We start from the raw sequence: 92,420 nt of genomic DNA on the forward strand, positions 1-92,420 counted from the left end.
ACCTTTGATACGTTTGTTGTCGGCAAACCCAACGAATTGGCCCATGCCGCCGCGCGCCGCGTGTCCGAAGGCGGTCCCGTGACCTTCAACCCGCTGGTTCTGTATGGTGGTGTTGGTCTGGGTAAAACCCACCTGATGCACGCCATTGCGTGGGAGTTGAAGACCAAGCGCCCTGATCTGAACGTGCTGTACCTGTCAGCAGAACAGTTCATGTATCGTTTCGTTCAGGCCCTGCGCGAACGCCGGATGATGGATTTCAAACACCTGTTCCGCTCGGTCGACGTGCTGATGGTTGATGACGTGCAGTTCATCGCAGGCAAGGATTCCACGCAGGAAGAGTTCTTTCACACCTTCAACGCGCTGGTGGATCAGAACAAACAGATCATCATCTCGGCCGACCGTGCGCCGGGTGAGATCAAGGATCTGGAAGACCGTGTCAAATCGCGCCTGCAATGTGGTCTGGTTGTGGATCTGCATCCCACTGACTATGAGCTGCGTCTGGGCATTTTGCAGAACAAGGTACAGCACTATAGCGCCACCTATCCCGACCTGCAGATCGCTGATGGCGTGCTGGAATTTCTGGCCCACCGCATCTCGACCAATGTGCGGGTGCTGGAAGGTGCGTTGACCCGTCTGTTTGCTTTTGCCTCGCTGGTAGGTCGCGAGATCGATATGGAACTGACGCAGGATTGTCTGGCTGACGTGCTGCGTGCCTCAGAGCGCAAGATCACCGTCGAGGAGATTCAGCGCAAAGTGTCCGAATACTACAACATCCGTCTGTCGGATATCATCGGCCCCAAGCGCTTGCGGTCTTATGCTCGCCCGCGTCAGGTGGCGATGTACCTGTGCAAGCAGTTGACCAGCCGCTCGCTGCCCGAGATCGGGCGTCGGTTTGGCGGGCGCGACCACACCACCGTTATGCATGGTGTGAAGCGCATCGAAGAGCTGAAGACCACCGACGGTCAAATCGCCGAAGACGTGGAAATGCTGCGCCGCGCTCTGGAGGCGTAGGACGTATCTTCAGAAAACAGGAAAACGCCCCGGAGCCTCACATCCGGGGCGTTTTCTTGTGCGATAAACTCCACGGTTGATTGGGAACTGTGCTCAAGCGGCCACGTGGCCCTTGACCCTTTGGGCAATCCGACTCAGAAATCCATAAAAAATCCTTGTGCCTCAGGGTGGAACCGCTAACGTGCCAGTCCCGCCCCTATCGGCACGCAAGTCAGAGGAATTGAGGGTATGAAGATCAGCATCGAACGCGGCACCCTTCTCAAGGCCGTTTCGCAGGCCCAATCCGTTGTGGAGCGTCGCAACACCATTCCGATACTGGCCAATGTGCTGATCGAGGCCGAAGGTGATCAGGCCATGTTCCGCGCCACCGACCTGGATATCGAGGTGGTCGACAAGGCCCCTGCGCAGGTAGAACGCGCGGGCGCGACCACAGTGGCCGCCACCACCTTGCATGAAATTGTGCGGAAACTGCCCGATGGCGCGTTGGTTACGCTGACAGCTGACAGCGCCGCAGGGCGTCTGACGGTCGAGGCGGGGCGGTCGAATTTCTCGCTGGCGACCCTGCCGAAAGAGGATTTTCCGGTGATGGCGTCCTCGGAATATCAATCGAACTTTACAGCCTCGGCGGCGCTGCTGCGGCGGCTGTTCGACAAGTCGAAATTTGCAATCTCGACGGAAGAGACGCGCTATTATCTGAACGGCGTCTATATGCATGTGGCCGATGGGTCAGATGGCGGCAAGGTGCTGCGCTGTGTGGCCACCGATGGGCATCGTCTGGCGCGCATCGACGCGGACTTGCCTGATGGGGCGGCAGACATGCCCGGCGTGATCGTACCGCGTAAAACCGTAGGTGAGCTGCGGAAGCTGCTGGACGATGACGAGATGGACATCGCTGTCTCGGTCAGCGAGACGAAAGTGCGTTTTGCTACTCCCGATATCACGCTGACTTCCAAGGTGATCGACGGCACCTTCCCCGACTACACTCGTGTTATTCCGCAAGGCAACACGCGCCAGTTGGAAGTGGATGCCGCCGAGTTCGCTCAGGCTGTGGACCGGGTGGCGACCGTCTCGTCCGAACGCTCGCGCGCGGTGAAGTTGCAGTTGGATGCGGATAAACTGGTTTTGTCGGTCAATGCGCCCGATAGCGGTGCGGCTGAGGAAGAACTGGCCGTGGCATATGGCGATGAGCGGCTGGAGATCGGGTTCAACGCGAAATACCTGCTGGAGATTGCGTCTCAGGTGGATCGTGAAAATGCGGTGTTCCTGTTCAATTCGGCCGGTGATCCAACCCTGATGCGCGAAGGCAATGACCAAAGCGCGGTTTATGTTGTCATGCCGATGCGCGTCTAATCGCGCTGGCGCGCGATGCCTCCGGCGGAGGTATTTTTGAACAGAAGAAGGGAGGGGTCATGGGATTGGCCCTGACCGAGCTTACGGTCTCGCATTTTAGGTCTCATAAGCTGGCGCGTTTGTCTCTGGATGGGCGGCCGGTGGCGATCCATGGGCCGAACGGGGCCGGGAAGACCAATATTCTGGAAGCGGTGTCGTTGTTTTCGCCCGGTCGCGGCATGCGGAGGGCGAGTGCCGCTGAGATGACGCGACGACCCGAAGCGCTGGGGTGGAAGCTGTCAGGCCTGCTGAACGCACAGGGGCAAGGCTATGAGATCGAGACATGGTCCGAAGGGGGCGCTGCGCGGCAGGTTCGGATTGATGACAAGGCGGCCAGTCAGATTGATCTGGGCAAGCTGGCGCGCGTGGTCTGGCTGATCCCGTCGATGGATCGACTGTGGATCGAAGGGGCTGAGGGGCGACGGCGGTTTCTGGATCGTATTGCGCTGAGTTTTGATCCCGCCCATGCCGAGGCTTCACTGAACTATGAAAAGGCAATGCGCGAACGCAACCGCCTGCTGAAAGAGCAGGTGCGAGATGCCCATTGGTATGCCGCGTTAGAAGGGCAGATGGCCGAGACCGGGCACCGCATCCACGCGGCGCGTCTGGCGGCCTTGGATCACTTGCGCGCGGCGCAAGAGCAGGCCGAAACCGCGTTTCCGTCCGCTGATCTGGAGCTGGTTCAGTCCGAAGGCGCGATGCCGGACACAGTCGAGGACCTGCGCGAGGCGCTGAATGAAAGCCGGTTTCGCGATCTAGCGGCGGGGCGGACCTTGGTGGGGCCGCATCGATCGGACCTGTACGGTGTGTTCGCGGCCAAGGGCGTTCCGGCCAAGGATTGCTCGACCGGAGAGCAAAAGGCCCTGCTGGTCTCGCTGATCCTGTCGAATGCGCGGGCGCTGGCGGGGATGGTGGGTGCACCGCCGATTGTGCTGCTGGATGAGGTGGCCGCCCATCTGGATGCCGGACGGCGGGCCGCGCTCTATGACGAGATTTGCGCCTTGGGCGCGCAGGCCTGGATGACGGGCACCGGGCCTGAGCTGTTTGTGGAATTGGGCGACCGGGCCCAGACGCTGGTTGTGACCGAAAGCGACGGGGCCTCGGTTGTCGCTTAGGCAGGTTCGCTGACCTTGCGTTCCCACAGGAAGCCGCGCATCACCTGATCGACCGGGGTTTGCGCCATATGATTCATGTAGTTCGACATGGTTTTCTGAGCCAGACCCAGCACCACGTCCAGCACCGCGCGGTGCGAGTAACCTGCGTCAAAGAAGGCTTGCAGCTGTTCCTCGCTCGGGTTGCCGCGGCTTTGCATCACTTGCAGGGTGAAGGTGCGCAGTGCCTCAAGCTTGGCGGACGGCAGCGGGGTTTCGTTGCGCAGCGCCTCGGTGATTTCGTCCGAGACCTTCATCATCTTGGCGATGCCGGTATGGGCGGGCACGCAGTAGTGGCATTCGTTTTCCACGTTGATGGTCTGCCATACGACGGTTTTCTCGTCATTGTCGAAATCGGTTTGCAGAAACAGGTGGTGCAGCATCTGGTAAGCTTCGAGGTGCTGGGGGCTTTCGGCCATCACCTTGTGCAGGCCGGGCAGGCGCCCAAATGCGGCCTGCGACTTTTCCAGCAGCGGTTTGGACCCTTCGGGCGCTGTTTCGAGGTCATGAGAGGGGAAGTTTGCCATGTCAAAGCTCCTGTTTCTGGCGAAGTGAATCACATTTAGGCTTTCTTGAGTGATCACTCAAGTATATATTTGAGCAAACGTTCAAGAATTGGTGACGGCGATGCCAAGAAAACCCTCATACGACCGGGATGCGCTGATTGCGCAGGCGCAGGATATATTCTGGCGACAGGGGTGGGCCGGCACGTCGCTGAAAGATCTAGAACGCGCGCTGAACCTGAAACCCGGCAGTTTTTATGCCGCATTCGGGTCGAAGGATGCGCTCTACGCACTGACGTTAGAGCGATACGCGCAGGACGGCGTAGCGCGTCTGATGGCAATGGCCGATGAGATAGGTCCGTTGCGGGCACTAAAAGCGCAACCGCATGTGGTGATCGACGCGGGCGCTGTGCCGACGCATGCCTGTATGCTGGCCAAGACCTATGCGGAATTGCAGGCCAAAGGTCATGAGTTGGCGGACAAGGCGAGTGGCCACATGGTCGAGATGAAAGAGTGTTTCGCCACGCTCTTCCGTCGTGCCCAGCAAGCCGGAGAGATCGGGCCGGATCACGACCCGGATCGGCTGGCTGCACGGTATCAGTCGGACATTCTGGGCCTGCGATTGTCCGCCGAACGCAACGATGTGAATGCCGCAGAAATCGCCGCAGATATCGCGGCGGATTTGGACCGGCTTTGATCGGCCGAAAACGGCAGAGAAAACCACAAAATCTTGGGGGAGCGCGTGACATTCCCCACCAGAAAACGTATAAGTTACCAAAATAATATAGGTACTAACGGCATGTCCGACGACGCACAGGCACCACAGGAATACGGTGCTGATTCCATTAAAGTTCTCAAAGGCTTAGAAGCTGTTCGCAAACGTCCCGGTATGTATATCGGGGATACGGATGATGGCTCGGGTCTGCACCATATGGTGTATGAGGTCGTCGACAACGGAATTGATGAGGCGCTGGCCGGTCACGCCGACCATGTAACCGTAAAAATCCACGCCGATTCCAGTGTTTCAGTCAGCGACAATGGGCGCGGGATTCCGGTGGATATTCACCCCGAAGAGGGTGTGTCCGCCGCTGAGGTCATCATGACCCAACTGCACGCGGGCGGTAAGTTTGACAGCAACTCGTACAAGGTGTCGGGCGGTCTGCACGGCGTGGGTGTCTCGGTGGTGAACGCCCTTTCCGATTGGCTAGAGCTGCGCGTCTGGCGCAACGGCAAGGAACATTTGGCGCGCTTTGAAGGTGGCGAGACAGCAGAGCATCTGAAAGTGGTTCAGGAGTGTGGTGAACGGACCGGGACCGAAGTGCGGTTTCTGGCCTCGACCGATACATTCTCGAACCTCGAATATTCGTTCGATACGCTAGAAAAGCGCTTGCGTGAGCTGGCCTTCCTGAACTCGGGCGTGCGGATCATCCTGATCGACGAGCGCCCCGCCGAACGGCTGGAAACCGAGCTGTTCTATGAGGGCGGTGTTAAAGAATTCGTCAAATACCTCGACCGGTCCAAGACACCAGCGATGCCTGAGCCGATCTATATCAAGGGTGAACGCGACGACATCGGCGTGGAAATCGCCATGTGGTGGAATGACAGCTATCACGAGACGGTCCTGCCTTTCACCAACAACATCCCTCAGCGGGACGGCGGCACGCATGTGGCCGGGTTCCGGGGTGCTTTGACCCGGACGATCAACAATTACGCGCAGTCCAGCGGGATCGCGAAGAAGGAAAAGGTCAGCTTCACCGGCGATGACGCGCGCGAAGGTCTGACCTGCGTGTTGTCGGTTAAAGTACCTGATCCGAAATTCTCATCCCAGACCAAGGACAAGCTGGTGTCGTCCGAGGTGCGCCCAGCGGTCGAAGGCTTGATGAACGAAAAGCTGGCCGAGTGGTTCGAAGAGAACCCGAATGAGGCCAAGGGGATCGTCGGCAAGATCATCGAGGCCGCTTTAGCCCGTGAAGCCGCCCGCAAAGCCCGCGAACTGACCCGCCGCAAGACGGCGATGGATGTGAACTATTTGGCCGGTAAGCTGAAGGACTGTTCCGAGAAAGATCCGTCTAAGACTGAAGTTTTCCTCGTCGAGGGTGACTCGGCCGGTGGTTCCGCCCAGACGGGTCGGGACCGTCTCACTCAGGCCGTACTGCCGTTGCGTGGTAAGATCCTGAACGTCGAGCGCGCGCGGTTTGACCGGATGTTGTCATCTCAGGAAATTGGCAACCTCGTGATGGCGCTGGGCACCGGCATTGGTCGGGACGAGTTCAACATCGAAAAGCTGCGCTACCACAAGATCGTCATCATGACGGATGCCGATGTGGACGGCGCGCATATTCGGACTCTGCTGTTGACCTTCTTCTACCGGCAAATGCCAGAGCTTATCGAAGGTGGATACCTTTATATCGCGCAGCCACCGCTCTATAAGGTTTCGCGTGGTAAATCAGAGGTTTACCTGAAGGATCAGGCGGCTCTGGATGACTACCTGATCAATCAAGGGGTCGAGGGCGCGGTGCTGAAGCTGGGCTCGGGCGAGGAAATCATCGGGCAGGACCTGACTCGCGTGGTCGATGAAGCGCGTCAGTTGAAACGTGTTTTGGACGCCTTCCCAACCCACTACCCGCGTCACATTCTGGAACAGGCTGCGGTGGCAGGTGCCTTTGTGCCCGGTGCGGTCGATGCCGACCTGCAAGGCGTCGCGGACAAGGTGGCCGCTCGTCTGGACCTGATCGCGCTGGAATATGAACGCGGCTGGAAGGGCCGGATCACACAGGATCACGGCATTCGTCTGGCCCGCATCCTGCGCGGCGTCGAGGAGGTCCGTACACTGGACGGCCCCATGCTGCGGTCTGGCGAGGCGCGCAAAACCGGCAGCTTCACGCAAAGCCTGCAAGAGGTCTACAACACCCCCGCCACCCTGATCCGCCGCGACCGGACGCAGGCCATCCACGGCCCGCTGGACCTGTTGCGCGCCATTCTGGAAGAAGGCGAAAAGGGCCTGTCTCTGCAGCGCTACAAGGGTCTGGGCGAAATGAACCCTGATCAGCTGTGGGAAACCACGTTGGACCCGGATGCACGTACACTGTTGCAGGTCCGCGTGGATGACATGGTCGAGGCGGATGACCTGTTCACCAAACTGATGGGCGATGTAGTCGAACCGCGCCGAGAATTCATCCAGCAAAATGCGCTAAGCGTGGAAAATCTGGATTTCTAGGGATGTGTAGGTTTGCGCATAACACTTCGCGCACCCCATAAGTTTGCGTAGTTTGCCCATAGTTTTGCGCTGCGCGATTGTCTGCCCTAGCGGTGAATTCAATCAGTTTTTGGCGTAGTCGTTGCTGTTATGGTCCTTTGCGTTGCTCAATCCCGCAAAGGGCCTCCCTAAGGAACCTTGGGTTCCATGCGGCCTTTTTGCTTGGATTCTCGCGAAGGTCTGCGACGCGCAGAAAGCAGACTTCGCAAAGTCTCCGTTCAAAGTTTCGCCTGCCTAACCTGACCGGCCCGGAGCCGCCGTACGTTCAGGCGTATCAAGCTACCGCGCAGCTTCAGGAAAGCAGTCATTGAAGTGTCTGCTCAAGCTACCTACTGGTTTGCGCAAAATAACTGCAAACTTGTCAACGATTTGCCGGGGAGTTCTTGTCACAGCTAGTACTTTGATTCATTGCTGAGCACAGCGTGCAGGTCAAAAACGATTGTTTGGGGTTACGTCTGGTGAACAAGGATCGACGTGACCGTCTGCACCTGCCATAAACTGTTCATTCAATTTAGTGGCGAGTATTTTGCGAATGGGCATTGATAGGGCCGAGGTAAAGGAATTTCTTAGAAATTGGGCAAACACTGAATCGAAACCCCACTTTGCGGTTTTGGTCGAAGGGCGTTGGGGCTGCGGGAAAACTCATTTTGTATTGCAGTTGTTAGAAGATGAGTCGTTCACAGACCGCAAACCCATCTACCTTTCGGTGTTTGGTATCCCCGACGTCCAGTCATTGGAGACCAACCTCTTTTATGCAAGTGCCGGTTCTCTCACGAAAACACTACACAAGGGGGCGGGCCTTGCTGGATCTATCTTCAGCGGTGCACTTACACTTGGATCAGGAGGCATTTTTGGGGGTACAGCAAACCTGAACAAAATCGTTGATGCGGTGACTTCGCAACTGGAACAATCATCGACGAACATGGACGGAGCACTTTTGGTTCTGGATGATTTAGAACGCTGCCAAATCCCCATGTCGGAACTATTGGGCGTTGTGAATCGATTCGTAGAGCATGGTGATACTCGTGTAATTCTTTTAGCGAATACAGACGGTTTGAAAGATGATCACTTTATTGCATTTAGAGAAAAGATAGTCGGGCATTCATTTTTTTTGGAAAGCGACCCCGACAGCGCATTAGCGTCGTTCGTCGGGGAAATCGGACAGTCCGACGTTCGTGGGCTGCTTGAATATTATGAACAGGACATCCGTGAACTCTACAACAAGTCTGGTTTCCACAACCTTCGAGCTTTGCGTCAGTTCGTTTGGCAGTTGGCTACTGTACTTGAGCGTATGAACGAAGACTATCGTAAGAACGACGAGTTAGTTCGGAATCTTATCGTTCAGTTCTTTATCTTCTTCATAGAGTTCAAACTCGATCTCGCTGATGAATCAGCGTCTCTAACACCCTTGGATTTGTTGGGGCAATATGACGAGGGAAAAGATGAAGTTCGCCATGTCTATGAGTTCTCATTTGACAAAGACAAAGAGCCAACCCCCAAAAAACGTATCTTCAACAAATACGAGCAGCATAACGGAATAAGAACCGTCATCACTGTTCAGCAGTGGATTGCGATTCTTACCTCTGGGGTCGTAGATGCGGCTAGATTGAATGCAGAACTAGCCCAAGCGGATGAAGTTGCTGGTGTTGGTTCCTGGCCGTCTTGGAAGAGGCTTTGGCACTTCTATGAATGGGACTTCTCTGATGGATCAGAGCCAGGGTTCTGGTCTGATGTCGAAGATATGCAATCTAATTTGGGATGCGGTAGCTATGTTGAAGTCGGTGAGTTCCTTCACGTGGTCGGCGTTTCTCTAATGCTGGCAGAACATCAGCTAATTGACCAAACCGTACCCAAAACGGTCAAAACAATGAAATCTTACATCGATGGGCAGTTCATCCCCGCTTTAACGTACGAGCGTTGTCGAGGCGTCGTTGAAAGGTTTGGTAACCAATTGGATTCGTATGATGGGCTTGGGTTCATCGGGCGTGAAGGTGCTGAATTCAAGGAGGTCCTTAATTATCTGGTCGAAAAAGTCGAAGAATGGCATCAAGCTTGGTTAAGGGATGATGCAGGTAAGGAGCTTTTGGGTTTTCTGACGGATGACTGGATACAGTTCATTGGAAACCTGAAGGTAACAAATCACCCGTCAGAACAACGTTACTTGGACATTCCTATTCTTGCGACCATCGATGCCGGAGCCTTCGTTGATACTTGGTTCAAATTGTCACGCCAAGAAGAACGGCTCGTGGTGGGTAGCCTGAAGGACAGATACGAACACCGCCCTGCGCTCTTGGACAAAGAGGGACTTTGGTGGCGCAGCGTTCAAGAAGAACTGATGCGACGTGTTGCCAATACAAGGAGCAAACCCAGAAACGTTCAAATCAAGAACCTCGTGAAGCACATTAACTCATCAATCATCGAGAAATGGGAACTTAGGCAGTTTCAGGAGTTCTCAAAAGGTGGCTTGGCTGACGTTGGTTGGATGACCCGAACGCGGATTGGTGACTAATGAGATTTCATGCAAACGGTCCAATTATTCCTGACGTTCTGCTCGAACGCTGTGATGCAGGTAGAGTTGTGTTTCTCTGCGGTGCTGGCGTTTCACTTCCATCCGGAATGCCGAGTTTCATCGGATTGACGCAATATGTCATTGACTACTTTGACCCACCTAAAGATTCAGAAATCATGCGGGCGTTCCAACCTTGGATTGATGATCCGACTGGAATAAACATGCCGCTGGATCAAATTTTCAATCTGCTCCATCTGGAGTACGGACGAGGCGAAGTGAATGCCCTTGTAGCTGAACGCCTTCAAGCTTCATCGGGAAATGATCAAGTCGGCCATCACCACGACGTCATAAAACGTATCTCAACAAGTCCAAACGGTGAACCACAGATCGTCACCACCAATTTCGATCTTTTGTTCGAACTAGGTGGTGATTTTCCGACTTTTGCGGCTCCTGCTTTCCCTGATCTTGCGTTTGGAGGTGCTGTTGAAGGCATAACCTACCTGCACGGGCGGCTTGCAGACAAAGACGCAGATCAACATTCTTACGTCCTGAGCAGTGCGGACTTCGGTCGAGCATATCTTTCAGAAGCATGGGCAACGAATTTCATACGGCACTTACTGGAGCATTACACTGTCGTTCTGGTTGGCTATCAGGCTGAAGACCCACCAATCAAATACCTTCTGCAAGGTTTGAACCACGATGGACAGTTTGACCGCACACGCATCTATGCCTTCGACAAGGGTGCGCCTGAGGACGTTGAAGCAAAGTGGCGTGACCGCGGTGTAACAGCGATTGCATATCCCGATCACCCCGACCTTTGGCAAACATTGGAGGCTTGGGCAGACCGTGCAGACGATCCCAGAGCATGGCGTGGGTCGGTCATTTCAATGACAGAACAGGACCCCAAGTCGTTGCAACCGCACCAGCGAGGGCAAGTTGCACATGTTCTGCGATCAGTAGCTGGTGCCAAACTGCTGGCCGACGCTAAACACCCAACGCATCCAGAGTGGGTTTGTGTTTTCAGCGGCTCCATTCGGTCTGCTAAGCGGGCTAGTGGGTATGGTGAAGACGCTGAAGTCTTTGAGCCAAATGTGGCCTACGGCTTGGATGATGATCTTCAGAACCTGTCAGATGAAGACTACCGCCAAGGTATCTTTAACGATGATTTGCTGTCGTGGCGGCATGGCGATGAAAACCCATCTGACGCACATCGACTAGGCGGGAGAGCACCCGATGGTTACACGAACGTCCCACCCCGGTTGTGGCATCTGATAAGGTGGGTTGGAGACAACCTTGCTAGCCCTGTTATCGCTTGGTGGGCCATCAAGCAGAACGGCTTGCATCCACGCCTACTGAACCACATTGAATGGCGTTTTGGTCAGCGTGAGGAACTTCACGACAAGGCTCGGCACATCTGGAGTCTGATCTTAGATCATCACAAGGACCCTCGGAACCGTGAATGGGACGGTGCCTGGTTTGACCTTAAACGGCGGATAAGAACTGAAGGTTGGACGCCAAGTGTTTTACGAGAGTTCGGGCGAGTAGCTGCTCCGAAGCTAGATATCAAGCCGCCGTACAGCTTAGCAGGCGTCCGCCCTACATCTGCGGATTGGCCCGAGATCGAACTCGGCCATCTGGGGCAGTTTAACGTGAAGTTTCTCGAACGCCACAACGACGACTTGGACATACCTGACGACGTACTTCCCAAAGTATTTGGTTTGCTCGAAGATGCAATGAAGGCTGCGTCTGGCATGCTAACCGATATCGGTACGATCTATTTCTCTACGCCAACCTGTTACCCTGATCGCGAAATTGATGGAGAGGATCGGCACCCCGATGCCGCTGACGCTTTCAAGCTCTTCATCGAGCTTTTCGAACGACTTTCACAGATTTCACCCCAAGTTGCATTGGGGCATTTCCTAAATTGGCCAATGGAGGACAAGTTCTTCTTCAGGAAACTCGGCCTTTACGCCTTGTCAAAGGACAACCTGTTTGGGCCCGAAGAGGTTGGTCAACGGATACTGGGACTTAGCCAAGATGTATTCTGGGACACCGATGTGTCACGGGAACTTATTTTTCTGTTGGTTGACAGGTGGGCGGATTTCCCCGAACCGCTTCGTCATCGGCTGGGTCAACGGCTACTCGCAGGACCAGATCAGAAAGGCTATTGGTCTGATGACGTGTATCCGAGCGTGCGTGACGAATTGGTAGCTAGATATACGCGATACCTGGAATTGCAGGGATGTGAACTGGTCGGCGATCAAAGTGATCGTCTTTCAGCGCTCATTGCTACCATTGAGAATTGGAGTGACGGTTGGGCTACATCCACTGTCACTGAACACGGTTCACAAATTGGGTGGGTCGGTACAGATGAAACACCTGATGCTGTTCTTGATCTAGCTGTTGATGAGATAGTGCCAAGGGCGAAAGATGACCTAAACCGTGACTTTGGGAGCTTCACGGAGAAGCGGCCCTTTACTGGACTAGTCAAAGCCAACCCACGCAAAGCGTTATCTGCTCTTTCCGCCGCAGCGAGAGAAAATGACTATCCACAGGCGTTTTGGTCGGCGATGATCAACGAGGTTCCAGATGGAATCTCACCCAGGCTAAGAAGGGTGTTTCTGCACCGTCTGAGTCGTCTTCCTCAACCAGTGATAATGGAGTTGAGACATACCGTTTGTCGGTGGCTTGAACAGAACATCACAAAGCTAATCGAGTTTGATAGCGAACTTGCTTGGGACGTGTTTGATAGTGTTGTGGACGGCGTTTTAAGCGGCGGTGAAGCTGCAACTGAGAGTGGTATCGGTGAAATCAGTCTCGGCGGTGAGGGCATTCAGAAATCGCGCCGCACCTACCAACATGCAATAAATGGACCTCTGGGAATGTGTGCTCAGGCTCTGTTTCGCGCGGTGCCTGGCGAGAAGCAGGAACAAGACTCTCTGATTCCAGACTACATAAAAACCCGTATTGAACGGTTGTTCGCTTCTCCAGGCGAAGGTTCCGACCATGCCGTTTCAATTGCCTTTAGTAAGCTGAACTGGTTGATGTACGTTGATCCTGAGTGGGTGAAAGCACGACTCATTCCTATGCTGGCGTTTGATCACACCGCTGCTGAACCAGCCTGGAATGGGTTCCTATGCAGCAATCGGGTTCCATGGTCACCGCTGGCTGTTTTGGTCAAGCCACTCCTTCTGGAGGCGGTCAAGTGGGTGGAAAACCAAAAATGGGATCGTGACTTGGCGAAGGTTGTTACGCAATGGCTGGGGTTCCTGTATTTGTTCAGACGCAATTCGGAAGATGGCATCACCAAGCAGCAGATGCGCCAAATTGTACGTGAAATGTCCGACGATACCCGCAACCAGTTCATCTGGTGGTTGGGGAAAGTCGGCCAAAATAACGATGAGGGCTGGGAAAAGCTAGTAACACCCTTTTTGAATGAAGTTTGGCCGCGAGAACGCATTTACCGCACGGCATCGTCAGTCGAGTCTTGGATTGGTGTGCTTGATGACACAGGAACCAGCTTTCCTGTGGTGTACAGGGCGGTAAAGCGTTTTTTGGTGCCCGTAGAAACTGACCGTCACCCATTCTACCGATTTACCCGCGAAGTTGGTACGGACGAACCAATCACTATTCAGTTCCCCGAGGAAACGCTTGACCTGCTCAATGCAGTGACGCCCCAGATCTTGAGCCGACCGCCCTATGAGTTACCGAAAATTCTTGCGTTAGTTGGCGAAACATCACCTGAACTTAGAGCGGATCATCGCTATCTCAGACTTATGGACTTGGTTGAAAGGATGTAGTCGGGTTCATTGCGCGATTGTTCAATGAACTTGTTGCCGATAGCTATGTCATCCGGCCGATCCAAGCTGGCCATATTCCGAGCCTGACAGAAGGAAAAGAAAGACTACTTCTGTTGAGAAAAAATGGACCAAGTCCGGAGGCTTATGACTTTGCAACTGGTAAAGATATAGTTGTTAGATAAGCAGCTCAGCGACTACAAAACTGGATCGACTATCCTTATCCCGTTCCTTACTCCTGAACCACCAAGTCTTCAAAACGCTTGGCTCCAGCTTCTGGTAATGTTGCGAAACAAATTCCATCAAGACCAATCTCATCTCGGAGCTTTGCCAGATGTTTCAGGTCATAACCAGAGTCTTGAGGTACGACTAAGAGCGCCTCTGGTACAAGTCTCCTAAGGAGCCAAAGATAGCCAAGTGTATTTATTGCGAACTGTCTTTCTACTCTTGTCCTGTGCGCGTTTATTTCGACCGCTACTTTGGGCTTCCCATCAACTTCGATGACGTAGTCAGGATACAATGAACCTAGGCTCCTTCCGTCTTTGAGCACCGCGTTGTCGGAACCGAACATCTTGGGGCCATATACCCTGAGAAAAGAGAAAACAGTTTGATCAAAAATTTGCGCGCGTTGAGGAGAGGATAGTTTTGAAAGATTTGTATCCGAGTGCTTTTCTGCTCGCTTCTGTCGGAGTCGGTCGAACTCGGCCTTTAGCTCGACTTGTCTCATTTGTCCGCCGAAGACCTGGGGCGCGAGTCTTTCAGCAGTGGTCGGATCCAGTTCTTCTATTTTCATCAAAAACATGACCAGGGTCATACCCAACCAAGCTGGTCTATCTTTTTCTACGTCAGGAAATCTCTTTTTTAACCACTTGTATGCTTCGAGCGGATTTCTCAGGGTATGAGCACGCTTCCCTCTTAGTTCCGCCACCAAATTCAGAACTTCCGAAGATGTGCGAAGGTCATATTTTATTGGGTTTTCGACCGCTTCTGCTAGGGCCTCACCAAAATCTATCCAATTATCTTTTTTTGCCACGTCTTCGAGGCCGTTGCTTTTTCGCATCGGTTAATTCACCATTATTGTGCGTCGGCAACAATTATTTGCAAAGGACGACGCCGATGTTGTAGGGAATACCCTATGAAAATCGACAGTAGAGCAGAAATCCCTGCGCGCCAAGCTTGGCGAAGAGGGCAAAAAAAGAAGTCGCATTTCTTGTCTACAAGAAAAGCAAAAGGCGTGATCCAGACTGAAAGTGGGTTAGAGGCAAGTTTTGCCTTTGGTTGTGACCTGCATCCGAAGGTTAAGGCTATCCGGCCGCAACCCTGCACATTCGATCTGAAATCAGGTCGTGTTTATCCAACAAAAGCGGAGCTCATCACCAAGTTCAAGGGAACGGGATACAAACCAAAACCTTACACCCCTGATTTTGAAGTCATCTGTTTTGATGGCCGGAAGCTCTTCGTGGAAGTGCGACACTCTAGATTGTTGAAGCACAATGAGAGCACGTTGCTACTGCCAAACATCTTTAGAAGCCTCGGTTTAGAGCTTCTGATCCTCACCGATCAATTTCTTGCCAGAGATTTGGTGCACAATATCCGATCTCTGCATCCCTACATTCAGAGGTCTCCGACTGACGAGTTCCTTCGCAAACTGTCTTCAATTGAAGCACAAACGTTCCGGTTGGAATTTCTCCTGCAAGAACTGGGTTGTAGCCAGATCGATGTACTAAGTTCAATCGTATTGGGCCACATCTCAGTTGATCTTAGAGCAGGCATGCTCCGACCCAAATCTGTTGGACAGTTAGCCTACGGCCAAAAGTCTCATCTGGAGATCTTTCCACTGTGACGCAGCAAGGCCCCAACTATGTCGGATGGAATGTTCTCATCGGAACGGAAGCTTTCGTGGTCAAGGAGTTTGGTCATCAACGAGACCACGTTTTGCTTCAGGATGAACAAGGGACATACAAAGAAATTACCAATGAAGAATTCAGGACGCTTTATTCTCTCGGTGTGGTAAGCAGCCCGCATCTTCATGGTACGACTTCCAAAAGACTGGGTACACCAGAGGAAAACAACGAAACGTGCTTTCGAGAACTGATCCTTGTCAGAGTAATTGAACTACAAAGACAAGGATACTCGTGGGCTAAGATTAGAGACAAATTGGCAGATGAGTTCGCTGCGCATCCGCTTCATGTACATCGGAAGAAACCTTTTCCGACTGTAAGGACCATTCAGAATTGGCGCACGCAGTACCTACTTTCAGGAAAAGCAGGTCTACGATCCAAGACAAGTAATTCCGGCAATCGTACTCCGAGGTATAACGCGGAGTTCCGGGAGGTCGTTTTGGATCTTTTGGAAGAACATTTTCTTAACAACGACCTAAAAACTATCACTTGGATTGCCCGGCAAGCCAAGCGGCTGTACCGAAGGCAATGCGAATCCGAAGGCAAGGTGCCCGGTCCCTGCGGAAGAAAGTGTGTTGAAGCAATTGTTTACAGCCTGCCACATGCCGGGCTTTTAAAACGGCGACTGGGGGACGAAGAGGCAAACAGGCGCTATCTAATGGCGCTGGAGTACCAAAGAGTATCCACCCCGCTCGAAAGGGTAGAATTGGATTGCACCACGCTCGATGTTTGGTGCGTCGATGATGACGGAACCCCAATTGGCCGCCCCCACATTTGCGTAGCAATCGACTGCGCAACCGGTGTTATTCTTGGGATGCAACTCAGTTGGAGCCGTCCCGACACTGCATTGGTTTCTCGAACTGTAAAGGAAATCTTGGAGCCCAAAACACCAGCATTTTTCATGATGCACGGTGTCGAGAACGATTTTCAGACATTCGGGACGCCTCAGCTGTTGATTACAGACCAGGGCACCGAAAACAGCGGTGACGTCTTCCATACGATCATCGATTGTTCGAGCCTGGAATGGCGCAAGATGATCCCAGGTCGACCGGATAAAAAACCGTTCATCGAACGTTTCTTCTTGGAGCTGAGCCGGTTTGTCACTCAATTCCCTGGTGCTTCGCAAACGTCCCTCATCGGCCCGAGAGATCGGACGGACAAGGCACAAAAAGAGGCCCGCCTAACTTTGCAAGAGATTGAAACGCGACTGCAAAAATGGCGCTACGATGTGTACTTACGCATGCCCAGGCGACGCGTACAACACGTGCTCCGAAGACTGGAATCTCCGATGCAATCTTGGCGTAGGACTTCCAAAGACTGTTTTGTACCAATGCCCCCAGATCCCCACGAACTCAGAGAGATGTTTATGGTTCAGGCTGCGACGAGAACTGTGCAACGGTACGGTATCTCCTACGGAGGAGTGACATACCATAGCGCTGAACTCGCCAACTACTTGAAAATGGTCGGTGTACCCACGACAGTCGATATCCGCGTTGACCCGAATGACATTCGAGAAATTGCGGTTTTGGATCGCCTGAATAATGAGCATTTCTTCGTACCCGCAAAGTATGAAGAGTGCCCGGCTCTATCCTTCGATGAGTTGGCGAGGCTGCGAAAGCAAACCTTCACCCCGGAAGACGAAGAGCTTCAAGAAAAGGCGCTGATCGCTGCGATGGCTCTGCACCTTTACGAAGAAGAACCAAAGGCAAGGACAAAGACCGCAAAGTCTCGGGAGAAGGCCGCCAAAGAGGAGCGAAGACAGGAAATCTTCGCCCAATCCAAGAAAGTCATGGATAAGCACGGTCATTCAGAGCCCGCGTACAGGGTGGAAAAACCTGAGTTTGATCTGCCCAACAAACTGCCAAGTTTTGTCTCTAAAGGAGGGTGCCCGCAATGACAGAGCGAGTGTTTGAAGTTCTGAACCAGACAATTGAACATCCGAGCTATTTGGTTGCCAAAGACAAATTGGTTGAAGCCGTCTCCATCTCTCGCAAGTTAAACGGCGCCGCAGTTTTCTTGTCCGGACCTACACGCTGCGGAAAGACGCAACTCTTGAATGACGTTCAAGTTGAACTCGGCAAGCGACCAGATCTCAGTAGCGACCTGCTTGAGTATTCTGGTTTGAGCGGAGCAAGTGATTTTGTCATCGGAAGTATTCCGACCAAACCAAACAGCAAGACACTGCTTACAGCGATGCTGGAAGCCGTTGGGGTCAAAGCCGGACCAACCCAAAGCGCGCATGATTTACAGGCCCGTCTGTGCTTCGCTGTGCGTGAAAAAGGTATTCGCACAATCGCGTTGGATGAATGTAGCCATTGCGCCGAACGAGGTGCTCATCTGTCAAAACGTGGCGCAACCGACCATTTCAAATGGCTAATCGATCAAACAGGGGTCACGTTGATCCTCGCCGGTTTGCCTAAGTTTCAGGGGCTCATTGATGAAAACGAGCAATTGAGGGACAGAACGCTGTCGACTATCGAGCTGTTTCCGTATGCTTGGTCGAGTGGCGCCGATGCTACAAGCTTTGCCGCAGCGTTCTCTGAAGCTCTATGCAACATGCAAGCCGCCGGTGGCCAGTTTGACTTTGATTTCGAAGAACTGGTGGTCAGATTGTACGGCGTAACTGGAGGTCGCGTTGGAATGCTTGTGCGCATCCTCCAAGTGGCCGCGCTCAAGATGAAGTCGACGACGCTGACATCCAAGATTATCTCGGACAGCGCAATTCAGTTGACGCAAAAGAGCCTAAACGCTGGTTACTTTTTTGGGGAGGAAGCACCTCAGAAAATCGACCTTGTTCGATCCTACATCCATGTCATGCAGGATGCTGGCTTGGATGTGACCCCAGAGTCACTCATTGACCTTGAAGCGTTAGAGGCCGCATGACATCGAGACACTCTGACTTTCTGAGACCAAAAAATTCAGAAAGCCTGTTGGGCTATATTAGGCGTTTAGGGCGAGCAAAAGCACACTACTTCACGTCGGATTTTTTGGCAGAACTTGGCAATCGATACGGGCGTCAATTGGTTGATGATATCGCCGCATTTGAAGAGGAGTTGAGGGTCCCGCCCGGGACACTTGAACGTCTCGCACCTAGCTCGCCACCGAAAGATCCTAGTAGAGACTGGCAATACGAACGTCTTCACTCTGACCCAGTTTGCCCACAATGCCTCGCGGAAAAGAAACCATATCAAGCGCTATGGCGGCACTCCCTGGTAACTGCATGTCATGAACATCGATTGAGGCTGGTTGACGTTTGTCCAAATTGTTCGGAGAGATTGACACCACAGGTGGGTGGCTATCGATTGTGCAGTTGTGGATTTCCTCTTGATAACCTGCCACGCTATCAAGCTTCAGAGCACGAGTGCGATGTAGCATCCGCAATCTCAGGCACCGGTCCATTGATCCCACATGCCGAAACCAGAACCAGACCCCCGAGCAACATCGGTAAATTCGTTCATTTCCTAGCCTCTGGGTTTCAAGCTAGCCGTACGGGTAAGTTCGGAAAAACGAAAATTCCGAAGACCGTTGAAGACGCGGTTCGACTAATGGCGCCGGTCGAATCCCTTTTGGCAAACTGGCCGCATGGTTTCGAAAATTATGTGAAAAAGCTGCTGCATGAAGGTGATCCCGATGCAACTTCTGCTCCTGAGCGGCTTGGCAAATGGTATCAGCGCCTAATGCGGTTTCGAGAACCGGAATACGATGTGTTTAAGGACGCAGTGGCACGTGTGATCGAGAGAGAATTCAGTGGCTTCCATCCGGGTCGTTTGGCGTCTACTTCATCGAGAGAGTGGTTGCCCGCAACGGAAGCGGCACGACAACTCGGAATTTCTGCACAGCGTCTCGTTGCGGCAGTCCAGAAAAAAGAGATCGCTGGCAAGATCAGTCAACGCGGATTTGGACATAATCAAACAGTCGTTCCCAAATTCGAAGTTCTCAACATTGCAGCAGATCGTCGGCGCTTCTGGAGCGCGGCAGAAACATGTGACTATCTGGGAGTTGGACGTACACAATTCCAATTTCTCAAAGAACTTGGTGTGGTCGGCGAAGTCCCAGTTTCAGATCGGCCACCGCTCGTGGATGGCCGGTTCCACTCGAATTCGGTAGAGGAACTTGTCTTTAAGATTAGAGCATCGGCCACTGAATTGACGGGAGAGGCAGTTTTGTTCAAAGAGCTTACGCTTAATCGAACAACTGACAAGACGGCGCTGAAGAAGCTCATTCGTCTCATTTGTGAAGGTTCTATCGCTGCTGAATTGGAAGATCAGGATGTCCTACTCGGTGATTTCAGGTTCCAGAAATCGGACGTCGAAAAGGTTCTGCGATCTGAGCGGCACTCGTTGGACTGGACTGCAAATGATGTCGCGAAGTTAACGGGTTGGAAGGCTCAGGCGGTGACACATTGGTGCAAGCTGGGCCTGCTCGGATCTCGCAAAGTTCCGCACGGCCCAAGCGAGTCTTTCTTGGTCAGACCACAGCAGCTTGTGATCTTTCAAAGCGAGTACATGCCCGTCGCGACACTGGCGAGGTCAAGAGGTACAACATCCCGAAAGCTACTGTCCGATTTTGAGAGCAAAGGGATTGAGACACATGGCGCGCAAATTGAAGGCAAGACGACGCGAGGGCACCTAGTAAAACTAAGTGACCTGGCTTCGCTGCTGTCTGAGGCCGCCTAGTGCTCGCCCGCGCCATCCGAATAGAACACCACTGAAATGCGCTGTCCAATTGCAGGTTCATGGTCGCGTGAAACCTGCTCAGCTTCCTCGATGACCCGGACCATCTTTTCATGGATCTCATCGGACGCCTGATGATCGCTTTCGAGCTTTTCCAGGATAACCTGAAGCGCGATGTACCCCTTGGGAAGATCCTCATAGGCGAAGCTGTCACGCACTTCGTGTTTCGCTTTTTCCCAGAAGGGATCAAGCTCACGGCTCCATGCCTCGCACACCATTTCCACGGCCGGCAGTGACATATGGCCAAACAGTACTTGATCACTGAGTTCGACACCATCTTTGCGTCCCATAAACTCGGCGCAAGCCTTCATGAGGCTCTCAACGCGAGCGGGGCGCAAGTCCCACTCGGTCAGCTTGCCAATCTGCTCTGAAATCGTCTCTAGCGCTTCAGAGAGATCTTCCAGTGACATGTGGGCGTGTTCCATGCCAAGGCTTCTGGTCCGTTCGTATGCAGTCTCCAGAGTTTGGACACAGGCCAGCTGGTCGCGTTCCAATATCAGGCCTGGCGCAGTATCCTTAAGAAGCAGCAGGCGAGGCGGAAAGAAGCTATTGCTCTTGCTAAATCCTTTGAGATGTAGCGCCGTGAATTTCTCACGGGCCGATAGGAGCGCCAACTCGGCGCCCCAGGTGCCCTGGATTTTGGCCTTGTCGATGAGTTTGTAGCGGTCTTCGGGGATTGTTTGCTTGGTGCGTTCCAGCACGTCGTGAAAGTTATTGTCGCGAAGCCGCCGCGGGGATCGCAGGTATTCAACGACACTCTCGAGGATCAGTTCTGCGTCTTCGGTGCTTTCTTCCAAGACGGCGTCGATTGGCGCCTCCCCAGCCAAAGTTTTATAGTTCTCTATGCGTTGGGCGATTTTTTCGTCAGATGCAAACTGACCTACTGGCACATCAATAAGGTGGTAATTGACGACCCCGAACTCACTATCGATCCTGTCGATCCTACCCAGACCTTGGATGAGCTCTTTCAGGTTCGAGGTCACACCAAGCAACACCAGCGTGTCTGACGACTGTAGGTTGATACCTTCAGCCATCTTGTAAGTCAGAAAAACCGATGCAGATCCTTTTGGTTCGTTCTTTCCTCCAGGTCGGAAGTAAGACTCCACGGACTTGCCCTGTTTGATACGCTTGAAACTGTCGGCGCCATCTCCAAAGATCGCCTTCACGGCGCGATCTGCACCTTTGGTTTGGTTTCCCACGACATAGTTGGTGTGGTGGCCTCTGCGCGAAAGCGCTTCTGCAAAAATTTCGAGTGTGTCCGTCCGTTCTGCGAGAAAGACGACCCTGTCTTTTTCATTTTGTATTCTCAGGCACGCCTCATACCGCTTCTCATCAAGCTCCTTGAGAACACTGAGACCCAGTTTTTGGTTTAAAGCGTCGCATTTCTTTGTGGGTTCAGGCGCTTCTATTCCCAGTGCTGCGAACATGTCGAACTGGTCGCGGTGGGATACCTTTTTCTTCGATTTTCCACCACGCTCGAAGTCGCGAAGCGATTTGCCAATAGCTCCATGAGACATCTCCCAATGGGCTTGGGCGGCACTCACGCGCAGAATGTTCAAAAGGTTTCGGATGTAGAGCTGATCCTGCGTGCTTTGTTGCGTGCTGACGTGTCCGAAGCGGCTTTTCTCGACTGCGGTCACCCTACCGCCGGGCGCAAGTTCTTTGCAGAGAGCCACAATCTCGTCCAGGCGCGTTTGCTGAGGCTTTGTCACCTTAAGTTTCTTCGGTCGCCCGTGGTTTTCTAGTCTTGGGTAACTGTGCTTGGTCGGATCTTCGTCCTCGCCAATGCATTTCCGTTGTCTGCGTGTCAAAAACGGCGAAACCAACTGAGCGAGTTCGTTGCGAGCCTCTCGCGTGAGCGTCGTGTCAGGCTCTGATAGGACGGCCAGTTGCGCATCCTGGTTGAAGATATCCTTAGGAACTTGGGTTTCGCGCTCGAACAATTCACCCATGGCCTGAATGAAATGCGGAGTCATGAAAATGGACGCCCGCTTCTCCTGCATATGGGTCAACCAGTCGACATCCCGGTTCCCGAGCAGCGTTGCTGACAGACAGACATTCCAGCTTGGTGGGGCAAGTTCGATGGCTGAAGCCATTTGAGATGCTTGTTCAAAGCCTGGTGTAACCGTGTGGCTTTCATCGATTATCAGAATGCCAAACTGATCGAGCCTGAGCCCAGATTTTTCTTCATCGCCAGCGCCGCGGAGGTGTTGTTTGGCAAGTTTGCTATTCGCGACAGGTTGGAGCGAGTTTGTCGAATACTTGCGCCAACTGGGAATAACTTTGGGCGGGGCAATTACAGCCGCATTTTTTCGCGCAACGCCATGGACGGGGGAGCGGGGCACGACTTCTGAGAATGTTTCTGACAATGCTTCGGCCAGGTGACAGCCGATCTCTGTCTTTCCTGAACCGGTTGGCGCTTCTACGAAGGCGATGCCATGGTCATAGACGATGGAACACGCCTCATAGGTCAGCTCCTGTTGATACCCAAACAGCGTATGGCTCGTGATCTCTTTTCGGGCGCCAGTGAGCCAGGGTTCAAACCCCTTTTGCTCCGAAATTGTTCGCGCCATCGCGTCTTCAGCGGTCACCGGTTTGATAAGCTTTTCGAGTATCTCCAGCGCCTCGGTATTCCAATCGACAGACACATCCCAAGCCTGCTCGGCGGCTTCTGTGCGTTCGACCTGAAGTTCATGCGTGCCCGCATCCAGGTCATCGGCATACTCGATGTTTCTGTAGAGCCCTGAGTAGGAAAAGTTTGCGGACCCGGCGACGGCACCTTTTGGGGAACAGACGATTTTTGAGTGTAGCCGCCGATCCCCAGATATACCCAACTTGCGTTTGGCAAGCTCCGGATCGAAGACACGCAAATCAATTTTCCCGGTTTTGATGGCGTGTTTTGCCAGCACTGCGATGAGATCGTGATCTTCTTCCACTTGAAGCCCGGAGCGCTCCAGCCAGTAGAGTTTCATTTCTTGGGTGACTGGTTTGGGGTTTGTCAGTCTTTTGGTATTCGCAGTGTCGATCCCGAACGATATCCGGATCCGGATATCGCTGTCGTTTTCCAGATCCCTCAGCTCGGGCAATTCCTTCATCAAAATCGACAGCGAAGACAAGAAGTCCTGATACCCGGTGACAATCAGACAATCCCCAGAGGTGATATGGGGTCGATAAAGATTGATGACCGGCCGGTCGATATTGGTGCCGACCTTCGCAACCGGTTCGGCATCAAGCTCGCTTGCGGGCTTTTGATTTGCTTCGGTGAGCTGCTTTGGCTTGGAACGCAGCCAATCAGGGAGTGAAAACAATGAACAAGACTTGGTTTTAGGACGCTTAGTCTAATAGTGATACCGCGCACATCGTCCTTCAAGACATCACCGGAAGAAACATTCGTTTTCCTGAAACTGTCGGAAATTCGCACCGTTTTTGCGGGAGAAAGCCAGGAATCAAAAATTTTAACAAAGCGCGGCTATGCAGCGGTTCGGCTATTTCCATTTTAGGCCAGCCCCAAAGGAATACTTTGGCTTTATTGCTGAAGAGCACATTGCCGGAACGGGTCTTATCCATGAGGGTAAAAGCCAAATTTGGGCGGCTATCATATCGACCGCCCTTTTTGGTGCCAGCTTTGTGTTTAGGAGTGCGTTTACTCGAAAACGATAACGCTAGTTGGTGGCTTGCTGTAACCCAGACGATTGCCCGGCTTCCATCTTTGCTACCGTCGCCAAAACTGTCGCGATCCGCTTCGTATCCGGTGGGTGCGTTCCCCAGAAACTTAGCTGACCGTTCACCTCTCGTGGGTTTTCCGGCCGGGCAAAAAACCGCACACCTTGAACCGGATCGTACCCCGCAGACTTTGCAATGTAGGTGCCGATCACATCCGACTCCAGTTCGTAGGTTTGACTGTAGGCCTTGCTGCCCAATGCGGAACCGGCATAAACCGCGTTCTGGACGTTTTGCTGGGTTACGGCAGGATCTGTGTAGTGTGAGTGGGCTCCGGCGTATGCTGCGGCCATACCCAATATGAGAGCACCAGCGACAGCTTGTTGCTCCTGTTTTTTGAGATGCTCAGCTAGGTGGTGGCCAACTTCATGACCCATCACAAACGCCAGTTCGTCTTCATTGCGAGCATCCGCAATCATGGGAATCGTGAACACAATCAACGGTTCATTGTTCTTCCCATACGTCTGATATGCGTTGCGATAAGGCGTCTTAGTATCGACCATTATTTTGATGTCACAATTAAAACCCTTTCGATCAGTTGTATGCTGACGGCAAAAATTCTCTGCAACCGGCTCGACGCGGCGCGCTACGCTGTTGAACTGACGCACCGCTTGCTTTGGCGATAGTTTTTTTCCTGCTTTTGCAGTCGTAGGATTGCGTTCTTCGGCGAACATCTTCGCGGCAACTGCGTTATGCGCATCTGTGGCTTCAGTTACCTGGTATGTGGTTCCGCAGGCCGTTAAAAAACCCAGTGCGATTGCGACTGCGCCCATGTTGAGGTGTTTCAATGGTGTCATGTTCTTTTTCACCGGATCGGTTTGATGCGGCTCTCCGTTTCAAAACTGTTTTTGTTGGTGTGTAGAAAGCACGGTTGAAGCACGTTTTCTCATGCGAAAATGCCAAACACTTTTGAAATGCTGCCAATCTAACTAAGTACCAAAAGAAAATAGCTATCCTGGTTTTTGAAACGCGCTACCTTCTATCTAGGAGACTTCCCGTTCGGGGATTCATAGCATGTGGCTGTTGCTGGTAACTGGATGAGCAAGATGGTTGCGACACTGGCTATCCAGCGAAAACTGGCGTGAAGTCCAATTCCAAAGGCTCGCAAATTTGGTTCGAAGTTTCTTCTGCCAAGTTGCTTTTACTACTTTAGGTTCTGTCACCTGAGGGCAGAAATTTGGCATTTTTTGCCTACTCATTGGCGCGAAGTCGAAAGCAGAGTTCTCGCCTCGTACATAATTCAGTATCGAGAAAAGTTCGTGGAGCTAAAAGAGGAGCCTTCAATTATGCAGTTTTCTCAAACTAAGCTTCAGAAAGTGAAGCGCGACTTGCGTTCGCCCACAAACTTCGAAGGAAAGCCATCGCAGTCCTTTTGGTTGATTTCTGGAAGGTCGCGTAAAAAACGTAATGGGGTCTCAACATTACCAAAAAACACAATAAAATCAGTCCTAGATCAACTACGGAAAGTAACAAAATTGCGTTTCGCTAACTCTGTTATTGCAGCTTCGCTTGTTCTATTCCCTGCCGTTGCGGCTAGCGAGCCAGAAGCTTTTGGCAGCTATCACCACTACGAGGAAGTACCCAATGTTCTCTTTTTGGTTGCTGAGATAAAGGCTGGAGACTCATTTGAGCTTCGCAGGGCAATGCGCGACTACGAAATTGATTTGGTTGTGGCTGCCAGTGCCGGAGGAAACGTCTACGATGCGCTCCAGATGGCATCAATTTTGAATGATAAAGGCGTAAACACCTACATTCCTGAAAATGCGCGTTGTGAATCTTCCTGCGCCAAGATTTTTTTGGGCGGAAGAAGCAGAATGGTTCTGGGCGAATTAGGTGTTCACCAGTTTTATTCGGGTGCATCAGACGCAGCAAGTCAAGGCCGAAAGGATGTGACGACGGCTGCTACTCAATACACAACCTCTGATATCATTGGAATCTTGAATGAGTTCGAAACTCCACCGTTCGTATATGAAAAAATGTTCGGCACTACGGAGATGTATTATTTCAAATCATCTGAGAAACAGCGTCTAGGATTAAAAACCGACAATGAAGGCTTCCTGGGTCGGATTGATGAGGTAGATAAATTCCTATCGATCAACCAAGAAGCTTTGAGACAGTTGCGACGTCCGGAGTCTACTGCGGTGGCAGCCGCGCCCCCGAAGCTAACGCAGCCAGTACCGAATACTGAGAAACCTCCGGTGTCAGAGCGAACTGAACGCATTGAAAATACGGACTTTTTTGGCTCAGATCTATACCCCAGCGGCATCCGCAACATTAGTTTAAATAGTTGCGAAAACTACTGCGAAAACAATCCATTGTGTGCTGCGTACAGCTATGTTCACGCAACCAGCTGGTGCTGGCCAAAACGCGGTGTTGAAAATGTGAGTATTGCGTCTGGCGTGACCAGTGCGGTCGTAAATCCCGCTAAAATCAATCCGGATGTTTTCAATCGCCCGTTCATTGAGGCAACAAGTATCGATATTTCCGGCTACGACTTGTACCCAAAGGGGCTGCGGAACATGTCTTTGGATCAGTGCAGACACGCGTGTCAAGCTACAACAAATTGTGTGGCATGGAGCTATGTGCCTAAGAAGTCCTGGTGTTTCCCAAAATATGGATCGGGAAATTATACAAAACAGATGGGTGTCATTTCTGGCGTCGTAAACGGGAATTGAGCATCTCATTCCTAAATGAACGTACGGTTGCGGTTCTTGTATTGGTCCTCTCTGTGGTCAAGTCGCCCGCCGCAAGAGCGTCCTTTAAGATTTCTACAACCGTTGCGGTCGACTGCAATGAGTATCGCTCTCGGAAGTTAGAATAAATCAGGAGATCATTTCCAACCAGAAGCGCTCTAACGCTAGCTTTTTCTGGAACCATAAAATCTGAGACCGCACCCATTTGCATATCATCTGTAATGATCGGGCGTTTGAATCCCAGACCTTCTCTCATTTCAGTGACAGATATTCTAGATAATGAAGTCGGTATAAAGGGCTCATCAGAGAGATATCTGTGGAGTACATGGGAGTTCATGATTGAGTCAGCTAGCCCCGCTCGAACCAGGCGTTCAAATGGTGCTATCTCTTCCGGGCTCCAAGTCAAAGAAACGTCAACGCTTCCTTCATGACTGTCCGAAAATGATGAACCATGACCCGGGAAGTGCTTGAGGCAAGTCATTACACCTGCCGAACGGTGGGCATTGATAAACAGCTCTGCGAACCGAACTACCACCTCGACGTCACGACCAAAGGCTCGGCCAACAGAGCCGATGATAGGGTTAAAGGGGTTTACGTTCAGATCAACCACTGGCCCAAGGTTCAAATTGATACCGGTTGCGGCCATTTCTTGTGAGCGTTCAAAATAGTAATCAAAGACTTCCTCATCGCTGCGTCCAGAAACAGCAAGCTCGGCTGCGGATTCCCATGGCAAAAAGCCATTTTGTTGACCAAGGCGCGAAACTTGCCCACCTTCTTGATCGACCGCGACAATTACTGGCAGGCTTGGCGAAGCCGATTGAAGCAAGGTTGTTAACTCGAGGAGTTGTTCTGGGGAAGCTATGTTTCGCCCCAACAGAATGACGCCGGCAATGCTTTCATTCTCTATCATGCGAAGTAGCTGGGAAACTTCCGGATCGGAAGGTCGTGTTCCTCGGAAGCCTGTAATGACGCATTGACCCGGATTAGGGCTGGGTTCGGCTCGAGCGAAAGATGCAATCGATGATGACGAAGCAGCGATTAGCGCCGGAGCTGCTAGGAAAAGTCTTCGATTAATCATTTACCTAGGTTTACCGAAGTTTTGGACTGGTACTTACGATGACGAGTCGGATCATTTAACTCTTGTTTTGTAGTCTCTCGATTACGAAAGGCCAGTCTGACCGTCGGTTTTTTGTTCAACAAATGAAATTATCCTTCAAACTCATGCCTTCCTCCGACTGCCGCCCAAACCAACTTGCCCTATCGAAACGATAGGATTCAATCTTCGAGATTTCTTACCCTGACGAACCTTGCATCGTTGGAGCAATGATCGACTAGTTTGCACAAAACCCTGACAGAGGGAAAACGGCGCGCGGGTTTGCTTGGTATGAATTAGGGTTCGACACAAAAACGGGGCAAATAGTCTTCGAGAACGGTGAAAGCAGGAAAGAGTAACGTTCAGGAAGCGAGTTTCATTTTGACGCCTGGAGTTAACTCTTTGGCAGAATCTATAAAGAAAACCTTCTCTCAAATCTTCATTTTATCAGAGGGTTAAAGAGAAAGGGTTCTTGAAATGAATTATGAAACTCACATGGCGATTTCGAATTCTGTGCAAGCAGTAATGCTCCTGACATGGCTAGGATTCATGATTTACGGAATGACACGAAAAGCTAGTGCACCAATTGATGGGTTGACGTTCTTTGGGTTTACTTTTGGTGTTCCACTTATCTGGAAGGTGCTCGTTTCGCACGGAATACCGTCGACCTTTGAGACGTGGACCGAGGCGCATGCAGCCAACGCTCTAATTTTGATTGGGCAAGGCTATCTAGCCTACTTCGTGGGAACGGTTTTGGCGCGACGCGCTTCGATGCTAAACCGTGATTGGACCTGGGGCTTGTGGATCTTTATGCCCTTCGCGGTGTTCATGCTGCCGTTCGTTGGCCCCAAAATCCCAAACGCCAAATTTGCCTAATTCAAATTGGCCAGTTCACTTTTCCAAGAGGGCGTGTTGATCAGCGCCCTCTGTTGCCAATTCGCCAGTGCCCGCCTGAAATTCCAGCATTCTGCCGACTAACTTTTTGAAATCTGATCCCTCAGCAATAGGATTTTGGGAAATCGAATTCAATCTGGTGTGATCATGGAAGTCGATGCCTCTCGGCTCACGCATTTAGTCAACGCGTTAGAAAAACTGTCTGGTGACAAAGGCATAACTGAACGCGTGCTCAAGAAGAGTGGTTTGACACGTAAAGATGCAGCTCCAAACGCCAAGTACTACGAGTACAAAAAAGAAGCTCTGTTTGTACGGGAAGCCTGCGACGCCTTAGGCGATGTCACATTTGGAGCTCGGGCGGGGTCGACCTGGCGAGTCTCAAATAGCCTATCTGGTTACATCAGCAAATACTCTAAGGACCTACGAGCTGCTGTGGAGAACACCGCAAGGTTTCATGAGATTGTTGACCCGGCTGTAGAATATAGTCTGAGAGTATCGGGAAACGCTGCGTCCTTCGAAGTGACATGGAAGGATCCAAGCTACTCTAAGTTCCACAGACATACTGAATTTCTGTTGTTTGGAGTGTTGTCCAGAATGCGGGCGATTACGCAAACCAATTTCTTTCCGATAGAAATGCGGTTCGACCACGAGGTTAGAAAATCAGCCGAAAAGTTTCAGAAATTGGCGGGTTTCCCCGTCGTATTTGGGTCGGAAAGTCTTGAAATTATTCTGCCGCTTTCAGCGCTGGATTTGGCGATACCGACCTATGATTTGAGATTGAGAGAGCATCTTACTGAATATGGAGAGCGCTTGCTAAGAGAGCGGGTAAACGGACATCAAACACTTCGATCCCGAATAGAAGGTTTGCTGACGACCTCACTCCCCGCACGAATTCTATCTGCCGATGAGGTCGCAGCCAGCCTCGGAATGAGCCCAAGAACCTTCGCGCGTCGCCTGAAAGAGGAGAGGCTCACATTCCGTTCAATTGTGGACGAACTTCGGTTCGATCTCGCAAAGACTTTCATGAAAGATGATATGGCGTTTTCTGAGATAGCGTTTGCGCTCGGCTATGCTGACCAAGCTGCATTCTCAACAGCTTTCAAACGTTGGACCGGCGTTGCACCCAGAGCCTACTCATTGCTGAACTGATCCAGCTCTTTGATTGTGAGCTTAAATGGCGCGCGCAGGGGATGCTCGTTAGCACATTCTAAGAAGCCGAGTGCATCAACCGGCAAATTAGCCGATTGTGTTTCTGAAAACCCTTCTGTTGATTTCTTGTCTGAAGTCGTTGATGGCGCAGAAGTTCCTAGCTTTCAGTGAAAGTAGGAATCTGCCCGGAACTGGCATGACAAAAAAAGCTTTTGGCCGCATCTCACAATCAATTTGGGAGAGAATGGGTCAAATGCAGTCCAGTTCCGCTGTATCGTCGAACAGGCGAAGCTCGACGGCGAGGAGTGCGGCGGGATCAGGGGGCGTGGCACGCAACAGAACACAAATATCTGCGTAGCCCCCCCGCCGATCACCTATGGTGTGCATGTTCAAAAAATGGAGAAGAAATAGATGCTGCGATTGGCATTCATAATTTGCTTCTTTTCGGCGAGTTCGCTCTCTGCGGGGAGCTTACAGGTTCGCGACGCTGATACTATCGTGGTGAACGGTACACCTGTCCGACTACAAGGTGTCGATGCACCCGAACTCGGCAGCTTCGCTGGTAGGAATGCGAAACGTTGGATGGTGATGTTTTTGAATGGCAAGACTGTTGAGTGCAAACTCAACGGAGAACGAACGTACGACCGGTATGTGGGCGTCTGTTATGCGGATGGGCAGGACGTTGGCGCCGCGGTTATATCTGCTGGCCATGCATTGGATTGCGCACGATACTCTGGTGGTCGCTACCGTCATCTGGAAACATCCGCGGCAAAATCTCGACTAAGACGCGCAAAGTACTGTTGAACGGCACAATTCCTCAAGCCTCTGGCAGGAAATGAAAAGTCAATTCCTAGAGCGAACTTATGTAAATCAAAGGTTTATGTGAGGTCGCTGTTATGAAGGAAGAAGTAGAAAACTCTGGAACCGAAAACGTAGGCGGGCTCGCCTCGGATTTCGTGGGTCAATCTGACGTCAAAAGTCAAAACCTCGGATACGCGCGGAAGCTCATCCGGCTTGCCTGGGGAATTGAGCTTATTCTGGTGTCTGTCGGTTTGGGAATTGCATTCGCACAGGCTTCAAGCATGCCAGAGGACAGTGGATTTGCGCAGACGTTTCCAGTCTTCGGCGTTTTTGTTGTTCTTGCTGCCGTGGAGTTGGCGAAGATTCCAGCAGCGACTGTTGTTTTCCATTCAAGACGCTGGGCGCGTTTGTTCGCATCCGTTGGGCTTTTGGTGGCTGCACTGATTTCTTTCGAGACGATTTTCAACGGATTCGAGAGGTTTGTTCACGTCACCACCACGCCAGTAGCAGAAGCCAAAGCGGAACTGAGGGAAATCAACGGCGAAATCAAAGCTTTGTCGGAAGCCGCCTTGCAGGATGAACTTGATGGAACAAAGATCAAGGAAGCCGATGCTGAACAATTGGAGAGCCTTCGCACTTCGTTGGCACTGCGAGAAGAGGCACTCCAGCGCGCAAAGCAAAGTCTTGAAAGCTTAGAGACAAGAGAACTTCGTTCTCAGCTAGAGCGCGTGATCCAACAGCAAACAGAAGCCGGCGATGCGGCCGCAGACGCATGGCAAAGCGAGCAAGACAGCATCATGTCTCGCCTTAACGGTTCAGCAATCGACCAGCAAACTCGGGCCCAATTGAATGCCCGTATGAGAAGCATGCCGGCCAAGCAGACAGTTATCTCTGAAGCCCGCGCACCATTTGACGCCGAGGTCCAAAAGCTAAACACGGAAATCGAAGCATCTATTACAGAACCTGATCCGCAGGCCCTGGCAGCGTTGAATGATGCTCAGACCGCAAGAAACCAAGCAGCCGAGCGGTTGTCAGAGTACGAAGCCGAAAGTGCAGTGCGGGCTGCGGAGCGAGTTGAGGCGCTAGCAAAAACTCAAATGCATGCTGCCGAACGTGGTGCCAAAATTGAGGTGTTGGAGGAAAAAGCGGTTACGAAATCCGCCGACGTCGAGGAGCTCTCCAACCAGTCTCAAATGCACCGTTGGGCGTCGTTTGTCTTTGGAGTTGAGCCGTACGAAGTTTCCGAAGACCAGGCCAAGCAGATTGGTGCCGCGTTTGGGGTATTGCTTGGGGTCGTGGGCGCTTTGACCGGCGCAAGTGTTGCCCTCTATGCCGAGTGGTTTCGCGTACGTGGCGTGAAACCTGTCGTGCAACGCGTTGAGGTGCCGGTTGAAGTCACTGTGGAAAAAGAAATTGAAAAGCCAGTCGAAATCGAGGTGCCCGTAACGAAGTTTACTTACGTACCTGTTCCTGTCGGTGAAAACGTACAGGGCGCCTTGGATGCCATCCTCGAAGCCCTTCCTGAAGAAGCGGCAAACGAACTAAAAACTCAGCTCGCGGCTTCCCAAAAAGATTCTGATAGTGAGGAGATTAGCTATGCGCACGCAGCATGATACGCAGATGCTGGAATCCGTTGTTCGGTCCATGTCAGACAAGATCGCTGAACCAGCAAGACAAGTTCGCGAAGCATCTGCTCGTCTCACCAGAACAGTTGAAGCCGAAGCTCAAGTTAAAATCGAGCACGCCGCCGCACAGTCCAAGCGTCGTGTCCTTATTGCAGAGGGAATTCGGTCCTCACTGATTATGATTGCTGCCGCAGTTTTAGTTTTGGCGATTGGTTTTGCTGTCAGTTGGATAATGAAGTCAGAGTCCGAAGTCCAAGTAACAGAGGCCTCCGGTGCGACTGCCACTGAAGTCAGTCCTTGGCCCGCAGTTGGAACTAATGAGAAGTCCGTTGATGGAGGAGTAATAACAACCGACTTTACTATTTTCAGGGAAACATCAGTCATGTTGGGAGGTACAGAATTTCCTGTGACCGCCGGGCATTCCTTCAAGCACGAAGAAGACAAGAACTTCGATACAGCCTGGTGCTATTCGAACATCTATGCGGACGGGTTGAATCTAAAAATTAGCCTCGGGAATCTCGATCCAGGTGGAACGCCGCAACAAGCTTTTGTGTCGAATGCTACCCTGTCAAAAGCCGGGATTTCCAAAGGTGAAGCAGAAAAGCTCTTCCGAAATTGTCCTTGGCTGAACGGCAATCCTAATACGGCTCAAATACCTGAAAAGGGTAAGAAATACAGTTTTTCCGGAGAGGTCACTGCGGAAAGCGTGGACGCTTTGATCAATGCAATTGGTCAAGGCGCGAACGTCATAGAGTTCTCATCTCCTGGAGGTTTAGTAGACGAGGCTATTCGCGGACATACGGCTCTTCGCGACGCAGACGTAAAAACCGTTGCGACTGGTCCGTGTGCGAGCTCTTGCACTTTGCTTTTTCTGGGAGGCGCAGAAAGGGATGTGGTTGGAAGCGGTTCAATTGAAGTTCACCAATGGCGGACAGAAGTTGGTGTGTCGGATGAGGCCGACTCCCAACTAACCTCAGCCATTCTCGTTCACCTGTTTTCAGCGGCTGGGGTTTCAGAGGAGTTTTTTGTGGCTGGAGCGTCTACACCGGCCGACCAACTTTACAGGTTATCCCGAGCTGAGCTTATTAATTGGGGCGTTGTAACTCATTGACGGCGAAGCTGCTCTGCTACTGTGGTGTTGGAATTGCGCAGTCGCGTTCCCGCGGAAAACGTCTTCACCGCGAGTATTTTTGAGGAGCACAACCTGCCGTGGCGGTATGGTCTATTTTGCTTAACTCGCGCCAAAAAAAAAGAAAGCGACGGCAGTCTGATACAGACGCTCAGAGCTATTTGGATTGCGGATTTCGCCCTGATTCAGTGACTGTTTAAAATTTAACATAAGTCGCAATTATAGAGCGGTTGCAGTCTCGCGGGCCAACCACCCGCTGCACCCTAGCAACGGTCAACCGCCAAGGCACCTAGAAGCGCAAGGCCATCGCGAACCCGAATCGGAAACGTGTGAGATCGGTTTCCATCACAAACCAACCTGCTACTGCGAAACCCTGCTCTTATTCAGGCAAACCGGCTAGTCGCAAAGACGCACAGTCTTTCTCCAGCCTTCCTCTGTCAGAGAAAAGTTGAGTTTTCGCCCAGTCCGATATGGAAAACTGAGGGCGGTATTTCATCACATTCCGTGCTTCATCGCGAGCGGCCTTAAGGTTCTCCGTCTCTACATGGACGATTACGAGGTCGAGGTGACCAAAGCCTTCAACCCTTTGACCATATTCGGTGAATGCTTTCTTGGCTTCCTCGTATTGACCGTCAAGTCGAAGGGCTAAACCCAGAACGCCTGCATACCAACCTGGATAGTGAGGGTTCAGGGTAATGGCTTGTTGTGCGACTTTGATCGCTTCATTTGCCTGGCCATTGAAAGCTAGGGTGATTGACAGTCTGGCAGCCACGTCAGCGTGGTTCGGATTTAGCGCTAGTGCCTCGTTGAACTTCTCGATAGCCGAAACCAGCTTGCCATCGATTGCGTCTGCAAAACCCGCAATAGCGTGAGCCTCTGGGTTATAGCTGTCTATTTCCAGAGCCCGCTGAGCGCAGTCACGAGCCTCCGCTAGCGCGGCACGCCGGTCAGCAACAAATCCATGTCGTGCTTCGACAGTGCAAATGAATCCCAAAGTACAATACGGAGCCGAGTAACCCGGGTCGAGTGCAATTGCCTGTTGTGCAATTCGGCGAGCGTCGGCCTGAGCTTCCCTAGTAATTCTGCGCGAGGCCTCCACAGCCTTTAGTTGAGCAGTCCACGCGCCTAGGTTTTTCGTGCCGGATCCTCTGAAACGAGCCATTTCTCCCGCCAACAGTTCGACTTGAAGCTCGGTTGCAATCCTAAGTGCGATTTCATCCTGAACTTCGAATACATCTTCAATGAGGCGATCATAGCGGTCTGCCCAAATATGCATGCCGGACTTTGCATCGATTAGCTGTGCTGTGATCCTCACCCGGTTACCGCTTTGACGGACACTTCCCTCAAGAACAAGATCGACACCCTGCTCCAGACCGACCTGCTTCACGTCAACGGATCGACCTTTGTAGACGAATGTAGAGTTACGCGCGACGACCAGTAAATTCGGGAGTTTTGATAAAGTGGTGATGATCTCTTCGGTAATGCCATCTGCAAAAAACTCCTGATCGGGGTCAGAAGAAAGATTATCAAAAGGTAGGACGCCGATTAGCTGAGACTTTGTATGGCTAGCCGGAGTTACTCGCGGTGGGGCAGAACCTGGCGGCGACCATTGAAAGACTTCAATTGGTGACGGCGCGTTCTTAAACTGTCGCTCTCCAGCGCGATGAAATTGCTCAGCGAGGCGCTCGTCAAGGCTGCGATGGACGACATCTGAAATTAACACAGCCCCTTCGTCGGAAGCCTCTTGTAGACGTGCGGATAGATTGATGCCATCGCCGAAAATGTCATCTTCGTCGAATACAACATCTCCAAGATGCACGCCCACTCGTAGTTTCAGTGAGGACTGAGTTGACACCTGGCTTTGAAGATCAAGGGCGCATCGTACTGCATCAGATACCGAGTTAAACTCGACGATCCATCCATCACCCATCCTCTTAACGACATTACCGCGATGATCGCTAACCAAGGGATTAAATAGCTCTCGACGTAGAACACGAAGTTCGCTGAGAGTCCTATTTTCATCTGCCTTAATCTGGCCTGAGTAGTTTACTACATCGGCCGAGAGTACTGCGGAAAGTCTGCGGTCTCCATTCATGTCTATTGGTAGCGCAAATTACGTTGCTTGGAAAAGACAACATGACCTCCTGAACGTCGCGAATTTCCCAGTCAATGGCTTGGTGCGAAACTGTAAACTGAAAAGCGTGACTGTGAATGTCTGCTTCGGGCTGCCATCGGCCGATCCGTACACCGCAGAGAATGATCTATTAGAGCCCATTTTGACCGATGCTGCGCGATGTCCTAATGACAGCAATGCGCAGACAGCGGACTTTGCAAAGTCTTGGGTACAGATCGTAATAGAAGTCTCTTTTCTCAGAACTCTGGGCCTGAGCATCGCTGGCTGGGGATTAGAAGCGCGAACAACGGATTCAGTTTCAAGGTTCAAATCCATCTCAGCGGATCGCCCAGAGACTGTTGATCTTCCCCGCGTTCAGAGCGGAGCGACCAGGTAGAATGATGCGGCGCGAGTGACGCCAATTTATTTCCTACCAACCCGGCGCGGGCAGGGATTGGCTCAAGGCAGTTCCAGGAAGGGTCAAGATAGGCGCAGAATACAAATGGCTGAACAGAGTTCTGGACTGTGACATAGATGATCTTCGCCGAGGTTGGGTGTGGGTGAACTAGTAGTTGAAACGCAAACCCAAGCCGGCACCTTTATCGTAGGGGCGGTCGGAACCTATACCGATTAGGAAATCAGCATAAATTGCGATGCCAGGACTGAGGTTCTTGCCAATCTGGAACTCAGCGGTCGCTGGCCAAGCATCGTTCTCCCAGTCATATGGTGCTTTGATGTCAGCCTTGGCCCAGTACCCATCGCCAAACGGTTGTAGCGCAATCAACCGCATCGCAGTTTGGTTTATGTCCGTCGGGCCATTGTATGAAGCAAAATGCTGGAGCAGTGGGATCAGCGTCAGCCCTGATTTTGTGTTTGCAAAGGCGAACCCGCCAAAAGGCGCAATTTGATCGGACCCGGTTCCGATCCCTTTTTCCGGGTCGCCAAAGTCCAGAATCCACTCCAGACCAATGGCCGACTTGATGGCCCACGTTTCGTTGAGCGGTCTCTGAGAAGGGAAATAGATCGCTTTGAGGCTCAATTTCTCGAAGTCAGTGAACCGAGTTCCAGTCACATCCGTTGAGTTGTAGTGCAACTCATATTTCAGTTTCAGATCAGGCCGCAGCATGTATGCGCCATCTATAAAGGCGTCCTGCTTGTCAGCACCGTTGCCCAAATCAAAATACTGATACCGGATGTCCGTGTTATTAACTGCGGCCAAAGGGTTTGAAGCGTTTTCATCGGCGATTGCTGGGGCCGCAACAATGCCAGTCGCCAATGCAAGGACAAGCGCTTGGATTTTCATATTGTTTCCAGAATTTTTGTTGTGGATGCCAAGCCCCACATCAAGCATATCATTATCTGATGCGGGGCTTGCATTACTCTTATCAGCTTCACCCTTTAGTCGGGCTGAATGTCCCGCTTGGCGACAAAGGCATCCACCGCTGCGACGGTTTCAGGACGAAGGTTCACGATACCTTCATAGGGACGTCCAGTCGCGGCCGGTTGATCGGGGTACATTTCCTTAAATTTCAGGTGGCGGGCAATAATGCGGTTAAACTCATGTCCAGCCCATGCTCCGATCTCGGTCGATACGCTCTGTTCTTCGCGGGGGTCGCGGAACAGGTTGTAGAACTTGGCCACGATAGCATTTTCACCTTTGGCCGGAACTTTGAGTTTGATGTGTTCCTTTACCACCTCTTTCAGCGAATTGATCGAGTAGATCAGTACATGATCCCTGCGCCCATGCGTATCGCCAATAAACATCAGGGACGTCTGATCGACACCGTCAATGATCCGGTCGCGGGGGATGGCATCCATCGCTCCGCCGATACGCGCAATTGACGTGAACAAATCAGAGATATGAATAATGTCAGATACAATCGAGTCTCCCTCGATCAAGCCGGGCAGGCGGGCGAACGCATCCACCCGAACGCCTCCTTCAGACGTATCGGCCTTGCCGCCCCGGAAGACCAGCGGCGAAAACCCACTGCCGGGGGCATATTTGGTGAAGTGACCGTTGTCGCCCATCAAAACGATCAGGGTATTGTCCCTAAGCCCCAGCGCATCGACTTCGTTCAGAATGACCCCGATCCATTCATCCAGCTCTTCCATGCTTTCAACGAATGTACCGCCGTTGGGTGTCGTGAACGCCTCTCTCGTCGTGCGCGTTGTCGACAGAGGGACAAGCGGCCAGTATTGCAGGAAGAACGGTTCATCCCGTTCTGCTAGCAGGCGCAACTGTTCCATCGCCTGTGCCTGATAGCGGATGTTCATTTCATTATATTTGTCCTGGGTCCATTTCTCACCCGGTTCCATATGGACTTCGCGGACCTCCCCGCCAATAACAGCTTCGAGGCCGGTAATCATGTGTCCCGGATCAGGGCGAAACCAATCATCCAGCGTGTATTTGGAGTTGTAGTTGTCTTCCCCTATGGCCATGGTGATTTCTTCCTTGGCTGCATCTTCGTTGAAGATGGCCAACTGGCCCTGCTGATGGATGGGGAACGCGGCGTAGTCAAAGCCCTGATAAGTAGGCCAGGATTCCTGAATGTCGCCCATGTGCCATTTGCCAACATGCGAGGTGTTGTAGCCTACGGATTTCAGAACTTCGGCAATTGTGACTTCTTCATCGGCAAGGCCAAAACCTGAAATATCGACGGCGGTATCGCCCATCCCATTGCGATACGGCTGGCGACCCGTCATGAAGGCGACCCGCGACGGTGTGCAGGACGGCTCGGTATACATGCGCGCAAACCGCATGCTTTCCTCTGCGAGCGCGTTGATATTGGGCGTCGAATACCCGCGTATCGCGTTCATCTCGGGCATACCCATGTCGCCAAAACCCATATCGTCAATAAGGATGTAGAAGATGTTTGGAGGGTTCCCTCCGTTTTTCTCACGAAAATCGGCCAGCAGTTGGTCAACCTGTGCGTCGTTCTCGACCCAAACGGCTTCGTTTTGCTGCTTCAGGACATAGTATTCCGCATCATGCACGATATTGCTGTCCTGAGCTGCCGCCGTGATAGCGGAGCCGGTAAAGACCAGCGCTGAGAGGAACAGTTTTGATTTCATGAGATATCCCTGTTTCATGATTTACTTGTTTTCAGACCTTCAAGGATCAGATGATGGCAAAAGGTTGAAAGGGAGAGTTCGCTGTCTTCAGCCTGTGAGCGCAACAACTCTTTTTCGCTTTTGGTTAGCAGCGTTACGACGCGTTCGGTGCGCGCAGTATCGTCAGGCAACGATGGGCGTCCGAACCTCTTCCCTCTCGATTTGTCTGCTTTGTCTTGCAATTGTCCAAGCCTACATATTCGAATAACATTTCATGAAAACTACCTGCGAGGCGGAATGGACGACATCAAAAAACGATCAGCCCCCAAAAAAACCTGCGCCCCAAACACACTTTTTTTGCAGGACCCTTCGCAATTCCGCGAGCTGTCCCAATGGGATGTTGAGCTACGCCAAATTGAGGAGGGAACTATGAACTCTTCGGTATCCGTTTGGGCAGGTCTTGACCTTCAAATGATTGATTTGTCGTTTGATAAGGCTGTGTACCAAACTGGTGTTTCTCGCCCTGACATTCTAGCGTTTGGCTTACCAGACAAAGGGAGTGTACGGACTTGGCTTAACGGCTCACCCTCAGACACCGCTCTGATGAATTTTGGTAGCGGAGACCCTTTTGAAGGCATGAGCAATTCAACGCTCACAGGCCTGACCTTTGGCATCGACATCCGAAGGGCTCAACGGATCGCCGACGATTGCGGTCTTGATATCAGCACCGTGCGAAATGACGCTTTAAGATCTTTCGTTAGCGACGCTGGCAAGCTTCATTCCTTAGTCAAAAACAAAGCGCGCTTTCTAATTGGATCAGCGGCCGGACCAAGCTCTGATAGCGAAGAGAGTGATATGATCTTAGAGCTTCTGGAAATGCTGGTGGTAGGCGAAAAATGGGGTGATCGGCGAAACAGTAAAAATAGAACCCGTTTAGCACAACAAGCCGTTGAGTTCATGCGGGCCCATTTGATGGATAACGTTTCAATCGGTGAAGTATGTGCAGATATTCAGGTATCTGCATGCACTCTTCGTCGCGCGTTTCAGGACACATATGGAGTGAGCCCCAAGCAGTTTTATCTAAGAGTCCGTCTCGGTGCTGTGCGCCATGAACTGGTATCCTGCTCGCCAAAGGAGAGTATATCGGACATCGCAAACGCTTACGGATTTTGGCACATGGGTCAGTTCGCGCGAGACTACAGAGCACTCTTTGGACAACTGCCGACACAAACGTTGTCAGGCAAAATGAACTGAAACAGAGCTTGGCAACAGTCTTTGGCGCAAAGTTTGTGTTAAGCAATTGTAGTTGCGGAGCCACTGTCAGAGTTCAGTGGCTAGCGACGCTGAGACCTTGGCAGTACGCGGCCTAACTTGTCCGCAACACGAGAATTGCAAAGTCGGATTTTGTAGGTCCGCTTCGGGCTGGTTGCGGTCAACCATGCTCATCGTAGAGACTGGTGGTACATAGTTCCGCAGAGCAGTGCTGGGGAAATGCTTATCCGGGGCGCTTTGGTTCCTAGCAGGAGAGGCGCTTAGAAGAAGCACGCACTACTACAACTACAGTCGCCACAGACTTCTTATGTCAAATTTTGGTTAATGGCGGCAGGTAAGCTGTACTAGCGGTCTGGGTCTGTATCGAGCTTGCCCCAGAGATCATCAACCATATCTGAGAAGCCATCATTCGAGGCCTCCTTGGGCAGTAGACCAGCTCTTCGCCGGCGTTCGACCTCGGCCATTAGTTCTTCCTCTGTGGCTGATTCAACCACATCACATCGAAGAGTTTCAATCTCGTCCGCTGTCCACGACTCAAATTTGTCAGCGTAGAAGCCTAGGGAATACGGCTCGTCATCAGACATCTGCTTGATCACAGCATTCCAATCGTCATTCTGGTTCGATTCCTTTTCTATCCACTCGTCTGGTTCGCGAATGGACTCACGGATCAACGACAGCAGCTTTGCCTGAGCGCTTTTTTCACCAGCACCAGTCCCTGCAAGCCAAAGGTCTGCGATCTTGCGAACAAGCGACCAAACAGTTTGATTTCGTGGGTGGTCTTCGATTCTACCGCCAAGGCCTCGTTCTTCAACACCGAGCTGTTCAGATGCCCTCTCATTCATGCGGATATTGTAATCAGACACGTCAGCCAGATCTGAAGCGTTCTCAGCAATGGCTCGAGCGACCTCGTTTTCGCCGACATAGACAACCACCTTCAACATCCCGCTACCCCTTCCTTCGCCAGTTCATCACTCGGTCCAGGTAGCTGTAGTCCAGGTCTCGCATGATCCTTCGAACTCGCTCTGGGTCGACTTCGCGATCTTTTCCGGCAGTTTGGACGATGTGTCTGACGTAGATCGCCAACGCGACAATGATCACGGCGGATAAGATCAAGCTGATATGCTCCGCCCCCATCACTAAGTCTTCTTCCTTGGGTCTTCGATCCCGAGGTCGTCGAACACGTTGCCGCTACCATCAGTGATCTCGACATCATCGTCGTCAGTCACTAGATCCCAGGTGTTCTCTTTGACCCATTCATCCCGCCATTTGGGCGCATCGGCCGGACGCTGTGCAAAATCGGCGATTTGCTCGAAAATCATTTTGCGCAATGCAAGCCAGACCTCCGGACCCTCTTTGCGACGAGCTTGCAACTCTGCGATCAAGTCATCCAGAGGAACATCCTGTAACGGGCGCCCGAAGATCTCGTCTTCTGAAAAATCATCTGTCATCGCTCAACATCCTCGACACTGATCGTCAAGACTAAGATCTTGTTTGGTTTTACAGTGATCTCTTTTCCTTCAATCTCTCGAAGTTTGCCGTTCACCAAAGTCTCACAGATCACGAAAATTGGGATTTCCTCTTCTGTAGTCTCGTCACTCATCTGGTTTACCCTGCGGATCAGGCACCTTTCGCGACCGGATCTCATCCGAGGTAATCGGCTTGGTTAGTTTTGCTCGACCAGCCGCAATTTCAGCCTCCCGAAGCCTAAGCAAACGCAAGGTTTGTTCATCCAGCTCAACGTCGTCGTCATCACCCATCAGACTTCTCCCGAGTATAATAACAGTGAGAACAGAGCACTTGAGACCTGTCGGCTGTCCGAACGATGTCACCAACGTGGCCACACTCTTCACACGTCACGCCGCATCGAAACTTCATCCAGTCAGCGTACTCCTGAATGAGATCGTGGTATCGACTGAAACCGATGGAAATCTTGCCATCCTGGCCTTTCTTAATATTCGAGATCTGAATAGTTCCGGGGTCCAGTGCCCTGAACTCCTGACTGAAGGAAAGCTTGTGGAGTGCTTGCGAAATCACTACGAGCCAGCCCTTTCCGACCGCAGGAACAAGAGATGCGCAATCCGGGGAAACGAGGTCTGGATAGTTTTCCACAATGTCCAGCCTCAGGCTGTCGGGCCAGGATTCTTCGGCGCCCTCAAATCGCCGGCGCAGAGCATCATTGTAGCACCAGCTACAAAGCGTCGTCACAAACCCAAGGATGCTCTGGCGTTGGGCAGAATTAGAACAACCTTCACAGGTATGCTCAATCTGATCGACACGCCACTGGATCTCTTCACTCGTAGCCTGGTTGCAGCCCGGGCCCTCATAGACGCGCAAGCCTCCCCATTTCTGTTTGATCTGAACGATGGACGGGCGTTCATCACCAAACAGGTCGGGCTGCTCGTCGATCAACCTCTTCACTTTCTTAAGTGCAAGCGTAAGCTGCTCCGCCCACCCGGCACGATACTCACCAAGCTGCTTGAAGACGCTTCCATGAATATCATTCCAGTCGACAACACTGCTCATCACTGACCTCCGGGCCCGCGCCTCTTTGAGATCGTGTGAAACTTCCGCTATAGCAGTCATCATACGGTCGACCACTTCACGGCCATCACACTCGACATGCAGACCCTCGGTCGACCATGTGACGTCAGAGACGTGCGGAGCTGGGTAGTTGTGCGCCATCACCATACGCATCTCTTCGGCGTACCAGGCGTCAAATGAGCGGAGATCATCTGGAGCTCCATGGTCCTCGATCACACCTCGAACCTTTTCCCGGAATTCCTTCCAGCTCTTTTCGAAATCATCCATCAGTCACATTCTCCAGAACTTGGTCTTGTTGAGATGGAAGACCCCTCTCGAGACTTGGCAAAGGGCAATCGGCGGGACATGACCGGTGGCCAGCGAGCCCGTATTCATGAGCTTCCGGGCGTAGTCCTCATCATCGTCGCCTTCGATAATTTTATTGAAGATCACTTGTTGTTCGGCGGTCATCACCAGTCCTTCTTCACGCACGCGGGGCACCGATTACGGTCATCCGTTCGGTCGATCTGACCGAAATAGCCACAAACTGAGCAGGTCATTTGATCCCGAACAGGATTTTTCCGAACGCCAAAGAACCTCTTCCTTTCAGGGTGGCGCTTGCTCGCGACATCATGCGCGCACCAACAACACAGGGTCGTGTACCAGCCGTTCAGAAGTTGGGTCTCAGCAGCGTTTGAGCATCGCTCACAGGTACGATTTGCTCGTGCAATCGTGGTGGTGATCATCGACTGGATGTGTCGATCATCACACCTGTGGTAGATGCGGAGCTGTCCCAGCTTCTCCTTGATCTGGAGGACAAAGGGGTAGGTGGCACCCTTCAGATCGCAGTATTCCTTAACCTCTGTGAAGAGCTTTGTGGTCAAGCCGGACCAGCCTTCGGGTGTGCGTCCGAGGCTCTCCTCGACCGATTGCTTGATGTCGTCGAAATCAATTGCGTTCGTAACTTCGTCCGCCATGTCGGACACCTCCTGAGGATGGTAGGAGGCGTCGGAATCGAACCGACTCGTGCACTCTAATCTGGAGCAATTACAAGGATATAAGCCTCGCCCGCATACCAATGCTGCCTCCCACGGATTTCGCGTGGGTTATCGACCTCAGGCCGATATTCGATGGCAGTGGATGCGTTTGTTCGTCATGAAACGAAGCTGAACCAGTTCGTATGACCATGTCAAGACGGAGTGTGCTGCACTTCGAAATTCACCGCGTAGTTCCGGGAACCTTCTAGCTTAGCGTGTGCCAAAAAGAATGAAGCATCCTATTTTACGGGTCAGTACAGCGTCGAGTAGCTCTCAGACAGCGAAACGATTCGATCCCCTATGATCCGGACGCGAACTCAGAAACTCCGTCGATAGTTCGCTCTGAACCGACGCGCGTCTTTTGATCTGCGTCTGATGCGCTCTGTTCTGGAAAAATACAAAAGTCTTGATCTGACCAAACCTCAGCGGCAGCATTGACCTGTATCTTTCGAAAAATGGAGATCCCGGTTGCAAGACCTTGTAAGCCTCATTCCATTTAGCGTCTCGAGTCATTTGTGATGATACGTTCCTCACCTGAATTACTGGCGGTTTCGAGGCGTTGGTATGAAATACTCAGAACCAAGAAGAATACTGATGAGTTGCAGAATTTTCTGTCGAAAGCAGATGAACTAAGGTTCGTTGGAACTGGCGAAGGTGAGTTTTGGAGCGGGCGAGCAGTTCGCGGTGGGGTTAGCAGCTTTTTCGCGGAGATTCCGGCACCGGTCGTTTTCGAAGAAGTTGAGGCGGAAGCCTTTGAAAACGGAGAAACGGGATGGTCGTCCTTCGTCCATAAGATTCAGTTTGTCGGCTTTGATGAAGCCGTCTTTTATCGCACTGTCCTAATTTTTGTCTTGGAGGGAGCGGCTTGGAAGATCATTAATCGCCACGCTTCAGTGCCAACGCCAAATATTGAGCTCGTGGGTAAAGAACAGCCGGCCATCCAAAAACTGGTCGATGCTGCGCGTGAAGAGGGACCCGAGCTGATCCAAACCGAAGGTTTAGCTTCGGTACTTTTCACTGATGTGGAGGGCAGTACAACTTTAGCGGAAGCGTTGGGTGATCAGCGTTGGTCGGTGCTGATCGAAAACCACTTCCAAGTCTTATCGGCGATCATTGAAAAGCATAATGGCCAGTTCGTTAAATCCCTTGGAGATGGAACGTTGTCAGTCTTTCCGTCTGCGAAAGAAGCGCTAACGGCCGCTATCAAGATTCAGAAGGCCATTGCATCGGCAACCGGGGAGCCATCTTTCGGTGTTCGGATTGGGATTCACACCGGTGATGTCGTGCAATCTCGTGGAGATTTTTTCGGTACTGTGGTCAACAAAGCGTCACGCATAACGACCGTTGGTGCGGAAGGCGAGATACTCGTTTCAGATGCGACTCGCGCCATGGTCGGAGGACGAACCGATTTCTCATTTTCTCAAATAGAACCCAGACTCCTGAAAGGTCTACGCGGTCACCACGTCTTGTATCGGTTGGAGTGGCAAGATTGAGTATTACGGCTGCCTTAACGCCGACAGATCACACGGATACCCCGCAGAGCTCGGTCGCAAAAGTCTTGCGGTACGCACCACAGCTCACATCGCCAGCAATTCCCGATGAATGGCGACCATCGCCCAGGTGTCGCGCGTGCAATACGCCACAAGATCAGAATAGACCTTCTCGCGCGCTGGATCATCCGGTTCTGTCAATGTTACGTCCTTCCAAAGACGAGATGCGCTTGCCCCCTCTTTGATGTCCAGATCATCGTATGAAAGTTCTGGCAAAAACGCAGGAAGAACGGCCTTGACAGAGGCGCTTCCCTTGAACGCGGGATCGTTGATCACTTCATCCGCAAACGGCTTCATAAGATCTACAACCCGTGCGTTTAGGCCTTCCAGGAACTCTGCATGCTCTGGATAAGTTTCCGCCATTTCCGCATTGCGCGATTTCTCGAACGGCGCATACCAAACCACTACAGAGCCAACGTCTCCCATGTCCTCACGTAGCCTTTCCAGTAAGGCTGGCATCGGGTTACTGGCGTCTCGGTGGAGATACTCCCTGTGCTCAATTTCTCCGCCAGGCTCATGCTGGATATGCAAGGAATACTGGAAAGCCACTTGCTGATAGGGACGCGTTCCGTCCCAGGGTGGCACCAAACTCTGAGACGTTTCGTAGTCAAAATAATAGACCGGATAGACAATCTCGCTCAGAAACCTGCTCAACTCCTGATGATCGATTGTGCGTGCACCGTTCGCCACTGCTCTCAAGTAGCGTTGTGTCGACTTGCCCAACACAGATGGATCAGTGATCTCGTCAATCTTTGTGATCCCATTTGCGATGAGTTCCGAGGCTTTTTCCGCGTTCATGAACGGAAGGCGGTGAATGCTGTCTTGCACGATTGGAGGGTCGAGCTTTTCGCGAATGTCCAGCCATTCACCGTAGGATTTAAGGCGCGCTCGTTCGGGGGATGGATCAGGCATCGTACCACTGGCAACGACGCTCAATGCCTGATCAATCCTAGTGCGTGTTTTTTCGAGCTGCTCAGTCACCGCATCCGTGATGTCAGTGATGCTGACAAGCTCTTGCGGATTGATTTCGCCATTTCTGAAGTAATCACGGTTCACATGTGCCACTTCGCAGCGCGAAATGGGGAACCCGGCTGCCTCAAGCACGACACGCTGGAATGCGAGATCAAAAGTGTGTTCGGGCTTTGCAGATGTCCCGCTCTTGATCTCTGTCAAAACGTACCCATCGCTACTGCGACTCACGATGTCGGAGATGCAAGTTATGGTTCCATCTTCATAGCGTCCCTGTGCCACGGCGTTCGCACCATCTCTCCAAGCATCCAGAGTGCGCGCGGGCAGAGCCTGGTATTCTGAAAAATCTGAAAAGCCGAGTTTTATGAGATCACCAAAAAGCTCCTCTGCATAAGGTTCAAACGCGTGCCCCTCGTCAAAGCGTGCTTGCAATGAGGGGTCAATTGGCGGCAACAGATGCCCGGCGTGTTTTTTGATCCATAGCCAGGCAGGGTGCCTGAGAAACATCATGTAATCTGATTTGGATAGCATCGTGTAACTTGCATCCCAGAATTGATGAAACCAGTGGAAGACCATCATGGTCAGCTATTGAGAGCAGCTTTTCTTTGGTGCAGTCGGCGTCACCACTCTACCAAAGCCTCATGTAAATCGTACGGATAGCTCGGTGTCCATCACGCCACCAAAACCAGCTGACCATTGTTCGCCCGGCGAAACTGGCCATGCGTCCGTCAATGTGCCAGTTGTGACTAGCTCGCCTCCTTGAAGCTGGTCGTCTTTGGAAAGCAGAGACACAAGATGAGCCAGGACTTTGATTGGGCCTCCAAGCGCGTTTTCACCCTTGCCGGCCTCGATAGCCTCGGTGCCCTTGAACAACGCTAGTGGCACTTCGGCCAAGCCGATCAAAACATCATGCGTCGCCGCGATTTTGTCGCCAAGAACAAGGCAGCCGTGCAATCCTTGTGCTGCGATTGAATCTTCGACTGAGAATTTCCAGTCGGGATAAATCGATTGCACGATTTCAAACCCTGGAGCGACCCACTCCACGCAACCTGCCAACTGTTCATTGTTCATTTCAGCCGTCGGCGCATCGCCGAGGCCAAGTACGATTTCTGGCTCGATTCTCGGTTCTGAATACCTTGCCAAGTTTACCGGCTGATCAGTCGAAAACAGCCCATCTGAGTGGACCTCTCCCCAAATGGGTTGATCCACACCATAAACAGGCCAAATCGTGCGGTTCGTGAAGCCGACTTTTCTGCCAACTCTTTCTTTGCCCAAAATCTCGCGGACACGACTAGCAATCGAATATGCGTCATCCAGCGATAGCTGTCCTGCCTCTGAAGACAGTTTAGGTATCTGCTGGGCAGAGGTCAGGGCATCAGCGATTGTCTTAGCGTTAGCTTCAATATCTCTTGTCATATTCGCATTATACGCGCCTACGGCTGGATTGCGATGCAATCAAGGTATTGAAGAACTAGGCTCCTCAATTCACAGGTATGAAAAACGATGCTAACTATTGGCCCATTCCCTAGGAGACCTGACATGACCAAACTTCGCCTTTTTGGTATCGTCATCCTTTTCCTTGCAGCACTAAGTGGGCTTTCAGAGCACCTGTTTTATGGCGGTGTCGATCCAAACGGCGTTCTGCAAGAAAGCTTCTTTTTGCCGCTGACTTTCATTCTCGCAGCAATTGGCATCGTTGTGCTCGTAGCTTCTTTGTTCCAATCGCGGCGTGACTGAGACGCGTCCGTCTGTTCCAAAACGCAAATCGGGTAATCTCCAGGATGGCGACCTCCGCCCAAGTCTAGGCAGGCCTCCTCAAATTGGTAACGTTCGACCGCACCTCCCGCTAGGAACATGCATAACCCGACCGTCAATACGGTGAGCGCCAACAGTATCTTCGTACTCCGTGTCATTTCTCAGTTTATTGTTTCATTCTCTTGATGTCAGTCAACCAGCTTTCAGATCTTGTCGAAAATTGGCAAGCTCTGAAACTCAAACTTCAAATTGGTTTCGTCGAGTTTCTGAATAAGGGACGCGCTCTCGATCAGATCAATCTCGGTCCAGAAGTTTTGGCCTACTAGCTTGAAAAGGTGCGTATCGGCGGAGCGGTGAGCATCTGCATTGATCTTAGCTTTCGACTCCGAAACCCAATGATCCATGCCTATACTCAATGGCGCTGTTCAGCGCCCATCAAGCTCGGGAAAATCGTTTCAAGGCTTGACCTTTTGCGATTGCTTCTACGCAAAGGTGGATTTGGTCGGAATGTAAAACCCGGCTTGTCTTGCCTCGCAGTAAATGCACGAGCAGGTCTGCATTGCGCAGACCTTCCCGTGTTGTGAGCTTGCTCAAATGCCACAACAAAAAATCCAAAAAGATAAACTTTGTTTTTCAAGTCCTAAGTTGAGGTAGCTTCGCTTGTACCGCGAGAGGAGAAAGTTGGTGACAAACAATAGGCCGTTCCCACTAAGTCGAATTGCTCAGCGCATCACTCTGGCGAATATCTCATTCTTAATCTTGGCGTATTTCTTACTGTCCGGCGATGCCCAGGCCCAAAGTTCGCAATCTTGCGTTGAAGTTGGTGCTCCGCGTCAAGAATACACTGCTGGAACAGAGACCATTCTTAGCGGGCAGACGATATCCTCTACTGTTAAATCCTGCCTGCCAATTCCAAACGGGCCCATCACGGCGCTTCTGATTGGTAATTCCACCATAACGCCTTCTGGGGAAATTGAGCTGTATGTCCCGGGGCAGAGTCAAAATCCAGACAGAGCATCGGTACTGACTTTGTTGAACGTCGATGTCGCGGCTGGGAGCGGCGACTTTGTTTCACGGGAGGCCCTGACGACGCAAATCAACGGCAAGCTACGGGTGAATATTATAGGCACTTCGATTGGTTCGGGAAGGTCGATGACATTCGCACCCGCCAATGGTGGAGACGTTGACCCTACCGAGGTGTATTTCCAATCAGACACGCCGTTAACTTACGATAACTTGACAGTAACAAACGCGACGGAAATCGCGTTTGGTGTGATCAACATTCAGACAAGAATTGCTCAAGCGTCTGATTTTACACTGACCAACAGTTCAATGACGGCCACCAGCAATATGGTGATCGGTGCTGGTTCAACACTTCGGCTTGACGCGTCCAGCAGCTTAACCACGGTCGATTTTGATAACTTTGGTACTCTGGCCGGCAACGGCACCGTGAACGCATTCAATTTCAACGTGAGAAATGGCGCTGTTCTTTCACCAGGCTCCTCGATTGGGACGTTGAATATTAATAGTGCAATTTCCTTCGATGCAGGGTCGACGATTTTGTCGGAAGTCGACCCCGCAGCGGCACAAAATGCGGATCTGGTTTCGTCAACAGACGCAGTCACTGGTATCAACAACGCCACCATACAAGTCGAAGCCGTTCGTCCCGGCCTGACTGCGCAGGACTATGCTGCTGGCAACGACTACACGGTTTTTCAAGCCTCGAGTTTCGATGGAAACTCCCCAACTCTTGTTGCCGGAGGATCTCTGCCCGCCCTATCCAGTCTGAGTATCTCAAACACGCCAACCGCGGACGGTAGAATTGATATTGCGGTTTCGACACTCCCCGTTTCGAGTTTACCGCAACATCCATCAGTTGTTGGATCTCCCAATGCAAGCAACCTTGCTGGTGCGGTGGCCAACACCACAAACACGTCTCCAGGAACCAACCTGACCAACGGCACAACCTTGGGCAATGCCGTTAACACGCTTACCAATTCAGGTTTGGCTGGGTTTAATCGTGTGCACGCAGAACCCTATTCCTCCAATTTGACCGTTGGGCTTGAGCAACTCGACCTGATAACCAACACAGTGCTGAGCCACGCTGACTGCCGCAAGTATCAAGCGGTTGGCTTCAACAATGAGGATCAACCTATTGCATCGGGAGACATCGACTCGGCCCAGAGCCCGAGCGGCGCAATAGACTGCTCTGATCGGCGCTGGTGGATCGACACGGCCTATGTGAGCGGGGACGTTGATGGAAGCAATGGCCTTGGCACATTCGACTATTCGCTGGGCACCATTTTGGTTGGAGCTGATGTCGCAAGCACCAATAGAGGTGTGGTCGGCGTGTATGCAGGTTTTGGGACATCCTCCATGGATGAACACGATCAAGTCGATCAGGACTTTTCGACCGACAGCTATCATGTGGGCGTGTATGGGCGTACAACAACAGGAACTTGGGAGTTCTCCGGACTGATCGGTTACATGTTCGGTGAAACTGATGCCAAGCGGAACAACCCTTCTGTTGATGGCTTTACGGGGGGCGAGGCTAAATCGGATTTGGACCAAGAGGGAATCCACGCCGGTATCCAGGCACGGAAGTTGTTTAACCTGGAGAGCGGTGCAAGGGTTTCTACGGTTTTCGGATTGAACTACGGGCGTATCCAACAAGGTTCAGGCACAGAGACTGGCGGTGGTGATTTCAATTACTCGATTGAAAAAGCGGATGCAGAATCGCTGGTCGCTTCCATTGGAGTTGACTACCAGCGGGATTTCTTGACAGAGAATGGTGTGCTAACCCCAATCGCCTTTGCTCGTTACGAGTATGATTTTTTTGCCAACAAGGATAGTGAGCACGAAATCACTGTAACGAGCCCGATATTTGGGACATTCACGCAAGTCGGACAAAACCGAGGCGCCAATGGTTTCGTTCTTGGGCTTGGACTGGGCTATCAGATTTCTGATCTGGCAAGACTAACGGCAGGGTATGGTTACTCAGTTCGTTCCAACGGCCAAGAGCATGGCCTCGGTGCAAACTTAAGTGTTCGGTTCTGATTAGGGTGGAGCAACGAAGAGGAGTGGTAAGTTAGCTGCAACAACTTGCGGAAGCTATCGTGGCAATGTGAGCGTCATTCTCTAGCGATCAAAATTTGGGGATATTAAAAACATAAAGCCGCGATTTCTTGGCGTCGTCTGTCAGTATATAGAGAAGCCCTCTGGTCTCATCGAGAGCGATCCCTTCGGGATGTTTAACTTCCTTTTGTTTGCCATCTTCTGTGAACGTCAAACTGATAGACTTTATGGACTTGGACTCTGGATCGTAGACGAAGATTTGACGGCCTTTGTCACTCACAATCCAAAGAGAACGTGAGGACGGGGACCATGCTAGGCCGCTCAAATCCAGTTCATCATCATCTACACGCTCGGAGATAAAACCTGCATCGCGGGCTAAAGGAATGATCTCAATAATTTCGTCTAGCTCTGGCGATAACACCATTAACAACCTTGGTTGTCCCTCAATCCCAACGAAGACCCGCCCGGATTCCGGGTCAACGGCGATGCCTTCGGGTCCCTTGTTCAAAGGGTTGCCGACGAGTAATGCAGCGGCGGCCGAGTAACCTTTAAGAGATGTGAGAGGGATTGTAGTTAGTTGAATGGGGTCAGTCGGGTGAACGACTAGAATTGATCGATCAGTTTCCTGAAGTACTAAAACAGACCCATCTTTTCGTGATGCGACGCCCTCCAGATCTGATCCCGCCAATGAAGGCAGCTTGAATGAGTTTCCTAATGCCCCGTCGATTCCAAGTAGGTGCAGTTTAGGTTCAGCGTCGCTTACTGACCATAAGAAGCCTTCGGCGTTGGACAGAGACAATCCTGAAGGCTCTGAGAAGCCTTCCGATTTATCCGCCACCTTGAAGGAGTCGATGAGTGTCAAACCGGGGTTGTCGGCATGGGCGAACTCGATCCAAGCCAAAAATGCGACAGCGGCGCTTGCAAAGGAAGCCAATTTCGCAAGCTTGGGGAAGCACCGTGAAAACCCAATTTTCGACCGAAGCAGCTTGTGTTCTGACATTGGATATTCTCGCGCATGAACCACTTCCCTGTATCAGCGTTCGTATCACAGTCCGAATGCGATGTCCGAAGAATGCACGGTAATCTCTTTACCTGATCGCGCCTGTTGCGATTGAATTGGACAAGATGGCGGAACGCAATCTGCCAGAGCAAGCAGGAAGGAAGTTAAGTTGAACAAGACTTTCCCACTCATGGCCGCGCTATTGATGGTGCTGTTGCCAGGCGCTGCGGTAACACAAATCGACCCCGCTACGATGCTGGCCGGTACTTCAGAGTCGGAAATACTTATCGAACGACGTTGGATACAGTTTCGGGGCAAACAGGAACTGTATTTTTTTACTCTCGACGTCATCGTAACTGTCATATTGACTGGACTAATCGTTTATCACCCTGTGAGGCGGAGAGCCCGCAGAAGTGTCAGTGATATCATGATGCCCAGGCTGTTCTTCCTATACGCGCTTGTCGGCATGGCGGTTGGATTCTTGGTAGTCCAGCACGGATCAATGATCGGGTTCGTGATCTTTGGAATAGGAGCCCTGTTGAGGTTCCGATCAAATATGGATGACCCGGTCGACACGGTGGAAATGATTATAGTGACCGTGCTTGGGCTGGCGGTAGGGCTGGGCTTGCCCTTGATGGCCACATTGGTGGCGGTTGTATGTTGGTGTTTCATTTGGCTCGGTGGGCGAAACAAGGGCGTGGAAATTTCGCTCAAGGCTTCAGACGAAGAGCACTCATTGAAAGTCAGCGGAGCCATTGAAGCCATGGCCGCAGACGCTGGCTGGAAGCTGGTCAGAAGACACCACGTTCCCGGCAAATCTCGCGTTTCATTGCTTTTCATTACCTCGGGTGGATTGTCGGAAGCTCGGATCGAAGAGATGATAAACGATCTGGTCCCTGATAAAGTTGAGCTGAAACTCAACCTCTAGTCATTTCACAAGGTCTAAGCGTTTCAGCACCGCATTCGGGGATCTGATCTCTTTCGGGAGCGATTTGAAGTTTACTGACCTTTCGAAATCAGGCCCTCGATATACTGCTATCCCAAACTCTCCACTTGGTTGGAACGTAACATGAGTGAAGCTGTGAGGTGATTTGACATTGTCACCAATAAGCCGTCGCGGGCCACCTCCCAAACAAGCTTGGGAAACATAAGCCACACCGTCTTTCCAGCCTGGGTAGAAGGCATGATGGTGGCCTGACAGATGCAGAACGACACCGCTTTCCAAATAGATTTTTTCAAGTGTTGGGTCACCGATGATTTCGTGTTCGCGCTGGATCGCGAAGGGCCAAAGTGGGAGGTGACTGAAAGTGACAACCGGATTTCCATTTGCACCCAGTTCCACAAGTCGGTCCTGTTGATCACCGGATAGCGGCCCTAAGGTCGTAGCATCCAAAGATGCAAACGTTACGCCCTGCATCTCAAACGCGTAGAAGAACGGGTAGTCATCCGAAACCAGGAAGTCGACGTCTGGTTTTCGTGGTATCCATTCCTCTGCGTATATTTTTCTTTCACGCTCGAACCCACGGTACGCAGAGGCATCATGGTTTCCTGGCGTGACCGCAAATGGAATGCCGGCAGCCTCTAAAGGATCTGATACGGCCTCGTGAAACGCCTTCCACATATCCCTGACCTGTTTGTCGGACAAGTTGGGAATGCGCTGTCCCGCAACCATATCTCCGGTCGAAATAACCAGATCTGGATCAATCTCGACTATCCGCTTAATCGCTTTGTCGACGCGGGCATCGTATCTTACCGAACCATAGCTTCCGTTCAGATCCGATATGACGATAACATCCAATGCCGCCGCTTTGCAGGCGAGCAGAGCGGTCCAAATGAACACCGCAATAAGAGCAGAACACCTACGGGTCATTACAGTCCAAGGCCCCTACCTCGGTGTCGTTTCTCAAAAAGAATGCGACAGGATCCAAGTCGAACATCAAATCGCCATTTGAACAATTGCTCTGGAGGATGGACGTTGCCAGCGCAGTATTTTTGACAACTTGTGCAATCTGACTGTCTGACAAACCAAAGCTTTGCGATAGCCAGTCATGGATCGGGCCTTGGGTTTGAAGGTCACTATTCAATGCAACCAGGCGTCGATATGTGCTTGGAGAGAAGTGGCGAATTTTCTCCAGCATTTGAGTAGATTTCGCGAAGTTGGCATACTCGACACGCCCACCAGCATCGTTGTCGTTTAGATTGCTGCGACGGATCAATAACGCGTCGGCGGGAACGTCTCCATCGTTTGGTTCATGGTGCTTGGCTTTCTTATGCTTCAGTTTTCCGTCTTCGACCCAATACCAATAGGGTGTGAAGTCTATGTTTCCCACGCGGTCCTGCTGGCTAAAGATAAAATCAAGGAGAACAATCTCGGTAAGCTCTTGCATCCAAAAGGTCATCTGTTGGTCACTGACATCGGGACCGAGATCCTTGTTGATCATCCGGTCTTTACGGCCTTCTTTAACGCCCTCTGCAATGGCCTCTGGCATGGGTTTCGAAGAACGCAAAGCTAAGAAAGCGGGGGTTTCCTGAAAATCGCGGTTCTGACCTTTCCCCCATCCAGATTTGCGTGTGCCGTTGATTTCCGAGCCGTATCTATGCCCAGGACTATCGAGCAGTACACCGTATATTTGCGTTCGATCCGAAGTGAATAAATCGTCGGTTGGCTGGTATGAGGCTGGGTCAGCATCCGCAGCTGCGAAGACCCGCCAGCCTTCATGGTTCATGCGTCCGCCATGAGAGCCACCAGAAATCGCAAGGCCAGGCTCGGCGACCTCGGAAAAATGCGCCTGGGTGTCCATGCTACGCCAAACGGCGACTGGAATTTTTACAGTCGTGTCGAAATATCTGGAGAAATGATAGTAAAGCAGCGACGAGGTGGAAAAGGTTCCACTGGTGCCCTTTTGGTTCATGGTGGATTTGAATTTGGCCACCCTGTCCTTGGCCAGATCTTTCGCCGCCTTCCCCTCTTTGCAAGCGTTTCTCTCGAACTCAGAACGGTTCCCCGTGTAGGGTCCTTCCGAAATATCGTAGACGGCCATTCCTGGGCTGGTGCTCCAGGTTTTCGGGCAAATAGCAATTTCGGAGGCATAGAAATCGATCTCGCAATAGGCTGTCTCTTCCTCAAGATCGCTTTTTTGATACGCGCCCGTTGGAACTTTTTCGATCCGAATGCAGCGTTCCGTAACGCCGTTGGGACTCTCAAATGTTGTGGCTTCACCGAGGACATCGTCGCTCGCCCACAAGGCAGTGGGTGCAATGAAAGCCAGTGACCCCAGAAGATTGAACCTCATTTGGATACTCCTCCCGATATCATTTGGGGCAAATCGCTGCCTGTTGTTCGGTAGAGATCGTCAAATTGGGGTCGACACTGAATTTGGAGAACTTTGAGTCAATCCACTGGTCACACCCGCCTGAACATGGGGCACCGTTACGGGCCTCATTCCAATAGTCCTTGGCCCTTTCTTCCGTCCAACCGCAAAACTGAACGAGCGCCATTGCCGACAATGCTCCCGAGGAATGAACGCCCCACATGCAGTGCACCAGAACAGGACCCTTTCTAGGGTTTTCAATCACCTCATGTATGGACGCCATGACGGCACTGGGACGGGAGGATCTGGCGCTCTGATAGTCAAAGGATCCGTTTCCACAACTGGTGCGACCGTATTCAGTGTTTTTGCCAAAGTCGGCATAAAACCCGGTTGAAAACCCTTCACCGCACAGAGTTTCGCGTTGACCTTCACTTAGGCCAGTTCGATCCTTGTCGCCGCCCTTGAAACCGGATCGATACAACACTCCGCTTAAGACTGGGCGAAAGAAAGCGACACCATCAATGCCTCCGTCACCACCCTTTGAAAGCATTTGACTGTTGCTTGGACCGCCATTTCGACTGGTCACGTCAGAATTCGCAGCGGTTGCGAGAACACCAATGAATATGAGGGACGCCAAAAACCGCATGCCAAATCCTTTCTATTCTTGAACCTTTAATGCTCAAACTCTTGCGACCTGATTGTCTCTCGGAAAGGCTAGTTCATGACAACCATATGAAGTGGGTAAATAGCTTTCCGCTGTGAAACTTTAGATGGGCCACACGAGATTGATGATAACGACGACTACGAAGTAGGCTAGAACAACTTTCCAGTTCCATTGGTGCTTGTTTTCTTCGTTGATCACGCCAGCCGATTTCAATGCCAGGTTAGTGATGATTAAGGCGACAACGATGACCGCCGCGTGTGCCAGGTCGAATTGCAAGTTTGGGCTCCTTCTCTTGGATTTGGGATTGATGGAAATTTGTCAGCAATCACCTGATGGCAGCATAGCTACATCTGAGTACCTTCCCTCAGACGTCGTGATCTGAGCACATGCACCTGTATCCTTGTTAAACCAGTACGAGGTCAGCCCTTCGCTTCGGATGAGTTCAAATCCGAGACTTTGGATGCCCATTTCAGCTTGGCCCGCTCTTGCCCCTTCAAATGGCGAAAGATCGCTAGAGCTGCCCACAGTTGGTGCACTTGCATCCACCGATCCGCCACTCTCTTCGCATGCTGCAAGTGCAGAAATACATACCGCGCCGATCACCATTAGGACATTGGTTCTCATGTGTTTTTCCTGGCTGTTTTGGGAACGTGTTCAAGGGCTTCTGGTCGATCACCTATTCAATTCCGAAAATTACGTTGTAGCCGACGGAAGAGTTGCTGCGATTGATAACCTCCACAACATGATCACCAGATTGCCAAAGCTGCCCTCGATACTCCTTGTCCGCCGACATCAACCCTAACAGTTCAGATCCATCGGGGTTTCGAATAACGTAGTCCAAGGAGCCATTTCGCGGAGCAACGCGGACGTATAGGAACTGTTCGTTTTTCGCACCGAGAACATATTGCTGGGATGCTCCGGGCGCGAGTTGGCCAACGAGTTCTGCGCCAGTGGAACCAGAACCAAATTTGACACGTTGGCTACCGGTAGAGCCGGCGGCGCCTGCCATGGCTCCACCGCCATCATCCATCGCTTCGACAACCGACATCTCGCCGATGCTTCCATCCTTGTACGCGATGCAGCGCCAAAGTGTTCCACCTGCATCTCGCAGCATGACCAGCGTACCAGCTTCCGAGAACTGTGAGCTTTCAATCGTACCTGATTGACCGTCTGGTCCTCCAACCTGCCGCAAATGGTCAATACAAGCGTCGTCAGCTTCTGACATCGCAAATGCAGCTGTGCCCGCGATTGCGAACATGGGTGTGAGGAGCTTGAGTAAAATGAGTTTCATCAGATGGTTCCCTATTGGCTTGTCCTTACAGTTTTGTTCCGTGCAAAGCGGAACCTCACTTCGCTTCTCGTAACTTTGACAGAAATTCATCGCATGCCTGCGCGCTGCCGACGATCTCGCCCGTCGTTTCAATTCCTTGCATTGACGCCATCTCGGAATTCACGCGATTCAGGATCTGGTCCGCTTGCTCGGCGGTGATCAGGTTTTCGGCTTGTGCTCCTTTCAATGTGGAGCAGACACCGGCGGACAAGCCTGTCGCAACGCCGACACCTACCGCGGCCCCGCCACCCAAGGTCATCGCCCCGACCACGCCGAGGACGAGCCCGACCACAATGCCCAAGATCACTTTTCCCATGTTTTCCTCCCTTTTGGTGAGACAGAGCTCCGCCTTCACTATTGGCGAAAATGCGTGCCCATCTGCAAATCAAGACCAGCACTGACAGGTTGAGCACAGGCGCAATCGCCGCAAACCACGGTTTGGCCGACTCCGAGACCAAGTCCGCTACAAGTATCCAAGGTAGTCCCAACGGTAGAAGGAACACTCCGGACAAAGGGTCTCGTTCCTGTCCCAACCAGCCAAATGTGCCCGTCAAGAATGCAACCAACGCCAACAGGTACAGGACCGCGAATACGATGATGGTGGTTCTACAAACCAAGTCGAGCCTCAGCAGATCAAGCCAGGGCTGCGCAGCCGTTTTCAGCTACGCAGCAGACAGGTCACAATGCGCCTTCGTCACCCAGGAACTCGATACCAGCTGTCGTGCCATCACTGTAAGCAATGCAGTTCCAAGGAGCGCGATCCTCGCCAACGCCGACTGTGACCTGTGTTCCCGCCTCGCTAAACGCGGATGAGAGCACCACGACTTGTGAATTGTTCGTTGTGCTGGCTACATCTCGCAAACACGCTTGCTGAGCCGGCGTGAGTTCGGCGGACGCGCTTGATGTACTCGTATCGTCGCAGGCCGCAAGCAGTGCGAAACATGTCGTGCCTGCAATCATCACCATCTTGTTAGACATTTTCTTCTCCCTCTGGTTCCCTTAAAATTTGTGAAATTGGATGCACTAGTTTGAAGCTCTCGCGTCTGGGCAGTCAATAGAACATACCTCGATCCTGTGACTGCCTTTCCTAAAACTTGCCGCGGGGGCTTGGTCGGTGGAACGATATTTCGTTGACTATCTGGGTCGCCAATAACGCGTGATGGCCGAATGACGTCGCTGGCAAGAGCTAGAGCGAGCTTCGGAGAGAGGGCGAGTTCGTTGAGTCTGAGCATCGCGTCCTCTCAAGCACGATCACTTTAGAAAGTCTTCCAACCGCCAGCACTCACTCTAGCGGCTGGAAGGGCCCGGCAACGCGAGCAACAACGACAACAACGGAGGTAAAATGAAAGTTGTGTCGAATTCGCATGTTTGAATCTATTTTTTAATAAATCAACATTTTTTCCGCGCGTAAACTTCTTTACGCTCTCGTACGATAGGCGTCTGCCTTCAAACAAAAAGGTTAGTGGGCGCATCCTTAGGGTCGCGTGAGTTCTTCTGAGCGGCGAAGCGTTTTCGACGCACAGAAAGTCAATAAAGGAGTGAAAAATGGGATTTGGTGAAGCCGTTAAAACGTGTTTTTCGAAATACTTCCAGTTTTCCGGCCGGGCTTTACGCTCAGAATACTGGTGGTTCTTCTTGTTTGTGGTTCTCGTGAGTGCCGCTTTAGCAATGTTGGATTCGATCCTTTTTGGAACCAACCCCGACACGGGCCAAGGCTCTCAGGTTCTGTCCTCCGTTTTTCAACTGGCCGTCATAATACCCATGCTCGCCGTCGGTTGGAGAAGGCTGCACGATACAGGGCGACCTGGCTGGTACTTGCTGTTGCCAATGGCGCTCAGCATTACAACGCTTTTTGTTATGCTGGGTGGGGTGGCGTTCTTTTCGGTATTGGAGCAAGGGACGGATAACCCCGATGCATTGCGAGGACCCGCGGCCGTCCTGGGCGTAACCGGTATTGTTGTTGTCTCAATTCTTCAATTGGTTCTGTCCATTCTGATGATCTGGTGGCTGACGCGCCCTTCGGAAGAAGGCGCAAACGAATACGGCGCACCTGTTTCCTGACCTGGTTGCCCAGGTAACGGGCCGGAATCTCTGCTGGGTGAAAGTCCGAACCGCAACACCATGGAGAGTGAAAATGAGTTTCAAAACGATTTCCATTGGAGCGTTGATGATGGCAATGGCGACCACTGCATCGGCGGAGTGGTCGTTCAGTTCCGGGCCTAATCCCAATGCATTTATTCAGACCGGAAACATGACGCTGGAACTTCAGTGTAACCGTATCCGCTTTGCTCCGGCTGGATACGAGGACAGCCAGGACATTGCGGACAAGCAGGGGCTTTCCATTCGTTTCTTGAAGAACGGCACCACCGAAGTTGGCGCATTTCAGGTTGGCGCAGAGAACGCTGACGTGCAGATCGTCGACAATTATCCTGTCGAGGTCAGTTTCAATAGTCAGCAGGATTATGGTTTTGTGCTGGACCAGCTTGCGGCCAATGCATCGGTTAATTTGTCGATGATTGATCAAGATGTCAGTTACGGAATCTTTGACTTGAAGGGTTCCAGCTCGGCAATCCAGTCCCTTCGTTCCGCCTGCGAGTCAGATTTTAACCAGGGGGCCTCCTACGAAGCGCCCGAAGGCATCGTCTATTGTGGTGGCGGGGCGATAGAGCGCGTGATCGAACCCGTAATTTTGGACAATCCAGAGGGGGAGTGGGACGCGCGAGTAACGGTCAACGGCGAGTCGATCAGAGCCATGACTGCCTACAGTTACTTCGGAAATTCTGAGCCGCCGACCGGATTTGTCGTAGCCCTACTTGGGGAAGACAGGTCCGAGTTTCTGATTTTTAACGAAGGCTCGGCAAACTGGCTGGAATACGGGGACTACAGGTATGATCAGTGCAATTGATACCGCCTTCCAACCGGCTTCCCAATTGGCAAGCTACTTGAAACGTTTGGTATCTGCGATCCTGCTTGGTTCGGGCCTGGTTTGGACCTCACCAGTTGTCGCGGCTGACGTTTCGCAACTTCCAACCGGTTTACGAGCAAAGGTTGATCTGGCGGCGCAGGCATGCGCGGAGTTCAACAACGGTCAGTTTGACTTAGATTGGGGCGCGGTTGAAAGGATCGATCTCGACGGAGATCTACAACGCGACTGGGTTTTGAATGAGTCTGGTTTTGCGTGTTCGAGCGCCGCATCTCTTTACTGCGGAACTGGCGGATGCATGTCACACTTCTTGATTGAAGAGGAGGTTCAATCCTTGCTCAACCAGGGCTGGACGGTTGTTGATTTTGGGCGTCAACGCGTTGTTGTTGCGGATATTCATGGATCCAATTGCGACGGAATAAACCCAACGCCTTGCGTCACCGCCAGTGTTTGGGATGCGGACGCTAAGACGTGGCGCTCGTCTGCTGGCGATTGGGAATAAGTTGCAATTAGGCACTGCAGATAAGCCTGAGAGCCTGTTTGTTCGATGAGTTCTCTGCAGCATGCAAACTTATGGGCAAATCGTACAAAGCTATGCGCAAATACCGCGTAAAGGTTTACGCAAAGTTCCAAGATTTTCTTTAGTCAAACCAACGTGGGCAATGCAGCGTATTGCGCAGACCTACAGGAAATCGCCGGAGGCATTTTCGCCATCGGCATTCCCGCTTCCGTCAGTCGAACCCACCCGGTTTATGCCCGAAGAAGACCTTGATGACATCCTCGATGATGTTCCACGTCACGCGGCTGCCGTCCCGGACGAAATAGCTATCTCCTACATCCAGATCGGTGGTGTGCCCTGTACTGTAGTCGATTATTTGGCAACGGCCGGACAGGATAGTCATTAGCTCATCCCCCTGTTCGGTGCATTCAAACACTCCTTTGGTGCAGCGCCAGATTCCGGCGCGTGTTACATGTCCGGGGCCGCCGTCGTCCATCCGGCCAGAGGCTTTGGGCTGACCTTCCAATATCTTGTAGTCGCTGCTGGGGTTGTCGAAAGGCCAGACCTCCAAGGGGCCGATTTCATCCAGCGTCGTGTATTTCCGCATAGTCGCTCTGTCATCTCTGTTTTGCGGGGCAGGTTAGCCGCCATGCTGCCGCAGGAAAGGGCCAATCTCCTGAAAAAACTCGTCAAAGCCCGCGTGCCCTCGGATCATGCAGTGATTGGCGCCCGGAAGTTCGACGAATTCGGCGGTTGGAACTTCGCGCGCGGTTTCGCGGCCTTCGCTGATCGGGGCAGCCATGTCATCTCTGACATGCAACACCAATGTCGGCACGTTTAGCCGTTGTGCATCCGCGCGGGCATCCACATAAGCGTTCATCTCCATGATCCGCAGCGCCGTTTCGGGGCTGGCCGAGATACGCTGCATCTCATCAAAGCTTGCACCTTCTTCCGGAGTGGCGTCTGGCATATAAGATGAGGTGAAGAAATGGCGATAGACCGGATTGGGTGAGCCCCACCCGGCGGATACCATCGCGCGGGAGGCCTGATAGAATTGTTCGGCTTCGGCGTCGCCCCGCATCATGCGACCCCGGACATAGCCGCCCAGTAGGATCAGAAACTTGACGCGATCGGGGTATGTGGCCGCAAACCGGATCGAAAAGGCCGAGCCCTGGCTGATCCCGAACAGGCCGAATTGATCCAGCCCCGCTGCATCGGCGACGGCGATCATGTCGTCGATCATCCTATCCTCTGAAATATCACCCACATCCCAGTCCGAAAGCCCATTGCCGCGCTGATCGAACCGCACCAGATGGCAAAGCTTGGACATCTCGGACAGGAAATCGCCCCAGACGGGGCTGGTCCATTCATACTCGATATGGTTCAGCCAGTTCGGCGCTTTGAGCACGGGCGTCCCTTGTCCGGTCGAGGCCCAGGCCAGATTGACCCCGTCCGCCGATTTGCAGAACCTTACCCGCTGTTGCAGCGAGATATCGGGTGCCACGCGCCGGGGGGCGGCCTGCGGTGACCAGTGCCAGACCCGGATCGGTCGGCTGATATTCTTGACGCGCTGCCCGCCCATATCCCGAAACGGCGTATCGACACGATCCTGCACGGCCTGATGCACAATGTCTGAGACGCAAACTCCGCCAGGCTCTGCCAGCCCTTCCAGTCTTGCGGCGACGTTGACACCGTCGCCAAAGATGTCGCCCTCATCGAAAATGACATCACCCAGATTGATGCCGACGCGGAAGCGGATCCTCTGATCATCTTCAAGATCTGTTTCATTCAGGTTCATCGCTTTTTGGATGTTCACGGCGCAGCGCACTGCGTCCTGAACGGATTCGAAGGTGGCCAACATGCCATCGCCAGTGGTTTTCACAATGCTGCCGCGGCTGCGCTCGATTTCGGGGTCGATCAATTCGCGTCGGTATTTCTTTTGCCGGGACAAAACGCCCAGTTCGTCCAGTTCCATCAGCCGGGAATACCCGACCATGTCAGCCGCCAGAATAGCCGAGAGCCGCTGTTCCATTCCCCCCTCCGTCTGCTGCACCTGTCTGGCGCTTAGGGGTCAGTATACGGGAAAGTGGCGGTCTTGTCGCAATAGCAAAGACATATCCTTGAATTTGCGGTTTCGCGGCGATGCGGAATGCGTAATCTTCGGGGCAAACCGAATGATTGCAGCCCATCGGATCAACGTCAGGATACGCACAGATCATGAAACTGGAATTCCACCACATCAACTATGTCTCGCAGGACGTGGAGCGCCTGCATCATTTCTACACGCACGTCCTCGGGCTGGACGACATCCCGATCGAGAACTTCCCCCGACCTGATGAGACCGAAGACAGCGGCTATAGCGGCAAGATCCGTTTTGCCACAGATGGTCATATGCAGATGCATCTGGCCGAGAAAGATCTTGGTGTGGCATTCAAACACAGTGAGTCCATCAATCCGGTTGAACGCGGGCATATTGCCTTCAGAACCGATGATATTGCGGCTTTCAAGAAATTGTTGGACGACAACGGCATCCCCTATTCCGACTATGGGACAGCCTTCGCCAAGGAATGGCACCAGGTGTTCTTTCAAGACCCAGAGGGCAACATCATCGAGGTTCATCAGGCGGTTTAGCAGTCGCTTGGGCAAAGCGGCGGCGGGTGGTGTCCAGATGCGCGGCCATCGCGGCCCGGGCCTTGCGCTTGTCCCGTCTTTCGATGCTGTCGATGATGGCAAGGTGATCGGCGGTGGCTGTCAGGTGATGGTCGAGCTGGTTTTCTAGCGGCCACAGGTAGTGGTGGTTAAAGATCATCGCAATCGCGTCCTGAAAGCCGACGATCAACCGGTTTCCCGCGTGATCATTCAGGAAGCGGTGAAACTTGGTGTCCAATGCCGGGAAATCCAACGTGGAAAGATCGGCGCTGGCGGTCACAGCCTGATGCTCTTGCCGCAACCGTGCCAGACCACCCCAGAACGGATGCTGCTCCGGCAGGCAGCACAGGTTTTCCACCGCGCGGCTTTCGAACATGACGCGAACCTCGTGCAGCTCCAGCGCATATTGACGGGTGACGCCCTCCAGCACCCAGCGCCTGTGGTGATCCTTGCGCACAAATCCAAACCGGCTGAGGCCGATCAGAAACTCGCGGATAGTTTGAACCGAGACATCCAAATGCCGCGCCAGTTGCCCTTCGTTCAGCCGCGTTCCGGGGCCCAGATCTTGATTGCGGATCATCTGCATGAACGCGGCTTCAAGCGCGTCGCGTGTGTCCATCGTTTGGGCGGCTGAAAAGTAATCGGCCTGTTCCGGCAAGCGCTGCACGTCATAGCCCCGTCCTTGTCGGGCAAGCAAACCCCTTTTTTCCAGATAGGACAGAACGGCCCGCACTGTAGTGCGGCTGACCCCCAAATGACGCGCCAATTGCGAGATATTGGTGACCTCTGCCCCGGCCATCAGCCTGTCCAGCATGGCGTTGCAGGCGCTTTTGAAAACTCGGTCCGGGCGCGGCAAACTTGTGGTCCTTGATGTTCATTACGCTGTATTAAATGGGGTTAAAGACATTTGAGGGCAAGGGGCCGGACCCATATCATAGCGCCAACTCCGATCTGCTATATCGTCAGGATTTTCCCCAATGCCATATGTCCCCAGTGCCACCCGCTACGATAAAATGATTTATAACTCTTGCGGAAGCAGCGGGCTGAAACTGCCTGCTATCTCGTTGGGGTTGTGGCATAATTTCGGGCATGATCGCCCCCATCAGTTGAAACAGGAGCTGTGCCGCACGGCCTTTGATCTGGGGATCACGCATTTCGATCTGGCAAACAATTATGGCCCGCCGCCAGGCAGCGCCGAAGAGGCGTTTGGCGAGATTTTGAAAACCGATTTCGCCGCATACCGTGATGAATTGGTCATCTCATCCAAGGCCGGGTATGGGATGTGGCCCGGCCCCTACGGCGAATGGGGCAGCCGAAAATACTTGATCGCCTCTTGTGACCAAAGCTTGAAACGGATGGGGCTCGACTATGTCGATATCTTTTATTCCCACCGGTTCGACCCGAACACACCGCTCGAGGAAACGATGGGCGCGTTGGATCAGATCGTGCGCTCTGGCAAGGCACTGTATGTCGGCATTTCGTCCTATAACTCGCAACGCACGCGCGAGGCTGCGGCTATTCTAAAGGATCTGGGTACGCCCTGTATCATCCATCAGCCCAGCTACAATATGATCAACCGTTGGGTGGAAACGGATGGGTTGAAAGCCACGCTGAAAGAGCTGGGGATCGGGTCCATCGCCTTCACGCCGCTGGCGCAAGGAATGCTGACCGGAAAATACCTGAATGGCCTGCCGGAAGGCAGTCGCGCCACCGAGGACAAGTCCCTCAACCCCGACCTGCTGACCGAAGCCACCATGCAGAATTTGCGCAACCTTGATGCCATCGCCAATCGGCGCGGTCAGACGCTGGCGCAGATGGCAATTGCCTGGGTGCTGCGCGAGGGCGGGATCACAACTGCTTTGATTGGGGCATCGCGGACGGAACAGATCGTTGACTGTGTCGGCGCGCTGAAGAACATTGAATTCACGTCCGAAGAACTGGCCGAGATCGACCTCTATTCCTCCAATGGCGAGGTCAATCTGTGGACCCAGTCCTCGGACGCCTGAGCCGCGACAGCAACAAAGGAAATCCCATGAACAAACCCGTAATCGGTTTTATCGGCGTTGGCCTGATGGGCCATGGCATGGCCAAGAACATCGTGGAAAACGGCTATCCGCTGGTGGTGATGGCGCATCGTAATCGCCAACCGGTCGAAGACCTGTTGCAGCGCGGCGCGACCGAGGTTCATTCGGCTCGTGAGATGGCCGAGGCCTGCGACATCATCCACCTCTGTGTCTCAGGCAGTCCACAAGTGGAACAGCTGGTGCGGGCCCCCGACGGGATCATCGCCGCAGGAAAAAAGGGTTTGATCGTTGTGGATTGTTCCACCTCGGACCCGGTTTCGACCCTGCAGCTGGCCGAGGAACTCCGTGGCGCAGGCATGGACCTGGCCGACGCTCCGCTGGGGCGCACCCCGAAAGAGGCCGAGGCCGGAACGCTGGATGCCATGGTTGGCGCGTCGCCCGAGACTTTTGCGCGCATCAAGCCGGTGATTGACTGCTGGGCCGGGCTGGTTGTCCACATGGGTGAGGTCGGATTGGGCCACAAAATGAAGCTGATCAACAACTTCGTCGCCATGGGCTATGCGGTCCTGTATTCCGAGGCGCTGGCCGTGGCCCGAAAGTCGGGTCTGAGCGCGGAACAGGTGGATTCCGTTCTGCGCCCCGGTCGTTTGTCGAACGGGTTCTACGAGACCTTTATGAAATGGACGCTGGAGCGAGACGAAAACGCCCATCGTTTTGCCATCACCAACGCGCATAAGGACATGCGGTACCTTTCGAACCTGGCCAACAGCATCGGTGCGGTCACGCCGGTTCAGGCGACTCTGCGCAATGCCTTCGCGGCCATGGAGGCTGCGGGCCGGGGTGAGGACTACGTTCCCATGATGGCCGATTTCATTGCGGAAACAAACGGTTTGGGCGACGACGTCCCCAAAGCGTAGATATGCCGCGCCCGCAGCCATAGCGTGCGCGTATAAAACGTGACACACCTTTTCCTGTTGATCCAATTGGGAAGGGTGCAGGCATGAGCGACAGTCCCGACGTGATAAGCGGGTCTCTGAAGCGACCCTTGGCGGTGGCCTTTGCAATTGGCCTTGCGCTCGTGATCATCCTGTCTGTGTTTCTTTACATGTCACGCGAGACCGGTGCGCGCATTGGTGAAATGCGGGTGGCGTGGCAGGAATACTCAGCCGAGACCACGCCGCGTGGTTATTGGATTTCAGATATCCGCGAGGATTTCGGCTATGGCGGCCTGATTCACAATTTCAAGAACTACGTCTTGCGTCATGACCCTGACTTGGGGCCGCGTCTGCGGCGGCAATCGCAAAGTTTGCTCGGGACGATTGCGGCCTATCGCGCCTCGAACCCGTCTCCGACGGAACTGGAGGCCCTTCAACAGATTGAGGCCGTGGCGCTGGAATATACTGGCAATATTCCCCTGATTGAGGATGGCATTGCCGCCGGTCTAAGCGCCGAACAAATCGACGCCTTGGTCCGTGTCGATGACAATGATGCTTTGGCAGCGCTGGCAACGCTTGAAACCCTGTGGGTGCAGGAGCGTGACAGAAGCTTGTCCGGTATGGTGCGTGCCTTTTCGGATGGCGAACGTCTGGTGCGCAACTTCTCGGTCCTGTTGATCGGGCTGATCGTTCTGGTCGGGTTCATTGCCATCCTCACGACGTTTCTGATCACCAACATCCTGCGCGCCAACCGTCGTCTGAAGGCCGAACTGGCGCTGCGTGAACAGGTTGAGCTGGCCGAGCGAAAGCTGGCCCGTGCGGTCGAACAAAGCCCGGCCTCGATCATCATCACGGATACTGATCTGAAGATCGAATATGCCAACCGCAAGTTCTTTGAACTCAGCGGCTATGGTCCGTCAGAGGTTTATGGCCATTCGCCCAAAATGCTGCAATCGGGACATTCGGGGCAGGGGGTTTACGGCGACCTGAAGGCCAAGCTGAGAAACGGTCAAAGCTGGTATGGTGTGTTTCGCAACCTGCGCAAAGATGGGACGCATTACTGGGTCTCGACCGCGATTTTCCCGCTGGTCGATCAGAATGGCAGCATCACCCACTATATCGGTATCGGCGAGGACATGACCGAGTCCCGCCGCACGCGCGAGCAATTCGCGCAAGTGCAGAAGATGGAGGCCGTGGGCATTCTGGCCGGGTCAGTGGCGCATGATTTCAACAACGTGTTGATGAGCGTGATCGGCAATGCCGAGCTGATCGAACTGGACGCCGAAGACAACGAGGACATTCAGACCTCGGTCGATCACATCCGCATCGCGGCACGTCGGGCGCAGGCGCTGGTTCGCAAGATGCTAACCTTTGCCCGCCAACGGCCCCGCAACCCTCAGCGCGGCGATATGGTCAAAGCCACGCAAGAGGCGCTGGACCTGATCAAGGTCGCCGCCCCACCTAGTATCGAGACCCGCTTTGACGTCGATATAGATCAGGCCTTTGCGGAGTTTGACGGCACACTGTTTTTCCAGACCCTGCTGAACCTGTGCCACAATGCGTTCGAGGCGATCGGCGATCACCCGGGCGAGGTTGTGTTGCGCATCAGCCAAGCCGAAGACACTGCGTTGGACGACCTGCCGGACGATGCGATTGGCGTAATCCGGTTGGACGTAACCGATGACGGGCCGGGAATGACGCCCGAAGTACAGGACAAGCTATTCGAGCCCTTCTTCTCGACCAAACCTGTGGGCAAGGGCACTGGTCTGGGCATGGCCATCGTCCGCAACAGTGTCGAGGAATGCCGCGGTCGGGTCGAATTGCATTCGGAACCCGACAAGGGAACTCGGTTCAGCCTCTTCTATCCGATGATGCCGGTTCTAAGCGCGCAACAACAGGAAGAGGCGCGCGCCGTCACGGGGGATGAGCACATCCTGCTGGTCGATGACGACGAAAACATCCTCTATGTCACGCGCCGGTTGCTGACGCGCTATGGCTACCGGGTCGAGGCCTATTCCGAGCCGATGCGCGCGCTGGATGCCTTTAGGGCGGCCCCGGACAGCTATGACGTAATTGTGTCGGATTTGATGATGCCGGGGCTGATGGGGACCGATCTCATCGCGTCTGCACGGGCTGTTCGACCGAATGTTCCGACGATTCTGGTCAGCAGTTATTTTGATGATGCAGAAAGCCCGGCTGAAGGCGATACGACGGTACGAGTACAAAAACCCTTTGATGTTCAGAGTCTTGCGCGGATTGTACGATCTCTTGTTCCCTGACGCCTGTTACATTTCTTAACATCTTTTCACGTCTTTTCATCGCGTCCAAATCAGTACGACACAACTGCCCTCTAAGGTTCGCCGTGCCGGTCCTCGGCCAAACCGAGTGATCGGAATAGCGATAAAGGGGCTTTTAGATGACAACCAAAGCCAGAACATGGTTCTCGGCGCTGTCGACAGTTTCGCTGCTGACGATGAGTGCTGCGTTCCCGGTTCACCAGGCCCTGGCGGACCAGCCGGGCCCGGTAGAAGCCATAGAGTTCGATCCAGCCAAGGCGGCCCTTGGCAAACGACTTTTCTTTGATCCGCGCCTGTCCGGCGACGCTGCGCTGTCCTGTTCCAGTTGCCACCAGCCGGAAAACGGTTTTACCGACGGGCAGGCCCTGTCGGATGCCTATACGGGCAACCTGCATTTCCGCAACGTGCCAACGCTGATCAACAGCGCCAAGCGCGAGGCATGGTTCCATGACGGGCGGATAGGCACCAACCTGAATGACGTGACCCGCGAAAGCATCACCGAGACCTATTCCATGAACATGGACATGCGTCTTATGCAGGAACGCATCAAGCAGGACCCGGTCTATGTCGAGATGTTCGAAGCCGCCGGATTTGGTGAGCCTTCGAACGGTGGCGTGCGTAACGCGATCCCGGAATATCTGAAAACGCTGATCTCGCGCGGTGCGCCCTTCGACACCGGCGAGATGTCGGACGAGGCCAAAGCGGGGTATGAGCTGTTCAACGCCAGCGGCTGTAGCTCGTGCCACTCGGGCGAGCGATTCACTGACGATCTGCCGCACAATATCGGCGTTGGCGACAACCCTGACATCTGGGCGGACCCGACACGGCACATCACCTTTGTGACCATGATGAAGTTCCTCGGCGTCGAGAACTACATGAACCTGCGTGCTGACCCCGGAGCATATATCCGCACACACACCGCTGACACGTTCGGCACCTTCATGACCCCCACGCTGCGCGAGCTGACCTATACCGCGCCGTATATGCACAACGGCACGATGGAAACGCTCGAAGATGTGGTGGCCTTCTACAACGCCGGTGGCGGTGACGATGAAAACAAGGATCCGCGCATCAAGCCGTTGAACCTTTCCGAGACCGAACAAGCGCAGCTGGTGGCCTTCCTGAAGGCACTGTCCGGCGAGCCGCTGACCGGGCCCGAATTCGTCGCCGAAGAGATCGATACGGATTATGCGCCGATCGAAAACTGGCGTGAAACAACAAACTGAGGAGTGGACCCATGAAAGACCTTAAGTCTTACCTTTCAGGCACAATCGCCACCGCTGCCTTGGTCGCCGCCCTTGGTTCGCAAGCGTTGGCTGCGGACAGTTTGGAGATTGAGGCCGGTATCGGCGGGGCAGACCCCGACCCGGACGCGCCGTTAGTGGCGCTGGGCGAGCCGCCCATCCCGCTGGACAACCCGCAGACCGAGGCCAAGATCGAACTGGGCAAGATGCTGTTCTTCGATCCCCGTCTGGGCGGGAACGAGACAACGCCGTGTTCGGCCTGTCACCTGCCCGATGTGGGCTGGGACGTCGAAGCGCCAATCTCGTTCGGCTATCCCGGCACGACCCACTGGCGCAACAGCCAGACGGTTGTGAACTCGGCCTATTACGGCAAACTGTTCTGGGCAGGTTCTAGCAAAAGCCTTGAAAGCCAGGCCAAATCCGCCGCAGGCGGTGCCGTTGCCGGCAATGGCGAGGCCGACATGATGGAGGCGCGTCTGGCCTTTGTCCCCGAATATGTCGAACGCTTTAACGACGTCTTCGGCGATCAATGGCCGCGCATCAGCAATGCGTGGCGCGCCATCGCTGCGTTTGAACGCACCATCGTTCAGACTGACACGCCCTTCGACAACTATTTGCGTGGGGATGATGCAGCGTTGACCGAGGAACAGAAACGCGGGCTGGAGTTGTTCACCGGCAAGGCGCAATGTTCCGAATGCCACAACGGCGCGCTGCTGTCGGATGAGAAATACTACAACACCGGCGTTCCGCCCTATAGCGGCTGGGAAGATGACGGTCTGGCGCAAGTGACCTTCCGGTACGAGCTGTATGCCAAAGGCTCGACCGAGGATTTCTATCGCCACACCAAGGACGACCCCGGCTTCTATTTCCGCACCAAGGAAAAGGCCGATCTGGGCAAGTTCCGTACGCCATCGTTGCGCTACACCCTCTATACCGAACCTTACATGCATAACGGCATGTTGGAGACGCTTGAGGATGTGGTCGAGTTCTACAACCAGGGCGGCGGCGAGAATGAATTTGCAGCAACCAAATCCGATCTGATCCAGCCGCTTGGCCTGAATGATCAGGAAAAGGCGGACCTGGTGGCCTTCCTGAAATCCCTGTCCGGTGACGAGATTCTGGTCGAAGAACCTGATCTGCCGGATTACCAGCCGCTTCCCGCGGCAGCAGAGGAGTAAGCGTCATGAAAGATCATAACGCAACCGGATGCAGCTGTTCGGGTGAGGCCAAGAAGGCCTGCACCGTGAACCGCCGCCAGTTCCTGTTCGCCTCGGGCGCAACAACCTTTGCCGTGATGGTGGCCATGCCCACTCGCCACGGTCAGGCAGAACAGGTGCCCGCATTGGTATCCACCTATCCGCGCAAGTTGATCGGCAAACTGTCCGAGCTGGAACAGGATGTCCCGGTCGAGTTCTATTACCCCGACGAGGGCGACTACTCGGACTCGATTCTGGTCAAGACCGGCGTGGAAAGTGGCGGTGGCATCGGTCCGCAAAAGGATGTTGTGGCCTTCAACCTCACCTGCACCCACCAGGGCGGGTCGATGTATGACAGCTACAAGCCTGAACATAAGGTGCTGGGCCCGTGCCCGCTGCACCTGTCCACCTATGACGTGACACGGCACGGCATCCTCGTTTCGGGGCAAGCCTATCAGTCGCTGCCGCAGGTCCTTTTGGAACTGGACGGTGATGACATCTACGCCGTCGGCATGTTCGGCCTGATCTACGGCCGCTACGACAACCTGATTGCATAAGGGAAGGGGATACTCACATGGCAACCCCGTATTACGTACCCGAAACCAACGTCCCACTGCCGCCCAAAGGCGCCGAGGTCATCTCGACCGCCTGCGACTACTGCATCGTGGCCTGTGGCTACAAAGTCTACCGCTGGCCTGTGACGGCCAAGCCGGGTGGGCCTACAGCGGACGAAAACGCCTTTGGCGAGGATTTCCCTGTTGCACCCTTGGGTGCATGGGTCGCGCCGAACCAGCACAATATCGTTCTGCACAAAGGTCAGCCGCACCACGTGGTGATCATCCCTGACAAGGACACGCAATACGTCAACACCGACGGCGACAGTTCCTTGCGGGGCGGGTGTATCGCGCAGAAATGCTATAACCCGCAGACGCCCACACGTGACCGTCTGAAGACGCCGCTGATGCGGATCTATGGCACCTTGATGCCGGTTCCGTGGGATCTGGCGTTGGATGTGGCGGCCGAGGTGGGCAACCACGTCATCGCCAAGCACGGCACCAATGCCTATGGCGTGAAAACCTTCAGCTATCAGTATATCGAGAACACCTATGCGATCTCGAAATACGCGCTGCGCCATATCAACACCGCGAACTTCACCTTCCACGACACGCCGTCCGACGTGACCTCGACCCCCGGTTTCCGGGATGCGGGGTTTGACAACTTCGGCCCGTCCTACGAGGACTGGCGCGATGCGGAAACCCTTCTGGTTTGCGGTACTGACCCGTATGAGACCAAGACCATCCTCTATACCCAGTGGATGATGAAGGGGATGCAGAACGGTCAGAAAGAGATCTATCTGATCCCGCGCAGCTCGGCCGGTGTGGCCCATGCGGTCAAGATGGGCGGCCTGCACATCGACGTTCTGCCCGGCACCGACCTACTGGTCGTCAACGCCATTGCCCGCGTCATCGTGGAAAATGGCTGGGAAGACAGCGACTGGATCAAGAAATGGGTCAACAACAAGTGGGAAAGCTCCTCGGGCTTCGGTCAGGGCACCCGCAACACGCCATGGCAGTGGCGTACGACCTGGGGCAAGTTCCAGACCAAAGGCTTTGAAGACTGGAAAGAGTGGCTGCTGTCGCAGGAAGAGTTCGCGCCCGAGACCGCTGCCGCCATGGCCGAAATCGACGTGCAGAAAATCTATACTGCCGCCGAATGGCTGGCCAAACCCAAGGCGGATGGCACACGGCCCAAAACCTCGGTCATGATCGAGAAAGGGTTCTACTGGTCCAATAACACCGGCAACACACAGGCGATTTCCGCGCTGGGCATCATCTGTGGCTGCGGCGGTCGTCCGGGTCAGGTCATTGGCCGGGCCGGTGGTCACCAGCGGGGTGGCGTGAAGGGCGGGAAATACCCGCGCAACAAATCGCCCGAGAAACTGCCCGGTCGTCGTCGCCGCGCCATGGATACCGACCGGTATCTGATCGCAGGTCATACCCGTATGGCCCATGTGATCGGCACCACCTGGATCCAGTCCATGTGCGGCAGCCAGCAACTGGCCGACAAGTTCGAGGAGCTGACCGTCCGCAACCCGCACCAGATTGCCTCTTTCGACAAGCAAGAGATGATCGATACGCTGAAGGCCCGCGCCGACAGCGGCGGTATGGTGGTGATCAACCAGGACATCTATCTGCAGGACCCGATCGGCAATCGCTATGCCGACATCGTGTTCCCCGCAGCGACCTGGGGTGAAGAGGACTTTTTGCGCGCCAATGGCGAACGCCGTCTGCGTCTGTACCAGAAGTTCTATGATGCGCCCGGTGCGGCGAAACCCGACTGGTGGATCATTGCGCAACTGGCACAGCGGATGGGCTTTGACGGGTTCGACTGGCAGAACTCGAACGAGGTTGCCGAAGAGGCCGTGCGCTTTACCCGCGGGTCGCGCAAGGACTTCCACGCGGTGTTCCGTCTGGCCAAGGCCGAAGGTAAGGGCCTGCACCAGAAGGTCCGTGAATTCGGAACGGATGGGGTGCAATGCCCGGTCATGCTGGATACCGATGGGGTCACGCTGATTGAAACCAAGCGTCTGCACGACACAACCCGCGAACTGCCCGATACCGGTGCAGCTGGTGCGGATGTGTTCAACAAGAAGCTGACGCATTTCAACAGCCAGACCGGCAAGTGCAACATCCAGAAATCGCCTTGGGGCCTGTTCTCGGACTATTGGGAATGGCTGAAACCCAACAAGGAAGAAGGCGAGCTTTGGGCGACCTCTGGTCGGATCAACGAACGCTGGCAGTCCGGTTTCGACGACCGCCGCCGCCCGTATATCGTGCAGCGCTGGCCGGAAAACTGGGTTGAGATTCACCCCGATGATGCGGCTGAACGCGGCATCGAAAGCGGCGACTACGTGATGGTCTACTCGGAACGCGTTCCGGGCAACAAGACCACGCTGCTGGGAGTGGAAGGCGACGACTTCCAGTTCTCGAAACTGATGGAGAACGGGCATATCGAATTGACCAAGGCGGCGATAACCGCCGTGGCCATGGTCACGCCCGCCATCAAGAAAAGCGTGGTTTACATGGACTTCCTGCATATGCAGCAGCCTGCGAACGCGCTTGAGGGCCGGATCGTCGACTGGATCAGCGGCAACTACAACTACAAGATGGGCGTTGCCAAGCTGCGCAAACTGGGGCCGAGCCCCTACAAAACCTCGTTCCGTACGATGTCCTTCGCACCGCGCGACATCGCCTGACGTGTTTCCGGGGGGCGGTCGCCATGCTGCCCCTCGGGTCTGGTCCCACTGCAGAAGGGACCACCTGGAAGGCAGGTATCGGTTGGGAAACCTGCCTTCCACTTTCACCCAACCTCTCCCAACGCAAAACATGGCAGACCCGATATGAACATGCATTCCGATACCGCCCTGCGAGATGAGGCCACCAGCCTGTTCTCGGACTACGCAAAATCCGACTATGACGTGATCCGCCTGCGCGCAATTCAGGCCATGAGTGCCATTGGCGCCGCCAACAGCCCGGCCTTGGTCGAGGCGCTTTTGGACGATGACGAAGACGTCCGCCAGGACGCAGCCCAGGCACTGGGCGCGCTGGGCGTTCAGGACGCAGCACCGCAACTGCTGGAAAACCTGATCCACGATCCCTGTGGCGAGGTCAAACTGGCCTGCGTCACCGCTCTGGCCGAGTTGAAATCCGTAGACGCCGCGCCTTACCTACGCACCCTTGTCGCCGGGCGCGGCGAGGAGATCACATGGGACGAGGACGAGCTGCACCAGGACGAATGGGACGATTGGCTGGACACCCAGATCGCCTCGATCAAAGCGTTGGGCCGGATGGGCGATGTGGCGGCGATCGAACCAATCGTCATGGCCCTGATGGACGAAGACGGGCAGGAACTGGGCGATGTGGCCTGCGAGGCGCTGGGCCGGATTGGTGAGGCTTCCGTGCCGACGCTGGGCGTGTTCACCCAATCCTCGAACCGCCGCCTGTGCCACCGTGCCCTGCGCACTCTGGCCACCATCGGCGGGGCCGAAGCCGAAGCGATCCTACGCAAAGCCACCAACGACAAGGACGGGGCCGTGCGTCTGATCGCCTATGAGGCGCTGATGCCAAACGACCCGGAACTGGTCGAACAGGCCCTGACGGATGCGGTCGAAGATATCCGCATAGCAGCGCTGAACCAGTCTGGCTTTTCGGAACCCGAACTGCTGGATCGCATGATGCGTGATCCTGGTGCCAAGGTGCAGCTGGCGCTGCTCGACCGGCTGGATCGCACCTCGCCGATTCCCGATCAGGACGATCTGCGCTGGCAGGTGCTGGATTTCCTTGCCACCGGTCAACAGCCCGAAGTGTCCGCACAGGCACTGGGCCTGCTGGCGGCGCTGGCCCCGGAACTGGTGGCGGATCGGCTGAACGCGCTGTTCTTGGTCGAGGCTGATGACCTCAAGGCCGAGCGCCTGCAATGGGCCATTGTCGATGCGCTGGCGACCTCGCCTCTGCGTGAGGCGGCGGAATGGCTGCAACGTGCGTGCCGGTCTCCGTTCCGGTCGGTGCGGCTCAAGGCGGTGGCATCGCTGGCGATGATCGTCACGGATGCCGATCGTCCACATGTGAACCAGCAGCAAGGGCGCGAGTTGCTGCTGTCCTTTGCTCTGGCCCCGATGCCTGTGGCCGCAGACGAGGAACCCGCAGAGACCCCGCAAACCGACATCGCCGCGCTGGAAGAGGCCGGTCTGGACGTCTCCGAAGGCGGTGAGAACGGCCCGACCTCAAGCCTTGGAGCGATTCTGGGGCATGACGCGATTGCCGCCGAGATGACTCAGGAAGCGCAAGAGGATGAGGTCCAACCCCTCACCCCCCGCGAACAGGCGTTGCTGGCCAAGGCGACCCGCCACCCCAAACGCCGCCGCGTGGCGCTGGACGACGATGCGGTTGCGTTGCAGCGCGAAACCCGCATGTCCGCCATCCGCCTGCTGGGCGAGGTCAAAGGGATGCAGGTCATGCTGGCCCAGATCGCCCAAGACCCGGAAACCGAGATCGCGCAGCAGGCGTTTGCCGCGCTGGGCGTGGCCGTCGCTCGCCATGGTGCGGAATTGGATCAAGACCAGCTGGTCGATTTGATCACCAAGGGGTTGTCGCACACAGATTCCGCCCTGTCCCAGCAGGCGCTGAAGCTGCTGCAACAGGCTGATCTGCCACCGCAGGATAGCTTGCGCGGCAAACTGCGTGCGATGGTGAAAACCGGCGATACTGCTTTCCGCATCGACGCGATGCATATCCTGACCCGATGGGATGGCACCCCAGACGTGGCGCGCAGCCTGCTGGATGATATCTCGGCCCCTGTGCGGCAGGCGGCCATGCGGCTCTTGTCGGAAACCGCGCCCGATCAGGCGGGGGCGGCCATCGTGCCCTTCCTGTTGGCTAACCCCGAGCAGCGGATTGTGACCTATGTCAAGGACAGCACCCCTGCGATCGTATCCATTGGCCGCGAACTGCTGGCCGAGCTGCGCGACGAAGACCGCCGCGCGCAATGGCCGGTGATGATCAGTGCGCTGGCTGACCTGCTGGGAGAACCCTCACAGGCGGCCTGAAAGGCCCGGAGGGACAGATGACATCATCGCTGAAACTAGGTGCAGCGATATTGGCAGGCGCACTGGCTGTTGCGCCTGCTTGGGCCGAGGATATCCCCGAAATCGCTGTGGTCCACCAGATCATCGACCCGAATGCCGATACCCCGGCCCATGCGTTTAGGTTTGAACCCAAGCTGCTGCATGTCCAAGCGGGCGCGACGGTGCGGTTCAAAGGATCGACAGGGCGTCACACGGTCACGTCAATCCTTCGCATGATCCCTGTGGGTGCCCGCGCGTTCGAGATCCGGGGAAAACCCGAATTGGACCTGACCTTCGACAAAGAAGGCGTCCACGGCATCCGCTGCCGCGTGCATGGCCGTCACGGAATGGTCATGCTGCTGGTGGTCGGCGACCCCGACGCGAACCTTGAGGAGGCCAAGGCCCATCTGTCCGAGCTGGGCGAGGCCGAACGGGCAGGTTTCGAAGAACTTTTTGCTGAAATGGAGGCTCAAAATGGCTGATGGATGTGCCTGCGACCGCCACGCCCATATGTACCTGACTGTTGAGGATGCGCTGCGGCGTGGTCTGTCGGTGGCCGATCCACTGACGGATACCGAAACCCTGCCGCTGATCGACGCCATTGGGCGCGTTCTGGCGCAAGATTGTACCAGCAAGGTGGATATGCCCGCCTTCGACAATTCGGCCATGGATGGCTACGCAGTGCGGACATGTGATCTGGGCAACGGCCCGTTGTTCGAGCTGCCGCTTGCTGGGCGAATCGCGGCAGGAGACAGCGGCGCGCACGACGCGCCTGCGGGCAGCGCCCTGCGGATATTCACTGGTGCGCCGGTTCCGCCGGATTTCGACGCCGTGGTGATGCAGGAAGATTGCGACGCTCTGATCGACGGTATCCGCTTTTCCCGCCGACCCAAGCCGGGCCAGCATATCCGCCGCGCGGGTGAAGACCTGAAAGCGGACGCGCCTATCCTTCGCCGCGGCTGTGAGATCACCGCGCGCGAGGTCGCCGCGCTGGCCTCGGCCGGATATGGAGAGGTTACGGTTTATCGCAAGCTGAAAGTCGCAATCTTTTCCACCGGTAGCGAATTGAAACAACCCGGCGAGACGTTGGGACCGGGGCAGATTTACAATTCAAACCGCTATATGCTGCGGGCGCTGTTGGACAAACCTTGGATCGCATTGACTGACAAGGGCCCGGTCGAGGACAATCCTGCCAAGCTTGAACAAGTGCTGCGCGAGGCCTGCGACAGTGCCGATCTGATCATCACCACGGGTGGCGTCTCGGTCGGTGACGAAGATCACATGCCCCGTGTGTTCGGGGAAATCGGCGGTCAGGTCGATGTGATGAAAGTGGCGATGAAGCCGGGGAAACCGATCATGTTCGGGCGGCGCGGGAACGCGCTTTATGTGGGTCTGCCGGGTAATCCGGTTTCGGCTTATGTGACATGGCAGATCATCGGATCGCAAATGATGGCCCGCCGTGCCGGACTGCACCATGCCTCGCAAACACCCCAGCAGGCCGTTCTGGCCGAACCGCTGCGCCGGCGTGCCGGACGTCAGGAATACCGCCCTGTCACCATCGAGGGCCGGACGCCCGACGGCACGCCACGCCTGCGGCTGATGGCGCCGTCCTACAGTGGCCGGGTGGCGCTGTTGGCGCTGGCGGATGGTCTGGCCGTGATCCCTGCCGAGACAGAGGAATTGTCGGAAGGGCATGGACTTACCTTCCTGAGGTTCTAGTTCCAATCGCCATATGCCGACGTTCTGCCACTGCTGGCTTGCTTGTGGTGGAACGCTGTGACTAAAACATTGGCGCGCAAGCGCAACTCGCCTGCACCGGACTGGATATATGGTTCAAGAACATATCCTTGTGGTCGACGACGACCCGCAGATCAGGTCATTCCTGCAACGCTACCTTGAGAAGCAGGGATGTCAGGTCACGTGCGCCGCGGATGGCGATGCGATGGATGCGGTTCTGACCAAGTCCAGCGTCGATCTGATCCTGCTGGATATCGGCCTGCCCGGACGCAACGGTTTTGACATCACGCGCGAGTTGCGGGTGAATTCCAACATCCCCATCATTGTCCTCTCGGGCCGGGATGAGATTTTCGACCGCGTGGTCGGGCTGGAATTCGGGGCCGACGACTATATTACCAAACCCTTCGAGGCACGCGAGGTTCTGGCCCGTATCCGCACCGTTCTGCGCCGGGCAAAGCCCGACGAAAAACCCGCCAATGGCGCGGATGCGCCCTTGATCACGTTCGGGGATTGGGTGCTGAACGTGAACGAACGGACCCTGACCGCAGGCAGCGACGGCGCTGCGGCGGACCTGACGACAACCGAGTTCGACGTGCTGCACGCTTTTGTCTCGAACCCGCATATGGTGTTTTCCCGCGACCAGTTGCTGGACAAGGCGCGCGGACGTGAAACCGTTGTCGGCGACCGGACCATCGACGTCCACGTCATGCGTCTGCGCAAAAAGATCGAACCCGATCCCGCTGCGCCGACCTATATCAAGACCGTGCACGGGATCGGCTACTGCTTTGCGGCGAATGTCCGCAAGACCAACGCTTAGGACAGATCCTTGAACATGTAGGTCGTGGGCTCCAGCCGATCCTCGAACGGGTTGCGGCAATAGTTCGGAATTTCGCCCGCGATCTGAAAGCCGAGGCTTTGATACAACACGCGCGAGGGATCTGAGCTGCGCGTATCCAGAACCAGCATCGTCCGCCCGATCTGCGCGGCACGCTGCTCCAGCGCGATCATCAACGCCCGACCCAGCCCACGCCGACGGGCATCGGGATGTACAAGCAATTTGGCCACGTCTGCGCGATGAGGCTGGTTTGGCATCAAAGCAGGGGCCATTTGTACCGTTCCCAGGATGCGCCCGTCCTGCCGCGCGACGAACAAGTCCAGCGTATTTACCGCGACGCCGGGCCAGACGTGGTCATGCCAATAGGCTCGGGCCTGTTCGGGGGGGAAGGGTAAGACAAAGCCGACGCTGGCCCCGTCCTGCACACAGGCGTGCAGAATGTCCGTCAGGTCGCCGAGCGCGCTTTCCAGGTCTGGTTCTGTCAGTCGGGCAATCATATCAGCACCAGTAGGTATCGTGCACCGCGCGCGCTTGGCGTTTCAAACCGGGTGGGGCCGGACAAGTGATAGCGCAGGCAGTCCCCGCCCGTCAGGTCGTGTGCGACGTCATCGACGGTCAGGGTCAAGGCGCCGTCCAACATGATCAGGTGGTGCTCCTGCCCTGGTTTCGGCGGCGCGTCATAGCTGATTACCGTTGCGGGTGGCAGGTGGCCCTCAAGGACCTCACCGCTCAACCCGTTGGCGGGGGGTGAGACTGAACGGCGGGTAAATCCGGTCTCGGGGTCGTGCCATTCCGGTTGCCTTTCAAAGGGTACACGCGGGGCAAAACTGTCTTCGACCATCATCAACAGTCGGGACATCGGTAAGCTGTAAGCAGCGCATAACCGACCAAGCGTTTCGGCCGTCGGGCTGACGTCTCCTTTTTCCATTCGCGACAGGGTGGCGCGGCTGATACCGCTGTGATCCGCCAACTGATCCAGTGACCAGCCCCGCGTGCGGCGCAGTTCGTTCAGACGGTTGGCTAGTCGGTTTGAGAGGTCATCCAGCATGTTTCAAATATGAGAATCATTTCCGATTATGAGATATTCGGTTTAAAATGCGGCTATGTAAATAGAAAAGAGCGCGGAAAACCGCGCTCTTCCCACACTCGCCGGATTGAAGGATTATTTCCAGCCAACCTCGTTGAAGATCTTCTGTGCTTCGGGGATGTTCTTGGCGACCTCGGACAGGTTCACCTCATCCGCTTTGAACTCGCCCAGCGAGGCCACATTATCGGCCAGCGCCACGCCTTCGACGGCGGGGAATTCATCATTGCCGTTCGAGAAATAGACCTGCGCCTGTTCGCTGGCGAGGTATTCCAGGAATTTCACCGCGTTCTCTTTGTTTGGGGCATGGGCAGCAACACCTGCACCCGACAGATTCATATGAGCACCTTCCGCGTCTTGTGCGGGGAACTGAATGCCGATCATGTCGATATCTGCGCTCAGGCCCTTCACGTCCTTACGCAGCGCGCGAGCAAAGTAGTACGAGTTCGAAACGGCAATTTCGCACTCGCCCGAAACGATCCCGCGCAGCTGGTCAGTGTCTCCGCCCTGCGGGTCACGCGCCATGTTGGCGACAACGCCTTCGGCCCAAGTTTTGGCAGCCCCGGCACCGTGGTTGGTGATGATCGAGGCCAGCAGAGTCTGGTTATAGGTGTTGCTGGACGACCGGATGCAGATCAGACCTTTGTATTCGGGTTTGGCCAGATCCAGATAGCTGGCGGGCGGGGTTGCCACGTCGGCCTTATCAAAGAAAATGATCCGCGCGCGCTGCGAGAAACCGTACCACTGATTGTCTTCGTCTTGCAGGTTGGCCGGGATGCGATCTTCCAGAACCGCGCTGTCGATGGCTTGCAGGATGCCTGCATTCTTGGCGCGCGCTAGACGCGAAGTGTCAACGGTCAGCAGGATATCGGCGGGAGAGTTCGCGCCTTCTGCTTCCATACGTGCAATCAATTCGTCGGCCTTGCCTTCGATGCGGTTGATTGTGATGCCTGTGGCCTCTTCAAAATCGGAATAGAGGCGTTCGTCCGTGTCGTAGTGGCGCGAAGAATAAAGGTTCAGCTCTCCCTCGGCAGCAGCAGAGGTGGCAATCAGGGCCGTCAGCGCGACGGCGATACAGGTAGAGGATTTCAGCATCATATGTCCCAACTTTAAATGTCGTGGCGGGTGATAACCCGACTGATTTGGTCAATTAAACGATTCTGACTGGGATGCAAGGAATTCCGACAAAATTAGTTGGTCAAATGGTCGCTGGCAAAGTGCGGCCTGATTCTGATTATTGAGTGTAGTGTTTCGGGCGGGGGCCGGTTTCTATTTCCACAACCCTTTAGATGGATCGCGAGCGCGGAAGGGTAGCTGCCAGAATGATTGCCCAACCGAGGATTCCCTGGCCATGCGCGCTGAGGTTGCTCTGATACGAGAAGAGCAGCATCTGCAGCGGTTTAACCGGGTCTCGTAGTGGCCAGATGACCCATTGAAAGGGCAAGTCCGGAATGATCATGCGGTAATACATGTAGTAGATTTGCGGCGAAACCCATACGAACAGCCAAAAGAGGATCAGAGCCCCGGACATCCTTGCCCAAAAAGGAAATCGATACAAACCACGCCGGGTCAGATACACCATCAGGACAAACAGAATGAGGCTGAGCAACGCAAGCCCCACCTGTCCCCTTGTCGATAAATCAAAGAACGAATCCTGACTATACACGTCTACCCTCGGTGACTTGGGCAAAAAGAAATCCGCCCACATGTGCAGGCGGATCTCGAAAAAAAGCGTGTACGTGGCTTAGCTGAGCGGTGCAACTGCCAGAATCACAGTGAACTTTTCGCAGTAGATGTAAAGTTCGTTGTATTTCGAAACGTCGATTCCAGCCGGGATCTTGAACGATGCTTCGCCCTTTTTCACGGTCAGTTTGTCGTGGATCTTCGAACCCTTTGCGTATTTCTCACCATTGCCGAAGCCGATCTTGATATCCGGCGGGTTCTTGTTGGGGTCGAACACATAATCGCTCTTGAGGGTGACGGTGTCGCCGGATACGGAAACTGTTCCCTTCACCTTATAGCCGCTGCGACCGGAGAGGCTGCCGGTGCGTTCCTTATCCCCGGCGAATGCAGACGGCGTTCCCAGTGCGACTGCGGTAGCCGAAGCCAGCCCCAGTTTCACGAATTGGCGGCGTTTGATTGTCATGGCGAATTTCCTATCTCGTTCAACGACTGCAAGATGCTGCGCAGACTAAGTGGGCGCTGCCAATTCACATCGCGTCGAGGGAATGTGAGCATCTGAAACAAAAACACCCCAATACATCAATAGAGCGGCCCGCGGGGTGTGAGAGAACCCACGAAAAATAAAGCTGTATCAAAGGGATCGCAGAGATGCGGTGTCGCGGCGTTTGGTGTTTCAGCACGCGCGGACGGGAATTGAGCAAAATTACCAATTTCCGAGTTTTCACGCGCCAACAAAAAAACCGCACCCAGAGGCGCGGTTTTTTAAATCGGTTCGTGCCGTTCTTAGCCCTGGCGAGCTTTGAACTTGCGCTGCGTCTTGTTGATCACGTAGACGCGGCCTTTGCGACGCACAACCCGGCAATCGCGGTGCCGGTTCTTGAGCGAGCGGAGCGAGTTCTTGACCTTCATGGGTCTGTCTCCAATCTGCGGCGCCTTCATCAAGGACGTGGCCAGCGCCTAGGTTAGCGGGTGTCCCGGAAAACCGGAACAGTGAAATCATGGTGGGCGGTACAAGGATCGAACTTGTGACCCCTTCGATGTCAACGAAGTGCTCTACCGCTGAGCTAACCGCCCACTTTCCCTTTGCGTGCCCTGCCCCATAACGAAATGGGGCGCGGATCCCCGCGCCGGTAGCGGGGTCTATAAAAGGAGTCGCAAAGGGGTTCAAGGGGTTTGGTTGAACTATTTTCCGGTCTATGTTCAGTCCGAACAAGGAGTCACCATGCAGAACGCCGCCTATGTACTGGATATGCCCGCCAAGCGCACGTCTTGTGTGGTGTTTTCGTCTCCGCATAGCGGGCGGAACTATCCCGAAAGCCTGCTGAAACGCACGGTTTTGAACCGCAATGCGATTCGGTCCTCGGAAGATGCGTTTGTCGATCAGCTGTTCTCGCCGGTGGCAGATTTCGGGGCACCGCTGATATCGGCCACGAAACCAAGGGCGTATCTGGACCTCAACCGCAGTTCAGAGGAACTGGATCCTGCGCTGATCCAAGGTGCGCGGCGGCAAGGGCACAATCCGCGTGTTGCCTCGGGCCTGGGCGTGATTCCCCGCGTAGTGGCAAATGGGCGCGCGATTTACCGTGGCAAGCTGACGATGGACGAGGCGCGGCTGCGGATCGACACGTGCTGGCGTCCCTATCACGCCCGCCTGAAATCACTTTTGGCCGAATCGCATGCCAAGTTCGGGCAGGCGGTTTTGATTGATTGCCACTCGATGCCGCACGAGGCGGTTGCCATGGCCAGTGGCCCCAAAGCCAAACGGCCGCAAGTTGTGCTTGGCGACCGGTTTGGTGCGTCAGCCTCAACCGAGGTGGTTGACCGGATCGAAGCGGCCTTTGTCGCCGCCGGCCTGACGGTCGTGCGCAACGCTCCGTTTGCGGGGGCCTATGTGACCCAAACCTATGGACGCCCCGCGCGCAACCAACATGCGGTTCAGATCGAGATCGACCGCGCGCTATATATGGATGAGGACCGGATCGAACCTAACGGCAATTTCGCCGAGTTCCGCACACTGTTGCGGCAGGTCATCCGCGATGTCGTCCAGATCGGCGAAGAACCCCTGCGTCTGGCGGCCGAATAGGATCAGCGCAGCGCCCGTCCTTTCACGATAGCGTCGGTCCCGAAGCGGCGGCGAATTTCGTCCGTGGCACGCTCGGCCTGTGATCTTTGGGCGGCACCAGGATCCAGCAGATCGCCCGAGATATCGGCTTGATGTTCCGGGCACAAATCCGACAGACCACAGCCCAGCAACCGATATGGCCCCTGTTCCCCAACCTGATCGAACAGCGCGCGCGCCGTGCGATATATACGATCAGCAATCTGGGTTGGGTCCCGCAGGGATACCCGTCGCGTGATGATCTTGTGGTTGGCTCGTTTCAGTTTAAGGGTTACGACCCGTCCGGCTAGCCCTTTGGCCTTGGCCCTGTCGGCGACCTTTTCCGACATGCGCCAAAGATGTCCGTCCAGAATGTCGAGGCTGGCGGTGTCTTCGAAAAAGGTCGTCTCATTGCTGATGGATTTCATCGGTTCATGGGCCGAAACGCGGCGTTTGTCCTGACCGCGGGCCAGATGCCACAGCCGATAGCCCATCGCGCCAAATCTGGCCGTCAACGCCTCCTGATCCCAGCGCAACAGGTCCGAGAAACTGCGAATACCGGCACGGTCCAGCGATTCCTGCGCGGCGGGGCCGATACCCCAGATCAGGCGCACTGGTTTGTCATACAGAAACTCTGCCGTCTCAGCCCGGCCAATCACTGAAAACCCGCGTGGCTTGTCCAGATCCGAGGCTACCTTGGCCAGAAACTTGTTGTGCGAAAGCCCGATTGACCCGGTCACGCCCAGCTCGTCTTTCATGCGCTTGACCAAACGCGCCAGCATCACTGCCGGTGGCGCTCCGTGCAGGCGTTCGGTGCCAGAGAGGTCCATGAAGGCCTCGTCCAGCGACAGGGGTTCAACTACCGGGGTCAGTTCATCCATCATCTTGCGGATATCGCGCGAAACCTCAGCGTAGACGGACATGCGTGGTTTGATCACCACCGCATCGGGGCAGAGTTGCAGCGCCTTGAACATGGGCATGGCCGAGCGCACGCCGCGAATACGGGCCACATAGCACGCCGTGGACACAACCCCGCGCTTACCGCCACCGATGATGACCGGCTTATCGGCCAGTTCTGGGTTGTCCCGTTTTTCGACCGAGGCATAGAAGGCGTCGCAATCCATATGCGCAATTGTCAGGTCGAACAGCTCTGGATGCGACTTGATCCGCGGGCTGCCACACGCGGGGCAGCGCCTGTCATCGATGACTGTGGTCAGGCAATCTCGGCAAAGACCGGGCATGGATGTCTTCCCGCCTTCAAAGCGATCGGTTCATGAGCGCGACTATACCAACCCCACCGCCACGCAAAAGCCCAAGGCCGGATTCCAGGTGCGATCTGGTGGAAAAGAAGACCCCCCGCGCGTTGCGGGGGGAGGTGACGGACCTCAGGAAGAGACGGTCCGCGGGGAGTATCACGAGACCAGATTCGCTGAAAAACAGAGGTTTCGATAGGATCGAGTTCACACAAGGAAAACAGGCAGTTTTCATGTGTGTTTTCGGGCACAGGGACGATTTGGCGCGGTTTTCATTAAAAGTGACGTTAGGTCAACTGCTTGGCAGCCAGAAACCGGTGTTTTTGGCGGTTTCTAACGTCCGCGTTTAGTGCCGTATCAAGGAATTTAACTCGGCAAGAACCGCTTGGGCGGCGGCTTTCGGGTCCTCTGCCTGATAGATCGGGCGGCCCACAACGATGTGGTCTGCGCCATCTGCAATAGCACTGGCTGGGGTGGCAACGCGTTTCTGATCGCCAAGCGCAGCCCCTGCCGGACGAACGCCGGGGGTGACGATCAATCGACCTTCGGCCTGAGGCAGGGCGCGGATCAGCGCAGCCTCTTGCGGGCTGGCGATGACGCCATCTGCCCCGGCCTCAAGCGCCTTGGCTGCGCGTTCCACCACCAGCTCCTGGACATCGCCCGCCTTCAACAAACTGGCGTCCAGATCGTCGCGATTCAGCGACGTCAGGATGGTTACAGCCAGGATTTTCAGATCCTTGCCCGAGGCGCCCTCTTTCGCGGCGCGCACCACGTGGGGATCGCCATGAACTGTGAGGAAATCCAGATCGAACTGCGCCAACCCACGCACCGCGTTTTCGACCGTGTTGCCGATGTCGAACAGCTTCATGTCCAAAAAGATGCGCTTGCCGTGATCCTGTTTCAGCTCATTGGCCAGCGCCAACCCGCCGCCCGTTAGCATGCCAAGCCCGATCTTATAGAAGGAAACGCTGTCTCCCAACCGCTCGGCCATGGCCAGACCTTGCAGGGCGTTCGGGACATCTAGGGCTACGATCAGGCGGTCGTCGGACATGGGGGTGCTCCGTTTTTTGGCAAACGTCTGCGTCCTAGCGGGTTTGGGGGTCTGTGTCCATGTGGGATGGGTAGGTGATTCAGATCACGGCAGCGCATTCAGGCTGTGCTATACTATTCGCACATTGAAGGAACGGATTTGCAAATGAAACAACTTGCGCCCACCGCGTTTGCTCTGGTGCTGGCAGGATGTCAGGACATGCCGCTGGAAACCGAGGCTGCCGATACAGTGGTCAGAACGCCCACCAACGAAAACCTGCGTCTGGTGCGAGGGTATCGTTCGACCGATGACGATTGTCAGATCACGGGTGAAACGGCCTTTACCGTCGACTTTCTGGACGATGCGGCGGACCTTGTGTCTTGTCCCGAAGGCGGCAGTGCGGCTCAGTCTCTGGTCGACATGTACGGCGCGCGACAGGTGGCGGAAACGGGGGGCTATGCGGTCTATTCCGTGCCGCGCAGATAGGGGTCGAATATACGCCTCCGCCTCTTGAACCGGGACAGATATTTCCCAGATTGAATGTGAGGCCCAAAACCGACGCGTGCCGCCAGGCGGGCGCATCAAAACAGGGCGCTTGGAAAAGGAGAATAAAATGGACTTGAACAAGTTCACCGAGCGGGCACGGGGTTTCGTGCAAGCGGCGCAGACTATTGCGATGCGGGAAGAGCATCAGCGTCTGACGCCCGAACATTTGCTGAAAGCATTGATGGATGACGATCAGGGGCTGGCCAGCAACCTGATCACGCGGGCCGGTGGTGCGCCCAGCCGTGTGGTGAACGCGCTGGACGCTTCGATGGCGCGCATTCCAAAGGTCAAAGGCGACACAGGTCAGGTCTATCTGGACGGCCAGACCGCAAAGGTTCTTGCCGAGGCCGAAAAGATTGCAACCAAGGCGGGCGACAGTTTTGTCCCTGTCGAACGCATTCTGATGGCGCTGTGCATGGTGAAATCCAAGGCTAAAGAGGCTTTGGAAGATGGTGCCGTGACCGCGCAGAAACTGAATGAGGCGATCAACGATATCCGCAAGGGGCGCACAGCCGATACCGCGTCGGCGGAAGAAGGCTATGACGCACTCAAGAAATATGCGCGCGATCTGACCGAGGCTGCGGCCGAAGGCAAGATCGATCCGATCATTGGGCGGGATGAGGAAATCCGCCGCTCGATGCAGGTTCTGTCGCGTCGAACCAAGAACAACCCGGTTCTGATCGGTGAGCCCGGCGTGGGTAAAACCGCGATCGCCGAGGGCATGGCCCTGCGCATCATTAACGGTGACGTGCCAGAATCGCTGAAGGACAAGAAGCTGCTTGCGCTCGACATGGGAGCGCTGATTGCCGGTGCGAAGTACCGTGGTGAGTTCGAAGAACGCCTCAAGGCCGTGCTGACCGAAGTGACCGAAGCGGCGGGTGAGATCATCTTGTTCATTGATGAGATGCACACGCTGGTCGGCGCTGGTAAATCCGACGGCGCGATGGATGCGGCAAACCTGATCAAACCTGCATTGGCACGTGGTGAGCTGCATTGCATCGGCGCGACAACGCTGGATGAATACCGCAAATACGTCGAAAAAGACGCGGCCCTTGCACGCCGGTTCCAGCCCGTGATGGTACAGGAGCCGACGGTCGAGGACACGATCAGCATCCTGCGCGGCATCAAGGAAAAGTACGAACTGCACCATGGTGTGCGCATATCGGACTCGGCACTGGTGTCGGCAGCGACGCTGTCGCATCGCTATATCACCGATCGGTTCCTGCCCGACAAAGCGATCGACCTTGTCGATGAAGCCGCGTCGCGTCTGCGTATGGAGGTCGATTCGAAGCCCGAAGAACTGGACCAGTTGGATCGCCAGATCCTGCAAATGCAGATCGAGGAAGAGGCGCTGAAACTGGAAGATGATGCGGCCTCGAAGGATCGTCTGGAAACCTTGCAAAAGGATCTGGCCGATTTGCAGGAGAAATCCGCCGAGATGACCGCCCAGTGGCAGGCCGAGCGTGATAAGCTCGCGGGTGCGCGTGATCTGAAAGAACAGCTCGACAAGGCCCGGGCTGATCTTGAGATTGCCAAGCGCGAAGGCAACCTCGCCAAGGCGGGTGAGTTGTCCTATGGCGTTATTCCCCAGCTTGAAAATCAGTTGGCCGACGCTGAGAACAGCGAAAGCAACGCGATGACGGCGGAAGAAACAGTGCGCCCCGAGCAAATCGCTTCGGTCGTTGAACGCTGGACCGGTATCCCGACAGCCAAGATGCTGGAAGGCGAGCGCGAGAAACTGCTGCGGATGGAAGACGACCTGCATTCCCGCGTGATCGGTCAGGATGCCGCCGTCACCGCCGTCGCCAACGCCGTGCGCCGTGCGCGGGCTGGCCTGAATGACGAGAACCGCCCCTTGGGTTCGTTCCTGTTCCTCGGCCCGACCGGTGTGGGTAAGACCGAGCTGACCAAGGCCGTGGCGAACTTTCTGTTCGACGACGACAACGCGATGGTGCGCATCGACATGTCCGAGTTCATGGAGAAGCATGCGGTCGCCCGTCTGATCGGTGCCCCTCCGGGCTATGTAGGGTATGACGAAGGTGGCGTGCTGACCGAGGCCGTGCGGCGCAGGCCCTATCAGGTCGTGCTGTTTGACGAGGTCGAAAAGGCGCACCCGGATGTGTTCAACGTGCTGTTGCAGGTTCTCGATGATGGTGTGCTGACCGATGGTCAGGGCCGCACCGTGGACTTTAAACAGACGCTGATCATCCTGACGTCGAACCTTGGGTCGCAGGCGCTTAGCCAGTTGCCCGAAGGAGCCGACAGTGCGCAGGCGCGGCGGGATGTGATGGATGCGGTCCGAGCCCATTTCCGGCCCGAATTCCTCAACCGTCTGGATGAGACCATCATCTTTGACCGGCTCAAGCGGGCCGATATGGATGGCATCGTCGATATCCAGATGGCACGTCTGCAGAAACGACTGGCCGCCCGCAAGATCGAGCTGGCGCTGGATGATGGTGCCAAGCAATGGTTGGCCGATGAAGGCTATGACCCGGTCTTTGGCGCGCGTCCGCTGAAACGCGTGATCCAACGCGCGCTTCAGAACCCGCTGGCCGAGGCGTTGCTGGCCGGTGAAATCAAGGATGGTGAAACCGTCCCTGTCTCGGCAGGTTCGGATGGCCTGATCATCGGCGACCGCCTGGGCACCTCGGACCGCCCAAGGCCAAATGACGCGGTCGTGCACTGAGGCAAAAGGAAGAACCCGCCTTCACGGCGGGTTTTTCTGTTTCGTAGAGCTCTTTCCACTGGCTATCGTTTGACAGAACTTGTCAAACCATCGCAAAAATGCGCGCGGGTCCGCCGGTTCCGCCCGCATGTGTCGGCGCGCCGACGACGAGCGTTGCGCCAGAGGCCGGAATGCGGTCCAGCCCGGCGATATTTTCGATCCCGAAACGACCGGTGGATAACCACGCATAGTGCGTATCAAAGGTTGCCGAGGGGCCGTGGTCCAGTGACAGCGTGTCCGAGGCGATTGAGCGTGCACCAGTTTCCTCGATCAACATCTGTGCCGCCTCGACGTGGAAACCGGGATAGTGCTGTGCCTGCCCGTCAAACCCGCGATAGGCGTCGCTGTCGACCTTGGCGGCCCAGCCAGAATACAGGGCCAAACAGGCCCCGTCCGGAATATCGCCGTGACTGGCCATCCATGCCTTTAGGTCATCGGGTGTCAGCAGCGTATCTGCGTCCTCAGCCGCGCGGGCGGCAATATCGACCACACATAGTGGGGCGATCAGGTCAGAGACCGGAATTTCATCCACCGACGCCCCATCCGCCGAGAAATGCAGTGGCGCATCGACATGGGTGCCGGTATGTTCGTTCACTGTGATCCGCTGAAGATTGAAGCCGTGTTCGCCGAAGTTGTAGATTTGTTCGGCGGAATAGCCCGGCTCTCCGAAATAGGTCGGGAAATCCGGGCTGATCGTGTGGGTCATATCCTCGACCTTGCCATGCCCTGAGGCCATAGCGGCGGGTGCGGTGACCCCTCCGGCGGCAACGGCCACACCCGACGCAGCGGCGGCCTTGAAGAAACTGCGCCGTGAAAGCATTCGGTCCTTGACCGCATTCATTACACAGATGTCACACATATTCGTCTTCTCCCTGTCCAGCGTTAGATCCGGGGCTGATCATTCGAATTTTCAGCGTACCCGGCAATCAGAGTGCAAGGCTGGGAAATGGCCTGTAAAGGCTTAATCTGTTATGTTTAAAATTCATATTATTGAATTAAAATGATATTTTGGGAAAAACTGATGGGCTGAAAACGAATAACCCGCCGATGAATGGCGGGTTATTGTGCGAATATCGACGTGTTCGGTTTTTAGATCATGCGTGATCAGGTGCCCGACGGAAGGGCGTTCAGATCCTGAGCGTTGCTTTCGTCCAGGCCAGTGTCGTCGCCGATTTCCTCGCAGGTTACGGGGAATGTTTCATTCGAATCGCAGCCGCTGATGGGATATGTTTCATTCTCAGCGCAGGCGGCGATGAACAGCACCAGCGACAAGCCCGCAAGCATTTTCGTTTTCATGTCTCGTCCTTTCCGATCGTATTCTCGTCGTTTCCCTTGGCGCCAACTGCGATGCCAGCCATATACGGCAGCCTACTCTGTCCCTTCGCGCCCTTAGAAAACTTACGCTTCCGGATTGGGCATTGGCTAGCGGGAATATCAACCTTGACGCTAGGTCTTATTGGTCAAAACGCTCGAAATCGCGCGAATCTGTACCGTTATCTCTCAATATGAGTTTCCCGAGTGGCGGATACGTTACAGCCTCTTCTCCCAATCGTGACGCATGTTGCCTTGGTCCTGTGCTATGAGCGCACTAATTGGACTCTAATACAGAACGATCACGGAGACGCAGATGGCGCATCGCTGGACCAATAATTTGACACGTGCAGACGTTACCCCTCGGGCGGCGTTTATGAACCGGCGGCAGGTGATGGCCGGGCTTGCAGGTGTCGGCTTGGCAGGGATGGCGCAGAAAGGTGCGGCCGAAGAGGCGGCCGAGGATCTGGTGCCCAACACCTGGGAAGAGATCACGTCTTACAACAACTATTATGAGTTCGGTACGCGCAAGGATGATCCTGCGAAATACGCCCACACGCTGGTAACGGAACCCTGGAGCGTGCAGATCGATGGATTGGTCGACCGTCCCGGCGAATATGATTTCAAGGATATCATGTCTGAGATGACGGTCGAAGAACGCATCTATCGTTTTCGCTGCGTCGAGGCCTGGTCAATGGTGGTGCCCTGGAACGGGTTTGAGCTGGCCGATCTGCTGAACATGGCCGGAGTGCAGGAAGGAGCCAAGTTTGTTGCCTTCGAAACCGCATACCGTCCTGATGAGATGCCCGGCGTGCAATACCCGGTGCTCGATTGGCCCTATCGCGAAGGATTGCGATTGGATGAGGCGATCCACCCGCTTACGATCATGGCGACAGGCATCTATGATCGTCCAATTCCGAACCAAAACGGCGCACCTCTTCGACTCGTCGTGCCTTGGAAATATGGCTTCAAGTCGATCAAGTCGATTGTTCGGATTACCCTGACGGACGTTGAGCCTCCGACAAGCTGGAACATGGCCAATCCGCGCGAATATGGCTTCTATAGTAATGTGAACCCGAATGTGGATCACCCGCGCTGGTCTCAGGCGTCGGAACGTACCATCGGGGGCGGGCTGTTCTCGAAACGTATTCCGACACTGATGTTCAACGGCTACGAGGCCGAAGTCGCCGGTCTTTACGAAGGCATGGATCTGTCGGAATACTATTAGGCGCATGCAGACCGTGAACCAGATACTCCGCCGAGTGCCTGTTTGGGCTGTCTACCTGCTGGGCCTGATCCCGGCACCGTGGCTGTTCTATCAGGGTTTGACCGGAGGGCTGGGTATTGATCCGATTGAGGCGCTGGAACATCGCTATGGCGAGTTGGCGTTACAGCTGTTGATTGTCGTGCTTGCGGTGTCCCCGTTGCGGCGGTTTTCGGGACTGAACCTGACGAAGTTCCGTCGCGCTTTGGGGGTGCTGACCTTCGTCTATGTTAGTCTGCATCTGTTGGTATGGTTGGTTTTGGATGTGCAACTGCCGAGCCAGATCTGGGCCGACATCCTCAAACGTCCCTATATCACGGTGGGCATGGCCGGATTTCTTCTGCTGCTGCCCCTGGCTGTGACTTCAAATAATCTGTCGGTGCGCCGTTTGGGTCCACGCTGGCGCGTTCTACAACGTCTGGTCTATCCAGCTGCGATTTTGGGCGGGCTGCATTACGTGATG

The 92,420-nt window shown here is 54.3% G+C and carries 84 protein-coding genes, 2 tRNA genes and 1 pseudogene (2 of these 87 cut by a window edge); 44 read left to right on the forward strand and 43 right to left on the reverse strand.

The window, feature by feature from the left end:
• The 3 genes from dnaA to recF all read left to right on the forward strand — a co-directional run.
• Positions 1 to 1,011: the 3' portion of a chromosomal replication initiator protein DnaA gene (gene dnaA, locus ACR3E7_RS15055; protein ID WP_480504139.1), read on the forward strand. The gene continues 375 nt to the left of window position 1, outside the view; only the last 1,011 of its 1,386 coding nucleotides appear in the window; its start codon lies beyond the left edge, outside the window; it ends in the stop codon at positions 1,009 to 1,011.
• Positions 1,012 to 1,239: 228 nt separating this feature from the next.
• Complete coding sequence (gene dnaN, locus ACR3E7_RS15060) at positions 1,240 to 2,361, forward strand: DNA polymerase III subunit beta (RefSeq protein WP_170770910.1); 1,122 nt, start codon at positions 1,240 to 1,242, stop codon at positions 2,359 to 2,361.
• A 59-nt stretch (positions 2,362 to 2,420) separates the two neighbouring features.
• Positions 2,421 to 3,515: a DNA replication/repair protein RecF gene (gene recF / locus ACR3E7_RS15065; RefSeq protein WP_480504137.1), complete on the forward strand. Its 1,095-nt coding sequence runs from the start codon at positions 2,421 to 2,423 to the stop codon at positions 3,513 to 3,515.
• On the opposite strand, the gene ACR3E7_RS15070 is transcribed toward recF, so the two are convergent.
• The gene (locus ACR3E7_RS15070; protein WP_170786474.1) at positions 3,512 to 4,078 is read right to left on the reverse strand and encodes a carboxymuconolactone decarboxylase family protein; all 567 of its coding nucleotides are present in this window, start codon (positions 4,076 to 4,078) and stop codon (positions 3,512 to 3,514) included. The two genes, recF and ACR3E7_RS15070, sit on opposite strands and share 4 nt — an antisense overlap.
• 100 nt (positions 4,079 to 4,178) lie before the next feature.
• Here ACR3E7_RS15070 and ACR3E7_RS15075 point away from each other — a divergent pair, with 100 nt between their 5' ends.
• The 5 genes from ACR3E7_RS15075 to ACR3E7_RS15095 all read left to right on the forward strand — a co-directional run bounded on the left by ACR3E7_RS15075 (position 4,179) and on the right by ACR3E7_RS15095 (position 13,801).
• Entirely contained in the window at positions 4,179 to 4,751 is a 573-nt protein-coding gene (locus ACR3E7_RS15075; protein WP_480504135.1) for a TetR/AcrR family transcriptional regulator, read from the forward strand.
• Positions 4,752 to 4,853: 102 nt separating this feature from the next.
• Complete coding sequence (gyrB, locus tag ACR3E7_RS15080; RefSeq protein WP_480504134.1) at positions 4,854 to 7,271, forward strand: DNA topoisomerase (ATP-hydrolyzing) subunit B; 2,418 nt, start codon at positions 4,854 to 4,856, stop codon at positions 7,269 to 7,271.
• Between the two features lie 571 nt (positions 7,272 to 7,842).
• The gene (locus ACR3E7_RS15085; protein ID WP_480504132.1) at positions 7,843 to 9,819 is read left to right on the forward strand and encodes a P-loop NTPase fold protein; all 1,977 of its coding nucleotides are present in this window, start codon (positions 7,843 to 7,845) and stop codon (positions 9,817 to 9,819) included.
• Positions 9,819 to 13,619: an SIR2 family protein gene (locus ACR3E7_RS15090; protein ID WP_480504131.1), complete on the forward strand. Its 3,801-nt coding sequence runs from the start codon at positions 9,819 to 9,821 to the stop codon at positions 13,617 to 13,619. Before ACR3E7_RS15085 ends, ACR3E7_RS15090 begins: the two co-directional genes overlap by 1 nt.
• Positions 13,620 to 13,636: 17 nt before the next feature.
• Positions 13,637 to 13,801 carry a DUF3291 domain-containing protein gene (locus ACR3E7_RS15095; protein WP_480504130.1) on the forward strand — a complete coding sequence of 55 codons (165 nt, stop codon included), beginning with the start codon at positions 13,637 to 13,639 and terminating at the stop codon, positions 13,799 to 13,801.
• A gap of 47 nt (positions 13,802 to 13,848) precedes the next feature.
• Here ACR3E7_RS15095 and ACR3E7_RS15100 read toward each other — a convergent pair whose 3' ends face one another.
• Positions 13,849 to 14,676, reverse strand: coding sequence for a hypothetical protein (locus ACR3E7_RS15100; protein ID WP_480504129.1), 828 nt, complete (start codon positions 14,674 to 14,676; stop codon positions 13,849 to 13,851).
• 75 nt (positions 14,677 to 14,751) lie between these two features.
• Here ACR3E7_RS15100 and ACR3E7_RS15105 point away from each other — a divergent pair, with 75 nt between their 5' ends.
• The 5 genes and pseudogenes from ACR3E7_RS15105 (at position 14,752) to ACR3E7_RS15125 (ending at position 20,193) form a co-directional block, all read left to right on the forward strand.
• Positions 14,752 to 15,459, forward strand: a complete 708-nt coding sequence (locus ACR3E7_RS15105) for a hypothetical protein (RefSeq protein WP_170515819.1) — start codon at positions 14,752 to 14,754, stop codon at positions 15,457 to 15,459.
• 56 nt (positions 15,460 to 15,515) lie between these two features.
• Entirely contained in the window at positions 15,516 to 17,414 is a 1,899-nt protein-coding gene (locus tag ACR3E7_RS15110; RefSeq protein ID WP_480504128.1) for a Mu transposase C-terminal domain-containing protein, read from the forward strand.
• Entirely contained in the window at positions 17,411 to 18,400 is a 990-nt protein-coding gene (locus ACR3E7_RS15115; protein ID WP_170515825.1) for a TniB family NTP-binding protein, read from the forward strand. Before ACR3E7_RS15110 ends, ACR3E7_RS15115 begins: the two co-directional genes overlap by 4 nt.
• A pseudogene (locus tag ACR3E7_RS15120) lies at positions 18,397 to 18,750 on the forward strand (TniQ family protein); the annotation flags it as partial. The gene ACR3E7_RS15115 and the pseudogene ACR3E7_RS15120, both read left to right, overlap by 4 nt.
• Positions 18,751 to 19,062: 312 nt before the next feature.
• A complete protein-coding gene (locus ACR3E7_RS15125) occupies positions 19,063 to 20,193 on the forward strand; it encodes a hypothetical protein (RefSeq protein WP_480504273.1) in 1,131 nt (376 codons plus the stop codon).
• Here the strand turns inward: ACR3E7_RS15125 and ACR3E7_RS15130 are convergent.
• The 3 genes from ACR3E7_RS15130 to ACR3E7_RS15140 all read right to left on the reverse strand — a co-directional run bounded on the left by ACR3E7_RS15130 (position 20,190) and on the right by ACR3E7_RS15140 (position 24,767).
• A complete protein-coding gene (locus ACR3E7_RS15130; RefSeq protein WP_480504127.1) occupies positions 20,190 to 23,558 on the reverse strand; it encodes a DEAD/DEAH box helicase family protein in 3,369 nt (1,122 codons plus the stop codon). The two genes, ACR3E7_RS15125 and ACR3E7_RS15130, sit on opposite strands and share 4 nt — an antisense overlap.
• A gap of 58 nt (positions 23,559 to 23,616) precedes the next feature.
• On the reverse strand, positions 23,617 to 23,817 hold the full coding sequence (locus ACR3E7_RS15135; protein ID WP_480504126.1) for a hypothetical protein: 201 nt from the start codon (positions 23,815 to 23,817) through the stop codon (positions 23,617 to 23,619).
• Between the two features lie 95 nt (positions 23,818 to 23,912).
• Positions 23,913 to 24,767: a M48 family metalloprotease gene (locus ACR3E7_RS15140; RefSeq protein WP_480504125.1), complete on the reverse strand. Its 855-nt coding sequence runs from the start codon at positions 24,765 to 24,767 to the stop codon at positions 23,913 to 23,915.
• A gap of 489 nt (positions 24,768 to 25,256) precedes the next feature.
• Between ACR3E7_RS15140 and ACR3E7_RS15145 the strand changes: the two genes are divergently transcribed.
• Positions 25,257 to 26,645 (forward strand): PAN domain-containing protein, encoded by a 1,389-nt coding sequence (locus tag ACR3E7_RS15145; protein ID WP_480504123.1) that lies wholly within the window; start codon positions 25,257 to 25,259, stop codon positions 26,643 to 26,645.
• Here the strand turns inward: ACR3E7_RS15145 and ACR3E7_RS15150 are convergent.
• Positions 26,617 to 27,573, reverse strand: a complete 957-nt coding sequence (locus ACR3E7_RS15150) for a glycoside hydrolase family 3 N-terminal domain-containing protein (protein WP_480504122.1) — start codon at positions 27,571 to 27,573, stop codon at positions 26,617 to 26,619. The two genes, ACR3E7_RS15145 and ACR3E7_RS15150, sit on opposite strands and share 29 nt — an antisense overlap.
• A 660-nt stretch (positions 27,574 to 28,233) precedes the next feature.
• Between ACR3E7_RS15150 and ACR3E7_RS15155 the strand changes: the two genes are divergently transcribed.
• The 5 genes from ACR3E7_RS15155 to ACR3E7_RS15175 all read left to right on the forward strand — a co-directional run bounded on the left by ACR3E7_RS15155 (position 28,234) and on the right by ACR3E7_RS15175 (position 33,336).
• Complete coding sequence (locus ACR3E7_RS15155) at positions 28,234 to 28,632, forward strand: hypothetical protein (RefSeq protein ID WP_480504121.1); 399 nt, start codon at positions 28,234 to 28,236, stop codon at positions 28,630 to 28,632.
• 165 nt (positions 28,633 to 28,797) lie between these two features.
• Entirely contained in the window at positions 28,798 to 29,799 is a 1,002-nt protein-coding gene (locus tag ACR3E7_RS15160; protein WP_480504120.1) for a helix-turn-helix domain-containing protein, read from the forward strand.
• A 411-nt stretch (positions 29,800 to 30,210) separates the two neighbouring features.
• The gene (locus ACR3E7_RS15165) at positions 30,211 to 30,603 is read left to right on the forward strand and encodes a thermonuclease family protein (RefSeq protein ID WP_480504118.1); all 393 of its coding nucleotides are present in this window, start codon (positions 30,211 to 30,213) and stop codon (positions 30,601 to 30,603) included.
• A 92-nt stretch (positions 30,604 to 30,695) separates the two neighbouring features.
• Positions 30,696 to 32,213 carry a hypothetical protein gene (locus ACR3E7_RS15170; protein WP_480504117.1) on the forward strand — a complete coding sequence of 506 codons (1,518 nt, stop codon included), beginning with the start codon at positions 30,696 to 30,698 and terminating at the stop codon, positions 32,211 to 32,213.
• On the forward strand, positions 32,197 to 33,336 hold the full coding sequence (locus tag ACR3E7_RS15175; protein WP_480504116.1) for a hypothetical protein: 1,140 nt from the start codon (positions 32,197 to 32,199) through the stop codon (positions 33,334 to 33,336). The genes ACR3E7_RS15170 and ACR3E7_RS15175 overlap by 17 nt, the downstream gene beginning before the upstream one ends.
• Before the next feature lie 397 nt (positions 33,337 to 33,733).
• On the opposite strand, the gene ACR3E7_RS15180 is transcribed toward ACR3E7_RS15175, so the two are convergent.
• From ACR3E7_RS15180 to ACR3E7_RS15195, 4 genes are all read right to left on the reverse strand, one after another.
• Positions 33,734 to 35,449 carry an adenylate/guanylate cyclase domain-containing protein gene (locus ACR3E7_RS15180; RefSeq protein WP_480504115.1) on the reverse strand — a complete coding sequence of 572 codons (1,716 nt, stop codon included), beginning with the start codon at positions 35,447 to 35,449 and terminating at the stop codon, positions 33,734 to 33,736.
• Positions 35,450 to 36,032: 583 nt separating this feature from the next.
• Entirely contained in the window at positions 36,033 to 36,818 is a 786-nt protein-coding gene (locus ACR3E7_RS15185) for a hypothetical protein (RefSeq protein WP_170592131.1), read from the reverse strand.
• A 47-nt stretch (positions 36,819 to 36,865) separates the two neighbouring features.
• Complete coding sequence (locus ACR3E7_RS15190) at positions 36,866 to 38,539, reverse strand: sulfatase-like hydrolase/transferase (protein ID WP_170477051.1); 1,674 nt, start codon at positions 38,537 to 38,539, stop codon at positions 36,866 to 36,868.
• A gap of 14 nt (positions 38,540 to 38,553) precedes the next feature.
• On the reverse strand, positions 38,554 to 38,709 hold the full coding sequence (locus tag ACR3E7_RS15195) for a hypothetical protein (RefSeq protein ID WP_170380012.1): 156 nt from the start codon (positions 38,707 to 38,709) through the stop codon (positions 38,554 to 38,556).
• 106 nt (positions 38,710 to 38,815) lie between these two features.
• Between ACR3E7_RS15195 and ACR3E7_RS15200 the strand changes: the two genes are divergently transcribed.
• A complete protein-coding gene (locus ACR3E7_RS15200; protein WP_480504114.1) occupies positions 38,816 to 39,772 on the forward strand; it encodes a helix-turn-helix domain-containing protein in 957 nt (318 codons plus the stop codon).
• A gap of 362 nt (positions 39,773 to 40,134) precedes the next feature.
• Here ACR3E7_RS15200 and ACR3E7_RS15205 read toward each other — a convergent pair whose 3' ends face one another.
• The 8 genes from ACR3E7_RS15205 to ACR3E7_RS15240 form a co-directional block, all read right to left on the reverse strand.
• On the reverse strand, positions 40,135 to 40,731 hold the full coding sequence (locus ACR3E7_RS15205; RefSeq protein ID WP_480504113.1) for a hypothetical protein: 597 nt from the start codon (positions 40,729 to 40,731) through the stop codon (positions 40,135 to 40,137).
• 195 nt (positions 40,732 to 40,926) lie between these two features.
• Positions 40,927 to 41,238, reverse strand: coding sequence for a hypothetical protein (locus ACR3E7_RS15210; RefSeq protein ID WP_170603678.1), 312 nt, complete (start codon positions 41,236 to 41,238; stop codon positions 40,927 to 40,929).
• Entirely contained in the window at positions 41,235 to 41,390 is a 156-nt protein-coding gene (locus tag ACR3E7_RS15215; RefSeq protein ID WP_170408639.1) for a hypothetical protein, read from the reverse strand. The genes ACR3E7_RS15210 and ACR3E7_RS15215 overlap by 4 nt, the downstream gene beginning before the upstream one ends.
• Positions 41,383 to 41,547: a hypothetical protein gene (locus ACR3E7_RS15220; protein ID WP_170428341.1), complete on the reverse strand. Its 165-nt coding sequence runs from the start codon at positions 41,545 to 41,547 to the stop codon at positions 41,383 to 41,385. The genes ACR3E7_RS15215 and ACR3E7_RS15220 overlap by 8 nt, the downstream gene beginning before the upstream one ends.
• Positions 41,540 to 42,598, reverse strand: coding sequence for a hypothetical protein (locus ACR3E7_RS15225; protein ID WP_170782243.1), 1,059 nt, complete (start codon positions 42,596 to 42,598; stop codon positions 41,540 to 41,542). The genes ACR3E7_RS15220 and ACR3E7_RS15225 overlap by 8 nt, the downstream gene beginning before the upstream one ends.
• A gap of 3 nt (positions 42,599 to 42,601) precedes the next feature.
• Positions 42,602 to 42,781, reverse strand: coding sequence for a hypothetical protein (locus ACR3E7_RS15230; RefSeq protein WP_170782244.1), 180 nt, complete (start codon positions 42,779 to 42,781; stop codon positions 42,602 to 42,604).
• On the reverse strand, positions 42,781 to 43,287 hold the full coding sequence (locus ACR3E7_RS15235; RefSeq protein ID WP_480504111.1) for a hypothetical protein: 507 nt from the start codon (positions 43,285 to 43,287) through the stop codon (positions 42,781 to 42,783). Before ACR3E7_RS15235 ends, ACR3E7_RS15230 begins: the two co-directional genes overlap by 1 nt.
• A 19-nt stretch (positions 43,288 to 43,306) precedes the next feature.
• Positions 43,307 to 43,400: transfer RNA gene (locus ACR3E7_RS15240), tRNA-OTHER, on the reverse strand.
• Positions 43,401 to 43,865: 465 nt separating this feature from the next.
• Here ACR3E7_RS15240 and ACR3E7_RS15245 point away from each other — a divergent pair.
• On the forward strand, positions 43,866 to 44,840 hold the full coding sequence (locus ACR3E7_RS15245; protein ID WP_170782234.1) for an adenylate/guanylate cyclase domain-containing protein: 975 nt from the start codon (positions 43,866 to 43,868) through the stop codon (positions 44,838 to 44,840).
• 84 nt (positions 44,841 to 44,924) lie between these two features.
• On the opposite strand, the gene ACR3E7_RS15250 is transcribed toward ACR3E7_RS15245, so the two are convergent.
• Positions 44,925 to 46,445: a DUF2779 domain-containing protein gene (locus tag ACR3E7_RS15250; RefSeq protein ID WP_480504110.1), complete on the reverse strand. Its 1,521-nt coding sequence runs from the start codon at positions 46,443 to 46,445 to the stop codon at positions 44,925 to 44,927.
• A gap of 60 nt (positions 46,446 to 46,505) precedes the next feature.
• Entirely contained in the window at positions 46,506 to 47,282 is a 777-nt protein-coding gene (locus ACR3E7_RS15255; protein ID WP_480504109.1) for a 2-keto-4-pentenoate hydratase, read from the reverse strand.
• Positions 47,283 to 47,405: 123 nt separating this feature from the next.
• Between ACR3E7_RS15255 and ACR3E7_RS15260 the strand changes: the two genes are divergently transcribed.
• A complete protein-coding gene (locus ACR3E7_RS15260) occupies positions 47,406 to 47,603 on the forward strand; it encodes a DUF3955 domain-containing protein (RefSeq protein WP_170657922.1) in 198 nt (65 codons plus the stop codon).
• A gap of 702 nt (positions 47,604 to 48,305) precedes the next feature.
• Positions 48,306 to 50,678 carry an autotransporter family protein gene (locus tag ACR3E7_RS15265; RefSeq protein ID WP_480504108.1) on the forward strand — a complete coding sequence of 791 codons (2,373 nt, stop codon included), beginning with the start codon at positions 48,306 to 48,308 and terminating at the stop codon, positions 50,676 to 50,678.
• 88 nt (positions 50,679 to 50,766) lie between these two features.
• On the opposite strand, the gene ACR3E7_RS15270 is transcribed toward ACR3E7_RS15265, so the two are convergent.
• The gene (locus ACR3E7_RS15270) at positions 50,767 to 51,696 is read right to left on the reverse strand and encodes an SdiA-regulated domain-containing protein (protein ID WP_170781838.1); all 930 of its coding nucleotides are present in this window, start codon (positions 51,694 to 51,696) and stop codon (positions 50,767 to 50,769) included.
• Positions 51,697 to 51,865: 169 nt separating this feature from the next.
• On the opposite strand from ACR3E7_RS15270, the gene ACR3E7_RS15275 reads away from it, so the two are divergent.
• A complete protein-coding gene (locus ACR3E7_RS15275) occupies positions 51,866 to 52,624 on the forward strand; it encodes a hypothetical protein (protein WP_170781837.1) in 759 nt (252 codons plus the stop codon).
• Here the strand turns inward: ACR3E7_RS15275 and ACR3E7_RS15280 are convergent, their stop codons facing one another.
• From ACR3E7_RS15280 to ACR3E7_RS15315, 8 genes are all read right to left on the reverse strand, one after another.
• Positions 52,625 to 53,494: a metallophosphoesterase family protein gene (locus ACR3E7_RS15280; protein ID WP_480504107.1), complete on the reverse strand. Its 870-nt coding sequence runs from the start codon at positions 53,492 to 53,494 to the stop codon at positions 52,625 to 52,627.
• A 61-nt stretch (positions 53,495 to 53,555) separates the two neighbouring features.
• Positions 53,556 to 54,989, reverse strand: a complete 1,434-nt coding sequence (locus ACR3E7_RS15285; protein ID WP_058282221.1) for a hypothetical protein — start codon at positions 54,987 to 54,989, stop codon at positions 53,556 to 53,558.
• Positions 54,990 to 55,008: 19 nt separating this feature from the next.
• Complete coding sequence (locus ACR3E7_RS15290) at positions 55,009 to 55,653, reverse strand: protein-tyrosine phosphatase family protein (RefSeq protein ID WP_480504105.1); 645 nt, start codon at positions 55,651 to 55,653, stop codon at positions 55,009 to 55,011.
• A gap of 120 nt (positions 55,654 to 55,773) precedes the next feature.
• Positions 55,774 to 55,947 carry a hypothetical protein gene (locus tag ACR3E7_RS15295; protein WP_157054209.1) on the reverse strand — a complete coding sequence of 58 codons (174 nt, stop codon included), beginning with the start codon at positions 55,945 to 55,947 and terminating at the stop codon, positions 55,774 to 55,776.
• Between the two features lie 42 nt (positions 55,948 to 55,989).
• Entirely contained in the window at positions 55,990 to 56,295 is a 306-nt protein-coding gene (locus ACR3E7_RS15300) for a hypothetical protein (protein ID WP_170418736.1), read from the reverse strand.
• A 52-nt stretch (positions 56,296 to 56,347) separates the two neighbouring features.
• Positions 56,348 to 56,962, reverse strand: a complete 615-nt coding sequence (locus tag ACR3E7_RS15305) for a hypothetical protein (protein ID WP_480504103.1) — start codon at positions 56,960 to 56,962, stop codon at positions 56,348 to 56,350.
• Positions 56,963 to 57,017: 55 nt separating this feature from the next.
• Positions 57,018 to 57,317, reverse strand: a complete 300-nt coding sequence (locus ACR3E7_RS15310) for a hypothetical protein (RefSeq protein WP_170662709.1) — start codon at positions 57,315 to 57,317, stop codon at positions 57,018 to 57,020.
• A gap of 362 nt (positions 57,318 to 57,679) precedes the next feature.
• Entirely contained in the window at positions 57,680 to 57,979 is a 300-nt protein-coding gene (locus tag ACR3E7_RS15315) for a hypothetical protein (RefSeq protein ID WP_170418729.1), read from the reverse strand.
• A 567-nt stretch (positions 57,980 to 58,546) separates the two neighbouring features.
• Between ACR3E7_RS15315 and ACR3E7_RS15320 the strand changes: the two genes are divergently transcribed.
• The 3 genes from ACR3E7_RS15320 (at position 58,547) to ACR3E7_RS15330 (ending at position 60,426) form a co-directional block, all read left to right on the forward strand.
• Positions 58,547 to 59,062 carry a DUF805 domain-containing protein gene (locus tag ACR3E7_RS15320; protein WP_480504102.1) on the forward strand — a complete coding sequence of 172 codons (516 nt, stop codon included), beginning with the start codon at positions 58,547 to 58,549 and terminating at the stop codon, positions 59,060 to 59,062.
• A gap of 73 nt (positions 59,063 to 59,135) precedes the next feature.
• On the forward strand, positions 59,136 to 59,906 hold the full coding sequence (locus ACR3E7_RS15325; RefSeq protein ID WP_480504101.1) for a hypothetical protein: 771 nt from the start codon (positions 59,136 to 59,138) through the stop codon (positions 59,904 to 59,906).
• Complete coding sequence (locus ACR3E7_RS15330; RefSeq protein WP_480504099.1) at positions 59,890 to 60,426, forward strand: hypothetical protein; 537 nt, start codon at positions 59,890 to 59,892, stop codon at positions 60,424 to 60,426. Before ACR3E7_RS15325 ends, ACR3E7_RS15330 begins: the two co-directional genes overlap by 17 nt.
• Before the next feature lie 229 nt (positions 60,427 to 60,655).
• Here the strand turns inward: ACR3E7_RS15330 and ACR3E7_RS15335 are convergent, their stop codons facing one another.
• Together ACR3E7_RS15335 and ACR3E7_RS15340 are read right to left on the reverse strand one after the other, a co-directional pair.
• On the reverse strand, positions 60,656 to 61,030 hold the full coding sequence (locus tag ACR3E7_RS15335) for a cupin domain-containing protein (protein ID WP_480504098.1): 375 nt from the start codon (positions 61,028 to 61,030) through the stop codon (positions 60,656 to 60,658).
• A 33-nt stretch (positions 61,031 to 61,063) separates the two neighbouring features.
• Entirely contained in the window at positions 61,064 to 62,455 is a 1,392-nt protein-coding gene (locus tag ACR3E7_RS15340) for an alpha/beta fold hydrolase (RefSeq protein WP_170790480.1), read from the reverse strand.
• 185 nt (positions 62,456 to 62,640) lie between these two features.
• Between ACR3E7_RS15340 and ACR3E7_RS15345 the strand changes: the two genes are divergently transcribed.
• Positions 62,641 to 63,054, forward strand: a complete 414-nt coding sequence (locus tag ACR3E7_RS15345; protein WP_170787455.1) for a VOC family protein — start codon at positions 62,641 to 62,643, stop codon at positions 63,052 to 63,054.
• Here the strand turns inward: ACR3E7_RS15345 and ACR3E7_RS15350 are convergent.
• The gene (locus ACR3E7_RS15350) at positions 63,029 to 63,886 is read right to left on the reverse strand and encodes a GntR family transcriptional regulator (protein WP_480504268.1); all 858 of its coding nucleotides are present in this window, start codon (positions 63,884 to 63,886) and stop codon (positions 63,029 to 63,031) included. The genes ACR3E7_RS15345 and ACR3E7_RS15350 overlap by 26 nt on opposite strands.
• Before the next feature lie 163 nt (positions 63,887 to 64,049).
• On the opposite strand from ACR3E7_RS15350, the gene mgrA reads away from it, so the two are divergent.
• The 11 genes from mgrA to ACR3E7_RS15405 all read left to right on the forward strand — a co-directional run bounded on the left by mgrA (position 64,050) and on the right by ACR3E7_RS15405 (position 78,945).
• Entirely contained in the window at positions 64,050 to 65,078 is a 1,029-nt protein-coding gene (mgrA, locus tag ACR3E7_RS15355; protein WP_480504097.1) for an L-glyceraldehyde 3-phosphate reductase, read from the forward strand.
• Positions 65,054 to 66,013, forward strand: a complete 960-nt coding sequence (locus ACR3E7_RS15360) for an NAD(P)-dependent oxidoreductase (RefSeq protein ID WP_480504096.1) — start codon at positions 65,054 to 65,056, stop codon at positions 66,011 to 66,013. The genes mgrA and ACR3E7_RS15360 overlap by 25 nt, the downstream gene beginning before the upstream one ends.
• Before the next feature lie 83 nt (positions 66,014 to 66,096).
• Positions 66,097 to 68,310 (forward strand): hybrid sensor histidine kinase/response regulator, encoded by a 2,214-nt coding sequence (locus tag ACR3E7_RS15365; RefSeq protein WP_480504095.1) that lies wholly within the window; start codon positions 66,097 to 66,099, stop codon positions 68,308 to 68,310.
• Between the two features lie 137 nt (positions 68,311 to 68,447).
• A complete protein-coding gene (locus tag ACR3E7_RS15370) occupies positions 68,448 to 69,554 on the forward strand; it encodes a cytochrome-c peroxidase (protein ID WP_237218041.1) in 1,107 nt (368 codons plus the stop codon).
• A gap of 11 nt (positions 69,555 to 69,565) precedes the next feature.
• Positions 69,566 to 70,750, forward strand: coding sequence for a cytochrome-c peroxidase (locus tag ACR3E7_RS15375; RefSeq protein WP_480504094.1), 1,185 nt, complete (start codon positions 69,566 to 69,568; stop codon positions 70,748 to 70,750).
• Between the two features lie 5 nt (positions 70,751 to 70,755).
• Positions 70,756 to 71,325 (forward strand): arsenate reductase (azurin) small subunit, encoded by a 570-nt coding sequence (locus ACR3E7_RS15380; RefSeq protein WP_170724694.1) that lies wholly within the window; start codon positions 70,756 to 70,758, stop codon positions 71,323 to 71,325.
• Between the two features lie 17 nt (positions 71,326 to 71,342).
• Positions 71,343 to 74,024, forward strand: a complete 2,682-nt coding sequence (locus tag ACR3E7_RS15385) for an arsenate reductase (azurin) large subunit (protein WP_480504093.1) — start codon at positions 71,343 to 71,345, stop codon at positions 74,022 to 74,024.
• A gap of 144 nt (positions 74,025 to 74,168) precedes the next feature.
• The gene (locus tag ACR3E7_RS15390; protein ID WP_480504092.1) at positions 74,169 to 76,373 is read left to right on the forward strand and encodes a HEAT repeat domain-containing protein; all 2,205 of its coding nucleotides are present in this window, start codon (positions 74,169 to 74,171) and stop codon (positions 76,371 to 76,373) included.
• Between the two features lie 17 nt (positions 76,374 to 76,390).
• Positions 76,391 to 76,873 carry a cupredoxin domain-containing protein gene (locus ACR3E7_RS15395; protein ID WP_480504091.1) on the forward strand — a complete coding sequence of 161 codons (483 nt, stop codon included), beginning with the start codon at positions 76,391 to 76,393 and terminating at the stop codon, positions 76,871 to 76,873.
• A complete protein-coding gene (locus ACR3E7_RS15400; protein ID WP_480504090.1) occupies positions 76,866 to 78,110 on the forward strand; it encodes a molybdopterin molybdotransferase MoeA in 1,245 nt (414 codons plus the stop codon). The genes ACR3E7_RS15395 and ACR3E7_RS15400 overlap by 8 nt, the downstream gene beginning before the upstream one ends.
• Positions 78,111 to 78,219: 109 nt before the next feature.
• Complete coding sequence (locus ACR3E7_RS15405) at positions 78,220 to 78,945, forward strand: response regulator (protein WP_480504089.1); 726 nt, start codon at positions 78,220 to 78,222, stop codon at positions 78,943 to 78,945.
• Here the strand turns inward: ACR3E7_RS15405 and ACR3E7_RS15410 are convergent.
• The 7 genes from ACR3E7_RS15410 to ACR3E7_RS15440 all read right to left on the reverse strand — a co-directional run bounded on the left by ACR3E7_RS15410 (position 78,942) and on the right by ACR3E7_RS15440 (position 82,804).
• Positions 78,942 to 79,460 (reverse strand): N-acetyltransferase family protein, encoded by a 519-nt coding sequence (locus ACR3E7_RS15410; protein WP_480504087.1) that lies wholly within the window; start codon positions 79,458 to 79,460, stop codon positions 78,942 to 78,944. The genes ACR3E7_RS15405 and ACR3E7_RS15410 overlap by 4 nt on opposite strands.
• On the reverse strand, positions 79,457 to 80,011 hold the full coding sequence (locus tag ACR3E7_RS15415) for a helix-turn-helix domain-containing protein (RefSeq protein ID WP_480504085.1): 555 nt from the start codon (positions 80,009 to 80,011) through the stop codon (positions 79,457 to 79,459). The genes ACR3E7_RS15410 and ACR3E7_RS15415 overlap by 4 nt, the downstream gene beginning before the upstream one ends.
• 114 nt (positions 80,012 to 80,125) lie before the next feature.
• The gene (locus ACR3E7_RS15420; RefSeq protein WP_480504084.1) at positions 80,126 to 81,142 is read right to left on the reverse strand and encodes an extracellular solute-binding protein; all 1,017 of its coding nucleotides are present in this window, start codon (positions 81,140 to 81,142) and stop codon (positions 80,126 to 80,128) included.
• A 190-nt stretch (positions 81,143 to 81,332) separates the two neighbouring features.
• Positions 81,333 to 81,713: a hypothetical protein gene (locus ACR3E7_RS15425; protein ID WP_480504083.1), complete on the reverse strand. Its 381-nt coding sequence runs from the start codon at positions 81,711 to 81,713 to the stop codon at positions 81,333 to 81,335.
• A gap of 78 nt (positions 81,714 to 81,791) precedes the next feature.
• A complete protein-coding gene (locus ACR3E7_RS15430; protein WP_170775506.1) occupies positions 81,792 to 82,193 on the reverse strand; it encodes a DM13 domain-containing protein in 402 nt (133 codons plus the stop codon).
• 320 nt (positions 82,194 to 82,513) lie between these two features.
• Positions 82,514 to 82,639 carry a type B 50S ribosomal protein L36 gene (ykgO, locus tag ACR3E7_RS15435; RefSeq protein WP_005648635.1) on the reverse strand — a complete coding sequence of 42 codons (126 nt, stop codon included), beginning with the start codon at positions 82,637 to 82,639 and terminating at the stop codon, positions 82,514 to 82,516.
• Between the two features lie 90 nt (positions 82,640 to 82,729).
• Positions 82,730 to 82,804, reverse strand: a tRNA-Val gene (locus tag ACR3E7_RS15440).
• Positions 82,805 to 82,952: 148 nt separating this feature from the next.
• Between ACR3E7_RS15440 and ACR3E7_RS15445 the strand changes: the two genes are divergently transcribed.
• Positions 82,953 to 83,813, forward strand: a complete 861-nt coding sequence (locus ACR3E7_RS15445; RefSeq protein WP_170787480.1) for an N-formylglutamate amidohydrolase — start codon at positions 82,953 to 82,955, stop codon at positions 83,811 to 83,813.
• Positions 83,814 to 83,815: 2 nt separating this feature from the next.
• Here ACR3E7_RS15445 and ACR3E7_RS15450 read toward each other — a convergent pair whose 3' ends face one another.
• Positions 83,816 to 85,069: a DNA polymerase IV gene (locus ACR3E7_RS15450; RefSeq protein ID WP_480504082.1), complete on the reverse strand. Its 1,254-nt coding sequence runs from the start codon at positions 85,067 to 85,069 to the stop codon at positions 83,816 to 83,818.
• A gap of 358 nt (positions 85,070 to 85,427) precedes the next feature.
• Positions 85,428 to 86,132, reverse strand: a complete 705-nt coding sequence (gene pyrF, locus ACR3E7_RS15455; protein ID WP_480504081.1) for an orotidine-5'-phosphate decarboxylase — start codon at positions 86,130 to 86,132, stop codon at positions 85,428 to 85,430.
• Between the two features lie 144 nt (positions 86,133 to 86,276).
• On the opposite strand from pyrF, the gene ACR3E7_RS15460 reads away from it, so the two are divergent.
• A complete protein-coding gene (locus ACR3E7_RS15460; protein ID WP_170790496.1) occupies positions 86,277 to 86,597 on the forward strand; it encodes a hypothetical protein in 321 nt (106 codons plus the stop codon).
• 127 nt (positions 86,598 to 86,724) lie between these two features.
• Positions 86,725 to 89,343, forward strand: coding sequence for an ATP-dependent chaperone ClpB (gene clpB / locus ACR3E7_RS15465; protein ID WP_170790497.1), 2,619 nt, complete (start codon positions 86,725 to 86,727; stop codon positions 89,341 to 89,343).
• An 82-nt stretch (positions 89,344 to 89,425) separates the two neighbouring features.
• Here clpB and ACR3E7_RS15470 read toward each other — a convergent pair whose 3' ends face one another.
• Together ACR3E7_RS15470 and ACR3E7_RS15475 are read right to left on the reverse strand one after the other, a co-directional pair.
• The gene (locus ACR3E7_RS15470) at positions 89,426 to 90,241 is read right to left on the reverse strand and encodes a cyclase family protein (protein WP_480504080.1); all 816 of its coding nucleotides are present in this window, start codon (positions 90,239 to 90,241) and stop codon (positions 89,426 to 89,428) included.
• 245 nt (positions 90,242 to 90,486) lie between these two features.
• A complete protein-coding gene (locus tag ACR3E7_RS15475; RefSeq protein ID WP_170775519.1) occupies positions 90,487 to 90,678 on the reverse strand; it encodes a hypothetical protein in 192 nt (63 codons plus the stop codon).
• Positions 90,679 to 91,009: 331 nt separating this feature from the next.
• Here ACR3E7_RS15475 and msrP point away from each other — a divergent pair, with 331 nt between their 5' ends.
• Together msrP and msrQ are read left to right on the forward strand one after the other, a co-directional pair.
• Positions 91,010 to 91,921: a protein-methionine-sulfoxide reductase catalytic subunit MsrP gene (gene msrP / locus ACR3E7_RS15480; RefSeq protein WP_480504079.1), complete on the forward strand. Its 912-nt coding sequence runs from the start codon at positions 91,010 to 91,012 to the stop codon at positions 91,919 to 91,921.
• Positions 91,922 to 91,925: 4 nt separating this feature from the next.
• Positions 91,926 to 92,420, forward strand: partial view of a protein-methionine-sulfoxide reductase heme-binding subunit MsrQ gene (gene msrQ, locus ACR3E7_RS15485; RefSeq protein ID WP_170787493.1) — the 5' portion only. 120 nt of this gene lie beyond the right edge of the window; 495 of the gene's 615 nt are visible here — the first part of the coding sequence; it begins with the start codon at positions 91,926 to 91,928; its stop codon lies beyond the right edge, outside the window.

This window comes from Ruegeria sp. BK1 (assembly GCF_056535645.1).

Bases quoted from the DNA above. Each gene is read 5' to 3' on its own strand.
- ACR3E7_RS15385 (WP_480504093.1), top strand. From the start codon at position 71,343: ATGGCAACCCCGTATTACGTACCCGAAACCAACGTCCCACTGCCGCCC.
- ACR3E7_RS15300 (WP_170418736.1), bottom strand. From the start codon at position 56,295: ATGAGAACCAATGTCCTAATGGTGATCGGCGCGGTATGTATTTCTGCA.
- ACR3E7_RS15380 (WP_170724694.1), top strand. From the start codon at position 70,756: ATGAAAGATCATAACGCAACCGGATGCAGCTGTTCGGGTGAGGCCAAG.
- ACR3E7_RS15405 (WP_480504089.1), top strand. From the start codon at position 78,220: ATGGTTCAAGAACATATCCTTGTGGTCGACGACGACCCGCAGATCAGG.
- ACR3E7_RS15215 (WP_170408639.1), bottom strand. From the start codon at position 41,390: ATGAGTGACGAGACTACAGAAGAGGAAATCCCAATTTTCGTGATCTGT.
- ACR3E7_RS15155 (WP_480504121.1), top strand. From the start codon at position 28,234: ATGAATTATGAAACTCACATGGCGATTTCGAATTCTGTGCAAGCAGTA.
- ACR3E7_RS15415 (WP_480504085.1), bottom strand. From the start codon at position 80,011: ATGCTGGATGACCTCTCAAACCGACTAGCCAACCGTCTGAACGAACTG.
- ACR3E7_RS15070 (WP_170786474.1), bottom strand. From the start codon at position 4,078: ATGGCAAACTTCCCCTCTCATGACCTCGAAACAGCGCCCGAAGGGTCC.
- ACR3E7_RS15125 (WP_480504273.1), top strand. From the start codon at position 19,063: ATGGCGCCGGTCGAATCCCTTTTGGCAAACTGGCCGCATGGTTTCGAA.
- ACR3E7_RS15260 (WP_170657922.1), top strand. From the start codon at position 47,406: ATGACCAAACTTCGCCTTTTTGGTATCGTCATCCTTTTCCTTGCAGCA.
- ACR3E7_RS15430 (WP_170775506.1), bottom strand. From the start codon at position 82,193: ATGACAATCAAACGCCGCCAATTCGTGAAACTGGGGCTGGCTTCGGCT.
- ACR3E7_RS15175 (WP_480504116.1), top strand. From the start codon at position 32,197: ATGCGCACGCAGCATGATACGCAGATGCTGGAATCCGTTGTTCGGTCC.
- gyrB (WP_480504134.1), top strand. From the start codon at position 4,854: ATGTCCGACGACGCACAGGCACCACAGGAATACGGTGCTGATTCCATT.
- ACR3E7_RS15400 (WP_480504090.1), top strand. From the start codon at position 76,866: ATGGCTGATGGATGTGCCTGCGACCGCCACGCCCATATGTACCTGACT.
- ACR3E7_RS15345 (WP_170787455.1), top strand. From the start codon at position 62,641: ATGAAACTGGAATTCCACCACATCAACTATGTCTCGCAGGACGTGGAG.
- ACR3E7_RS15410 (WP_480504087.1), bottom strand. From the start codon at position 79,460: ATGATTGCCCGACTGACAGAACCAGACCTGGAAAGCGCGCTCGGCGAC.
- ACR3E7_RS15340 (WP_170790480.1), bottom strand. From the start codon at position 62,455: ATGGAACAGCGGCTCTCGGCTATTCTGGCGGCTGACATGGTCGGGTAT.
- ACR3E7_RS15250 (WP_480504110.1), bottom strand. From the start codon at position 46,445: ATGATGGTCTTCCACTGGTTTCATCAATTCTGGGATGCAAGTTACACG.
- ACR3E7_RS15255 (WP_480504109.1), bottom strand. From the start codon at position 47,282: ATGACAAGAGATATTGAAGCTAACGCTAAGACAATCGCTGATGCCCTG.
- ACR3E7_RS15115 (WP_170515825.1), top strand. From the start codon at position 17,411: ATGACAGAGCGAGTGTTTGAAGTTCTGAACCAGACAATTGAACATCCG.
- ACR3E7_RS15390 (WP_480504092.1), top strand. From the start codon at position 74,169: ATGAACATGCATTCCGATACCGCCCTGCGAGATGAGGCCACCAGCCTG.
- ACR3E7_RS15365 (WP_480504095.1), top strand. From the start codon at position 66,097: ATGAGCGACAGTCCCGACGTGATAAGCGGGTCTCTGAAGCGACCCTTG.
- ACR3E7_RS15135 (WP_480504126.1), bottom strand. From the start codon at position 23,817: ATGGATAAGACCCGTTCCGGCAATGTGCTCTTCAGCAATAAAGCCAAA.
- ACR3E7_RS15305 (WP_480504103.1), bottom strand. From the start codon at position 56,962: ATGAAACTCATTTTACTCAAGCTCCTCACACCCATGTTCGCAATCGCG.
- mgrA (WP_480504097.1), top strand. From the start codon at position 64,050: ATGCCATATGTCCCCAGTGCCACCCGCTACGATAAAATGATTTATAAC.
- ACR3E7_RS15450 (WP_480504082.1), bottom strand. From the start codon at position 85,069: ATGCCCGGTCTTTGCCGAGATTGCCTGACCACAGTCATCGATGACAGG.
- pyrF (WP_480504081.1), bottom strand. From the start codon at position 86,132: ATGTCCGACGACCGCCTGATCGTAGCCCTAGATGTCCCGAACGCCCTG.
- ACR3E7_RS15165 (WP_480504118.1), top strand. From the start codon at position 30,211: ATGCTGCGATTGGCATTCATAATTTGCTTCTTTTCGGCGAGTTCGCTC.
- ACR3E7_RS15085 (WP_480504132.1), top strand. From the start codon at position 7,843: ATGGGCATTGATAGGGCCGAGGTAAAGGAATTTCTTAGAAATTGGGCA.
- ACR3E7_RS15100 (WP_480504129.1), bottom strand. From the start codon at position 14,676: ATGCGAAAAAGCAACGGCCTCGAAGACGTGGCAAAAAAAGATAATTGG.
- ACR3E7_RS15325 (WP_480504101.1), top strand. From the start codon at position 59,136: ATGAGTTTCAAAACGATTTCCATTGGAGCGTTGATGATGGCAATGGCG.
- ACR3E7_RS15225 (WP_170782243.1), bottom strand. From the start codon at position 42,598: ATGGATGATTTCGAAAAGAGCTGGAAGGAATTCCGGGAAAAGGTTCGA.
- ACR3E7_RS15285 (WP_058282221.1), bottom strand. From the start codon at position 54,989: ATGAGGTTCAATCTTCTGGGGTCACTGGCTTTCATTGCACCCACTGCC.
- ACR3E7_RS15200 (WP_480504114.1), top strand. From the start codon at position 38,816: ATGGACGACATCAAAAAACGATCAGCCCCCAAAAAAACCTGCGCCCCA.
- ACR3E7_RS15210 (WP_170603678.1), bottom strand. From the start codon at position 41,238: ATGACAGATGATTTTTCAGAAGACGAGATCTTCGGGCGCCCGTTACAG.
- ACR3E7_RS15245 (WP_170782234.1), top strand. From the start codon at position 43,866: ATGATACGTTCCTCACCTGAATTACTGGCGGTTTCGAGGCGTTGGTAT.
- ACR3E7_RS15190 (WP_170477051.1), bottom strand. From the start codon at position 38,539: ATGAAATCAAAACTGTTCCTCTCAGCGCTGGTCTTTACCGGCTCCGCT.
- ACR3E7_RS15180 (WP_480504115.1), bottom strand. From the start codon at position 35,449: ATGAATGGAGACCGCAGACTTTCCGCAGTACTCTCGGCCGATGTAGTA.
- ACR3E7_RS15230 (WP_170782244.1), bottom strand. From the start codon at position 42,781: ATGACCGCCGAACAACAAGTGATCTTCAATAAAATTATCGAAGGCGAC.
- ACR3E7_RS15290 (WP_480504105.1), bottom strand. From the start codon at position 55,653: ATGCGGTTTTTGGCGTCCCTCATATTCATTGGTGTTCTCGCAACCGCT.
- ACR3E7_RS15375 (WP_480504094.1), top strand. From the start codon at position 69,566: ATGAAAGACCTTAAGTCTTACCTTTCAGGCACAATCGCCACCGCTGCC.
- ACR3E7_RS15460 (WP_170790496.1), top strand. From the start codon at position 86,277: ATGAAACAACTTGCGCCCACCGCGTTTGCTCTGGTGCTGGCAGGATGT.
- ACR3E7_RS15105 (WP_170515819.1), top strand. From the start codon at position 14,752: ATGAAAATCGACAGTAGAGCAGAAATCCCTGCGCGCCAAGCTTGGCGA.
- ACR3E7_RS15310 (WP_170662709.1), bottom strand. From the start codon at position 57,317: ATGGGAAAAGTGATCTTGGGCATTGTGGTCGGGCTCGTCCTCGGCGTG.
- ACR3E7_RS15420 (WP_480504084.1), bottom strand. From the start codon at position 81,142: ATGCTGAAATCCTCTACCTGTATCGCCGTCGCGCTGACGGCCCTGATT.
- ACR3E7_RS15335 (WP_480504098.1), bottom strand. From the start codon at position 61,030: ATGCGGAAATACACGACGCTGGATGAAATCGGCCCCTTGGAGGTCTGG.
- ACR3E7_RS15220 (WP_170428341.1), bottom strand. From the start codon at position 41,547: ATGGGTGATGACGACGACGTTGAGCTGGATGAACAAACCTTGCGTTTG.
- ACR3E7_RS15185 (WP_170592131.1), bottom strand. From the start codon at position 36,818: ATGCTTGATGTGGGGCTTGGCATCCACAACAAAAATTCTGGAAACAAT.
- ACR3E7_RS15150 (WP_480504122.1), bottom strand. From the start codon at position 27,573: ATGATAGAGAATGAAAGCATTGCCGGCGTCATTCTGTTGGGGCGAAAC.
- ACR3E7_RS15350 (WP_480504268.1), bottom strand. From the start codon at position 63,886: ATGCTGGACAGGCTGATGGCCGGGGCAGAGGTCACCAATATCTCGCAA.
- dnaN (WP_170770910.1), top strand. From the start codon at position 1,240: ATGAAGATCAGCATCGAACGCGGCACCCTTCTCAAGGCCGTTTCGCAG.
- ACR3E7_RS15170 (WP_480504117.1), top strand. From the start codon at position 30,696: ATGAAGGAAGAAGTAGAAAACTCTGGAACCGAAAACGTAGGCGGGCTC.
- ACR3E7_RS15140 (WP_480504125.1), bottom strand. From the start codon at position 24,767: ATGACACCATTGAAACACCTCAACATGGGCGCAGTCGCAATCGCACTG.
- ACR3E7_RS15145 (WP_480504123.1), top strand. From the start codon at position 25,257: ATGCAGTTTTCTCAAACTAAGCTTCAGAAAGTGAAGCGCGACTTGCGT.
- ACR3E7_RS15330 (WP_480504099.1), top strand. From the start codon at position 59,890: ATGATCAGTGCAATTGATACCGCCTTCCAACCGGCTTCCCAATTGGCA.
- ACR3E7_RS15315 (WP_170418729.1), bottom strand. From the start codon at position 57,979: ATGTCTAACAAGATGGTGATGATTGCAGGCACGACATGTTTCGCACTG.
- ACR3E7_RS15205 (WP_480504113.1), bottom strand. From the start codon at position 40,731: ATGTTGAAGGTGGTTGTCTATGTCGGCGAAAACGAGGTCGCTCGAGCC.
- ACR3E7_RS15395 (WP_480504091.1), top strand. From the start codon at position 76,391: ATGACATCATCGCTGAAACTAGGTGCAGCGATATTGGCAGGCGCACTG.
- msrP (WP_480504079.1), top strand. From the start codon at position 91,010: ATGGCGCATCGCTGGACCAATAATTTGACACGTGCAGACGTTACCCCT.
- ACR3E7_RS15235 (WP_480504111.1), bottom strand. From the start codon at position 43,287: ATGGCGGACGAAGTTACGAACGCAATTGATTTCGACGACATCAAGCAA.
- clpB (WP_170790497.1), top strand. From the start codon at position 86,725: ATGGACTTGAACAAGTTCACCGAGCGGGCACGGGGTTTCGTGCAAGCG.
- ACR3E7_RS15320 (WP_480504102.1), top strand. From the start codon at position 58,547: ATGGGATTTGGTGAAGCCGTTAAAACGTGTTTTTCGAAATACTTCCAG.
- ACR3E7_RS15270 (WP_170781838.1), bottom strand. From the start codon at position 51,696: ATGTCAGAACACAAGCTGCTTCGGTCGAAAATTGGGTTTTCACGGTGC.
- ykgO (WP_005648635.1), bottom strand. From the start codon at position 82,639: ATGAAGGTCAAGAACTCGCTCCGCTCGCTCAAGAACCGGCACCGCGAT.
- recF (WP_480504137.1), top strand. From the start codon at position 2,421: ATGGGATTGGCCCTGACCGAGCTTACGGTCTCGCATTTTAGGTCTCAT.
- ACR3E7_RS15445 (WP_170787480.1), top strand. From the start codon at position 82,953: ATGCAGAACGCCGCCTATGTACTGGATATGCCCGCCAAGCGCACGTCT.
- ACR3E7_RS15090 (WP_480504131.1), top strand. From the start codon at position 9,819: ATGAGATTTCATGCAAACGGTCCAATTATTCCTGACGTTCTGCTCGAA.
- ACR3E7_RS15370 (WP_237218041.1), top strand. From the start codon at position 68,448: ATGACAACCAAAGCCAGAACATGGTTCTCGGCGCTGTCGACAGTTTCG.
- ACR3E7_RS15160 (WP_480504120.1), top strand. From the start codon at position 28,798: ATGGAAGTCGATGCCTCTCGGCTCACGCATTTAGTCAACGCGTTAGAA.
- ACR3E7_RS15075 (WP_480504135.1), top strand. From the start codon at position 4,179: ATGCCAAGAAAACCCTCATACGACCGGGATGCGCTGATTGCGCAGGCG.
- ACR3E7_RS15470 (WP_480504080.1), bottom strand. From the start codon at position 90,241: ATGTGTGACATCTGTGTAATGAATGCGGTCAAGGACCGAATGCTTTCA.
- ACR3E7_RS15475 (WP_170775519.1), bottom strand. From the start codon at position 90,678: ATGAAAACGAAAATGCTTGCGGGCTTGTCGCTGGTGCTGTTCATCGCC.